This is a genomic window from Pseudomonas sp. B14(2017), from assembly GCF_002113255.1.
Classification (GTDB): Bacteria; Pseudomonadota; Gammaproteobacteria; order Pseudomonadales; family Pseudomonadaceae; genus Aquipseudomonas; species Aquipseudomonas putida_Z.
In genome coordinates this window covers 1-115343 of record NZ_NEJY01000004.1, presented here as the reverse complement: position 1 = coordinate 115343, position 115343 = coordinate 1, and the positions used below count along the sequence as shown (strand labels likewise).

The window sequence follows — 115343 nt, the reverse complement described above, 5'->3', positions numbered from 1 at the left end:
GGCGGCCACTGAAACCACCCGGCAAGCCGATGTCGGTGATTACCAGGTCGAACGGGCCGTCATGGCGGAAGCGCTCCAGCGCACTATTGGCGTCGCCCACATCAATGACCTCGAAACCACGCTCGGTCAGGTACTCGCGCATCACCGCACGCAAACCGAGCTCGTCATCGACCAGCAACAGGCGCTGCCCCCCGGCCAGGCGCTGCGAGCGCTGCACCAGCGCGGGCGCCTCGGGTACCGGGTCATGGCACCTTGGGAAAAGCATGCAGACCTTGGTGCCCTGGTTCGGCTCCGACTCGATCCAGGCGTAGCCCCCCGACTGGCCGACAAACCCATACACCATCGACAAGCCAAGCCCTGAGCCACGCCCGATCGGCTTGGTGGTGAAGAACGGTTCAAAGGCCCTGGCAATGTCCACCGCCGGCATGCCGCGGCCATCATCCTCCACATGCAAGGCAACGTAGTCGCCTGACGGCAGGCCGCCCTCATCCGGGAAACACGCCGTCAGCCGCTGGTTGACACTGCGCAGCGTGACATTGCCGCGATCCAGGCACGCTTCGCGGGCGTTGGTGCATAGATTGATCAAGGCATTTTCAAGCTGGGAAACATCAAGGTTCACCGCCCACGGCGTGACATCCAGCTGCCAGTGCAAACGCATCTCGGCGCCCAGCGTGCTGCGCAGCAGTGGTTCGCTCAAGCGCAATTGCCGGTTGAAATCCAGCGGCCTGGGCGCCAAAGGTTGATGACGGGAAAACGCCAGCAAGCGATGGGTCAGCTCCATGGCACGCTGCACCGAATCACGCGCCACCTCGACATAGGTCTCCACGCGCTCCAGCCGTCCTTCCTGCAGGCGCCGTTGCAGCAACTCCAGGCTGCCGCCGATGCCGGACAACAAGTTGTTCAGTTCATGGCCCATGCCCCCGGCCAACTGGCCAACCACTTCCAGGCGTTCGTTGTTGCGCATCAGGGCTTCGGATTGACGCGCGGCCTCTTCATGCTCCTCGGTGATGTCCCGCCCAACGGCAGTCAGCAGGCTGCCATCGAACCGCGCACTCCAGCGAAAACAGTGGTAATGGCCATCGCAGTGACGCAGGCGCGTCTCTATCTGCTCGGCATTGCGGTATTGCAGGCACCCGGAAACGGCCACCTCAACCTCGGCGCGATCGGCCGGATGTACCAGGTCCAATACCGGAACACCCTGTACCTGCTCCTCGGCCCAGCCCAGAATGCGGTACCAGGCGGGGTTGGCGGCATGCACCTTCAGCTCGGGCGTAACCGTCATCATTGCATCACGCGACAACTGCCAGAACTGCTCGCGCTCCACCAGGTGTCGCTCGACCTGCTGCTCGAAGCTTTGCGCCTGCTCGCGCCAGTGGCGGTGCGCCTCGACGCTGGCCGTGGTCTCGATCACCGCGTGCAGAAAACCTGCCACGTTGCCCAGTTCATCGCGCAACGGTGTGTAGCCGAACGCATACCACAACGGCTCCCCGCCTTCGCCGCAGCCAATACGCAGTGGTGGGTCCTCGACAAAACTCGAGTGCCCCTCAAGCGCCTTGAATACCCACGGCCCCATCGCCGGCCATACATCGCTCCAAAGCGCATCGAAGGCCATGCCCAATGCATCCGGGGCAACCGGCCGCAACGCCCGGTAGCCAGCATTGTGGACAACGTTGAGGTCCGGCCCCCAGACCACGGCACACGGGAACGGTGACAAGTGCATCATGTCGACGGCAATGCGCAACGAGGCCGGCCAGCGCGGCAGCGGCCCGAGCGATGTGCGCCCCCAGTCGAACAGTGCAATCCGTTCGCCCATGGGGTCGATCGGTGGCAGCACAGGCGCCTGCAGAATGACCGGCGACGCAGGCTCGCGCGGCGTACCGTTTTCGACCACTATCGTGACTCCAGCATGGTTCAGGAAAAGTACGGGCGCCCCGTGAATGTGGTTCACGGTAGCACAACACACGCCACGCAATATGGCGTACTTGCACCTGGGAGCTATGCTCATTAGGTTTTCCCTCGGGCCAGGGAGCAACGGCCCATTCAGGTTGCCGACGGGAGCGTGGTCATGAGCAAGAAAATGCTGGTGGTGCTGACCAATACAGCCAAGTATCCGACCCTCAAACGGGCGACCGGGTTGTGGCTGGGGGAAGCCGTGCACTTTGTCGAAAAAGTCGAGAAAGCCGGTTATACGGTCGATTATGTCAGCCCGCTGGGCGGCTACGTACCCGTCGACCCGCATAGCCTGCAAATGGCCCCCGACCTGGACTGGCAGTGGTATGACGACAAGCGCTTCATGGCCCGCCTGGGCAACACTTTGAGCCCTGGCCAGGTGAAGGGCGATGAGTACCGCGTCATCTATTACACCGGCGGGCACGGGGTGATGTATGACTTTCCCGACAACCAGCCGCTGCAAGACCTGGCACGCCGGGTCTACGAGAACAAGGGCATAGTCGCAGCGGTCTGCCATGGTGTTGTCGGGCTGCTGAACATCAAGCTCAGCGATAACAGCCTGTTGCTCAAGGACCGTCAGGTGACCGGCTTCTCCAATACCGAGGAGAAACTGGTCGAACTGGACAAGGTGGTCCCCTTCCTGACGGAAAACGAACTGGGCGCGCGCGGCGGCAACTACAGCAAGCATGATGACCCGTGGCAACCGTTCGTCGTGTCCGATGATCGTCTGATCACCGGGCAGAACCCGGCCTCCACGGCACTACTGGCCGAAAAAGTGCTCGCCAGGCTGAAGTAAAGCCGACAACGAGGTTCTGCTTTTCTGTAAAACTGCAACACTTTTGGCCTACAGCCGGAGGCGTCATCAAGCACATAGGATCAGCGCTGACCTGTTCAACCCGAACAGCAAGGTTCTACGGAGCGGCGGTCCTATGGCAGCAATACCGAGTCTCGGCATCAACTGGCGGAAACTACTGCTGATATTGTCCATCGGCGCAATACCGGTGCTATCCGGGTTACTGATGATGGACTATCAGTTGCAAAGAAAACTTGAAGAGAATGCCAAGGTTTCTGTTCAGGAGGCGATTTTCAGCATCGACCAGGCACTGGGCCGCATGGAAGGCGATCTGGACCTGATCCTGCCATTGGCAGGCAAGCCCTGTGACGAAGCGCTCGGTACGCTGGAGCAGAGAGTCGCCAACAGCCCGCACCTTCGCTCATTGATACTCACCCGCGACCAACAAGCCTATTGTGCGACGGACATGGACCCTTTGGCGTATAACTCGGCATTTGCCCTGTCCGGACGGCAGACGGAGCTGGCATTCGACGCGCCATCGTCGCCTAACGCGGCGATCATCAAGATCCAGAGACCGCACAGCGACCCCGGGATAATCGCAACCGCATACGGTCGACAGTTGCGTGACGAACTGCGTGCTTTCCAGGACGGCCTGACATTGCTTCTGGAATTCAACGACCTGTATATCTGGAGCGAGGGAGACAGCCGCGACGCACGACGCCCCTCCCAGGCCGAATTCACCGAGCGAACGGTATCCCAGAAATATGGCTACATGGTGATCGGCGGCTACCCAAAAGGGTACGCCGCCCAGGAGTTTCGCCTATCCCTTCACCAGGTGCTGCCCTCGCTGGTACTGGTCGGGGTCGCCAGCATGTTCATCATGTACCTGGGCCTGACCATTTCGGGCAAGAAGAAGGGTTGATACCGCCGCCATCGAATCGTGACGGCGGTACTCTCGGGATCAGTCGGTGCTCAACACACCACGGCGTACCTGGTCGCGCTCGATCGATTCGAACAGGGCCTTGAAGTTGCCCTCGCCAAAGCCGTCGTCACCCTTGCGCTGGATGAACTCGAAGAACACCGGGCCGAGCAAGGTCTCGGAGAAGATCTGCAGCAGCAGGCGCTTGTCGTCAGGTTGGGAGGCGCCATCGAGGAGGATGCCGCGTGCTTTCAACTGGTCTACCGGCTCGCCGTGACCTGGCAGGCGCTCTTCGAGCATCTCGTAGTAGGTTTGCGGCGGTGCAGTCATGAAACGCATGCCGAAGCCCTTGAGGGCGTCCCAGGTCTTGAGCAGGTCATCGGTCAGGAAGGCGACGTGCTGGATGCCTTCGCCGTTGAACTGCATCAGGAACTCTTCGATCTGCCCGGAGCCCTTGGACGATTCTTCGTTCAGCGGGATACGGATCATGCCATCCGGTGCGGTCATGGCACGCGAAGTCAGGCCGGTGTACTCACCCTTGATGTCGAAGTAGCGGATTTCGCGGAAGTTGAACAGCTTCTCGTAGAAGCCGGCCCAGTACGACATGCGCCCGCGATAAACGTTGTGGGTGAGGTGGTCGATGATCTTCAGGCCGGCACCCACCGGGTTGCGGTCCACACCCTCGATGAACTTGAAGTCGATATCGTAGATCGAGCTGCCTTCCTCGAAACGGTCGATCAGGTACAGCGGCGCACCGCCGATACCCTTGATCGCCGGCAGGCGCAGCTCCATCGGCCCGGTTTCGATTTCCACCGGCTGGGCGCCCAGTTCCAGGGCGCGGGCATAGGCCTCGTGGGCGTTGCGCACGCGGAACGCCATGCCGCATACCGACGGGCCGTGTTCGGCGGCGAAGTACGAGGCGATGCTCTTGGGTTCGTTGTTCAGGATCAGGTTGATGTCACCCTGACGATACAGGTGCACATCCTTGGAACGGTGGGTAGCCACCTTGGTGAAGCCCAGCATCTGGAATACCGGCTCGAGTACGCCAGGGGTCGGCGAAGCCAGTTCAATGAATTCAAAGCCCATCAGGCCCATTGGATTGTCGAAGATATCAGCCATGTTCGTGTCCTCATCTGCAGCGAAAAATTATTGATTGCGTGGGATGTGGCACGGAAACGGCGGTGAGCACGGGATACCCCGCACGCTGCGGGCGAGGAAGTCACCTATTATCAGCTTGAACCCATGGTATGTCATATGGACCCATTCTCGGCGGGCTTGATCCTTCGGTATCGAAGGACCTTATTGTTGTATTCGTAAATCGATTCTACATTGCGTAAAATGGTTTGTCGCGCTTTAGTTGCTCACGGCTTCCGACAAGCGGCTATCCTCTCGTAATCCTTCCTACAGATCAGGTCAGCATGCCCCTTACCGTCAAACGCCGCGCCGGCTTCGGCTGGCGCACCCTGTTGCCCTGGGTCGTCGGCGTGCTGCCGGTGGCGTGCGGCCTGGCCGTGATGAACTGGCAGATCGAGCGCGAAATGCAGGCCAGCAGCCAGGCCACCGCCCGCCAGGTGGTGGAACACGTCGAGCGCATTCTCGACAACCTGTCCAGCGCTGCCAATGCCCTGCTGCCACTTGTCGACAGCCCGTGCGACGAGGCCCAGCTCATGCTGCGCGCCCAGGTCACGCGCAAAGCCTTCGTGCGCTCGACCAACCTGTTCCGGCACAACGCCCTTTATTGCACCTCGCTGTTCGGCGCATTCGACGAGCCGGTCAACCCCGGCGACTACATCGACGGCAAACTGTGGCTGATGGATGGCAACTCGGTCACCCCGGGCCACCCGCTGCTGGTGTATCGGGCCAGCGACGGCGACCGCGGCGCGATCAGTACGGTGGATGGCGAACACCTGCTGACGGCGCTGCGCCTGATCGGCCCCGATGAAGAGCTGCAGATCCGCGTGGGCGATGCCTGGCTGGGCAAGGATGGCATCGTGCACAAGGGCGTGCCCCCTGCCGCGGCCAGCGCGAATGTGCAACTGGGCTCGACCCGTTACCCGTTCAGCGTGCATGGCGGCTACGGCGCCGACAAGCAGGGCCAGCTGTGGCGCAGCCACTACCCCGCCCTGTTCGGCTTGCTGCTGGTACTGGGCGCGGTGGCCGCCCTGGTGTGCCGCTGGCAGGTTCGCCGCGCCACCTCGCCCCGTGCCGAACTGCGTCGGGCCCTGGAGGCCGACGAGTTCCTGCCGTACTTCCAGCCGGTGGTGCGCAAGGGCGATTACCGCTGGGCCGGCGCCGAAGTGCTGATGCGCTGGAACCACCCGCGCGAAGGCCTGGTACGGCCCGACCTGTTCATCCCCTACGCCGAACACAGCGGGCAGATCGTCGCCATGACCCGTGCGCTGATGATGCACACCGCGCAGAACCTGGCACCCTATGCCGGGCTGCTGGAGGACGGTTTCCATATCGGCATCAACATCACTGCCGACCACTGCCGCGACTTCAGCCTGCTGGACGACTGCCGCACCTTCCTCCAGCACTTCCCGCCAGGCCGGGTGGTGCTGACCCTGGAGCTGACCGAGCGCAAGCTGATCGAGGCCACGCCGGTGGCTCTGGAACTGTTCGAAAAGCTCGACGCCATGGGTGTGAAGATTGCCCTGGACGACTTCGGCACCGGCCAGTCAAGCCTCAACTACCTGCGCCAGTTCAAGGTCGACTACCTGAAGATCGACCAGAGCTTCGTCGCCATGATCGGTGCCGACGCGCTGTCGGTGCACATCCTCGAGACCATCATCGAGCTGTCGGCCAAGCTGGGCCTGGGCATCGTTGCCGAGGGCGTGGAAACCGAAGCCCAGCGCGACTACCTGGCCCGTCACGAGGTGGACTTCCAGCAGGGCTACCTATTCGCCAGGCCCATGCCGGCTGCCCAATTCCTCGAGGCGCTGGCGGCACGCCCGGCTGCGTCGCGGTTGCCGCAAGCCGCGCCCCCTGAGATCATGCGCGGCTGATCCACCCGCTAATTCCCTATTCGAGGCATTCGTGTCAAAAGGCATTCTTTCGTCGGTCATGGCGTCCTGTCTGTTCGCCGTGATGTACTTCTATACCTCTCTGCTCACGCCGCTCGATGGCGAAGAGATCTTTGGCTGGCGCACCCTGTTGACGCTGCCCTGCCTGACCCTGTTCATGCTTGTCTCGAAAGACTGGAAACGGGTGGGTGAACTGCTTGCCCGGGTAAAACGCACGCCGCTGCTGTTACTGGGCATGGTCGCCACATCGTGGCTGATGGGCGTGCAGCTGTGGCTGTTCCTCTGGGCACCCCTGCACGGGCGCAGCCTGGAAGTGTCGATGGGCTACTTCCTGCTGCCGCTGGCCATGGTCCTGACCGGGCGGCTGGTGTATGGCGAGCGCCTGTCACGCCTGCAGAAGGTGGCCGTGGCCTGCGCCGCGCTGGGCGTGGGCCACGAGCTGTACCAGCATGGCAGTTTCGCCTGGGAAACCCTGGTGGTGACGATCGGTTACCCGATCTACTTCGTGTTGCGCAAGCGCTGCCGCACCGAACACCTGGGCGGCCTGTGGTGCGACATGTGCCTGCTGTTGCCCTGGGCGTTGTACTTCGTGATCCAGGGCCCGCTTTCCCCTGCCGATCTGCAGGCACACCCTGGGCTGTATGCGTTGATCCCGATCCTCGGGGCGATCAGCGCCTCGGCCCTGATCGCCTACGTGCTGGCCAGCCGCCTGCTGCCGTTCAGCCTGTTCGGCCTGCTCAGCTACGTCGAACCGGTGCTGCTGGTGGGTGTGGCGCTGCTGCTGGGCGAAACCATCGGCCCGGATCAGTGGCTGACCTACCTGCCGATCTGGGCCGCGGTGCTGGTGCTGGTGATCGAGGGCTTCAAGCACCTGCTGCGTCAACGTCGCCGCTCGGTGTAAGCCGAACCTGGCGCACCCGCCGCTCCTCGACCGCCTCCACGGTCAGCGTCCAGCCATTCCAGGCCAGGCGGTCACCCACCATGGGCAGGCGGTCGAGCAGGCTCATCACCAGGCCCGCGAGGGTCTGGTAGTCCTCGGTGGCGCGGGCGCTGAAGCCGGTACGCGCCTGCACCTGGCTCAGGTTCAACGCACCGCTGACCACAAAGCCTTCACCTTCCTGGACGATGCCCGGGCCTTCGACCTCGCTGGCATCCGGCAGCTCGCCGGCAATCGACTCGAGGATATCGGTCATGGTCAGCAGGCCGGTGAAGTCACCGAACTCGTTGACGACGAAGGCGATGTGCGTCGACTGGCCTCGCATCTGCTCCAGGGCGTTGAGGATGCTGAAGCTTTCCAGCAGGTTCAGCGGTACCCGGGCCATGCCTTCCAGATCGGGCTGGCTGCCCGACAGCAACTCCTTGAGCAGCTCCTTCTTGTGCACGAAGCCCAGCGGCTCGTCCACGCGGCCATCGCGGATCAATGGCAGGCGCGAGTACGGCGAATTGGCCAGGGCCTGGGCAATCGCGTCGGCCGGCTGCGCCAGGTCGATCACATCGACCTCGGCGCGGGCGGTCATCACCGTGCGGATCGGCCGCTCGGCCAGGTTCAGCACGCCACTGATCATCACCCGTTCACGGCGGTCGAACAGCACCTGCTCCTCACCGCCTTCGACCAGGTCGGCGATTTCCTCGCCCACCTCGTCAGCCTCGACCCGACGGCCACCCAGCAGGCGCAGCACGGCATGCGCGGTGCGCTCACGCAGTGGCCGGTGCTGCTGCAGGCTGCGCTTGCGGCGGGCACGGGCCAGCTGGTTGAACAGCTCGATCAGGATCGAGAAGCCGATGGCCGCGTACAAGTAGCCTTTCGGGATATGGAAGCCCAGGCCTTCGGCGGTAAGGCTGAAGCCGATCATCATCAGGAAGCCCAGGCACAGCATGATCACCGTAGGGTGGGCGTTGACGAAGCGGGTCAGCGGCTTGCTGGCAACGATCATGATGCCGATCGAGAAGATCACCGCGATCATCATCACCGACAAATGCTCGACCATGCCCACCGCGGTAATCACCGCGTCCAGCGAGAACACCGCATCGAGCACCACGATCTGCGCAACGATCGGCCAGAACGCAGCATGGCGCATTGCGCCACTGGCCTGGGTCACATGGCCTTCCAGGCGCTCGTGCAGTTCCATGGTGGCCTTGAACAGCAGGAACACGCCACCGAACAGCATGATCAGGTCACGGCCGGAGAAGCTCTTGTCGAACACCTCGAACAACGGCGCGGTCAGCGTGACCATCCACGAGATACTGGCCAACAGGCCCAGACGCATGATCAACGCCAGGCTCAGGCCAATGACCCGCGCGCGGTCGCGCTGATGCGGCGGCAGCTTGTCGGCGAGGATGGCGATGAACACCAGGTTGTCGATACCCAGCACCAGCTCGAGGACGATAAGCGTCAACAGGCCCAGCCAGGCCGTGGGGTCGGCTAGCCATTCCATTAGCGGGTACTCACGAGGGCAGCGTCACGAGGACGGGAGAAGAAAGGCCTTGAAGGCCGGGGACTGGGGGGCTCCGCGAAGGTGCTCATATGGACCTTGATAGCAAATTGGGAAAACGATCCTACTAGCACAGCAGCTTTCCAGAATAGCGCAAAACTATTACAAAACCTGTAACAACCTTGTAGGAGCGGCCTTGTGTCGCGATCGGGCCGCACAGCGGCCCCAGCTGTTGAGGCAGTGCTGCTGAAACCCGGGGGCCGCTGTGCGGCCCGATCGCGACACAAGGCCGCTCCTACACAAAAATGCGCTGGCCGGGCGTGGGGTACTTTTCTTCAATACCGCAGGCTGTCGATGCCCGAGCATGGAAGCCACCCTCAACCAAACGGATCCCCCTCATGAGCCTGTCCCTGTCCATGGCCGCTTTCGCACTGGCGGCCTCGATCTCCCCCGGCCCGGTCAACATCGTTGCGCTGGGCAGCGGTGCCCGTCATGGCCTGCGTGCCAGCCTGGCGCATGTGGCTGGCGCCACGCTGGGCTTCTGCCTGTTGCTGGTGCTGGTCGGGCTGGGCCTGCATCAGTTGTTGCTGCGCTGGCCTTTGCTGGGCCTGCTGTTGCACTGGGGGGGCGTGGCGTTCCTGCTGTACATGGCATGGAAGCTGGCCAGCGACCATGGGCAGCTGGGCAATGCCCATCCCGCCCAAGCCCCCTCGGCCTGGCACGGCGCGGCGATGCAATGGCTCAACCCCAAGGCATGGCTGGCAGCGGTGGCCGGGGTTGGCGCCTACACCGGCGGCGAGCAGCAGTTGCTGTGGCTGTTTGCCTGGATCTACGGGCCGATCTGTTTCATTTCGGTGGCCAGCTGGGCGTGGGCCGGGAGCGTGGTTCGCCAGTACCTGGGCAACCCACGGCACATGCGCCTGCTGAATCGGGGCTTGGCGGCGCTGCTAGTGGGCAGCGCGGTTTATCTGGTCATTCAAGGCTAGCTGCACCAGCCCTATCGCTGCCCTCAAGACCTGCGCAGTACCTGTGGGAACAACTGTCTTGCTTAAATTCTAAAAGTTGGCGCAATCCCCTGTGGGAGCGGCCTTGTGTCGCGAAAGGGCTGCAAAGCAGCCCCAGCAATTTCAACTACTGCGCATCAATCCTGGGGCCGCGTTGCGGCCCTTTCGCGACACAAGGCCGCTCCCACAGGTACAGCGACAACCTCGAGAGCAACGCAGTACCTGTAGGAGCTGGCTTGCCGGCGATAGGGCCATCACAGCCAAAATGGCAATTCAGCCGAATGCATTGCGGTAATGCCCCGGCGTCGCTGCCAAGTGCTGCTTGAAGGCCCGCTGCAGGTGCGCCTGGTCGGCAAACCCGGCCTCCTGCGCAACTTCGGCGATTGCCCGGCCCTGGCGCAGTTGCGCCCTGGCCAGCTGCACGCGCTGGTCGAGCAGGTAGCCATGCGGCGTCAGGCCGAAGCGTTGGCGGAACGCGCGAATCAGGTAGGAACGCGACAGGCCGCAGGCCGCGCAAATGTCGTCCAGGCTCAGCGGGTCGCCCCGATGGGCGCGTATGAACGCTGCCGCCGCGTCCAGTCGCGGGTTGCCCTCGTCGTTCACGCTGGCATTACCGCCAAGCATGCCCGGCAGTGCGCCAAACAGTGCCGCCAGGCGGCCTTCGCGGTCCGGCACGCTGGCATCGAACAGGTCGGCAAAGGCCTGCAGCAGGCACCGGTACAATACCGGCGAGCTACTCCAGGCCTGGGACGGCAAGGCAAACCCCAGCGCCTGCAACCAGGGCATGTCGACGAACAACATCAGGTAGGACCATGGCTCCCCGGCGATGGGGTTGCAGGCGTGCACCACGCCTGGGTTCATCAATACCGTGGCACCAGCCGCCACCTCGATGCACTGGTCACCGTACAGGTAGGTGCTGCGCCCACCCGTGATCACCCCGATGGAAAAGCTTTCGTGGGAATGCGCGGCGTAGCACACCTGGCGCCCGTCCCCTACCCGCCGGGCTTCGACGAAGGGCAACGCCGGGTCGCGCCAGAACCGTGATACTTCGATCATCCCTCACCCCGCTCGCCGCTGCCATGCGCCTGGATACTACACGCTTGTCACGGAATCAGCAGGCAACCGCAGGCCATATATCCAACCCGCGTTATCCCATTACCACTTGGCCATCGATAAATACCGTTTGATGCCCCCTCTTTGCATGAAAGGAGCATCGACATGCCAGCCATCAACCCTCATCAACCCTTGCTCGAGGCGCAGCTGCCGCACTGGGCACGCCAGGTAACGCCCAATCAATGGGCCGCGTTGAAGCGAACCCAGATCGCCCCGTGGAAGGCGCAGGACTGGTTCGCCAATGCTGCCCCCGACCTGCGTGACACAGTGCATGCCAGCCAGGCGCGCCTGATGCAGGCGCAAGCAGCCTTGGCCAGCTCGCTCAAAGGCCTGAAACAGATCACTGAATTCGCCGAGCCATTGCTGCAACGGCGTCTTGCCGAACAAGGCTTTCACGCGCCGCTGCGCAATAGCCAACTGCTGCGGGTCGAGCGCAACTGGCACTGGGCCGCCCTGCGCTATCTTTACCGCCATCGCCGCGACAACCTGCTACAGGCCGCCCTGCAGAACTTCGCCAGCGACGAGGTGTTCACCGCCGAAAGTGCCATTGCCCTGGGCGACAACATTCAGGTCACGCCGATTCTGGTACAAGGCTCCGTCCCCTTCGGCATGCAATCACCCGTCGCGCACTTTCCATTGCAGTCGGAGCACTATCAGGTGGAACGGCTGCCATTTGAGCCGGCCGCTTTCGCCACACAGTGCCGTGACCTGGACCTGGGTGAGGCTTACCAGGCCCACCTGGAACAACACCTTGCCCAGCCCGCTACCCGAGCCTTGGCCATCAGGGTTCAGAAAGACCGCCTGCGCCTGGCGGCCGACCTTGCCTATCTGCGGCACCTGCTTGACGGCAGCACGCGCGATCAGGTCGAACAGCTGTTGCAGGGTGGTGCCGTGAGGTGCTGGCAACTGGCGCTGTTCGGCACGCCCCTGCACGAGGTCATGCTGATCGATGCCGGCAGTGCGGGGCTGGCGCTGTACCTGCCCGGCCATGACCCGGCCCTGCGTCAATGCAGCAACCTGGACGCGGTACACGACACGCTGGCGACCTTGCTGCTGGAGCCCGACGCCCGCCAAGCCTTCACGGCGTACATCAGGCAGGACCAACGCACGCACTTTCTCGACCTGTTGCAGCAGAACCTCGACGCCACGGGCAACACGGCCTTTGACCGCCCTTGGCAGCGCGCAGTGCAAGCGGACCTGCGCCCCACACGCGTGGCCATCACGGCCGAGCCTTTCGGCCACTACCAGGACCTGCACCTGGCCCGCCTCAAGCACGAAGCCAGCCTGCTGGCGGTCCCGACAGCAATGGCCGATGCCAACGCGCGAACCAGGCGCCTGGAGGAATGGGAAAGCCTTGGCCTGGATGCACTCGGTATTGCCGCGTTCTTCGTTCCGGGTGCAGGCACCCTGATGCTGGCCGTGACTGCCTGCCAACTGCTCGGCGAGGCATTCGAGGGCTACCAGGCCTGGCATGAAGGCGACCGCCACCTGGCGCTGCGCCACCTGGAGGCGGTCGGCCTGAACCTGGCCCTGATCGGAGGGTTCGTGGCAGCGGGCAAGGTCGTGCCCAAGCTGTTCAACAGCCCGTTGATGGAAAGCCTGCAGCAAGTACGCGGCGACGACGGGCGCTACCGGCTCTGGAATGAAGACCTCACCCCCTACCGCAGTGCCGTGACACTGCCCGAAACCCTGCAGCCCAATGCACTTGGCCAGTACCTGTATCAGGGCCGGTATTTCATCCGCATGGACGGCCAGCTCTTCGAACAACGCTTCGATCACGACCTGCAGCAATGGCGGGTCATTCACCCCGACACGCCCGACGCCTGGCAGCCACCGCTGACGCACAATGCCCAAGGTGCCTGGCGCGGCCAGCATGAACAGCCCGGCCAGTGGCCATTCGCGAAGCTGGCGCGCCGCCTCGGCCCTGCATATGCCGTTTTCACGCCAGAGCAGCTGACGCAAGCCGGCCGCCTCTGCGGCATCGACGCCGCGCAGTTGCGCCGGGTGCACCTGGAGGGCCGAGCAACGCCCCCGCTGTTGCTCGATGCCCTGCAACGCATGGCGGCACAGGCCGAGGTAGAGGCGTTGGCCGACAGGGCCCCACCGGGCCTGTTCGAGCGCCTCTACAACGGCAGCGCGCCCACCACCCCGTCAACGCAGAAACTGCTCGCTGCCTATCCGCGGCTTTCCCCTGCCCTGGCCACGCGTTTGCTGACACCGCTGGGCGAGGCTGAATCGCTCGCCTGGCAACAGCAGGGTCAGCTACACATTCAGGTTCGCCAGGCACTGGAACAGGTGCACAGCGAGCTGCCCCTGGTTCGCGCCCTGGAGGGCGTGCTTCAGCCAGCCCGGGCCAGCAGCGACAGCGAACGCCTGCTGTTCAGCGCCCTGGATGCCATGCCCGACTGGCCTGCGGACCTGCGCATGGAGCTGCATGGCGCAAGCCCCCAAGGCCCTTTGCTGGAGCATGTCGGCAGCGACCAGGCCAGCACCCTGCGCCGTGTGATCAAAACGACCGAAGGCTATGAGGTCGACCGGGGCGAGCGCCCTGTACCTGGACCGTGTGATCCGGACCTCTGCCGTGCCATAGAGCAGGCACTGCCACGCTCGCATCGCGATACGCTGGGTATCCCGACGGCCGATGGCAGCTCGCTACGCCAGCGCGTACTGGGTTGGGTCGACCTGCACAGACAGACACTGGCCCAACGCCTCTGGGGTCACCGCGCGCTGCTGCGCAAGCCCATGGGCGGCTTGCGCGGCGGTCGGCCGCTTGACCCCGAACCGCCTCAGCCGCGCCTGGCAGGCTCGCTGGCCGGGGCCTATCGGCGCTTGTTCCCCGACGCCACCGACTGGGAATTCGAAAACTGGCTCGGCAACGACGAGGACAACCCGTACGTCGATGACATTCGCTCACCCACACAGCGGCTGCACGACCTGCAGCAGCGTCTGGATACTTTGCGCCGCGACCTGCATGAATGGGCCCGGCCCGATCCGCAGCGCCCTCACCAGCGGCACCTGGCCATCCGCCCCATCCTCAACGCCTGGCGGCGGCTGTCGACCGTAGCGCTTGAAGGGGGTGGCAGCCTGCACAGCCTGGACCTGTCCGGCCTGGAGCTGGACAGCCAGGACTTGGCCAGCCTGGCCTTGCCAGACGACTTCACCCATGTGCAGCACCTGTCACTCAGCTACAACCGTTCGCTCAGCCAGTTGCCGGCCGAGTTCTACGAGCGCTTCCCCAACCTTAATCGCCTGCTGCTGGCCGACTGCCGGTTCGACACCGTGCCCCGCCTGGGTAACCCTGAGCACCTCGCCTGGCTGGATATGGAAGGCAACCGCATTACCTGGAGTAGCCAGGCTCAGCAGGCACTGAACCGCTGCTCCGGGCTTGTAGTACTGGACCTTTCGGGCAACCCACTGCTGCAGGCCCCGGACCTGCGCGGCCTGGCCTTTTTGAGGACCCTGTTCCTGAACGACTGTGCGCTCAGCGAATTGCCGCAAGGCCTGGACCAGATGATCGAGCCCATCATCGTGGATATTGCCGACAACCAGCTGCTGCGGCTGCCAGACGGTTTCACCGTGCCAAGGCCAGTCGCAGAGGCGCTGCGCCTGGAAAGCGAATGGCTGGGCGCCCCCGTGGTTGCACAGATCGAGGCTTACAACGCTGCGCATCAGGTGGACCTGATGGTATGCGCAAGCGACTATCACGAATTCTTCGAACAGACCGGCCCGGCAGAACTGGCCCTGTGGCAGCGCTTGCCGCTGCAGTATCGGCGCGACCTCAGGCCCTTGCTTGAGCTTGAACCGTTTTTGTCCCACCCAAGGCAAGCCCGTGCAGAGTTCTGGCGGCGTCTGGCCCTGATCGAGGCAGACCCCGCCCTGCGTCAGCAATGGTTGACGCACCCACCGTACGACCTGTTCAACCTCCCGCTTTGACCTCCACCGGGTGCCTGCCTGCACAACAGGCAGGCATTTGCGGCCAGGTTAAGCCAGACTGGTGTTTTTCCTGTGGCCGGTGCATGCTCCTAGCTGAAGCGATTCACCCCGGCTTGAAACCCGCCCAGCAATGTGAGGTGCAGTACCCATGGACCGTCTGCTCGATTCACTCTTCCCCAGCGCCGAGAACATCCCGGAAACCTGGCGCCTGGAAGCCCCCCTGGAACAACGCGACTATCTGGTGAACGGCGAGCTCAGGCGCTGGGACGGCCCCCTGGCCACGGTGCGCAGCCCGGTCTGGCTCAAGGAAGGCAACGATGAGCATCAGGTGGTGCTGGGCAGCGCCCCACTGCTCGATGCCGACACCGCGCTCACCGCCCTCGATGCCGCCGTGCAGGCCTACGACAAAGGCCGTGGCGCCTGGCCGAACATGCGCGTGGCCGAGCGCATCCAGCACGTCGAGACCTTCCTGGCACGCATGCGTGAACAGCGCCAGGCCGTGGTCAAGCTGCTGATGTGGGAGATCGGCAAGAACCTCAAGGATTCGGAAAAGGAATTCGACCGCACCTGCGACTACATCGTCGACACCATCAACGCCCTCAAGGACCTCGACCGCCGTTCCAGCCGCTTCGAGCTGGAACAGGGCACGCTAGGCCAGATCCGCCGTGCACCACTGGGCGTGGCCCTGTGCATGGGGCCATACAACTACCCGCTGAACGAAACCTTCACCACGCTGATCCCGGCGCTGATCATGGGCAACACCGTGGTGTTCAAGCCGGCCAAGTTCGGCGTGCTGCTGATTCGGCCGTTGCTAGAAGCCTTCCGTGACAGCTTCCCGCCAGGGGTGATCAACGTCATCTACGGCCGTGGCCGGGAAACGGTGAGCGCGCTGATGGCCAGCGGCAAGGTCGATGTGTTCGCCTTCATCGGCACGCACAAGGCCGCCAGCGACCTGAAGAAGCTGCACCCGCGCCCGCACCGGCTGCGCGCCGCGCTGGGGCTGGATGCCAAGAACCCGGGCATCGTGCTGCCCCAGGTGGACCTCGACAACGCCGTCGAAGAAGCAGTCACCGGTGCGCTGTCGTTCAATGGCCAACGCTGCACAGCACTGAAGATCCTGTTCGTCCACGAGGACGTGGTCGATGCCTTCCTCGACAAGTTCCAGCGCAAGCTGGCCGCGCTCAAGCCCGGCATGCCTTGGGAGCCAGGCGTTGCGCTGACGCCGCTGCCCGAGCCCGGCAAGGTCGACTACCTCGACGGCCTGGTCGCCGATGCCACCGCCAAGGGCGCACGCGTGCTCAACGAAGGTGGTGGGCACAGCCGTGGCTCGTTCTTCTACCCGGCCGTGCTGTACCCGGTGAAGAGCGACATGCGCGTGTACCACGAGGAGCAGTTCGGCCCGCTGGTGCCGGTAGTGCCCTACCGCGACCTGCAGACGGTGATCGACTATGTGCTGGACTCCGACTACGGCCAGCAACTGAGCCTGTTCGGCAATGACCCGGCGACCATCGGCAGCCTGGTCGACATCTTCGCCAACCAGGTCGGGCGCATCAACATCAACGCGCAATGCCAGCGCGGCCCCGACACCTACCCGTTCAACGGCCGCAAGAACAGCGCCGAAGGCACCCTGTCGGTACATGACGCCCTGCGTGTGTTCTCGATCCGCACCTTGGTCGCAACGCGCTTCCAGGAGGCCAACAAGGAACTGATCAGCGAGATCATTCGCAACCGGCAGTCGAGTTTCCTGACCACCGACTACATCTTCTGACCGCCGCGCTTATAGAGAATCGGTCTATCACCCCTGTCGATTTTCCATCCGCGCAAACGACTCTAAGCAACAGGGGCGCCAACCGGCGCCCACTTCCAAGGAGAGTCGAACATGGCAGCCAAACCCATTCCCGAAGGCCAGCACAGCATCACGCCCTACCTGGCCATCAATGAGGCCGCCAAGGCCATCGAGTTCTACAAGAAGGCCTTTGGCGCAGTGGAAATGTTCCGCCTCGATGCCCCTGGCGGCCGCGTTGGCCATGCCGAGCTGAAAATCGGTGATTCGTCGCTGATGCTGGGCGACCCCTGCGACATGGAAGGCGGCCTCACCGCCAGCCAGAAGCTCAGCGGCACAGGCGTGGGCCTGCACCTGTATGTCGAAGACTGCGACAAGGTCTATGCCCAGGCCCTGGCCGCCGGCGGCACCCAGTTGCATCCCTTGACCGACCAGTTCTACGGTGACCGCAGCGGCACCCTGAAAGACCCGTTCGGCAACATCTGGTTCGTTTCCACCCACAAGGAGGACCTGACCCCCGACGAAATTCGCGCCCGCGCGGCGAAGATGTTCGGTGGCAACTGAGCGGTAAGTTGAAAGCGGCGCGACTTTGCTTGAAGCTTGGGGCTCGTAGCTGGGAGCTGCTTCATGCGAATCATCGACAAAACCGCCGCACAGGTCCGTAGCCTGACCCCTGCAGAAGAGGAGCTGCTGGTCGGCTTTGCCACCGGCAGCCTCGCCGGCCCGCGCCTGCTGCAGGCCAACCAGTTGCTGATGAAGGTGCGCAACGCCAACCAGTGGCTGGCCTGCGACTGCCGCAACGATGCCTTGCCGGTACTCAATGTCACCCTCAACGGCAGCACCGGTACGCTGTTTCTCAAGAACAACCCGGGTACCGCCGAACACGCGCCCGGCTGCCCGTTCACCAAGGACGAGCGGGAAGCGGCCGAACGCGAGAACGACCCCGCGCCACCCGCTGCCTGGCTGCCGCCCGACACACCGTTGCGCCTGATCGGCGATTTTCGCAGCGGCACCGCCGGTGCCGGCGGCGACGGCAGCGAGCGGCGCGACCAACAGCGCCTGCTGTCACTGCTGCTGACCTGGATCGAGACCAGCGGCCTGAACCTGTATGCCACGCACCTGAAAAAGGACCTTACCGGGCAGTTTGCCGAGTTGCGCAGCGTTGCCAGCCGCTATCCGCTGCTGGAACGGGTGCCCGCCAGCAACTACCTGGAAACCCGCCTGGACATGAAACACATGATGATGCTCAAGTCCCGCCTGCGCGAAGCCACGGTGTTCGGCAACCACCGCCGCCACGGCCTGCTGCTGGACTGCGTGGACCAGATCAAAGGGCGCAAGCTGTTCAACAACCGCAGTGAAGACGGCTTCGACTTCCAGGGCCACCACCTGTACTGGGGCGGCAACCGCACCGCCGGGCCGTTGCTGGCCTTGGCGCTGTACTCGCCGACCAGTGCCGGCAGCCATTTCTACGAGCTGATCCATGTTGCCAGCGTACCGGTGCTGTCCCGCGCCCACCTGTTCCCGGTGTATCGCGACGAAGAACGCGAGCCGCTCAAGGCCCTGGTATCGCTGGTCGACTGGATGGCCGGCAAAGGTGTGAAAGTACAGATGCGCCGCCCGGTGATCGGCGGCCAGGTGATGGATGAACTGGTAATGACTTCGGACCAGGACCGGGTGTTGTCGGTATCGTTGCTGGAGCAGCCAATCGGCCCCGAACCGGATACCGAGAACTTCAAGCGCTACGCCGACTTCAAGAGCCTGGAAACCTTCCGCAAATTCGTTGCCGGCTTCTTCATGCGTGAGCGCTGAGCCCATCTCCCGGCACACACAAAACCTTGTAGGTGCGGCCTTGTGTCGCGATGGGCTGCAAAGCAGCCCCGGCAATTCATGCACTAGTGCAGAAACCCAGGGGCCGCTTCGCGGCCCTATCGCGACACAAGGCCGCTCCTACAGGTCCAGGGCATGCCTTGAGGGCGATGCTGGCCATGTGGAAGCAACTGTCTTGCTCAAATTCTAAAAGTTGGCGCGATCCCCTGTGGGAGCGGCCTTGTGTCGCGAAAGGGCTGCAAAGCAGCCCCAGCAATTTCAACTATCGCGCATCAATCCTGGGGCCGCGTTGCGGCCCTATCGCGACACAAGGCCGCTCCCACAGGTACAGCGACAACCTCGAGATCAACGCTGCCCCCGTGGGAGCAGGCTTGCCGGCGATGAGGCCCGTACAGGCTGCATGAGGTCTGTGTATCAACCCAGGAACAGCTTGTATGCCGGGTTGTCGGTCTCATCCCAGTACCTGTACCCCATCTCATCCAGCGCCAACGGCAACCCCGCCAACTCATCCCCCGGTACTTCCAGCGCCGCAAATACCCGTGCCTCCGCCGCACCATGGTTGCGGTAATGGAACAGACTGATGTTCCAGCGCTTGCCAAGCCGCTCCAGAAAGCCCAGCAAGGCCCCCGGGCGCTCGGGGAATTCGAAGCGCAGCACCCGCTCGTCAGCGCCGGGCGCGGCATGGCCGCCAACGGTATGGCGCACATGCAGCTTGGCCAGTTCGTTGTCGGTCAGGTCCAGTACGCTGTAGCCCTGCTCGCGCAGGCTGGCCAGCAACTGGTCGCGCGGGTCGTGCAGCGGGTGTGTCTGCACACCCACGAACAGCCGCGCCTCCTTGCCGGGGTAATAGCGGTAGTTGAACTCGGTGATCTGCCGCTTGCCCAGTGCCTGGCAAAAGGCGCGGAAGCTGCCCGGCTGTTCCGGAATGGTGACAGCGATGATCGCCTCGCGCTGCTCGCCCAGTTCGGCACGCTCGGCCACATGGCGCAGGCGGTCGAAATTGACGTTGGCCCCGGAATCGATCGCCACCAGGGTCTGCCCCTGCACGCCCTCGCGCGCCACGTACTTCTTGATCCCGGCCACGGCCAGGGCCCCGGACGGTTCGGTGATCGAGCGGGTATCGTCATAGATGTCCTTGATCGCCGCGCACAGCTCGTCGCTGCTCACCGTCACCACTTCGTCAACGAAGTGCCGGCACAGCTCGAAGCAATGGGCGCCGATCTGCGCCACCGCCACACCATCGGCGAAGGTGCCGACCTGCGGCAGGATCACCCGCTCACCAGCGGCCATGGCAGCCTGCAGGCAGTTGGAGTCCTCCGGCTCGACGCCGATCACCTTCACATCAGGGCGCAGGTACTTCACATAGGCGGCGATGCCAGCAATCAGCCCACCGCCACCCACCGGCACGAAGATGGCGTCCAGCGCCCCCGGGCGCTGGCGCAGGATCTCCATGGCCACAGTGCCCTGCCCGGCGATCACATCCAGGTCGTCGAACGGTGGCACGAAGGTGGCACCTTCGCTGTCGGCCAGTTTCAGCGCATGGGCCAAGGCATGGGGGAAGCTCTCGCCGTGCAGCACTACATGGCCACCGCGCGAACGTACCCCTTCCACCTTCAGCGACGGCGTGGTGGTAGGCATGACGATGGTGGCCTTCATGCCCAGGTGCGATGCCGCCATGGCCACACCTTGGGCATGGTTGCCCGCGGAGGCGGTGATCACGCCGCGCTCGCGCTGCACGGTACTCAGGCGTGACAGGCGGGTGTACGCACCGCGGATCTTGAACGAGAAAGTAGGCTGCAGGTCTTCCCGCTTGAGCAACACCTGGTTGCCCAGGCTGGCAGACAACGCAGGCGCAGCTTGCAAGGGCGTTTCGATGGCCAGGTCGTACACCGGGGCGGCAAGAATGCGCCGCACCTGCTCCGACAGCAGTTGCTGGGGGGTGAAGGTAGAACGAGGGCTGACGAAGCTGGTCATCGATGACTCCTTGGCTGTGTTCACGTTGCCCAGGAGTCAGAGAGAAGAAACCCGCCTCCAGGGCGGGTTCGGTGCACGTACGCGCTAGCCCGCCAAGCTGATAATGGCGGTAATAATAATGGCGTTGACGTGCTGGAAAGTATTCATGGGGTAGGAACTTAGCCGGTAGTGCGGCACAAAGTCAACACTTCGCCTGCTGCGCCGAAAGCGGCACATCGAACACCTTGTCGAAGCCCCACTGGAAGACAAACGCGTAAGCGAAGAAGAACACGAACAACGCCAGGTTGGTCAGCAATGCCGCCCACAGGCTGACATCCAGCCAGTACGCCACCAGCGGCAGCAGGATCAGCACCAGCCCGCCCTCGAAGCCCAGCGCATGCAGCAGGCGCCGCAGGAAAGTGCGCTCACGCCGGTGCTGGCGCGCTTCCCAGCGTTCGAACACCCAGTTGTAGGCCATGTTCCAGCTCATCGCGATGCCCGACATCAGCACCGACAGCACGGTCGACTGCGCCATGCCGGCACCGAACGCCAGCTCCAACGCGGGCGCCACGCAGGCGACGGCGATGGCCTCGTAAAGGATGGCCTGGACGATCTTGCGTGCCTTGCCTTGCATGTTCAGCTCCCTGGGTAAACGACCTGTAAAGCTACAAGAAGTGGCCCACAAGAAAAAGCCTAAAATTTGGACAACCCCGCGTTCGGCTGCTTGTATCTATCCAGTACAAACGGCGACAAGTCGTACAACTTCGTCCAGGGAATCGAACGAGGATATAGACGATGGCCCACCCCTTCCTGCCGGTGACCGGCACATGAGCCTGGCATTCATCGATTTTCTCACCTATGTGCTGTTCGGCCTGAAGATACTCGCGATCGTCCTGGCCACGCTGATGTTCCTGCTGGGCCTGGATGACCTGTTCATCGACCTTTGCTACTGGGGCCGCAAGCTGATCCGGCGCTTTCGCATCTACGACAAGTACGAAAAAGCCGACGAAAAACGCCTGTTCGAGGTACCGGAAAAGCCCCTGGCGATCATGGTCCCGGCCTGGAACGAAGTGGGCGTGGTCGGCGAGATGGCGCGCCTGGCAGCCTCGACCATCGACTACGAGAACTACCAGATCTTCGTCGGCACCTACCCCAACGACCCGCAAACCCAGGCCGACGTCGACGCGGTGTGCCTGCACTATCCCAACGTGCACAAGGTGGTCTGCGCTCGCCCCGGCCCCACCAGCAAGGCCGACTGCCTGAACAACATCATCGACGCGCTGCTGCGCTTCCAGCAGGACGCCGGCATCCAGTTCGCCGGCTTTATCCTGCACGACGCCGAAGACGTGATCTCGCCCATGGAGCTGCGCCTGTTCAACTACCTGCTACCGAACAAGGACATGATCCAGATCCCGGTGTACCCCTACGCACCGGAATGGAAAGGCTTCACCGCCGGCCACTATGTCGACGAGTTCGCCGAAAACCACGGCAAGGACGTGATCGTGCGCGAGGCCCTGACCGGCCAGGTGCCCAGCGCCGGGGTCGGCACCTGCTTCAGCCGCCGCGCCATCAGTGCGCTGCTCGAGGACGGCGACGGCATCGCCTTCGACGTACAGAGCCTCACCGAAGACTACGACATCGGCTTCCGCCTTAAGCAGAAGGGCATGAAGTGCATTTTCGCCCGCTACTCCATCACCGACCCGGCGCTGACCCTGAAGCAGGAATGGCGCCCGGGCATGAGCCGCGAATTCTCCCAGGTGATCTGCGTGCGCGAGCACTTCCCGCGCGACTGGCAGCATGCTATCCGGCAGAAGTCGCGGTGGATCGTCGGCATCGTGTTCCAGGGCACCAGCAACCTCGGCTGGAGCCGCAAGGGCGCGCTCAACTACTTCCTCTGGCGTGACCGCCGCGGCTTGTTCGCCTACCTGCTTAGTTTCCTGGTCAACCTGTTGCTGCTGGTGTTGCTGGCCATGTGGCTGGTCACGGTGATTGCGCCGGAGTCGTGGCGCTTCATGTCGATCCTCAGCGACAGCTGGCTGCTGACCACCTTGCTGTGGCTGAACGGGCTGATGCTGTTCAACCGCCTGTTCCAGCGCGGCTGGTTCGTCACCCGCTTCTACGGCATCGGCGAAGGGCTGCTGTCGGCACCGCGGATGATGTGGAGCAACTTCGTCAACTTCTTCGCCAACCTGCGTGCCCTGCGCCAGGTAATGGAAATGGGTGACTCGCGGCGCGTGGCCTGGGACAAGACCACTCACGAATTCCCCGCCATCGCCGCCCCCGCCCGCACGCCGCTGGGCCAGCGCCTGGTGGCCAAGGGCCTGATCAGCGACGAACAGCTGCAACAGGCGATCACCAGCCCGGTACGCCGGCGCCTGGGCCGAGAGCTGCTGCTGCGCGGCTGGCTGAACAGCGAACAGCTGGTCGCCACCCTGGCCGAGCAGATGGACCTGTCCTGGGCACCGCTGAACCCGTTCAAGCTCGACCCGCAGCTGATCGCCAAACTGCCGCGCAAGCTGGCGACGCACTATGGCGTGCTGCCGGTGGCCGAAGACGGCGACACGCTGGTACTGGCCAGCGAAAGCCCGGTGAGCCAGGTGTCGCTGGGGGTAATCAGCCGCCACCTGAAGCGCCCGGTCAGCGCCCGCCTGGCGCCCCAGGGCCGGGTGACCCTGGGCCTGCGCTACCACTACCCAAGCCCCTGGCAGAAGCCGGAAACCCGCGACATGCTGGCCATCCTCGAGCGCCACCAGGACGACGAAGTGCTGCTGGAACAGGTCAGCCACCATCAGGTGATGCTCGGCGCCTTGCTGCAGGTGCGCGGCATGGTCCCGGTCACTTTGTTCAACCAGGCGCTGATCGACTTCGACCCGGAACACCAGAGCCTCGGCGAGCACCTGATTGCCCGCGGCATCATCACCGAGCAGGTGCTGCAGCAGGCCCTGATCGAACAGGCCAGCGAACAGCAGGCCGCTTTTGACCTGACCCGGGAGGTGGCATGAAGCCGCGCTTTTCCCTCACTTTCACTGGCTTGTTGCTGTGCTCCGCCGCCCTGCCCTGCGCCGCTTCGGCGCCGATGACCGACTTTCAGCGGTTCACCAGCTACCCGTTCATGGAGCGCAGCTACCGCGAAGCGAAGAAGGACAACTGGCCCGAGGTCGAACGCCTGACCCGCCACGTGCTGGGCCGGGTGCCGAACAACGACGAAGCCCGTGCGCTGCTGGTCGAGGCACTGGCTCACCAGCGCCGCTACAAGGAGGCCGAGGCCCTTGCCGAACAGTTGGGCGACAGCCCCGAATACGCCAACGCCCTGCTTGAACTGCGCCTGGCCTGGATCGAACAAGACCCGCCGCCGGCCAGCCAGGTGGAACAATGGCTGGCCAGCAGCGACGGCACCCACCGGGTGCGCCTGTGGCAGGCCTATAGCCTGAGCCTGGCCAAATACGGTGGTGCCGCCAAGGCGCTGGACTGGCTCAACCATCTGCCGCCTCAGGGGGACGGCCAAGTGCTGCGCCTGGCCCGGGCCAACTTCGCCGAGCAACTGCGCAACTGGAAGGAAACCATCGAACAGCTGCAGCCGTTGGCCGACCAAGGCCAGTTGCCTGCGCAAGACTGGCAGCGCCTGGCCAATGCCTATATCCAGCAGGTGGATGAAAAAGGGCTGAACGCGCTGCTGCCCAGCGCCCCTTCCCCCGAAGCAGCCAACCAGGCCCGCCTGGCGATGGCCAACCGCGCCATCGCCGTCGGCCAGAACCAGCAGGCCCGGCATTGGCTGCAGGCACTGCCCGCCGCGCAGCTGAACCAGCCCGAGCAGCGCCAGCAACTGTGGGAGCTGGCCCGCGAAGGCGACGACGCGCCGCTGGTACAGCGCCTGAGCAACGAACTGCAACGCCCCTGCCTGGAAACCGTCGACTGGCTGTCGCACCGCGACCCGGAGCTGGCGCGCGAGCAGTTCAAGGGCTGCACCGCCGGCACCGACCCCAGGGCCTATGCCGTGCTCAAGCAGCGCCTGTACGGCGACCCGCCCCAGCCCCCGCAACCACGCACCGCCGCCGAATGGGAGCAACGCTATCGGCAGAGCGGCGATATGGCCGCACTGGAGCAAGCCACCTTCCTGCTGATGCAACAGGGCCATGGCGAACACGCCCGGCAACTGCTGGAGCAGGCCTACGACCGCCACCAGGGCCGCCTTGCACCGTCGCTGCTGCAGCGCCTGGGCAACCTGTATGCGCGCAACGACGGGCCGCTGGACAGCCGCCGCATGCTCGGCCTGATCCCTCGGGTCGACGCCAGTACCCGGGCCCAGCTGCTCGGCCGCCTGGCCGAGGCTGGCCAGTGCGATGCCGTGCGCCAGGCCGTACCGGCCACCCCGAGCGAGCCCGGCCAGTACCGCGCCCTGGGCCGCTGCGCCATGCCCGACCAGCCCGGCGAAGCGGTGGTCTACTACCAGGCCGCCGAGCGCCTGGGCGACAGCGGGAGCCGCTTGCCCCTGGCCTATGCCCTGGAAGCCGCTGGCGACTCCGAAGCGGCCCTGCCCATCTGGCGCACCCAGCCGGACAGCGCCTGGTCCGACAACGCCCGCCTCACCGCCGCCCGTGGCGCGCTGAACGCCGGCGACGCACAAGCGGCCCGGCGCTATTGGGACGCCGCCGCGCACGATAGCGCCGACGACTGGGCCCTGGGTGCCGCCATCGCCCAGCGCCAAGGCGATTACCAGGCCGCGCTGGGCTTCCAGCGCCAGGCCCTGGCGCACAACCCGCGGGCCGACCACTACTACGCTGCCTCCAGCACTGCGCAACTGGCTGGCGACAGTGCCCAGAGCAGCGCCTGGCTGGCCGAAGCCGTGCGCCTGGCCCCCGACCAGCCACGCTACCGCGCCGACTACGGCATGCGCCTGGCCAGCTCGACGGACAAGGCCCAGCGCCGCCAGTCGATCCCCTACCTGGAGCGCGCCACCCACGATTTCCCCGAGGACTACCGCCTTGGCGAGACGCTGGCCTTGCGCTACGACGAAGCCGAAGACAGCGCTTCGGCGCGCCGCGAACTGCGCCGCATCCTCGATGTGGAGCAGGACCTGGTCGACGGCGACGACGAATACGGCAGCCTGGAAGCCCGCAAGTACCGCCAGCGCCGCGCCCACGAAAGCCTGTCGCGGCGCGACACCATCACCCTGGCCAGCACCTGGTCGCCGGCCGGCACCTCGACCAACGACAAGTTCCTCGACAATGGCCAGCGCAGCGGCACTTCGCGCCGCGCGCAATCGCAGAACGTGCAGCTGGCCATGTGGGACCACGCCCTGGGCGAAGAGCCCAGCCGCAACGGCAGCACCCTGTCGGTGTATGGCCGCGTGCTGTTCGGTGGGCAAAGCCGCACCGACTACGCGCAAAGCATGGGCACCGGTGTCGGCCTGCGCTACAAGCCATTCGGCCAGGCCAACCTCAACCTGTATGCCGAGCTGTACCACCAGCGTCAGATCGACGAAGAGCACTACCGCGGCCTGAGCCTGGGCCAATTGCTGAGCCCGGCCAAGGTCGGCGGCAACTGGGGCGACCTGCGTCACCACGCCGAATCGAGCAACGACCTGCTGTTGCGTGCCACCGCCTCGTTCCTCGACCAGGGCGACTGGCGCAACGACTGGCGGGTCGATGAAGACGACTGGAACGAGCGCTTCCTCTACCTCGACGCCGCCTGGTGGACCCGTGCCGGCGACCACGCCTGGCTGTCGCGCTACCAGCAGGGCCACGCCTGGAAGCTGCCGGGCAGCTCGCCGCAAACCATCATGCCCTATGGCTTTGTCGAGTTTTCCAGCCAGGACCCGAGCAACGACTGGCGCCAGGACGCCCGGGCCGGGGTTGGTGTGCGCTGGCAATGGTGGTTCGATGACGACCGCTACAACGCCTACCGCGGTTCGCTGAAAGTGCGTGCCGAATACCAGCAATCGCTGGGCGGCAATCTATACGAGCGCGCCAACGGCGTGCTGGTCGGTGCGGAGATGACCTTCTGATGCGTACGTTCCTGGCCCTCTGCCTGCTTGCCCTGTGCCTGCCAGCCAGCGCCGACCAGCGCCTGTTCTACCAACCCCTCAACCGCGACGCCAATGTCACCCCCGCCCAGTGGCAGCAACTGTGGCACGCCACCGTGGCCCAGGGCGGCAAGACCCTGATCGTGCAGTGGAGCGCCTATGGCGACAGCGATTTCGGCGGTGCCCAAGGCTGGCTGGCCGACAGCCTGCGCAGCGCGCGTGCCCAGGGCCTGCAACTGGTGCTGGGGCTGTACATGGACCCGGCCTATTACCAACGCATCGAAGAGCTGGACGGTGAAGGCCTGAACAGCTACTGGAAGGCGCAGCTGGGGCGCTCGCTCAGCCAGTACCAGCAACTGCGCCAGGCGTGGCAGTTGCCGGTGGACGGCTGGTACCTGCCCATGGAGCTGGACGACCATCATTTTCGCGAGGCCGAGCGCCGTGATGCCCTCTACAAACAGTTGCAGGCCTTCAACCGGCAGTTGGACAAGCCTTTGCATATCAGCGCTTTCACCGCCGGCAAACTCTCACCGCGGGTCAATGCCGCATGGCTGGATCAACTGGCCGGGTTGGGCTTGACTGTGTGGTGGCAGGATGGCGCCGGGACCGGGCGCTTGCCCGCGTTGGTGCGCCAGGGCTACGAGCAGGCCTTGCCATGCCGGGTGGGCGTGGTGCGCGAGGCGTTCCGCCAGGTGAGCGCGCCAGGCCAGGCGTTTCGAGCTGAGCCTGCCCAGCCGAAGCTGGGCGCCGGGTGCCATGCCGAGGCGGTGTTCGACCTGCGTTACCGGCCATGGGCCCGGGGTGTTCTGCCCACCAATTGAGTCTCCAGGCCCGGCCTCTTCGCGGGTAAACCCGCTCCCACAGGGACCGCACAGATTTCCACTGCTGTGGGAGGCCTGTGGGAGCGGGTTTACCCGCGAACGGGCCAGGCCTGGTAAAGCAGTACTCTCAGGAGCCCAGCGATGTTCAAAACCATCGAAGCCCACGTTCGCAAACAGGTCGCCCCCGCCGCCCTGCGCGCCGAATTCCGCCAGCACGAATTCGAGGCCATGCGCCCATTCTGCCTGTTGGTATTCTGCGTCAGCATCCTGATCTGGCTGGTCTTCGACCTGATCGTCAGCTTCCTCGGCGGCCAGGGTTTCACCTGGCTGTCCTATCTGTTCATCACCCTGCTCGGCGCCCTCACCGTGGTGCTGCGGTTCACCCGTCGCAGCCATCATTTCGATGTGCTCAACCTGCTGTTCATCGCCTCCATCACCCTGGGCATGCGCCTGGTGATCGAAGGCATCCCGGTGGCCCTGCGCCCGGTGTGGCTGGTGCTCGGGGTCTCCACCGTGCTGTATGCCGTGTCGGTGCTACCGGTGCGGCGCTGGTCGTTCTTCTGCGCCATGGCCATCACCTGGGTGGTGCTCAACCCGTTCTACCACACCCGTATCGGGCCGGACGAACTCGAAGGCGCCATGCTGATCAGCTACGCGGTGTTCCTCAGCGGCCTGGTCATCTACAGCTACCTGCAGATGCGCAAGGCCAAGCTGCACAACTTCTACCTGTCCAAGGTGCTGCTGGACCAGGCCTATGTCGATGCCCTGACCGAAATCCCCAACCGCCGTTCGTTCATGGCCCAGGCCGACCGCCAGCTGCGCCTGGCCACGGCCGAGCAGTACCTGGCGATGATCGACATCGACAACTTCAAACGGGTGAATGACCGTTTCGGCCATGACGTGGGCGATGAAGTGCTCAAGCGCGTGGCCCTGCATATCAAGGCGAGCATGGCCGGTTACGAGTTTGCCCGACTGGGCGGCGAGGAATTCGCGATCTTTTTCCAGGGGCTGGACCAGCAAGGCGCCGAGCAACGGGTGGCGGCGCTGTGCCAACGAGTACGTGAAGATGTTGGCGAACACCCGGTAACCATCAGCATTGGCCTGGCCCGGGTGGACCAGGGCGACAGCCTGACCACGGCGCTGGTGCGCGCCGACCAGGCGCTGTACGAGGCCAAGCACAGTGGCAAGGACCGCTTTGTGCTGTGGTCTGCCCGGCTGGCAGAAAGTGATTAGCAGGCCCGGCCTCTTCGCGGGCTCGCCCGCTCCCACAGGGACCGCACCGGCTTCGAACCCTGTGAATGCCCTGTGGGAGCGGGCAAGCCCGCGAAAGGGCCGGTACAGGCAACCCATCACCCGGCAGGCAAGCGAATCCGGAACTGCGCGCCACCCAGCGCCGACTGCGCCACGGTCAAGGTGCCACCCTGCCCCTCGATGGCCCGCCGGCTGATCGCCAAGCCCAGGCCAAACCCGCCGGTATTGCGGTCACGGCTACGGTCCAGGCGGTAGAACGGCTGGAAAATCCGCTCGCGCTCCTCCACCGGAATCCCAATCCCGTCATCCTCCACCGTCACCAGGCAGGCGCCATCGTCTTCCAGGCGCAAGCGCAGCAACAGGCTCTCGTCGCAGTAACGCATGGCATTGCGCACCAGGTTCTGCACCGCCCGTGCCGTCAGCCGTGGGTCCAGCACAAAACGCGGCAGATCCCCCTCGGCCCGCACCTCCCACTGGATACCCCGGCCATCGAGCTCCTCGGCAAAGCCGCCGAGCACGCTGTCGACCAGCTCCAGCAACGACACCTCGACCCGCTCGCGGGCCTGGTCCGCGTTGTACAAGCGGCTGTAGGACAACAGCTCCAGCACCAGCTCATCCAGCTCACGCACATGCCCCACCAACTCCAGCAGGCGCTTGCGGCTGGCCGGCGGCACTTCGTCGAACAGCAGCACCAGGCCGAAATCCAGCCGGGTCAACGGCGTGCGCAACTCGTGCGATACCGCATTGAGCAGCTCGCGCTGCTGGTTGACGTGGCGCTCCAGGTCACTGGCCATGGTGTCGAACACCCCGGCCAGTTCACCGATGTTGGAGTGCGGCGAGATGTGCGTACGCTCGGCCATCTGCCCCTGGCCCAGGCGCCGGGCGGTTTCCTTGAGGCGCTCCAGGTCACGCCAGTGCGGCCATACCCACAGCAGCAGGCAACCGAGCATGGCTGCACCGATCAGTACGGTCACGCCCCACGACAGCACGTTGATATCCAGCGGGTCTGGCGGTGAGTGCAGGCGCACCAGCCATTCCTTGTCCAGCGGCGCCAGCACCGTCTCGTAGTAGCCCCATTCGGCGATGCGCACGGCGTACAGGCCGTGCTCCAGGCGCGCCTGCTCGTCCTCGCTCAGGTCGGCCTGGTCCATGCGCAGCAGTTGCAGTTCCAGCGGCGCGAAATCACTGGCCAGCTCTTGCTCCACCGCCGGCCACTGCTCGCGCGGGGCCTGGCGGAACTGGCGCACGATCAGCGACTGCACGCCCTTGGCCTGGTCCAGGTTGTAGGCCATGAAGCGGTCCTGGAACAGGCCGACGATGGTGTCGGGGATGAACAACAGCGCACCGGCATAGGCAACGATGATCACCAGGTACAGCCGCACCAGAATCTTCAGCATGGGCGGTCAGCACTCCCACTCGACACGGCTGAACAGGTAGCCCTTGCCCCACACGGTCTTGATCTTGCGTGCTTCGCCGGCGTTATCGTCGAACTTGCGCCGCAGCTTGGAGATGGCCACGTCCACCGAGCGGTCGGTGCCGTTGAACTCGATACCCCGCAGTTGCTGCAGGATGCGGTCGCGGTTCAGCACTTCGCCGGCATTGCGCGCCAATACCACCAGCAGGTTGTACTCGCCACTGGACAGCTCCACCTCTTCGCCGCGCCAGCTCACGGTGCGCTCGGCCAGGTCGATGCGCAGGCCACCGATCAGGATCAGGTCGTTGTCCAGGCGCGGCTCGTTGACGCTGCTGCGGCGCAGCAGGGTACGCACGCGGGCCAGCAGCACACGCGGCTCGCAGGGTTTGGTCACGTAGTCGTCGGCGCCCATTTCCAGGCCCAGGACCTGGTCGTGGCTGTCGTCGCGGGCGGTCAGCATCAGGATCGGCAGGCCCTGCGACTCCTGGCGCAGCAGGCGGCACAGCTGCAGGCCATCGATGCCCGGCAGCATCAGGTCGAGGATGACCAGGTCGGGCTTTTGCCGGCGGTACTCGTCCAGCACATGATCGCCACGGGCGATCACCTGGACATGGAAGTCGTTGCGTTGCAGGTAGCTGGCGATCAGCTCGGACAGGGCGCTGTCGTCTTCGACCAGGAAAATATTCGGCATAGGCGCTTGGGAATCTGGGTTGGGGTAAGACCTCACCGGCCTCTTCGCGGGCTTGCCCGCTCCCACAGGGACCCAACAGCACTTGAAAGCTGTGCAGTCCCTGTGGGAGCGGGCAAGCCCGCGAAGAGGCCGGCACAGGAATACTCAGGATATAGAACACTACAGGCAGACAGGATTCTTCTTCACACTTTTTCACACTCGTCCTACAGGTATTAACAGCCACCCAAGGAACGCCTGCCGTAGCATACCGGTGGTCATCATCGGAAGATCCGCATGTCTACTACCCTCCCCCCACGCTTGCGCCCGTTGGCGCTTCTGGCGTTCCTGAGCCTGTCCCTGGCCGGCTGCGACGACAGCGCCGAACAGGAAGAACAGGCCCCCACCCCGCAAGTGCGGGTGGAAACCCTGCAACTGCAGCCATTGGCCATCAGCAGTGAGCTCAGCGGCCGTATCCTCGCACCGCGCACCGCAGAAGTGCGTGCGCGCGTCGCGGGCGTGGTGCTCAAGCGGGTGTACCGCGAAGGCAGCGACGTCAAGCAGGGCGATGTGCTGTTCCTGATCGACCCGGCACCGTTCAAGGCCGACCACGACAGCGCCCGCGCCACCCTGGCCAAGGCCGAGGCCACCCTGTACCAGGCACGCCTGCAGGAGCAGCGCTACCGCGAACTGGTCGACGACAAGGCCGTCAGCCGCCAGGAATACGACAACGCCAAGGCCAGCTACCTGCAGGCCGATGCCGCAGTGGCCGAGGCCAGGGCCGCCCTGGAGCGCGCCCGCCTCAACCTCGGCTACGCCACCGTGACCGCGCCGATTTCCGGCCGTATCGGCCGCGCCCAGGTCACCGAAGGTGCGCTGGTCGGGCAGAACGAGACCACGCCACTGGCGACCATCCAGCAGCTGGACCCGATCCACGCCGATGTCACCCAGTCAACCCGCGAGCTCAACGCCCTGCGCCGCGCCCTGCGTGCCGGCGAGCTGCAGCAGGTCGGTGACGGCCAGGCCCGGGCCACGCTGATCCAGGACGATGGCAGCACCTACCCGCTGCCGGGCAAACTGCTGTTCTCCGACATCAGCGTCGACCCCAGCACCAACCAGATCACCCTGCGCAGCGAGTTCCCCAACCCGGACCTCGACCTGCTGCCCGGCAGCTACGTGCGCGTGCGCCTGGAGCAGGCCGTGCAGCCCAAGGGCCTGAGCGTGCCGCAGCGCGCCATCCTGCGTGACAGCGCTGGCGTGCCCAAGGTGCTGGTGGTCGACCCGCAGGCCCGGGTCAGCGACCGCCAGGTAGTACTGGGCAGCGCCCAGGGCGACCGCTGGATCGTCAGCGAAGGCCTGGCCCCCGGCGAGCGGGTGGTGGTCGAGGGCCTGCAACACGTCAAGGCCGGTGACCAGGTGCAGGTCGACAATGCATCAGGGGCATCGCCCATCGCACAGCACACTGGCCAGTGAGGGCCTGATTCATGCCGCAATTCTTCATCGACCGCCCGGTATTCGCCTGGGTGGTCGCCCTGTTCATCCTGCTGGCCGGTGCCCTGGCCATCCCGCAGCTGCCGGTGGCCCAGTACCCCAACGTGGCCCCGCCGCAGGTGGAAATCTACGCCGTGTACCCGGGCGCCTCGGCGGCGACCATGGACGAGAGCGTGGTCAGCCTGATCGAGCAGGAGCTCAACGGCGCCGACAACCTGCTGTACTTCGAGTCGCAGAGCAGCCTGGGCAGCGCCACCATCACCGCCACCTTCGCCCCGGGCACCAACCCGGACCTGGCCCAGGTCGACGTGCAGAACCGCCTGAAGGTGGTCGAGTCGCGCCTGCCGCGCCCGGTGACCCAGCAAGGCCTGCAGGTGGAAAAGGTCTCCACCGGCTTCCTGCTGCTGGCCACCCTCACCTCCGAAGACGGCAAGCTCGACGAAACCGCCCTGTCGGATATCCTCGCGCGCAACGTGATGGACGAAATCCGCCGCCTCAAGGGCGTCGGCAAGGCCCAGCTGTATGGTTCGGAACGCGCCATGCGCATCTGGATCGACCCGCGCAAGCTGATCGGCTTCAACCTCACGCCCAACGACGTGGCCGAGGCCATCGCCGCGCAGAACGCCCAGGTGGCCCCCGGCAGCATTGGTGACCTGCCCACCCGTGGCACCCAGGAAATCACCGCCAACGTGGTGGTCAAGGGCCAGCTGAGCACCCCGGAGGAATTCGCCGGGATAGTCCTGCGTGCCAACCCGGACGGTTCCACGGTGACCATCGGCGATGTCGCCCGGGTCGAGATCGGTGCCCAGGAATACCAGTACGGCACACGCCTGAACGGCAAGCCGGCCACCGCCTTCAGCGTGCAGCTGTCGCCGGGCGCCAACGCCATGGAAACCGCCACCCTGGTGCGGGCGAAGATGCAGGACCTGGCGCGCTACTTCCCCGAAGGCGTCAAGTACGACATCCCCTACGACACCTCGCCATTCGTCAAGGTGTCGATCGAGCAGGTCATCAACACCCTGTTCGAGGCCATGCTGCTGGTGTTCGCGGTGATGTTCCTGTTCCTGCAGAACCTGCGCTACACCCTGATCCCGACCCTGGTAGTACCGGTGGCCCTGATGGGCACCTTCGCCGTGATGCTGGCCATGGGCTTCTCGGTCAACGTGCTGACCCTGTTCGGCATGGTGCTGGCCATCGGCATCCTGGTCGACGATGCCATCGTGGTGGTGGAAAACGTCGAGCGGATCATGGCCGAGGAAGGCCTGCCGCCCAAGGAGGCCACGCGCAAGGCCATGGGCCAGATCAGCGGCGCGATCGTCGGCATTACCCTGGTGCTGGTGGCGGTGTTCCTGCCCATGGCCTTCATGCAAGGCTCGGTGGGGGTGATCTACCAGCAGTTCTCGCTATCGATGGCAGTGTCGATCCTGTTCTCGGCGTTCCTGGCCCTCAGCCTGACCCCGGCGCTGTGTGCCACCCTGCTCAAGCCGGTGGCCAAGGGCGAGCACCACGAACGCAAGGGCTTCTTCGGCTGGTTCAACCGCCGCTTCGAGGGCATGAGCAACGGCTACCAGCGCTGGGTGATGCAGGCGCTCAAGCGCAGCGGCCGCTACCTGCTGGTATACGCGCTGCTGCTGGCGGTGCTGGGCTATGGCTTCAGCCAGCTGCCCACGGCGTTCCTGCCCACCGAAGACCAGGGCTACACCATCACCGATATCCAGCTGCCACCTGGCGCCAGCCGCATGCGCACCGAACAGGTGGCGGCACAGATCGAGGCGCACAACGCCGAAGAGCCCGGCGTGGGTAACACCACCTTGATCCTGGGTTTCAGCTTCTCGGGCAGCGGGCAGAACGCGGCACTGGCCTTCACCACGCTCAAGGACTGGTCCAAACGCGGCGCAGACGACAGCGCCCAGTCGATTGCCGACCGCGCGACCATGGCCTTCACCCAGCTCAAGGACGCCGTGGCCTACGCCGTGTTGCCGCCGCCGATCGACGGCCTTGGCGAGTCGACCGGCTTCGAGTTCCGCCTGCAGGACCGCGGCGGCATGGGCCACGCCGAGCTGATGGCCGCCCGCGACGAGCTGCTGGCCAATGCCGGCAAGAGCAAGGTGCTGACCAACGTGCGCGAAGCCTCGCTGGCGGAAAGCCCGCAGGTACAACTGGAAATCGACCGCCGCCAGGCCAACGCCCTGGGCGTATCGTTTGCCGATATCGGCTCGGTGCTGGACGTGGCCGTGGGTTCCAGCTACGTCAACGATTTCCCCAACCAGGGCCGCATGCAGCGGGTGGTGGTGCAGGCCGAAGGCGACCAGCGCAGCCAGGTCGAAGACCTGCTGAAGATCCACGTGCGCAACGACAGCGGCAAGATGGTGCCACTGGGCGCCTTCGTCCAGGCCAGGTGGGTCAGCGGCCCGGTGCAGCTGACCCGCTACAACGGCTACCCGGCGGTGTCGATTTCCGGCGAACCGGCGGCCGGCTACAGTTCGGGCGAAGCCATGGCCGAGATCGAGCGCCTGGTAGCCCAGCTGCCGGCCGGTGCCGGCCTGGAATGGACTGGCCTGTCGCTGCAGGAGCGGCTGTCCGGCAGCCAGGCACCGATGCTGATGGCGCTGTCGTTGCTGGTGGTGTTCCTGTGCCTGGCAGCGCTGTACGAAAGCTGGTCGATCCCCACCGCAGTACTGCTGGTAGTACCGCTGGGCGTGCTCGGTGCGGTGCTGGCGGTGACCCTGCGCGGCATGCCCAACGACGTGTTCTTCAAGGTCGGCCTGATCACCCTGATCGGCCTGTCGGCGAAGAACGCCATCCTGATCATCGAGTTCGCCAAGAGCCTGGTCGACCAGGGCGTCGATGCCGCCGACGCCGCCGTGCAGGCCGCGCGCCTGCGCCTGCGGCCGATCGTGATGACCTCGCTGGCGTTCATCCTGGGCGTGGTGCCACTGGCCATCGCCAGCGGCGCCAGTTCGGCCAGCCAGCAGGCGATCGGCACCGGGGTGATCGGCGGCATGCTCAGCGCCACCCTGGCAGTGGTGTTCGTGCCGGTGTTCTTCGTGGTGGTGATGCGCCTTGCCGGGCGACGCCAGGCGGGTAATGCCGACACGCAGGCCGTGACCAGCGAGAGCTGACTGGACAAGCCCCGCGTGAAATGGGAGGGTTCCCGGCAATGACTGCCCGGAACCCTTTTTCATGCCTGATGCCCTTCCCCCCTGCTCCATCCTCATTCTCGCCGGTGGCCGCGGCCAGCGCATGGGCGGCCGCGACAAGGGCCTGGTCGACTGGCAGGGCGAACCGCTGGTGGCGCATGTGCAGCGCGTGGTACGGCCGCTCAGCGATGACCTGGTGATTTCGTGCAACCGTAACCAGCAGGCTTACCGGGCGTATGCCGACCAGTTGGTGGGCGATGCCGAGGCGGACTACCCCGGGCCGTTGGCGGGGGTGATTGCCGGGCTCAAGGTGGCGCGGCATGAATGGGTGGTGCTGCTGGCCTGTGATGCACCGCTGGTTGACCGGGGGTTGATCGAGGACCTGCTGCGGCTGGCGGTGGCGGGTGACAGTGCGGCCATGGTACGCCAGGGTGGGTACTGGCAGCCGATGTTCAGCGTACTGCCACGCCGGGTGTTGCCGGTGCTGGAGCAGGCCTGGGCGGCGGGCGAGCGGAGTTTGCAGAAGGCCTTGCTGCGTGAAGCGGTGCAGGGGCTGGAATGTAGTGACGATGATCGCAGGTTGAGCAACTTCAACAGCCCGGAGCTGTTGCAAGGCTGAGATCATCTACTGCCTGTGCCGGCCTCTTCGCGGGTAAACCCGCTCCCACAGGTACTGCACAGGCCTCAAGGGCGTTGGAGACCTGTGGGGAGCATCTACTGCCTGCACTGGCCTCTTCGCGGGCACGCCCGCTCCCACAGGTACTGCACAGGCCTCAAGGGCAGTGGAGAACCTGTGGGAGCGGGCGTGCCCGCGAAGAGGCCAGTACAGGCGACACATCACCCGGCAGACAATTCCTCGACACTGATCTCGCGCATGCGGAACTTCTGCACCTTGCCGGTCACCGTCATCGGGAATTCATCGACAAAGCGGAAGTACCGCGGCACCTTGAAGTGCGCTATCCGCGCCTTCGCCCAATCGCGCAGTTCCTCCGCGCTGGCCGTATGCCCCGGGTGCAGCCGCACCCAGGCCACGATCTCTTCACCGTACTTGCTGCACGGCACGCCAATCACCTGCACGTCGGCCACCGCCGGGTGGGTGAAGAAGAACTCCTCCAGCTCGCGCGGGTAGATGTTCTCGCCGCCGCGAATGATCATGTCCTTGCTGCGCCCGACAATTCGCACATAGCCCTGCTCGTCCATCACCGCCAAGTCGCCGGTGTGCATCCAGCCTTCCTCATCGATGCTTTCGGCCGTGGCCTTGGGGTTGTTCCAGTAGCCCAGCATCACGCTGTAACCCCGCGTGCACAGCTCGCCAATCTCACCACGCGGCAGGGTGTTGCCATCGACATCGATAACCTTGTTCTCCAGCCGCGGCTGGGTGCGCCCGACGCTGGTCACGCGGCGCTCCAGGTCGTCGCTGGCGCCGGTCTGCAGCGACACCGGGCTGGTTTCGGTCATGCCATAGGCAATCTGCACCTCGGCCATGTGCATCTCGCCAATGACCCGGCGCATCACTTCGATCGGGCAGGTGGCACCGGCCATGATCCCGGTGCGCAGGCTCGACAGGTCGAACTCGCCGCGCTGGGGGTGGTCCAGTTCGGCGATGAACATGGTCGGCACACCATACAACGCCGTGGCCTTTTCTTCCGCCACCGCACGCAGGGTGGCCAGCGGGTCGAAGGCGTCGTTGGGGTAGATCAGGGTGCTGCCGTGGGTCATGCAGCCGAGGTTGGCCATGACCATGCCAAAGCAGTGGTACAGCGGCACCGGCACCACCAGCCGGTCATGCTCGGTCAGGCCCAGGCTTTCACCGACCATGTAGCCGTTGTTGAGGATGTTGCTGTGGCTGAGGGTGGCGCCCTTCGGGAAACCGGTGGTGCCCGAGGTGTACTGGATGTTGATCGGGTCGTCGCAGCGCAGCTGTGCCTGGCGCTCGGCCAGGGCTTCGCGGCTGACGGCCTTGGCACGGGCCTGCAGCTCGTGCCAGGCCAGGAAGCCCGGCGGTGGCGCGACGGCCAGGCTGACCACACCGCGCAGTTCGGGGAAGCGTTCGCAGATCAGGGCGCCCGGCTGCCCGCCGGCCAGGCCCGGGACCAGCCCCAGCAGCATGGCGTGGTAGTCGGAGCTCTTGAACGCGTCGGCGCAGATCACCCAGCGGCAGCCGGACTGGCCGAGGGCGTAGTCCAGTTCGCTGGAGCGGTAGGCCGGGTTGATGTTGACCAGGATCGCGCCCACCTTGGCGCTGGCGAACTGGGTGATGCACCACTCTGCGCAGTTGGGTGCCCAGATACCGAGGCGGTCACCGGGCTGCACGCCCAGGGCCATCAGCGCACGGGCATGCTGGTCGACGGCTTCGGCCAGTTGCTGCCAGGTGTAGCGCAGGGCCTGGTGGCGGACGACCAAAGCGTCACGGTCGGGGAAGCGGGCGACGGTGGTGTCGAAGGCGTCGCCGATGCACTGGGTAAGCAGGGGTTTGTCCTGGTTGCCCTGGGAGTAGCTTGGCTGGGGCATGGCGGTCTCTTGTTGTTCTTGTGTTGTCTGTACCGGCCTCTTCGCGGGCTTGCCCGCTCCCACAGGTACCACACAGGTTTCCAGGCCTGTGCAGCCCCTGTGGGAGCGGGCAAGCCCGCGAAGAAGCCAACACCGGTTTAACGGATGAACACCTGCGGCGTGGTGGTGGACATGTCCCCACCCGGCAACTTGATGTTCTTCACTTTCTCCAGCGTATCCGGGTTGAACACCGCCAGGTCGTTGAAGGTGCCGCCCAGGTACAACTTGTCGCCCTTCTTGTCGAAGGCCACGCAGTAGTAAGTGTGGTCCAGATTCGCCGCCTTGATCAGCTTGCGCTGTTTGAGGTCGTACTTGGCCAGGCGGTTGAGCACGCCGTAGATCTGGTTCGGGTCTTTCGGCGAACGCAGCCCGGTGAAGTACAGCTCGGTCAGGTCGGCAAATTCCTGGGTGTGGGTCTTGCCGGTCTTCAGGTCGACGCTCAGGTAGCCATACAGCAGATCGGCGGTGGCCGGGTCCTGCTTGTCATCCTTGAACCTGGCAATGGTGTACAGCATCGAGAACTCGTGGCGCGGGCTCTGGTGCGGCCAGAAGTACAGCACGTCCGGGGCGCTGTAGCCTTTGCGGTTCCAGTTGCGCAGCGGCAAGGCCACCGTGTACTCGCCGGTCTTCACGTCCATCTTGTAGATGTCCGGCCCGGCGACGTACAGGCTGCCATCGTCCGCCGCACGCATCAGGTACACCTGGCGCGGCATCGGGAAGGTGCGCACCGGCTTGGCCTCCAGGCCATCGGCTGTGCTGAACACTTCCAGCCGCGGTGGCTTGACCACGTAGTGATCGTTCAGGCGCTGGGTCGGGTTGACCGTGGCGTACACTTCCTTGCCGTCCGGGCTGATGGCGAACGAGTACATCGACCGGCCCACCTCACCCGGCACACTGGACAGGTTGGCGTGGAAGGTGTTCTTGCAGGTGTCCAGGTCGATGCCGTAGATGTCGCCGTAGTGGTTGTTGAGCACGTAGGCGGTGCGGTTGTCCGGCGCCATCATCGCGGTGCCGGGGCCGAACTTGTCGGGCATCACGCAGCTCTTGTACACCGTGTCACTGGCCACATCGACCACGTGCAGGTTGTTCGGGTAGTTGGTCACGATCATGTATTCGTGGCCAGCCTTCAGCGCCGGCCCGGTGTCGGCGGCCTGTACCAGCCCGGCACAGGCCGTGGCGGCGATGGTGAGCGCGAGTGACGCGCAGCGTCCAGCTTTCATGCGGTTTCCCCTTGTCATTCTTGTTGGGCCGGTCACTTGTCTTTCGGGAACACGGTGCCGAGGTTGCGCCAGTCTTCCGCCGAGTTGCTCGCCTGGGCGTTCCAGTCCTGGTAGGTGCTCATCATGTCCGGCACCTGGGCCGGCCACCAGCAAGGGTCGGAGCAGCCATACAGGTCGGCCTCCATCGGCTGGCACAGCGAGCTCACGCCACCAAAGGCGTCCACTTCCCAGCCCGGGTCGGTGGTGGCGGTGCAACCCGCCACTGCGCTCATGGCCATGACTTCTTCGACGCGGTCTTCGGCGGCGGCCTGCTCGAGGATGCGCGCCTTGTTGTTCAGGGGCTTCAAGTGCTTCATGTCAGTGCGCCTTCCGCGGGGTGATGTAGCGATCGATGAAGGCCGGGTTGGCGGCCATGATGCGGCTGTAGACTTCGATGCCGAAGTCGACCCAGTCGCGCATCAGCTCGCAATAGTGATAGGTCGGGTGCTGCGGGTCGCCATAGCGGGCATAGCTTTCGTGGTAGCAGCCGCCGGAGCACAGGTTGCGGATGCGGCAGCTGTCGCAGCCGGTGTTGCTGCGGTCCAGGCGCTGCGACAGGAAGTCGTTGAGCTGCGCCTGCTTCACGCCCTGGTGCACATTGCCGAAGGTCGGCAGGCTGGAGCCGGTGAAGCGGTGGCACAGGTTCAGCTCGCCCTCATGGTCCACGGCCAGCATCTTCAGCCCGGCGCCGCACGGCAGGGCCTTCTTGTGGCCTTCGTGGATGTCGGTGATCAGCTGGTGCAGGTTGGAGAAGCCGATGTTGCGGTGCTCCAGCGCAGCCTCCAGATAACGCCGGCCCAGCGCCTTCATGTTGGCGAACACCTGCACCAGTTCTTCGCCGGTGAGGTTGAAGTTGGCCATGTCGCCAGAGGTGACCGGGGCAAAGCCGACTTCAGCGAAGCCCAGTTCGTTGAACAGGTGGTTCCAGATGGTCTCGACGTCAGTGATGCCACGGGTCAGCGTGACCCGCGCACCCACCGGGCGGCTGTGGTAGCGCGACAGCAGCATGTCGACCTTGCGCCGCACCACGTCATAGGTGCCCTGCCCGCCCACGGTGATGCGGTTGCGGTCGTGCACGGTCTTGGGGCCGTCGATGCTGATCGACAGGCCGAAGCGATGGGCATTGAGCCAGTCGATGATCTCTTCGGTGAGCAAGGTGGCATTGGTGGTCATGATGAATTCCACCTGCTTGCCGGCCTCGGCGAAGCGCCGCTCGCAGTAGGCGACCATGTGCTCGATCAATGGCCGGTTGGACAGCGGCTCGCCACCGAAGAACACAACGCTGTAGCGCTGCTCGTCGGGCGACTCCTTGAGCAGCATCTCCACCGAAGCCTCGGCGGTGGCGGTACTCATCTTCTTGCCCGCGGACGGTTTGTCCAGGTCTTCCTTGTAGCAGTAGGTGCAGCTGAGGTTGCAGCCGGTGTTGACGTTGAGCACCACGGTGTTCAGCGCCGTGCGCTCGACCTGCTTGAGGGCGATTTCCGGGGTCAGCGGCGAGCCGTCGCTGACCAGCTCCAGCGCGATAAGCTCGCGCAGGGTGTCCTGGATATCGCTGCCGGCAAACTGCTGGCCAAGGCGCTGCATCAGCTCCTCGGCCGAGCAGCCTTGCTGGCGCAGGGTGTCGATGATGCCGCCGGTCACCGCGTCGGCGGTGAACAGTGAACTGCTGGGGATATGGAACAGCATGCGGTCAGCGTCGACCTGCACTTCATGCAGGTTGCGTTCGACCAGGTTCAGTAGCGCGCCCATGGCGACCTCCCGATAATCGATCCGTTGGAAAACCGTAAGCCCCCTGCCGTTACGGCAGCGGCGGGTTGTTCCAGCGCTGTACGGTGACGATCATGTGCCCTTCGCCAGTCTGGCCACCGTCGGCCAGGGTGGCGATGACCTTCAGGTTGCCGGCGTTGTTGGTCATCATCTTGCGCTCCGGGTTGGGGCCGGCACCGCCTGGCACGAACACGCCATCGGCCTGCATCTTCCCGGCGAACTTGACGTCTTCGTCCTCGACCGCACGCTCGTTGAACGGCTCGACCTTCCAGCTGGCCGGCAGGTAGCCGATGCGCAGCGGCTGGCCATTGGCGTCCTTGCCCCAGGCTTCGGCCTCGAAGCGGCCCTGCACCTTGGGCACCGAGGCGCCGTTTTCGCCGATGCGGGCGATGGAGAACGCCGGCACCACTTTCACTTCCTCGACCTTGTCGTACACCGCCAGGTTGACGCCCTTGAGCGCCCCTACGGCGACTTCGCGCTGGCCGGGTTTGGCATCGGCCGCGGCGCGGGCCTTCACCCGTACCAGGGTTGGGGTCTGCTCCAGCACCTCGGTCACTTCCACGCCAGTGCCCAGGTCCGGTTTGCCGGCCAGGCCGCTGCCGACCAGGGTAATCTCGCTTTCGCCACCAGCCTTGATGAACGCCGGCTGTACCGCCAGCAGGCGCGCCTTGCCCTCCTTCACCGCGGTAAAGTCCAGGCCACGCTCATCGTGCTCGGCCTCGAACATGCGGCCTTTCATTTCGCCATCCAGCGCGGCGAACACCTGACGCAGGTTGGCGTCGCCGACCTTGACGTTGCCACGCCATTCATAGCCGTTGTAGAGGATCGCCGAACCGCTGCCATTGAACGGCGTGCCGTCGGCATAAGCGCCCTTGACCTCGACCTTGAAGGTGTCGCCCTGGTCAGGCGTGACGCTCATCACCCCGCGCACATCGCCCTTGGCCAGCATGTGGCCGCTGAATGCCCACTGGCCCGGCAGCGCATCGGCCTTTGGCCTGGCCTTCTGCCATTCGGCCCACGCCGCGCTTTCCAGCGGGTAGCGCTTGGCCAGGTCCGGCACCACTTGTTGCAGGGCGATCGGCAGCCAGTCGCGGTCACGCGCCTGGGCCTGGTATTCGAGGGACGGCCACTGGCCGAGATGGAAGTTGACCAGGTGCTCCCATTCCTTGGCTGGGCGCCGCTGCAAGGCGACACGGGCACCGGAGTGGCAACGGCCACAGGTTTCGCTGAGCTGGGTGTCGAACTGCTCGACGGTGTTCAGCCGGCGCTCCATGGCATAACGCACGCCGTCGGTTTCGCTGGGCGCCAGGCCCTGCTTGTCGGCCAGGTACTTGACCAGGGTGCGGCGGTCGTCGTCGCTGATCTGCAAGCCGTGCATCACCTGCATGCGGGCGATGCTCATCAGCCAGCCTTCCGGCGTCTTGCGCTGGTGGCTGATACGGCTGTAGGTGTCGTTGCCTTCGGGGATATGGCACCCCATGCACTTGTTCTGCAACAGGCTCGGGCCCTGCTCGGCCGCCATGGCCTGGGTGCTCAGCAGCGCGGCGGCGACCAGCGCCAGTTTGCCCGCATGCCGCCGGAGTCGAGTCGTCTTCAAGGTCAGACCTCCACGGTTGTTGTTCTTATCGTTTTCGCACGCTTTGGTACAGCAGGTGTGCATGTGACGGTTGTGATACAGGAACTGTGCCAGGTGATGTAAAAGTGTTTTCTTTCAACCTTTTAGCCGGTTTTCCGGCCTTGGCCAGCAGCAGGCATGGCCAATTGCAGCGTGCCATTTCGCGACAGGGTGTTTCATCCTGAGACAAGGGCCTGCTGCGCAGGCCTTCGCGGGCATGCCCGCTCCTACAGGTATCACACCGGCTCCAGGCATTGTGCATTCCCTGTGGGAGCGGGCGTGCCCGCGAAGAGGCCGGAACAGCCACTGTTTCACCACCGTCTCACACCGTCTCAATGTGCAACAGCGCAACCCTGCAATCCCAACCTTGCACCAGGACAAAACCCAACCCGTTCAACGGTTTGCGGCCATCTACCGACCTTGGCACGCCCATTGCGCCTATGCCTGTCACATCCAATGACAAGAGGCACCGTCCCATGCTTTCCGAACTGCCCATCCTGCCCGCCACCCGCGCCTTTCTCGAACGCAAGCTGAAGATGCGCATCGGCGCCGACTGGCAGGACGCCGCCAGCGGTCGCACCCTGTCGTTCCGCAACCCGGCCACTGGCGAGGTACTGGGTGAAGTGCCCGCCGCCGAGGCCGAAGATGTCGACCGCGCCGTGCGCGCCGCGCGCCTGGCCTTCGATGATTCGCCGTGGAGCCGCCTGCGCCCACGCGAACGGCAGAACCTGCTGTGGCGCCTGGCCGACCTGATGGAGCGCGACGCCCGCCAGCTGGCCGAACTGGAATGCCTGAACAACGGCAAGAGCGCCGCCGTTGCCCAGGTGATGGACGTGCAACTGGCCATCGACTTCCTGCGCTACATGGCCGGCTGGGCCACCAAGATCGAGGGTAGCACCGTCGAAGCCTCGATGCCGTTGATGCCCAACGACCAGTTCCATGGTTTCGTGCGGCGCGAGGCAGTGGGCGTGGTCGGCGCCATCGTCGCCTGGAACTTCCCGCTGCTGCTGGCCTGCTGGAAGCTCGGCCCGGCCCTGGCTACCGGTTGCACGGTAGTGCTCAAGCCCGCCGACGAAACACCGCTGAGCGTGCTCAAGCTGGCTGAGCTGGTGGACGAAGCCGGCTACCCGGCTGGCGTGTTCAACGTGGTCACCGGCACCGGCCTGAACGCTGGTGCCGCACTCAGCCGCCACCCCGGCGTGGACAAGCTGACCTTCACCGGCTCCACCGAGGTCGGCAAGCTGATCGGCAAGGCGGCCATGGACAACATGACCCGCGTCACCCTGGAACTCGGCGGCAAGTCGCCGACCATCGTCATGCCCGACGCCAACCTGCAGGAAGCCGCCGCCGGCGCGGCTACGGCGATCTTCTTCAACCAGGGCCAGGTGTGCTGTGCCGGGTCCCGCCTGTACGTGCACCGCAAGCACTTCGACAACGTGGTGGCCGACATCGCCGGCATCGCCAACGGCATGAAGCTGGGCAGCGGCCTGGACCCGGCGGTGCAAATGGGCCCGCTGATCTCGGCCAAGCAGCAGGACCGCGTCACCGGCTACATCGAGCTTGGCCGCGAGCTGGGCGCGACCATCGCCTGCGGTGGCGAAGGCTTCGGGCCGGGCTACTTCGTCAAGCCGACGGTGATCGTCGATGTCGACCAGCGCCACCGCCTGGTGCAGGAGGAAATCTTCGGCCCGGTGCTGGTGGCGATGCCGTTCGATGACATCGACGAAGTGATCGGCATGGCCAACGACAACCCCTATGGCCTGGGTGCGAGCATCTGGTCCAACGACCTGGCCGCCGTGCACCGGATGATCCCGCGCATCAAGTCGGGGTCGGTGTGGGTCAACTGCCACAGCGCCCTCGACCCTGCCTTGCCCTTTGGCGGCTACAAGATGTCCGGCGTCGGCCGTGAGATGGGGGCGGCTGCCATCGAGCACTACACCGAGCTGAAGTCGGTGTTGATCAAGCTCTGATCATTTTCCTGTACCGGCCTCTTCGCGGGCTCGCCCGCTCCCACAGGTATTGCACTCCTTTCACGACCTGAGGAAATCCTGTGGGAGCGGGCAAGCCCGCGAAGAGGCCGGTACAGGCAACCCCAAAAACAACAAAAACATGGAGCACACCATGAGGCACAAACTCGCCTGCACATTGGCCCTGCTGTTCGCCGCCCCGGTCACCCAGGCCTACGAGCTGTACAACCACGACGGCACCACCCTCAACGCCGACCTCGAAGCCCTGTTCGGCGCCTTCCACAGCGACGAAAGCTTCAACCTGGCCGGCAATCGCAAGCCCGGCAGTACCGCCTGGCAGGAAGGCTACGTCAAATATGGCCTCAGCGGCAGCCAGGCCCTGGCCGACAGCGGCGCGCTCTACGGCGCCTTCAACCTGCTCAGCTCCGCCACCTGGGGCGACGGCGACGCCGCCGGCCTGACCCTGGGCGACGAGCGCCGCACCGCCATCGAAGACCTGTACCTGGGCTGGCGCTCGGCCAACCTGTTCCCGGCCCTGGGCGAAGACGGCGTGGACATTTCCGGCGGCCGCCAGGTGGTGACCCTGGGCGACGGCTTCCTGATCCAGGGCGACCCGGTGAACCTGGGCAAGGTCGACCTGGGCGCCAACTTCGACCGCGGCGGCGCCTACTACCTGGCCGCACGCAAGGCCTTCGACCGCACCGCCGTGCTGCGCCTGGGCGGCAAGCAAGGCTGGCGCAGCGACCTGATGTGGCTGAAGTCCGACAACCACTACCAGGCCGACACCTCGCTGGCTGTGGCCAACCTGGAGCACGTCGCCGACGTCGGCACCGTCGGCCTGAGCTGGATCCGCGGCCTTGACGTGGACCAGCGCTACGCGCAGATCATGGGCCTGGAACACCGCGACGGCATGGACACCGCCAGCCTGCGCGGGCGTGGCAACCTGGGGGTGAAAGACCTGGAGCTGGCCGCCGAGTACGTGACCCAGGACAAAACCGGCGGGCGGGAGAACGCCTGGTACCTGGAAGGCAACTGGACCTTTTCCGAACTGCCCTGGTCCCCCACCGCCACCTACCGCTACAGCCGCTTTTCCGAAGACTTCGACCCGCTGTTCTATGGCCTGAGCCGTGGCTATGGCACCTGGTTCCAGGGTGAGGTGGCAGCCAACTATGCCGGGCCGTTCAACAGCAACAGCCAGGTGCATCACGTGGCGCTGAAGGGCAAACCACGGGACAACCTGACCGTCGGCGCCCTGTACTTCGACTTCGATACGCTGGACACCGACCAGGGCAACCTGGGCGGGCGGGAGCTGGACCTGTATGTGGAATGGATGGTCAACGACCACCTGCTGATCAGCCCGCTGGTAGGGTTCTACAAGCCGGAACGCAGCGCGGCCAATGGCGGGACGCAGCTGGGCGGGCGGGATACCGGGACCTATATGCAGTTGATCGTCGGGACTTTCTTCTGATTCAAGGGCCCTATCGCCGGCAAGCCAGCTCCCACAGGTACAGCACATGCCTCTGGCTCTGTGGCAACCTGTGGGAGCTGGCTTGCCGGCGATAGGGCCGCAAAGCGGCCCCCGGCAATCTCAAGCCAAACCCTGCTCCAACAACCACCGCCGCACCATCATCTGCTGCTCTCCTGGCAGGCCTGACAATACTGCCTCGAGATCAACGACCACCTGCTGATCAGCCCGCTGGTAGGGTTCTACAAGCCGGAACGCAGCGCGGCCAATGGCGGCACGCAGCTGGGTGGGCGGGATACCGGGACCTATATGCAGCTGATCGTCGGGACTTTCTTCTGATTCAAGGGCCCTATCGCCGGCAAGCCCACATGTACAGCACATGTCTCTGGCTCTGTGGCAACCTGTGGGAGCTGGCTTGCCGGCGATAGGGCCGCAAAGCGGCCCCGGCAATCTCAAGCCAAGCCCTGCTCCAACAACCACCGCCGCACCATCCTCTGCTGCTCCCCCGACAGGCCTGACACCACTGCCTCGAGAGGTCGGCCGCTACGCAGCCCCCGCACCACCGGCGCCAGCTCCACCCCCTGCAAATGCCACACCCCCAACGGCTGATCCGCCGTCACCACCACCTCGGCCTCATCTACCAGCCCGTCACGCAACACCGGCCGCCGCTCGACCCTCACCGCGCTCCAGTCCGCCGCCACATGCAATGCCTGCATGTCCGGCCACCCCTGCCGCCGCGCCCAGAATGGCTGCCCCACCCGCACCTGCTCTTGCCCATAGAAATCCCGCCCGATCCGGGCAAAACGCAAAAACAGCTGTTCGATCCGCTGCTGGTGAAACTGCCGCGCCAACCCGGCCCGCTCGGGCCTGCGCAGCAAGGTATTGATCACCACCGGCGCCTGCAGCGCCGAAGACAGCGACTGGAAGATCCCGTTGCCCGACAGTGGGTCAACGGCCATCGCAGCATCGCCCACGCGTATCCAGTCCTGCCCGACGCACTCACCTGCCAGAATCGCGGTGCTGCTGCGCGCATGCACCTCTGCCGGCGCCAATGCCCTGGCATCGAACAGCTCGGCCACCAGCGCGCTGTCGGCTCGCCGGGCCGCGCAATAATCCGCCAACCCGGCCTTGCCCGGCAGCCCGGCGGCGTCCAGGGTGACTTGCCAGTAGCAGCGGCCGTCTTCCAGGCGCGCCATCCACGCCCAGCCATCCGCCAGGCTTTCCACTGCCGACGCGGGCGCCCCGGGGGCGGCCTGCCAGACATTCAGCAAGCTGACCGTCTCCGGTCCGCGCAGGCGGTCGGCAGCCAGCGGGGCCTGGCGGCCTCGGGCTTCGACCAGGAAATCGGCCTGCAGTACCTGCCCGTCGTCCAGGCGAATACCATGACCGACTTCGCGAACCACCTCACGCACCCGCCCCTCGACCACGCTCACACCCGCACGCTGAAGGTCGTCGCGCAGCGCCCGGTCAAACCTTTGCCGATCCAGCAGAAACTCCTGGTTCAGGTGCAGCTGCTGGCCGTTCCAGTGCACTTGCCGAGTCGCCGGCATCGCCGCCTGGCTCAACGCCCCGCCAAGGCCGGCGTGGCGCAGACCGTCCAGCACCCGCTGCGAAACCCCTTCGACCGCCGCGAACCGGCGCCACTCGGACACCACCGTCACCGCATAGCCCAGCCGCCGCAAGCCAATGGCCGTGGCCGCACCCGCAGGGCCTGCCCCCAGCACCACAATGCGCGGTTCAACCATGGCCGGCACCTCGTCGCTCGGGGCCGGTAAACGCCGCGTGGTGGCGCAACCAGTCATGAACCTGCTGGTGGCCCATGCCCGGCTCATCACGCAGCAACGCAGCGATCGTGCCACTCAGGGCCGCACAGCCCAGGCTCGCGCCCGCCCTGCCGCCCGCCCCCACATAACCGCCAAAGTCCGCCTGCCGGGTACCCAGCCAGGACCACTGGCCCGGTGCACAGCGGGCGTCGCCGGTAACCCGGATCACCCCGGGGTAGCTGGCCGGATACACGGGCCCGCCCTGCGCCGGGCTGGAGGCGCACAACAGCACACCCGCAGCCAAAGCCTCGGCGCAAGCCTGGTGCAGCACTGGCCGGTCCTGCTGCAGGCCAAGGCTGAGGTTGACCAGCGTAGCCCCCGCCTCCACCAGCCACAGCAGCGCGGCCGCCACCTGCAAGGCACTGGTACTGGCCTGGGCGCCGAAAACCTGGGCCAGCAGCACGGGCACCGGCCCGGCCTCCCGCTGCAAGCCGGCGAGCACCGCGCTACCGTGCCCAAGCTGGTCGGGCAGCATGTCACCTTCGCGCAACTGGCCGTCCTCCAGCCAGAAGCGGCGCGCGCCCAGCAAGGCGCTGGCCTGCTCCGGCGTGCAACCACTGTCGATCACGCCAACACGCACGTCAGTGCCCATGCTTGATCACCTCCTCGGGCAGCACCTGCAACTGGCCAGCGTGCAGCTGCAGGTGCAGGTCGGCATCGGCCAGGGTCGAAGCACGGTGGCTGATCAGGATGCGCGTACGGCCGGCGAACAGCTGGTCGATGGCCGCGATCACTTCGCGCTCGGTGGCTTCGTCCACCGCCGAGGTGGCCTCGTCCAGCACCAGGATCGCCGGCGCCTGCAGCACCGCGCGGGCGATGGCAATGCGTTGTTTCTGCCCGCCCGACAACTGCTGGCCACGCTCACCCAGCAGGCCGTCCAGGCCCAGCGGCAGGCTGTCGACCAGGCCGTCCAGCCGCGCCAGGCGCACCACCCGTTCCAGTTCCTCACGGCTTGCCTCGGGCACGCCGTAGGCCAGGTTCTGTGCCAGGGTGCCGCGGAACAGCACGATATCCTGGCTGACCACCGCAATGCGCCGGCGCAGCGCGGCCAGGTCCAGTTCGCGCAGGTCGGTGCCGTCCAGCAGGATGCGCCCGGCGTCCGGGTCGTAGAAGCGCTGCAGCAGGTCGATCAGGGTCGACTTGCCCACCCCCGATGCACCGCTGATGGCTACCTTCAGGCCACCCGGCACGCACATCTGCACGTCGCTCAGCACCGCGCCCTGGCGCCCTTCATGGGCAAAACTCACCCCCTCGAGGCGCAATTCGCCCGGGCCGTCGGGCATCGGCTGCGGGTTGGCTGCCGGGCGCACGGCCACGGCTTCCTGCTTCAGTTCCATCACCCGCCCCAGGCTCACCGCCATGCGCTGCACCGCCACGTACAGGCCCAGCAGGCTCTGCACCGGCCCTACCGCCATGCCCATGTAGGTGGAAAAGGCGATCAGCGCACCTAGTTGCCAAGTGCCCTGGATTACCCACCAACCGCCGACCAGGAACGCGCAGGCGCGGCACCAGGAGGTCAGCGTGCCGGGGATGGCCTGGGTGAAGAATTCGGTCACCTGCACCTTGAGCAGCTGGCGCATGTAGCCCTGGCCCAGCTGGTCCAGGCGCCCCGCCTCGCGGCCTTGCTGGCCGGCGGCCTGGATGAACTTCATCGCCGGCAGGGTTTCGACCAGGAACGACGACACATCTGCCGAGCGTTCGCGCAGGTTGCGTACTTCGCGCTCCACCTTGCGCCGCATCCAGCGCAGCCACAGCACTTCGATCGGCACCAGCAGCGCCAGCAGCAGCGACAGTTGCCACGACAGCATCAGCATCAACACCACCGCGCCCACCAGGCCGATCACCGCCGACACCGCCGAAAACAGCGAATCCACGGCAAAGCGCTGGATTTCCGCCACATCGCCATCCAGCCGCGAAAGGATGTCGCCGATGCGCCGCCGCCCGTAGAACGTCGGCGACAGCTGCTGCAGGTGGCGGTAAAGGTCGTCACGCAGGGCAAACAGGATGCGCCCCGACAAGCGCGTGTGCAGGTAACGGTTGACCCCGGCCAGCACGGTACCCAGCAGGCCCGCGCCGATCATGATCGCGGCCATGTGCCAGAGGGTCTGGTAGTCCTTGGCCAGCAGCCCCTCGTCGATCAGCGTCTTGACCAGCCAGGGTTGTGCCAGCGCCAGCAACGAGGCGCCCAGCGACAAGCCGAGCAACAGGCCGATGGCGCGTCGATGGGGGCGCACGAAACCATACAGCCAGGCCAACGCCTGGCGCATGAGCACAGGGTCGCTGGACTCCACCAGCCGGGCGAACAGGCCGCCCACGTCAGCCGCGCAACTGTTTGAGCTTGCGGTACAGCGTCGCCCGGCTGATACCCAGCGCCTCGGCCGCCGCGGACACGTTGCCCTGATGGCGCGCCAAGGCGCCACGGATCAGCTCCAGCTCGTTGTCCTTGAGGCTGCCGGAAGGCGCGGTGCCGCTGGCCAGTTCGTCCAGCAGGCAGTCGGTGAGGTGGTCGAGGGTCAGCACCTGCTCGCCGTCCTCGCGCATGGCCAGCGCGGTGCGCACGACCATTTCCAGCTGGCGGATGTTGCCCGGCCAGTCGAAGCCTTCGAGCAACGCGGTCAGGGCCGGGTCCAAGGTCACGCCCCGGGCATCGGACTTGTCCAGCAGCCCCTGGATGATCGCCGCCAGGTCATCGCGCTCGCGCAGTGCCGGCAGGCGCAGCGACACGCCGTTGACCCGGTAGTAAAGGTCTTCGCGGAAGTGCTGCTCCTGCACCAGGCGCTTGAGGTCGCGGTGCGTGGCACAGATCAATGCCACGTCGATGTCTTGCTCGTCGCCCGCCCCCAGTGGTGCCACTCGCCGTTCCTGCAGTACCCGCAACAAGCGCGCCTGCAGCGCTAGCGGCATGTCGCCGATTTCGTCGAGGAACAGCGTGCCGCCATGGGCCTGCATCAGCCGGCCGACCATGCCGCCCCGGCGCGAACCGGTGAACGCGCCTTCACGGTAGCCGAACAGTTCCGACTCGATCAGCCCTTCGGGGATGGCCGCGCAGTTGACGGCCACGAACGGTTTGTCGGCGCGCGGGCTGGCCTGGTGCAGGGCCCGGGCGACGACCTCCTTGCCGGTACCGGTCTCGCCCAGCAGCAGCACCGGCAGGCCATTGCCCAGCCCCTGGCGGGCCATGCGCAGGTTGCGCGCCAGGCGCGGGTCGCCACCGGCCAGGGCGTCGAGCGCCGGCGACTGCTTGCCCGGCGCCGGCTTGCTCACCGGCGTGCTGCCGTTGACCCGGCCATGGCGCGGCAACTGCAGGGCGCGGAAGTAGAACTCGCCCTTGGCCGTTTGCACACTGCTCACCCCACCCTGCCACAGGCGGGCGATGAAGGCCGGTGACCGTTCACCCAGCAGGTCGCTGCTGCGCCGGCCCAACAGCTCATGGCGCGGCACCTGCAACAGCTGGCAGGCACTGTCGTTGGCAGCCAGCACTTCACCGTCCAGGCTCAGCGCCAGCAGGCCATGCCAGGCGCTGTTGAGGTATTGCGGGCGGCTGTGGAAAGCCAGCACCAATTGCTCCGGGTGGCACAGGCCGAACATGCGGCTTTCGATGTTGCCGGCCGCCAGCATCAGCGTCGACAGGCTGTCCTGTGGTTGCGCCATCACCCCTTCACGGGTGATGTCGAGCACGCCGATCACCTCGCCGCGCGGGTCGCGCAGGGGTACCGAAGTGCAGGAGAACGGGCTGAGGCGGTCGAGGTAATGTTCACCGCAGTTGATCAAGGTCGGCCGGCCTTCCACCACTGCCGTGCCGATGGCGTTGGTGCCACGCAGCGACTCGCTCCAGCAACTACCCGGGTGCAGGTCGCGCAGGCCCTCGCGTTGCAGCACGTGCTTCTGCCCTTCGATGGCCAGCACGTTGGCCTGGGCGTCGCCGAGGATGACGATGCCGGCCTTGCCCTGGCGCGCGACAAGGTAGTCCAGTTCCGGGGTAACGGCGTCGACCAGCAGGCGATTGCGCTCCAGCAGCATGCGCAGGTCATGCCCGTGCTCCAGGCCCAGGCCGACCTGCTCGCCCTGCAGGCAGTCCAGGCCATGGCCCAGGCTGCGGCGCCAGGAGGCATCGATCTCGTCGCGCAGCATGCCCAGTGGCAGCTCGCCTTCGCTGGCCAGCCTCAGGCGGGCCTGGCGGGATTCGTGCAGCGGGTCGTGGGCGTTTGTTATTAGTTGTCGCGCCATTTTCTACTCCGGCTGTGCCCCGCAAGGTGGCGGGGAACGGGCTTGGGAATTTTCCGCAGTGTGCGGGAGAAATGGCTGGGCGTCATCTGGTTGATGGGTTAGCCGGGCAAGTCGCGGGAGGCACGCTGGTGCCCGGCCCAGATTTGCGTGAGTGCGCACATCGAGCGCCGTGCGGTAAAGGTTCTAACTTACATATTAAAAATACTGAACGTCATTACCGCGCTGACTGCAAAGCAGCATGAATTAGGAAAGCTGTACAAATTTAGAGCTCTTCGCGTTTGATGGCCCGCGAAAAGCGTAGAACCTTACCTACCATTTGCATTACACCATAGGCAGCAGCAAGAAATTAACGTTGGCAAACCTCATAGGGCGAGGCAGGCGACAAGCCGCTACCCCCAGCTAACGCCTGACCTCTGAAGCGCTTTCAGCCAGCGGATTCAATATAAAGTCTCTAACCATTACATATTTAAATCCTCCTTCACGAATAACAGCGACTTTACCGCCAGCATATTTTTCAACGTACTCATTCACCCCTGGGCTTTTTCCGTACACTCCATAAACATACCCCCGTTCATATATCCACGCAAATCTCTCAGCAACATCAAGATTTGGCGAAATATAAAATCCAGGACCATACATTCTTACAGTATTTTTATTAATATCAAGCCCGTTCATCAACGACTGCTTGTGAATTTTGCTACTTCCATGGTATCCCAAGAAATCATAGCCTTCCACGTCAACGCTTTCAGATACCAAAAGCATTTCCATCTCCTTTTTCAGATGGAGTTTCCCGGGACCACTTTTTCGGCCAAACGGCTTGATTGAAGCTTTGAGTAGCGGAGTGACACTGGCGTGAATTGCCGGGAAAATTTCTCTACGAATGTCAGGGCGCTGCTTTCTTCCAACGACGCGACCATACAAACCAGATACAAACCGCCCTACTCGAGAATTCCCACTTGGATCTTGATAATTCAGTGGATCATGCAGGCAGTAACTATAAGAGTTGACCTCACCGAGGCCAAACGGGCTCATACTGTCCGGAGAATTGAAACGCATTAAAATGGGATTGAATGCTCGGCGGCCATTACCAAGAAGATAGTAACCCGTTATCGGATCGGCCCGCTCCCCGTTGAAGCCAAGCAAAGCAGATGATTCAAATAAATATCCGTAAGGCGTATAAGCAAAAGCACGTGACTGTGGCGCGCCTTCCAAGGTATAAAATGGATACTCAGAGGTGGGCTGCATGCTGATTTACCAGTTTTAATCTTATGCACAAGATCTTGATGGCCAAGATTAAAAGTATCAACTGGCAAAAATGCTAGGTTCTGTACGAAAAGAGATGTCGCAAACACCGCATGGAACAAGCCAGTGAGACCATGGCGGCGTAGCTTTTCGCGAGCCTGTCGAAGCGTGTTACGATTCGGCGGTTCTCTTTCAGCCAGCCAAATATCCGCTCGATGATATTCCGGTGTCGGTACTTCGGCCGATCAAATAGGGGTATTTCGTTGGTGTTCGAGCCTGCAGAGCTTGCTTGTGGGTGCAAGGTTTCATCTACCTGTTCGGGATCTTATGCCAAAGGGGACTGAACGACCTGAAGATCGTGGTTCATGCATCGACCTCTTCGCGGGCTTGCACGATTTGAACAGCGCACGCGTTGTCTGTTTCGCGGGCGCGCCCGCTCCCACAGGTACTGCGCTGGCTTCGAGTTGGCGCTGTACATGTGGGAAATTGCCCAGCCCTTTTGGGCTGCGCTGTCGCGCAGAGAACAAATATCGCTCGTCTGACGCGTCGTTTGTAGGAGCAGCCTTGTGCTGCGAAGAGGCCGGTACAAGCAACAGACAGGCTTTGTCAGTACTGGCCTCTTCGCAGCACAAGGCTGCTCCTACAGAACCTCGCCGAACCAATGAGTCACGTGTTGTATGAGAGCGGGTTCACCCGCGAAGGGGCCCTCAAGCTCAATCACGGCTGCCGCTTGAGTCCGACAAAGCCCAAGCGCCAGTCAGACACCTGGCACCGTCTTCCGCCCAACCAGTTGCTGTCTCTCCACCCCATCCAGCAACGCCTCCACCACCGCCTTGGCCGAATCCAGCCCATGGTCATTGCTCAACAACAGATCACGACAGGTCCCCTTGGCCAGTTCCAGTGCCTTGAGATTGGTCGCAAATGCCCCTTTGAGCAGCGTGGACAGATGCACCAGCGCATCTTCGTAGTCCACCCCTGAACGCACGGCAAACAACGGCGGATGGCTGCATTCGCACGTGGAGAAACTGGAGGACGCCGTGGTGGCGCGTACGGGAGGATCGGGTAAGCCTTTTGTCATTGTGTCGCTCCTTGATTCACTGGAGCCGCCACAAATCGCTACCAAACGAGATGGTGACGGCTGTACGCAGGTTGGTAGACCGGGAATCAAGGAAACCGGCGCGCACAGAGGCGCCCTACGCACAGCCGCCATAAAACGAAACAGCCGGGCACAAAAAAGCGCCAACTGTATCGCATAGCGGGCGCTTGTGCGCCTTGATTGATCGCGGGCTACCAAACCCGGCTGCTGGACTTACAGCAGCGGGCAAAGACTACCGGTGTCGGGGAAGCGTTTCAAGCGAAGGGAATGTGCAGTAACACTTCCGGACGGCGTCGCACTTGAGATCACGCGATACCTGTGGGAGCGGGCATGCCCGCGAACACCGGCAAAGCCGGTGCCATCCACCGCATCGCCTGCTTCGCGGGCGCGCCCGCTCCCACAGGTACTGCGCGGGCTTCGAGTTGACGCTGAACCTGTGGGAGCGGGTTCACCCGCGAAGAGGCCCTCGAAGCCAATCACGGCTGCTGATTCTGGCTCAGGTACTTGTCCACCGTAGCCTGCCCCTCCCCCGCATCCCCCGCCACCTGCCACAGCCGCCGTTCAATCCCCTGCGCCAGCAAGTGCCCCACCGCCGCCTCGATTGCCGACAGCACGCACAGCTGCGCCGGTTCGTTGGTGGTGTACCCCACCTCAGCCTCGAGCAGCTTCTTGAACTCGATGAACTTGAACACCCCGGCACTGCGGCCGACCGAATAGATGGTCTTGCTGGTCATCACATTGGCCAGCACCTGCCCGGTGCGCACGTCCACCGCGCGCAGGTTCACGGTCACCTGGTCGACGCGGTACTCGCGGGAGATGTCTATGCCCAGGTAACGGGCACCTTCGCCGCCGCTGCGCACGTTGGTGTCGTAGGCGATGATGCCGCCCTCCAGCATCAGGTTGGCGGCCTGCAGCGGTGGCAGCTCGCCCATGATGTTTTCCGGTACATCGGGCTTTTTCTGCGAAGCACGGATGATCTTGCGCTCGGTCAGCAGGTTCTGCAGGCCTTCACGCTCCAGCACCACGAACCAGCCGCTGGCGTTCAGGGCGTCCATCAGCATGCTTGCCGCGCCCTGGGTGACGCTGGTGGAGAACGAGCTGGCCGGGGTCGGCTTGTACTGCCCGGTCTGGTCGCGGAAACCATACACCACCGCCATCAACCGGCCCTTGGGCCGTGGCATGTTGATCAGGTCGTAGTAGGTCGACGCACGGGGGGTCAGGGTCGGGGTTTCCGAATCCTGTTCGGCGGGCATCGGTTCGCGCAGGCCACAACCGTGCAGACCCAGGGCGGTGAGGATCAGCAGCGTGCTCAGCAGACGTTTCATGGTGTTCTCTCCCCAACAAATAGCCTTGCCCCCTCAAGGGTTCAGGCCGCTGACCTCAATGATCGAAATTTCTCCTGTGGCGCGATCGGTGACCTTGATACTCAAGGCCCCGGAATCGTCGATGACGTCGATGAGAAACGCATCGGTCGCCATGCTGCCGGTGTTGCCGTTACTGATGTTGTCCAGCAACTGCGACAACATCCGCGACTCCAGCTGGTTGCTGAAGCGCTCCAGGGCCGTGGTGCCGGTAAAGGCCGAGGAACGGTCCTTGAGGTCGGGGTCGTCGTAGTCGTTCTGCGCCTGGGCGTTGTTCAGCAACCAGGTGCCATTGAGCGGGTTGCCGCCAAAGGCCGGGTTGACCGGGGTGTACACCAGCTCGGTGGCCTGGGCGGCACATGTGCTGGCAAACAGGCAGGCGGCGATGCAACGGGGTATGTGGTACTTCATAGCTCGTCCCTCTCCAGATCGGTGGTGTCCTGCAGCAGGCGTTGCAACTTGCGTTGGATGATTTGCTGCTTGACCAGGTCGGCTGCTGCAACGGCCTCGTCCTTGAGCTCGGTGGTGTTCGGCGGCAGGAAGCGGCGGTACACCACCTCACGCTCGAATTCCACGGTGACCAGGCTGCCCCAACGGGCATCCGGGCGTTCGCGCACCACCAGGTTGAAATCAAGCCGGCTGGTGGCGCGCAGGCGGTCGGCGAAGTAGTAGTAAAAGTCGTGGCCGATGTGCGAGATGGTGTTGTCGACGATGAAGCCTTGCATCTCGTCCTCGTCCCCGGCCCTGGCCGAGGTGGCCAGCACTGCCACCAGCAGCAGGCCCAGGCACAGCGCGGCCAGGCGGCTCATGGCGTGTCTCCCGGGCCGGCATGGGTCTGCACGCCACCGGCACTTTCGGTAAAGGCCTGCTCGGCGACGAACTGCCAGTCGCTGTAATGTTCCAACCCGTCGAAACCGCTCCATTCGGCACTGAAGCCACTGCGCTTGAACGGGGTGGCGTCCGAGCGGCTGTGCACGCCGGTGATGCGGCCATCGATCGAGCGCAGCAGGCCCCAATCGTCACTGTTGGTGATGGGGTCGAGGTACAGCCGGCGAATGTGCCGCCTGGCCTGCGGGAAGCGGTTGTCCTGCAGCAGGTCGGCCAGTTCCTGCGGATACTGGGCCAGCCCCGGCGAGGCGCGGTAGTAGCTGCGCAGGGCCTGGGCATACTGGCTGCCCACCCACAACAACTGGCGTTCGCGGTCACGCTGGGCGGCACTGGCCCAGAGCGTGCCGGTGGCGGCCAGGGCAACGCTGCTGACCGCAATCAGCAGCAACACGCCCAGGTAGGTGAAGCCGGCGTCGGCCTTACCATTCCGCGAACAGGCTGCCATCGCGCGCCCTCCCTGTGGCACCGCTCTTGATATCGGCCACGCCGCCGGCCACGCCTTCGGGCGGTGGCACCAGCTGCCAGGCATCGCTGCGCTCGGTGATCGGGTCTATCGGGGTGTTGCGCAGGTAACGCTGTTCCACCAACTGCTCCAGCGAGTCCGGGTAGTGGCCGGTGTCGCCGTAGTAGTGGTCCAGCGCCTCGCGCAGCACCGCCAGGCTCTGGCGCAGGGTGGCTTCGCGGGAGCTTTCCAGGCTGTTGAAGTAGCGCGGCATGGCGATGGTCATCAGCGTGGCGATGATCGCCAGCACCACCAGCAGTTCGATCAGGGTGAAGCCTTTGCTGCGTTTCATGGCTGTCACCATTGCCCGTAGGGGATGTTGTTGAGGCCTTTGCCGCGGGCCTTGGAATACACGTCGAACACGTCTTCGCCTTCGCGCGGGTTGTCTGGGCTGCTGTCGTAGGCGCGCAGCCCCCACCCGCCTTCGTCCTCAGCCTTGGCCGCCACCAGCGGGTCGTGCGGGATGCGCCGCAGGAAGTAGAACTTGGCGCCCTTGGCGCTGCGCACATCGCGCACGCCGTCGACCAGCACCTGCAGGTTCGGCGGGTAGCCACTGGTATCCAGACGCTTCTCGATGTAGCCGGCATCGAACGCGCGCTTGTAGGCGTCGATGGCGTCGCGAATCTGGTACAGCGCCTCGCGCAGCTGCTGTTCCTTGCCGCGGCGCACCACGGTTTCGGTCAGCGGCGCGGCCATGCTGGCAAGCAGCCCGAGCAGTGCCAGGGTCAGCACCACCTCGATCAGGCTGAAGCCCTGCATGCGGCGCTGCGCGATCATGGCCGCGGGCTCCCTTTGGCCGGGGCGATCGCCATTTGGCTTTCCACCACCGGGGCATCGGTGGCCGGGGCATTGCCAGGCACATCCGCCGGCGGCAACGGCGCCATCTGCCGCACCTGCATGGCCGACTCGGTGCCGGTGGCGAACTCCATGTCCGACGGGCTCTGGTACGGCAGGTTGCGCACGATGCGCGGGGTGATCGCCAGCACCAGCTCCGACTTGCTCATGTCATCCTTGTTGCTGCCGAACAGCCGGCCCAGGCCGGGGATGTCGCCAAGGCCCGGGATCTTGTTGCCGCTGGCGTTGTGGTCGTTGCGCACCAGCCCGGCCAGCACCTGGGTTTCGCCATCGTGCAGGCGCAGGGTGGTCTGGGCGTTGCGGGTGTCGACCTGGACCGGGATGGTGCCTTGGCGCGTGGCTTCCAGCGGGGTGGCGTTGCTGACCTCCAGGGCTACCTTGATCGCCACTTCGTTGTTCAGGTGCACGGTGGGCTGCACCTCGAGCTTCAGGCCCACATCCAGGTAGGTGACGCTTTCGGTGATCACCGGGCCCTGGGTGGACGGCACCGAGGTGGCGCTGATGATCGGTACCCGCTGGCCGATGTGGATGCGCGCCTGCTCACGGTTGCTGACGCGGATCACCGGGCTGGCCAGGGTGTTGATGTCCTTGTCCTGGGCGTTGATCTTGGCCTGCGGTGCCGGCGCGATGCTGATGCGGCTGGAGTCGATGCCCTTGAGCTGGTCGAGCACGCTCACCGGCTGGCCGTCGGAGCTCAGCACGCCGAAGGTGTTGGGCCATTGCAGGCCGAGGTCGAGGATGCGCGAGGTGGCCACTTCCATCACCTCCACTTCCAGCACCACCTCGGGGTTGGACTGGTCCTGCGACTGCAGCAGCTTCTCGGCCATGCGCACGGCATCGGGGGTGTCGCGCATGGTCAGGGTGTTGAGGCGTTCGTCGACGAACACGTCGCGGGTCTTGAGCATGGTCTTGACCATGTTCAGCGCGGTGTTGGAGTCGATGCTGGTCAGGTAGAAGGTGCGCATGACCAGTTCCTGGTAGTCCTTGGTCTTCTGCGGCGAGTCGGGGTAGATCATCAGGGTGTTTTCGTTGACGATCTTCTGCCGCAGCTGGTTCTGTTCCAGCAGCAGCGCCACGGCGTCCTCGATGCGCAACTCGCGCACGAAGATGGTGGCCTTCATGTCCGGGCGCATGTCCTTGTCGAAGATGAAGTTGATGCCGGCGACCTGGGACAGCACCTCGAAGATGGTCTTCAGGTTGGCATCGCGAAACTCCAGGGTCACCGGCCGCTCCAGCTTGCTGCGCAGCTGCGGGAACGGTTGCGCGGTGCGCGCCTGCACGTTCTCGATGTCGCTGCGCAGGGCAATGCCCTTCTGGTTCTGCGGATCCAGGCGCAGCACTTCGCGCATGTAGCGCTCGGCACCGAACAGGTCGCCCTGGCGCAGCGCCGCCTGGCCCAGCGCCACGCGCTCGTCGAGGGTGCGGATCAGCTCCAGCTGGCGGATGCCTTCCTGGGCGCGGCGGTTGTTCGGCTCCAGGGTCAGCACCCGGCCATAGCCCATGCGGGCGCTGGCGAAGTCGTGGCGGATGCGGTCGGCGTCGGCCTGGGTCAGCAGCGCTTCGACTGCGGCCTGGCGGCTGTGGGCCAGGGCGATGTTCAGCTCGGTGTCACGCGGGTCCTCGCGCAGGGCTTCTTCCAGGCGGGCGATGCCGGCTTCGTACTGGCCCTCCTTCATCAGCTGGTCACTGTCCTTGCGTACCGCGCTGGAGCCGCAGCCGGCAATGGCCACGCACAGCGCCACTAGCAGGAACGGAGCCGGTTTGCACAGCTTTGACGACTTCATGGTGCGCTCCCTACAGACAAAGTCTGCGACTGATGCAAAGGCAGGTAGACCAGGTGCAGCTCGCTGGCCGATACCCGTTCGAGGCGGTAGGTGTCTTCGATCACGTCGCCCTGGCGCACGACGTAGAGTTTTTCGCCGCTCTGCAGGAAGATCTGCAGGTCGTCGCGGTCGCCGATGCGGCCAATGAACTGGAATGGCAGGGCCGGTGCAGTCGGGGCTGCGGCTACGGCGGGTGCGGTGACCACGGGTTGTTCGGTGACGGTGGCCAAGGCCTGGGGTTTGGTCCATTGCTGGGTCGGGAAGAGATCTCTTGAGGCTTGTTCCGGCCCTTTCGCGGGTAAACCCGCTCCCACAGGGACCGTGGATACCGCCGATTTTGTGGTAGTGGGTTTGTCCGCGAAGGGGGCAACACTGTCTTCCTGGCCGAACCAATGGCCCGGGGCCCAGGCCAGCGCCGCGCTCACGCCGAGGAAGCCAACCCAGATGACAGCACGTTGTGTGTTCATCACGACCTCGACAGGTAAAGGGTCATGCGCAGGCGGGCGTTGAGTTCGCTGTCGCCAATGCGTTTACGTTGCAGCTCCAGGTCTTCCAGCACCAGGGTCGGCAACTGCTTGAGCAGGCCCTTGAGGAAACCGCGAATCTGCGGGTAGCTGCCGCGCACCGGCAGCACGATCTGGTAGCGCGCCAGTTGCGTCCTGGGGTCGATGCCCAGGGCATATTCGCCACGCGCCAGGCTGATATGCTCGGCACTGGCCAGGTGGTACAGGCGCTCGATCAGCTCGCTGGCCCGGGGCTGCCCCGGCAGTTGCTGGCGCAGGCTGTCGAGGGCCTGCTGCTCGGGTTTGATGGCGATCTTCAGCTCGCCACGCCTGACCCGCTCGACCTGCACGCTGGCGTCCGCTTCAGCGGCGCGCAGCTCGCGCAGGTTCTGCCATTGCGGCAACACCCCGGCGCACAGCACGCCCACGGCCAGCAGGCCCACCGCAATTGCAGCCAGGCCGACCGGGCCGACGCGACGCAGGCGTTCCTGGAGGATCAGGCTGTTCAGCGATTCACGGGCGCGCATGGCCGGTCTCCCAGGTAGCGGTGAGGGTGAAGCGCACCGGGTGCTCGGGCTGCGCGGCCAGCACCTCGTGGTTGAGCAGCGACACATCGCTGAGCTCGGCACTGGCTTCCAGGCGCTGGTGGTACTGCAGCATCGCTTCCAGGTTGCGCGCCTCGGCGGTGATGCGCAGCTGGCCTTTGCGCGCGTCGGGGGCCAGGCTGAGCAGCGCCACGTCGTCCTGCGGCTGCGCTTCGAGCATGGCGAACAGCTGCTGCCAGGGCCGTTGCAGCTGCTGCGACACGCTTTGCATCTGCGCCAGGCGCTCGGCCTGTTCGCGGCTGGCGGCGCTGCCCAGCGGTGCGACAGTGGTCGGGCGACGGCCCAGTTGCTGCTCCAGGCTGTGCACGCTGGCCTCCACTTCGACCTGCTCGGCCTGCAAGCTTTGTTGCAGCAGCACCAGGCCGGCTACCATGGCACTCGCCACGGCCAGCAGCGACCAGGCCAACGGGCTGTTGCGCCGGGGCTGGAATTCCAGGTCGAGGCGGCGCATGTCAGGCCACCGCCCGCCACATGGCGCACAGCGGGTCGGCGTCGCTGGCCGGCTGGCACAGCTGCACCGCCGCCAGTTGCGGCACCTCGCCGCGGCCCGGGGCATGCAGGTAGACCCGTGGCAGGTGCTCGCCGTACAGCTCGCAGGTGCGCTCGATCAATGCTTGCAGGGCCTGGTCGCTGTCGGCGCAGCCTTGCGCCAGCACTTGCTGCCAGGCCCCACCGGCGGCCAGCAGCAGCACGCTGCGGCGCGGTTCGGCCAGGACGAACAGGAAGTCGCCCTGCTCCAGCTGTGCCGAGCAGCGGTTGTAGGCGGCCATCAGGTACGGCTGCACCGAGCGCAGGCTCAGGTGGCTTTCCCGGCCCAGCGCCTGCAGCCGCTGCAGCAGGGCTTCGGGCAGCGCCGTGGCGATGCGCGCGGCCCCGGCCGGCTCGGGCGACAGCACGATGCGCCAGTCGTTCAGCGGCTGCCCGTAGAGGTTTTCGAAACAGGCCCGGGCGTAGGCGTCCAGTTCGCGCGGGTGGCTGATGGCATCACTCCAGGGCACCAGGCAGAAGCGGCTGTAGCGGGCCGACAGCAGCACCCGCAACTGGGCACCGCGCACGGCATGCTCGGCCAGCAGCGTGGCCAGGGCATCGACGGCGGCCTCCCAGGCCGGTTGGGCGGCATCGCAGGTAAAGTCGCGGCTGCCCAGCCATTGGTGGTGATTGGCATGCCAGCTACCCAGGCCTACACCTTCGGCGCCGAGTACGGCACTGTATCTGTAACCGCCACGATCAGATGAATGTGACACGGTTGATCTCCTCGAGAGTGGTACGGCCATCCCGGACCAGGTCCAGGGCCGAGGCCCGCAGCAGGCGCAGGCCGCGCTGGCAGGCGAGGTTCTTGATTTGCGACAGGGGGCGGCGCTCGACGATCATCTGCCGCAGGTCGTCGTCCAGGTGCAGCAGTTCGGCGATGGCGCTGCGGCCGCGGTAGCCACTGCCGCGGCACTGGCCGCAGCCCTGCGCGCGGACGAACTTCCAGCCGGCCACGCCCTCGCGGGTCAGGCCCGCGCCGTACAGGGTGTCGTCGTCGACTTCACACGGCGTGGCGCAATGCGGGCAGGCCAGGCGGATCAGGCGCTGGGCCAGCACCGCATTGAGCGCAGAGACGAAGCTGTAGGGGTCGACCTGCATCTGGCTGAAGCGGCCGATCACATCGAACACGTTGTTGGCGTGGATGGTGGTGAACACCAGGTGGCCGGTGAGCGCCGACTGCACGGCGATTTGCGCGGTGTCCGGATCGCGGATTTCACCGACCAGGATCTTGTCCGGGTCGTGGCGCAGGATCGAGCGCAGGCCGCGGGCGAACGTCAGGCCCTTCTTCTCGTTGACCGGGATCTGCAGCACGCCGGGCAGCTGGTATTCGACCGGGTCCTCGATGGTGATGATCTTGTCCACGCCGTGGTTGATCTCGCTGATCATGGCGTACAGGGTGGTGGTCTTGCCGCTGCCGGTGGGGCCGGTGACCAGGATCATGCCGTAGGGCTCGGCGGCCAGCCGGCGCAGGGCGCGCAGGGTTTCCTCGGCAAAGCCCAGGGCCTGCAGCTGAACGCCGCTGACCCGGTCGGACAGGTCCTGCTTGTCGAGCACCCGCAGCACCGCGTCTTCGCCGAAGATGCTGGGCATGATCGATACCCGGAAGTCGATTTGCCGGTCGCCCACGGCAACCTTGAAACGGCCGTCCTGGGGCACGCGTTTTTCGCCGATGTCCAATTCGGCCATCACCTTGATGCGCGAGATCACCTGGTCGGCGAAGGCGCTGCCGCTGGCCTTGCCGGCGCCGTTTAGCACACCGTCGATGCGGTACTTGATGGTCAGGCCCTGGCCGGTCATGCCCAGGTGGATGTCGCTGGCGTGCAGCTTGAGGGCGTCGTACAGCGTGGAGTTGACCAGCTTGACCACGCGGCTCTGGTCTTCGCTGATGCTGGCCAGCGACAGGCGCTGCAGCGGGTCGCTTTCGCTGCTGGTTTCGGCGTCGTGGTCAAGGGCGTCCACGGCGTGGAAGCTTTCTTCGTGGCGGGCCAGGAAGGTGGCCAGGTCGGCGGCGTGGGCCAGGTACAGCGGTGCGCCTTGCAGCACGTCGTCGATCCACGCCAGGCGGGCGTGGTCGAAGGGGTCGGCGAACACGCCCAGCAGTTGGCCGCCCTGCTCGATCAGCACGAATTCACGCTTCAGGCACATTGCCAGGCTGACCTTGTCGAAGCGTGGGGTGCTGGCCAGCAGGGTGTGGCTGCCCAGCACCGGGTAATGCAGGGTCAGGCCCAGGCGCTGGGTGAAGGTATCGGGGGTGTCGCCGGCCAGCTGTTCCAGGCGGGTGAGCAGGCGTTCGTCGCTGGTTTGCAGGCGGGCCTGGGCCAGCAGGTCGCGGGGGTAGGCAGAATATGCTTTTACCTGTGCCGGCCCTTTCGCGGGTAAACCCGCTCCCACAGGATTTTCGATATCTTCAGGATTGCAGTGCCCCTGTGGGAGCGGGTTTACCCGCGAAGAGGCCGGTGCAGGCGGTGGAGCGTCCTGGGTTGCATCGAATGCTTCTGGCATGGCCTGCGACTCCGCTCAGGGGCGCGTCGCAGGCTGGCTCGGCCAGGGGTGCGGGCGCCGCTATTCCCCTGTGAGCAGTTGATCGTCGTCGGGCCCTGGGGGCTTGGCGCCGTTACGGCGGCGGTCGGCCAATACCCAGCTTCCATCGTACAACTGCAGGGGGAACGATTCGTTCCTGTTCTGGCGTCGTTCGACGAACCCTTCAGCCGGGTTGTCCGTGGCCCTGCGCCGGCGCTCGATGCCCATCAGGTCGAAGACTGCACGGGCCAGTTCCACCAACGGGAACGGCTTGAACAGGACATGGCTCACACCCAGTTCGGCGGCCCGCTCACGCACTTCGACGGTGGGGTGGGCGGTAATCAGCACGAAGTGGCACTGCCTGTTCCTGCGTACGGTCTCCAGAACCTGAAAACCCTCCATGTCGGGCAAGCGGTAATCCAGCACGATCACTTGCGGTGCCAGGCTTGCAGCCTGCTCGATACCACTGGCACCATCGTGGGCAACATGAACTTCCAGGCCTTGCGCCTGCAGATACGCTTGCAGGTTCTGCGCAAGAGTCTGTTCGTCATCGACTACCAATACTCTGTTCACCAAGGTCGACTCCCAAGAACTGCCCGGTAACCCGGTCTGCGAAGTGCGCCCCTGTACAGGCTTGAGCAGGCTTCGTGCCAGGCGTGAATAGTCATGCTGAATAACCGTAACTCATTGATTTTGCTAGAGCGCCGATCACTATCCGCAACGCGGCAAACAGGCGCACCGGCCCCGTTCCCCACATGCGGGGAAACTGATGGCACACTGCCATTTCTTTATTCCCCAGCATTGGGGAAACGCCATCAGGGGCCTCAGTCGGCGATCTCCACGGTAGCGGACGCACGCAAACGTTGGCGCACGGACTGGCGCGCCTGCGCCTCCCGCTGCCCGATGAGCGTGGCCCTGGCCAGGACCAGGCCCTGTTCGCGTATGACCGAAGGCTCGTCACTTTGTTGCTGCACTCCTTGCAGGTTTTGCGAATTGGCATCATAGAATGCCTCCACTTCGGCCTCGCTGGGCGCGGCGACCGCGCTGAGCTGGGCGTACACCTGCTGCGCGGCCAGCTCGCGCCGGGTGTACTCATTGTACTGTGCCCTATCGAAACCCGCTTCCGCCAGCCGCCGCTCAAAAATTGCCGGGCTGCCAAGCGCGGCCTCGATCTCGCCCACATGCGCCGACACCTGCTCGTCGCTGATGGCTATGCCGAGGCGTTGGGCCTCCTGCCACAACAGCTCCTTGTCGATCAGTTCATCCAGGGCCTGATCGCGCAGGCGCTGGTACAGGTTCGGGTTGCGGATGCTGGCCACCGCGCGGCCCTGGGCGTCCAGGTATTCGCTGAAATAGCGCTCCAGGCGCATCGTCTCGATCTCCACACCGTTGACCCGCGCCGCCGGCATATCGGCCCAGCTTGCCTTGGCCAGCACCTGCAACAGGCACAACAACAGAACACGCATGGCAACCTCCGCTCAAGGGCTGTCCGGCAGTGGCCGGTACGGGGTGACCGCGGTAAAGCGCGGCCCGGGAAGGGCCACCGCCACCACATGGGCACCGGCCATGCCCTGTCGGCGACCGGGGCCGAAGCCCAGGGCCGGGGTCAGGCCGGTGGACACATCATGCAGGCCTTCCAGCGCGGCAATCAGCTGCTCGCGGCTGGTGTCACGGCCAGTCTGCTTCAACGCTTCGCTCAACAGGCGCAGGGCGCACAGGGTGTTGACCTGCAACGACGCCTGGCGGGGGTCGAGGCCCTGGCGCTGCTGCAGGCCGGCCAGGGCCGCCAGGCCCTGTTCAGTCCAGTCCTCGGGCACGTAGGGATAAGCCAGGAACACCCGTTGCGACCAGAACTCGGGCAAGCGCGCCACGGCGCCGGTCACCTGGCTGGAGGCGCCAAACAGGTATGGCTGGCGGCCGGCTGACTGCAGCGCCGAAGCCAGTTCGGCAAAGGCCTGGGCACGGCCGAGGAAGACAATGCCCTGCCCGTCCACGGCTTTGCCTGCAAAGGCCTGGGCCGCGGGTGGTGCCCAGCCCTGCTGCAGCAGGCGTTCGCGCACCTGCTCGGCCAACGCCGCATGTTCATTGCCGGCATACACCACACGCAGGTCGCCCGCTGCCAGGCCCAGCGCCGCGCGGGCGTGGCCGGCCAGGCTAAGCAATTGCGCGGGCAAGGCGGGCAACGGGTCGAAAATCTGTGGGCTGCCGCCGCTACGTGGAGTGCTGCCGATCAGCGGTACATTGTGTGGCGCCAGCAAGCTTGCCAGGCGCTGGTCGAGCATGGGTACCAATGGCGCGATCAGGGCGAACACCCGCTCCTGCTCCAGCAACTGCTGCAGTGCCCGTTCGGCGCTGGCCGGGTCGGCGCCCGGGTCGAGCACCACCAGTTCCAGGCGTCGCCCGTGGATGCCACCCTGCTGGTTGAGTTGCGTCAGGCCGTCTTCCAGCACCGCACGCACCACCTGCCCGGCCTCGGCCAGCGGGCCGGATGCCGGCAGCAAGGTGCCCAGGCGCAGCACGCCCTCCTCCACGCCGGGGTCGCGCTCCTGGGCCAGGCGCTTGAGGTAGGCCGTGAGGTTGCGCTGGTCGGCCAGGGTCAGCTCGAAGCGTGGCATGGCCGGGTCCAGGCGATTACCGGCCGGGTCGACGCCGTGCTGAATGGCCCGGGCCAGGCTGCTGTCGGTGTAGGCCGGATAGCGGCGGCCGTTGACCTCGCGTTCGCCCTGGCCTTGCGCCAGGCGCTGCCAGTCGAGGCTGGGCGGGCGTACTCCCCCTTCGGCGCGGCCGCGGCCATCGTTGCCGTGGCAGCTGGCACAGGGCAGCACGCTGGCGGGGACCGTCATGTCGCTGGCACCGACCCGGGCCTGCAGCTGTGCGTCGCTGCTGGAGACGCCTTCGCGGTAGAGGTGTTTGCCGGCTTGTTCGTTGGCGCTGAGGTCCAGGGCAAAGGCCGGAGCACAAAACATCAGGCTCAAAAGCACAACCAGGATCGTGCTCATGGCTTTTTCAGCCTGCTCAGGCCTCATCGCCGGCAAGCCAGCTCCCACAAAGATCGCAGCGTGCCTGAAGGCAGTGTCATACCTGTGGGAGCCGGCTTGCCGGCGATGAGGCCGGCAGCAACAGCATAAGGCCACCAAGGCATTCATGATGCTCACCGCCCTGCCAAAGGCAGTGCCAGCAACTGCATGCGCTGGGCAATCGCCGCAGGCGGTGCATCCGGGCGGATCTTGCTCCAGCGCTTGCCGGCCACGTCGCCGGCAATCAGCTGTGTCGAATGCTGCTCGGGGCTGGGCAGGAACTGGCCGATGCGGCCGAGCACCAGGTCGACATTGGCCTTGTCACCGGTCAGGAACAACCAGTTGGGCCCATCCACGCCCTGCTTCTCGGCAAACGCCTTGAGCACTTCGGGGGTGTCGTTGAGCGGGTCGCTGCTGATCGACACGAAGGTCACCTGGCTGGCCAGCTGCGGCCCCATGGTCTCGCGCACTTCGCGCAACTTGCGGGTAATCAGCGGGCAGGCGTCGGTGCAGTGGGTGAAGATCACGTTGAGCATCACCACCTTGTCCTTGAGCACATCGCTGTAGAAGCGCAGCTCGCGGCCGTTCTGGTCCTTGAGCACAGTGTCGGTGAACCAGGTCCGGGCATCGCGGGTGCCGCCGCCACTGGTCATCGCCTGCGGGGCCGGCTGCGGTTCTGGTGCCTGCGGGGCATGGCCTTCATGGGCGAACGCCACCGAAGCGAGGATCCACAGGCAGCCACCCAGCACCAGCCAGTCAAAACCGCGCATGCCAACGCGGCGGTTGCTTACCTGGCTCATGGTTGCACCTCGTGATGGTCGGCAATGGCCGTGCTCTTGGCATGCACCCGGCGGGCGCCGAGGCGGTTGATTTCGTCGATCAGCACTGCCGGGTCGGTGAACCCGTAGTAGCGCGTCCAGTGCCCGGTGCGCCCGTCACCCACCAGGATCAGCGGCGGGTGCTGGCTGAGGTCGGCGCTGAAGCTGCCCAGGCCCTTGAGGGTTTCGCTGATGGCGTACGGCGTGCCGGTCAGCCAGCTCCAGCCCGGCCCCTTCTGGAAGGCCTTGGCGTAGTCCTGCAGGCGCTTGGCGTCGTCACGTTGCGGGTCGACGCTGATCGACACCAGATGAATGTCTTGCCCTACCCGGCCACCCAGTTGCTGCTGGACCTTGCCCATGATCGACGACACCACCGGGCACACCGTGGTGCAGCTGGTGTAGATGAAGCCCATGACCACCAGGTGGTCGCCCACCAGGTCTTTTTCCAGGCGTACCGGCATGCCGTCCTGGTTCAGCAGCGAGACATCGGCAAAGCGCACGCTGGCCTTTTCCTGGCGCGCCGCCGGCGGCTGTTCGGCGTGGCCGTTGTGATCGTGGCCACCATGGGCCAGAGCCAGGGTGCCGGCCAAAGCCAGGCTCAGGGCCAACAGTTTGCAAGCATGCTTGGCGTTCATCGCAGACTCCTCACGTCATTCTCGGAAACGGTGGACGTTGCGGCCGGCAGGACGCGCAGGCTGGTGTAGTTTTCCTCGGCGAACCTGCGCCCCAGCGACGGCGACTGCACGTGCAGGTACCAGGCGCCGGCTTCGGGCAGGGTCAGGGCTGCCTGATAGATGCCCTCGCCCACCTCCTCCAGTTGCAGGTTTTGCGGCATGGACGAAGGCGCCAGGAAGTAGCGCAGGCTCAGGTCGCTCAGGCCCAGGCGCGGCTGGCCGTCGTCGCCGACGATGCGCACCCGCGCGGTAACGGCGCTGTGCTGCGACAACGGCCGGTCCAGGCCGATGAACTCGGCGTGGGCGCCCTTGCGCTTGCCGGCATTCGGCGCTGCGGCCACGTCGGTGCTGAAGCAGTGGATGATCTGCGGCTGGTTGAGCAGGAAGGCCACGTCGAACTTGCCGGCGGCGGGCATCTTCACCGTCGAGCCGTACACGCCCGGTGCCAGTTCGCGCAGGCTGCGGTCGACGACGATGGCGGCGCGGGCCTGGTGGCCACGGTTGTTGTAGCCGGACATCGGTGCGTTCATGCCTTCGGCGTAGAAGTAGGTGGTGTTGTCCACCGGATTGACCACGAACACCGAATTGTCGTCACGCGACACCGACAGCCCCTGGGCCAGCGGCAGGTCACCGGCCTGGCGTGGCGCCGCCGGGCCAGCCTCGAAGCCCTGGATGATCGGCGAACGCCCTTCGCCCAGGCTGGCCAGGTTGATCATGCTCACCTTCGGCGAAGCCAGGCCGCGCACGTAGGCATAGCCCTTGGTGAAGGTCAGCTGGTACGGTTCGGCCGCCACCGGGATCTGGTGGATCAGCTTGTCGGTACTGGCGTCGATCACCAGGGCCTGGTTCTCCAGGGTGTTGAGCACGATGCCGTAGCGGCCATCGCTGCTGAAGCGCATCGGCCCCAGGCCCTGGGCGGCCTGGACCGTGTGGCGCAGCTGGTGGTTGCGGGCATCGAACACGCGCACGCTGCCCTCCTCGCCATCGACCACGTACACCGCCTGGGACAACGCCGAATAACTGACCGACAGCGGGTGCGGGCCAACCTTGATGGTCTTGGCCAGGCGCATTTCCGGGATGTCGATGACGCTCAGGGTGCCGCTGTCGCGGTTGCTGACATAGGCGTAGCGCGAGTCGGCACTGAAGGCGATTTCGTGGTGCCCGCCGCCGGTGTTGAAGGTTTTCAGGGTGTTGCGCCCCGGTACATCGATCACCGTTACCCCGCCCTTGGCCGGGTCGCTGCTGTTGTTGCCTACCCACAGCCGGTGCTGGTCCGGCTGCAGGGCCACGCGCAGGGGCTGGTCGCCAGCGTTCAGGTCGGCCACGCGGGTGAAGGTCTCGGTATCGATCACCGAGACCTTGCCGCGCTCCGGGATGGACACGAACACCAGCTTGTCGTCACCAGTAGCCACCCAGTCCATGGGCCGCCCAGGCAGGTCGATGCGGGCCATGGTGCTGGTCACGCCGCCCACCGAAACGGTCGGGTCGATCACCGTCAGGCTGGCGTCCTTGTTCATCATCAACAGGAAGTAGCTGTTCAGGTCGAGCAAAGGCCGGGCGCCGATACTGCTTTTGAGGAACAGCGCGACACGGGCCTTGCAGCTCTGGTCGCGGTCGCCCTCCGGGGCCGACTGCGTCGGGTCGATCCACGCCCCCGGGGCCATGCCCGACAGCGGCTGGCCACTGGCCTGGTCGCTGACCTTGAAACGGATGTTGGCGAAGCTGCCCTCCTGCAGCTCGCCCCCCGCCAGCGGCCGGGCCTCGAACTCCACGGTCACGCCGTCGCGGCTGAGCCGGTGCGGGGCCTGCGGGTCGTCAGAGCCCTGCAAATACTCGCGCGGATCGCACCAGAGGCTTTCATAGGCCACGCCCAGGCCGATCAGCACAGCCCCCAGCGCTACCCCCATGTATGCAAGGCGGGTTTTCTTGTTCATGTTCGCGCCCCCATTTACCGTCACTGCGCCGGTGCCGTTGCCGGCGGCGCTTCATTGGTCACCCGCAAGATCCCCCACAGCCCCGAAAGGTTGCCGTAGGCGGCGTAGTCGCGGAACAGGTAGTCACCCGCCACCGCGTTGGCACCGCCGGCACTGGGCAGCATGAAGCTGAAGTGCGCGGCCGGCAGCACGCTTTCCTGGGCCCCGATGTACATGGCCATCGGGTTGTAGCCGAAGCGCACCGAGCCGATGCCAGGCAGGCTCAGCGGGTAGCCGTCCACGTCGTTCTTCTCGGCCTGGTAGTTGTGCAGCGGCCACAAGTGGCCATCCAGCTGGTAGACCATGCCGCGGCTGCCACCACTGGGCATCACGATATGGTTGCGCACTGGCTGGCCGGGCTTGGCGTACAGCACCGGGGTTTGCGGGTCGCCACCGACCAGGGCGTTGGCGTAGGCCATGTGGGCATTGGGCACATCGCCAAAGCCCAGGCCGGCGGCGCGGCCGAAGGGTGAGTCGGGGGCCATGCCGAAGCGCAGCCACAGGGGCTCGGTCTTGTAGTTGACCGCCATGTTGCCGTTGTCCTGCGGGTCGCCGGCGGCGCCGTTGCCTTCGGTATTGATGCCCTCCACCGGGCGGCCGTCGGCCCAGCGCATGTTCAGCGCACGCTGCCAGACCGTGACGAAGTCGCGGTAGTCCGGCTGGCCGGTGACCTTGACCGTGGCCTGGGCCCGTGTTGCGCCGTCTTCGGTCCAGGTGGCGGTCTGCGGCAGGATGCTCATGGCACCCACCAGGCCTTTCTGCGGCTGCTTGATGAAGTCCGACGGGGTCAGGTTGAGGCCGCCGAACTCGATGGCCGTGGTGTTGATGTTGTCCACCGTGCGGCCCAGTTGCGACACCGGCTTGCCTTCACGCTCCAGGTGGCCGGCATAGTACTGGTAGGTACGGGTCGGCCAGGCGCCACTGGTGCCGGCACGCGGGGCCACGGTCTGCACCGGGTTGAGGCCGACGTTGGCGCCGTCGGACTTGGTGATGTCGTAGGCCAGCAGCTGGGCATGCAGGCCCACGTGGCTGGACGGCCGCATCAGGTTGTTGGCAAAGGCGGTGGCACCCTCGCTGTCGAAGCGGTCACGCTTGACCACGTTGTGCATCACCGCAGTGCTGGGCAGGTCCGGCATCACCAGTGGCAGGCGGTTTTCCAGGGTGATGCTGATGCACTCGCCGGCGTTGGCGCGCAGCACCAGCGGCTCCACGGGCACGCCCGCCTTGAGCTTGCCGGTGGTAGCGTCCAGGTCGGCCTTGCGCACATACAGGATCGCGGTCGGGTCGTGCAGCGGCGCGCTGTGACCACCGATGGTGAAGGGTTCCCCATCTTCGGGGTCTACCCCACTGACCAGCGGGATGGCGGTCTTGCGGCTGTTGAACACCAGGGTGCCGCCGTTGGCCTTGAGCGGGCCGCCGACATGCTGGCCGACACCGGCCGGGTCGTTGATGCTGACGCCGTTGCGGTTCTCGAGGATGTCGTTGGCCAGTGCCGCGACGATTTCGTAGCTGCGCTTGACCGTGGGGCGGCTGCCGATGCCGTTGGGGTTGGCCGTGGTTTTCGGGCAGATGCCATCGAAGTTCACGGTGTTGCGCATGGCCACCGGCTGCGGGTTGTTGGGCAGCGGGAACAGGTCGGCACGCTGCGCGGTGTAGTTGCGCATGATGCCCCAGATGCCGTTCCAGTAGCCCTCCAGGGCCGCATCCAGCGAATACAGGTAGTCACCGTTGGTGGCTGCCGAACTGGAGATCATCGACACCGGTGCCATGAAGCCCAGTTGTTCGGAAATACCGATCATCTGCGATGACTTCCAGCCCGAGTTGGAGCTGTTGCCGTAGCCGGTGCCGTTCTGCAGCCACTTCACGCCATGCAAGGTGATGTTGTGCTCCTCTTCATGGCCACCGGCATGCATGCGCAGGCGTACGTTGTCACCGGAGTAGGTGCGCAGCATCGGGGTAAACGGGTCGCCCGGTTCGCTGCCGGCCGCGTTGATGTGCGGCGGGAACAGCGTGGTGCCGCCGGTAGGGCCGACCGCCGAGGTGATCGCCGAGGGCGCCAGGTTCAGTGCCGGGATGGCGCGGTCGGTACGGGTTTGCAAGGCGTAGCTCAGGTCGCCGGCCAGGCCGTCGGCCTGCATGCCACGCTTGCCGTCCGGGCCGACCTTGTTCGGGTCGTACACACGCAGGGCCAGGGGCTCGTTGCGGTAGTTGACGACGAACATGCCCGGGTCATCCACCGAGATTGCCTGCGGGCAGGGCCGGCTTGGGCAACCGGGGTTGATGCCGCCGCGTTCCTCGACGATGGCCTCCAGCAGGTTCGACGCCTTGCCGCGCACCGGCGGGTTGATGGCGTAGCGGAAGCTGTCGGCGGTGGCCGGGTACGACTGGGCATTGGGGATGCCGTCCGGCCCGGCGCCGACATACACACCGGCCTCATAGGCGTGCTGGAAGTCGCTGTATTCCAGGAAGAACTCGCGGTAGCTGTCGTTCTTGCCGTCGCCATCGTGGTCACCGGTCTGGATCACCGCCTGCCACGAGGTCGGGCCACCGTCCTGGCGCGTGGCCGGGTTGTACAGCTTCTCGCCGGTTTCGGCGTGGTACCAGGTGGAGTTGGCCGGCTCGGCCAATACGGTGGCATACAGCCCAAGCTGCTGGTGGGTCGATGGGCCGAGGTGGTCGTGGGTGAAGATGGTGCCCAGGCCACGGTCGACGTTGTACACGTTCACCAGCGGGTCGGCGAACCAGCGCTGCATGGCCGTGCGTGCGCCCAGCCAGTCGGCCCGGCCGAAGCGGCCGAAGTACGGGTGCTGCCGGGCTTGCGGGCAGGCGGCGGTGCCGTCGCGGCTATCGCCCTGGGTGCAGCCGTTGTAGGCACGAATGGCCTGCACCCGCTCGACCACGCTGCCGGGCGAAAGGATGCCGTCTTCGTAGTTCCAGCCGTTGGCCGAGCCGTCGGCGGCGGTCAGGTCCCACTTGGGCAGGTGGATGTGCTGGCCGATCACGTCGGTCGGGGTGCGCACCTGGTAGTCGTCCATCTCATAGATGTTCGGGATCAGGTTGGTGTGCTGGTACATGGTGCAGTCGAAGGTGTTCATGCGCATCACCAGCGGCTCTGGCGGGCGCTGCTTGGTGATTACCGGCCAGGCGTCTTCCCACAGGGCGATGATGCGGGCCTGCGGGAAGTGGTAGCCGACCTTGTTGTACACCGCGTCGAACTGGATGTTGGCGCCCTTGTAGATGCGTGGGCGGTCGGCGGTGAAGACCGAGGCGCCACGGAAGTTCAGGCCCGCCAGGCTCTCGCCGCTGAAGTACTCGCCTACCCCGGAAGACTGGGTCAGGCGTTTGCCCCGGTCATCCATGCACGGCTCGTAGAACGGCGCGCCGGCAGTCGGCAAGGCGCCGTTGGTGCGGAACGCCTTGGCCACCGGTTGGCTGCCGGGGATCAAGGCGAAGCTTGGGTGTTCGGCCAGGGCGTGGAACTGCATGGCCGCCTGCTCGACATCGGTGCCCTCTTCGGGCAGGTAGATCGGCTTGGCCTTGTGTACCACCTTGGTGAAATCGAGCTTGGTGGTGGTGGTTTCGGCCTCGCCGCCGGCGGATACGCCGTCCAGCGCGTGGCGCCCCAGGCCGCCGTCCCAGCCATCGACCTGGTTCGGGTCGAGGTTGGCCCACAGTGCGTTGCCGCTTTCCTTGAGCTGGCGTGCCATGGCCGGGTCGAGCATGTCCAGTGGCGGGGTTGGTGGGCGGTTGCCCACGCTGCTTTCCATGCCGCCGATCCAGAACGGATAGCCGGGGTTTTTCAAGGTGCCGTCGGCGTTGCGGTTGGCGTCGCTGCGGTCGACCAGCGCCAGCGAGCCGATGGCCTTGCGAACCGGCGCCTGGTTGGCTGGCTCCTCATCCTCTTCTTCCTCGGGCTCGTCGTCGTCATTGGCGGCAACCAGCTCTTCGGACAGCTTCGGTACCACCACCACCTTGCCTGGCATCGGCGCCATGGCCTTGCCGGGCAGCGGCACGATGGCCGGGATCGGCGTGCCGGCAACGATCTCGCCATCGGGCAGGGCCCGGGCGCCAACCGCCGGCTTGCCGCTGCGCAGGGCGAACGGGGTGTTGTGGAAGCCGTTCTCGCCCTGCCCGCTCACCTCGAGGCGGGTGCCTTCCTCGAACACGTCGTGCACCCGCCACATGGCCCACATGCCCTGGGCGAAGTGCGGGTAGAAGTGGCAATGGTAGATGGCATCGCCCGCCACCCGGTTGCGGTTGCCCGAACCGCCGTTGGCGATTTCGTAGGTGTAGCCGACCCCCGCGCCGATGCCCTGGGCATCGACGTAGTCGGAATTGTCGTCATTGGGGTTGAACAGCCACTGGTGGCCGTGCAGGTGGAAGATGTGCTGCTCATGGCCGTTGTGGGTGTTGCGGAACTTGGTGAAGTCACCGATGTAGCTGTGATGCACGTTGGCCGGTTCCGCCGGGAACAGGGCCATGCTGGCCTTGACCCCGACGGCGCTGGCCGGTGGTACCTCGCCAGGGCGGATGTGCTCCAGGCCGACGTTGGCCGGCACGTCCACCAAAGTACCGACGTCACCGACAGTGTGCGCACTGAGGAAGAACTCCTCGTAGGCGCACGACAGGCAGTCGTGCATCGGCCCCACGCCCAGGCGGTTGGCCACCACTTCGGCGCCCATGCCACCGGAACCGTAGTTGATCATGAACGAGTCGCGGGTGGGTTCCAGTACGTGGCCCATCACCGGGTCGGCCCAGTAGCCAGGGAACGCCTGGGTGCCGGCGACCTCGTCGGCGAACTGCGAGGCGAAGTCACGGAACGCCTCCAGGCGGTTGGGCAGCGCCGGGTTGCGCTTGCCCAGGCTTTCCAGCGGGTAGGTGGATTTGGGGAAGCTGCCATCGGGGTTGGGGCCCATGACGATGGCATCGGTTTCGCTGTTGATGATCTGGTTGCCGTCGACCATGGCAATGATCGGCTTGCCGGCCTTGCCTTCGGCGATCCAGGGTTGCATTTGCGGGTAGCGGGCTTCGTAGTCGATCACCGGCTGGCCGGTGGCGGTACGGCCGGTGGTGGCCAGGCGCATTTCTTCTTCGGTGAGGGTATTACGGTAGGTGCGGCCGAGCTTGGGCACCACCACTACCTGGCCGAACAGGCCGTTGGCAACGTTGCCCGCAGTACCCTCGCCGCCGAAGGTGGCGGCCTTGCTGGTAGCGGCGAAAGCGCCTTCGCGTTCGGCGTACAAGGTATAACTGCGGGTGCTGCCGGGGCTGAGGAAGAAGTTGCCGTTACGCCCGGTGTAGGCAGAAATGTCGGCAATGCTGTTGACCGCCTGCATGCCGTTGACCTGGAAGCCGACCATGCGCTCGGCCACCTGCTCGTCGGCGACGAAGCCTTCGGCGGCTTCGTTGTCGAGCTCCGGCCCCTCCTCTTCGCCCTCAGCCTCTTCGGCCTCGATGCCGTGCTTGTTGGGGTTGGCCTTGTAGTCGAGCAGGTTGGTCAGGTTGACGGTAAGGCATTCACCGGCGGCCACCCGCAGCACGATGGGCCGCGGGCGCTTGTCCGGGCGCAGGGTGACCTTGCCCGGTACTGCCGCCCCGCCGCTGCTGAGGGGGACCATCTTGTCGTCCACCACATCCTCGCGCAGGGCGAACATCATGCCGTTGGCGTTTTGCGCGCCAAGGCGGTTGAACATCAGTGGCTGGTCCAGCGCCACCACGTTGGCGACCAGGGTGCGCTGGCACTGCACGGCGGCTTCGCTGGTCGACTCCCAGCCGAGCAAGGCCAGAACGAGTGATGACAGGATGGGGCCTTTGAGTGGCATAGACATGCTGCACCTCCGGGACACAGGATCTCTGCGTGGAGCTGGAGCAAGGTGTATGCCAGGAGCGGATTGCTTTTATTTTCAGTTGGTTGCAGCGGCAAACGAAACAGATTGGGGAGGATTCCCCAGCGGTTTTCCCCGAAACGGGGGGTGGGTTGCAGGTGTTCGTCACAAGATTTTCAGCGCCTGTAAGACATTTCTGAACATAAAACCAAATACTTCAGAAACGACCCGCTTGGGAATTATCCTACGCGCGCTGCCGAACTATCGCTGTTGTCGGGGAAACACCTCACGGATAACGTTTTCGGGTCGCTTCGGTGACCGGGCATGAGAACCCGACAGATAAGCTAGCAGCACCTCTATGGTGGCCGTACGTGGGCGGGCTTTCGCCTGGCCGGGTCTTTGCTAGCTTCTTCTCGGCTTTCTCACACCCGCGTACGGCTGCCACCTTCAATCCATGAGAAAGATTCAGGCGGTAGTTCCATTCCTCTAGAAGCTGGAATTACATAATGAAAAAAGCTTGTCCCCGACCCACCCGTCAAACTGACGTCCCGCCCCTTCTACACCATCAACCAGGACATGCCCTCGGTTGACGCTCTGATCCACTCCCTTCAGCTGATGTCTGGCATCGAAGACACGCTGGACGAATTCATCTGCGCCAACGCCGGCGAGCCCGGCATCAATATGTTGGTCAATGCGGTGCATCATGTTCAGATGACCAAGGCCCTGACAGAGTTGCTGTTCCACCGGCAGGCCGGGGATATCACCTGGCATTGAAGTAGAGTCGACTGGCCTCATCGCCGGCAAGCCAGCTCCCACAGGTACAGCATTGCTCTCGAGGTTGTCGCTGTACCTGTGGGAGCGGCCTTGTGTCGCGAAAGGGCCGCAACGCGGCCCCAGGGTTGATGCGCAACAGTTGAAATTGCTGGGGCCGCGTTGCGGCCCGATCGCGACACAAGGCCGCTCCTGCAAGGGGTCTGCGCAGTCCAGCAGATTGATGTCAACCGACCAGGGCGCGTACGCAGAAGTACAGGATCGATGGGCCCATCAGGCAGCCCAACCCGGTATGGAAGGTGGCTGTCAGTGCCCCGTACGGCACCAGGCGCCGGTCGGTCGCCGCCAGCCCGGCCGTCACCCCCGACACCGTCCCCGCCAACCCGCCGAACACCATCGCCGAACGTGGGTTGTCCAGCGCCAGCAGGCGCGCCGATACCGGGGTAAACACCATCACCAGGATCGCCTTGATCAGCCCGGTGGCAATCGACAGCGCCATCACGTCCGAGCTGGCCCCCAGCGCCGCACCGGTCACCGGCCCGACGATATAGGTCACCGCACCCGCACCGATGGTGGTCATGCTTACCGCATCACGGTAACCGAATGCGTAGGCCACCGCAGCGCCGACAATGAACGGCAGCACCGTGCCGAGCAGCAGCGCCACCGCGCCGATCATCCCGGCCCTGCGCGCCTCGGTGGCCTGCACCTCGAAGGCCGTGGCGACAATGGCGAAGTCGCGCAGCATTGCCCCGCCCATCAGGCCGATGCCGGAGAACAGCGCCATGTCGGCCAGGCCTTTCTGGCCACCGGTTATGGTGCCGCCGACCCAGGCCAGCACCAGGCCGATGACGATGGCGATGGCCGAGCCGTGCACGCGGCCGAAGGTCAGGTACTTCGACAGCACCACCGACAACCACATGATCGCGCCCACCACCGCAAAGGCAGTGATCAAACCGTTATGTTCCAGGGCATTGTCAATGATCGGCCACATGATCAACGCCCTCCTGCAGGGGCAGCCTGCACATTGCTTTCGGGGCCGGCCTCCACTGCCGGCAGGGGTTCGCCGCGGTGGCTGCGGCTGATCAGGGCAATGGTCGCACCGCACACCAGTACCGCACCCACTGCCGCCAGCAACGCCACCGGCCCGCCGTGCAGGGCGGTGACCACGTTCTGCTGGGCAGCCATGGCCACCACCACCGGGATGTACATGGCGCCCCAGAAGCCCACGCCGAATTCGCATTCCTTGCTCATGCCGCCGTTGCGGTGCATGTACAGGCGTGCGCAGATCAGCAGGATCATGGCGATGCCGACCCCGCCCACATTGGATTTGACGCCCAGCAGCACGCCCAGGAAGTCGCCGACGATGACGCCGGCAAGCGTGCAGACCGCCAGCAGTGCCACACCATAGATGATCATTGTTGTTGTCCTCAGGTAGTGTCGAAGTTGCTTGTTGTTGTTCTTCGTAAACACACTTTTGTGCGGCTTTCGCAGTCATTGTGGGAGCGGGCGTGCCCGCGAACACGGGCGAAGCCCGTGCCATTCACCGAGGTGCCTGCTTCGCGGGCACGCCCGCTCCCACAGGGATCGCCATCCGCCGCGGTGCCGCTGTCATCGTTCGTTGGCCACCTCCTGGCGCAGCAGCGCATCCAGGGTGTCCCGGCGGGTGCCTTCAACAGCAACCACCCTGCCCTGTTCGAACACCGGCCGGGCCAGCCCGCCGAGCACGTTGCCGGGCGGCAGCTCCAGGTGCAGGCGCACGCCACGCTCATAGGCGTTGCGCAACGTAGCACGCCAGTCGACCACCCGCGCCATGTTGCCGGCCAGGTCGTCGCGCAGACGCTGTGGGTCGAATATCGGCCGTGCACTGCTGCCGCTGAGGTAGGTGATACGCGGTCGCTGCAGCTCGACCGTGGCGAACGCACTGGCCAGTTCGGCCGCCGGGCCATCCAGCAACGGGCAATGCGACGGCACGCTGACCGCCAGGCGCCGGGCCACGCCCTGGCCCAGGCGGCGTGCCTTGGCGGCAACCGCAGCCATCGCGCCATCGCTACCGGCGATGACGATCTGGTTGTCGCTGTTGAGGTTGGCGACATACACCTCGCCGCCCGTATCGCTCAACAAGCGTTCGACACAGGCCAGGTCCAGGCCGCTGAGTGCGGTCATGCCGTAGCCTTGCGGATAGGCGCGCTGCATCAGTTCGCCACGCAGGGCAACCAGGCGCACGGCATCGGCAAAGCCCAGGGCGCCCGCCGTGACCGCCGCCGGGTAGGCGCCAATCGACAAGCCCGCCACGTAATCCGGCGCGGGGCTGCGCTGCATCAGCCAGCGCGCCCAGGCCACGCCAGCCAGCAGCAGGCACAGCTGCACGGCACGGGTCGTCTGCAGGGCCTGCTGGCTGTCCAGCGCCAGGGCCTGCTGGCCGAGGGTGTCACTGGCCTCTTCCAGCAATTGCCCGGCACCCTCAGGCAGGCGCTGCAGCATGCCCACCTGCTGGGCGCCCTGGCCGGGGAAGGCGAACAGGCTGCTCATGCTGCACGCTCCATCGCTGCCCATGGGTCGCTGACCAGGCGTGGGCCATGGGCCGACTTGAGCAGCACGCGGCGGGCGAAGCCGGCCCACTCACGCAGGGCGACAGCACCCGCCGGGGTTTCCAGCTGCAGGTCGATACGACAAGGCGCGCAATCGAGGATATCCAGCAGCTCACGCGCCTGCGCCCGGGCCAGCGGTTGTGGCGTGCGCAGCAGCAAGTCCAGGTCGCTGTCGGCGTGTATTACCTCCATACCGGTGGCGATCTGGTACCCCACCCCACCTGTCGGCCCCCAGGCCAAGCCGCTGGCATCCAGTACCGGGGCGACCGAGGCCAGGGCCTGCAATGCAGGCCAAGGGCTTTCAGCTTGCCAGCGCAGCGCTTCGGGGCCTTGCTGACACTGGATATCGGCCAGCCGCATCAGTACACCCGACCGCTGCGCCCTGCCCTGGCCACGCAACCCCACCGCCACCCAGCCGTCCGCACAGGTGGCACGGCGCACCACCACCGGCTGGCCGCTCAGCAGCACCTCCTGCGCCCAACGCGGCGCATCAGCAGGCAGGCCCGATACGGGCATGCCCCAGAGCAGGTCGTGCGGCCTTGGCGCGTTCATCTCAAGCGCCCTGCCACTGGCGGCGCAGCTGTTCGCGCACCTGGCGCGAGGCGCTGCGGTTTTCGCCCGCCAGCCGCGACGACAGGTCGCTCGAGCTGCCGATGTCGCGCACTGCATCTGCCAGGCAGGCACGTACCTGGGCGATGTCGGCACTGCTCGGAATCTCGGCGCTGCCCACCGTCAGCCGGCGCCACAGCAGGCCCAGCGAGGCGTAGCTGGCCAGGTCGTAGGCCATTGGCGGCACCTCGGCGGCCAGGGCTTCCAGTTGCTCGACGCTGCGCAGGGTGATGCGCGCCGCCGCCGCCTTGCCCATGGCGTGCACCATGACCCCGGCATCGTCCAGGGCGATCAGGCGCTGGGCCTGGTAACCGTGGGCCAGGAAGGCACCAGACATGGCCTTGCCGACCAGCAGGCCGATCACCGGGTGCCCGGCCAGCCGCGCCTGGGCATAGGCCTGCACCGCAGCGGCCAAAGCCTGGTGAATACCCAACGCCTCCTCACGGCGGCCATAGGCCTGGCTGGGCACGTCGATCACCGCGACGATGGCGCGCTTCTGGCCATGGCGGTCAGCCTCGACCGCTTCGCTCACGGCCTTGGCCAGGCCCCAGCCTTCCAGCAGGCCGACTTCGCCCGAGCGCGCCCGGGGGAACGGGTTGTCAGCGTCCGGCACCACGGCGATGAAACGCGCCAGGCGGTTGTCCAGTTCGCCGTCGATTACCCGCAACGACGCGGGGTAGCCGGGCAAGGCTTGCCCGCCGGCCAGGCCCGGCAGCCAGTTCAAGGAACGGTTCATTTGGCTTCTCCTTGGTAAAGGTCACGCACGCCAGCGGCATCCAGTTGCGGGCAGCCATCGCCCAGTAGTGCCAGGCGTTCGAGGAACCAGGCGTGTTGACCGGCGCGATCCCTTGAAGGCTCGTCGAGCAATTGCAGCAAGCGTTCGCGCAGCGCCTCGATGTCATCGGCCACATAGGCATCGACCAGGCCGCTGGCGTGGCGCTGCTCGCCGCCGGTCAAGCTCCAGATGAAGGGGCGGTCCTTGGCGTCGTATTCACCGATGCCCGCTTCCTGCTCGATCACCTGCGGGCCGTTGAGGCCCAGGCGGGCTTCGCGGGTGACCAGCAAGTGGCTGCACAGGCCGGCGGCGATGGACATGCCGCCGAAACAGCCGACCGAACCTGCGACCAGGCCGACCACCGGCTGCCAGGCGCGCAGCTCGACAATCGCCGCCTGTATTTCGGCAATCGCCGCCAGGCCCAGGTTGGCTTCCTGAAGGCGTACACCGCCGGTTTCCAGCAGCAGCACGGCGCAGGTGGGGATGCCCTTGCGGTTGTCTTCGATGGCCAGCTCCAGCGCACCGGCGATCTTGGCCCCCCCCACCTCGCCCATGCTGCCGCCCTGGAAGCCGCCTTCGATGGCGGCAACCACAGCGTTGCGCCCGTTCAGCAGGCCCTTGGCGATGACCACGCCATCATCGGCCTGGGGCACGATGCCCTGGCGCGGCAGCCAGGGTGACATAAGCCGGTCGAACGGGCCCAGCAGCTCACGGAAGCTGCCCGGGTCGAGCACGGCGCGGGCGCGTTGACGGGCGCCCAGTTCGACAAAGCTGCGGCTGTGCAGCAGGCGTGCGATATCAGTCATGGGCGATCTCCTCGAAGCCTTGCTCCAGGCGCAGGCGCACCACGCCTGGGGTGGCGCCGAAATCATGGATGTCGATGTTCACGGCCGGCCAGGTGCGGCCCTCGAACAGGCGCTGGAACAGCTGCGCCCAGCGGGCAGCGCTGCCGTTGACCGAAGTCACCACCTGGATTTGCAGGCTGCCGGCGGTGCCGGGTTCGATCAGCACTTCAAGGTCGCCGGAGCTGACGCAGCCCACCAGCGTGCGGCCACGCCCAGGGGCGGCGGCGGGGAATTGAAAGGTCAGGGTTTCCATGTCACAGGCTCCCGGCTTTGTCGAGGAACAGGCAGGCGGCCAGCAGATCGGCGGCGCCGCCCGGTGAGGCATTCAGGTGCAGCAGGTGCTGGTCCAGCCGGCGCAGCTGTCGGCGCCCGGCCAGCGTGGCGCTGCCGCCTTCGCTCAGCACGGTACGGGCGCCGTGCTGGACGGCAGCCAGCCCGGTCGGGCCGCTGCGCCAGAGCACGCAGGTATCGTTGAGCACGGCCATGATCGCCAGCAGCGCGTCCAGCCGGGCGTGCGGCTCGCTGGCACCGGCGGCGCGGCTGCGCTGCAGTTGCGGCAGGCCGTGACCGATAACCGCCGGGAAACCTTGTTGCGCCTGTTCGCGGGCGCCGCCAGTGCCATAGCGGCAACGTACCTGCAGGCCATGGCTGTCTTGGGTGGTCATGGCGGGGTCGTCGAACAGTGCGATGCGACCGGCACGGGCAGCCAGGGTGTTGGCATCGGCCTGGGTGTCGAGGGCCTTGGATGCTACCAGCAGGCCGAGGGCCCAGATTGCGCCGCGGTGGGTGTTGACCCCACCGGTCGCGGCCAGCATCGCCGCCTCGCCTTCGCGGCCGAGCTGGCCCAGGGTGGCGCGCAGGGGCTGGCCGAGGGTGCCGATGGCCTGGGCGGCTTCGGCCATGTTGCGCAGGCATGGCCACAGGGCCAGGGCCGAGGCATGCATCAGGGCCAGGGTCATGTCGTGGTGGGCGCCGTTGCCACGGCGGTCGACCAGGCCGGGTTTGGGGGACAGGTCGGCTTCGTCGATCAGGGCTTCCACGGCCAGGTCGGCCAGGTGGTCGGCCAGGGGTAATTTGGTTGCCTGTGCCGGCCTCTTCGCGGGCATGCCCGCTCCCACAGGGACCGCGCTATCTTCAAGTGCATCACTTTCCCTGTGGGAGCGAGCATGCTCGCGAAGAAGCCCACGCGGTTGCAAGTCGAGTGCTTTCATCACCAGCTCCTGAACCGTGCAGGCGGGTTGTAGAGGCCGCCGGACCATTCGACCAGATCGGCGATGCTGCGCGCGGCCAGCAGCTCGCGGCTGGCGTCGGTGCGGCGGATACCGAGGTCTTCGGGCAAGGCGACCAGGCCTTGCTGGCGCAGGCGCTGAGTGTCCTTGGGGTCGTGTCGCAGGCCGATGGCGGTAACCCCGGCCACGGCGGCGATCATCTGCTGGCGCTCTTCCAGGCTGCGGGCCTTGTACAGGTAGGCAATGCCCTCCTCGGTCAGCAGGTGGGTGACGTCGTCGCCATAGATCATCACTGGCGCCAGCGGCATGCCGGCTTTCCTGGCCACTTCCACGGCATCGAGGGTTTCCACGAAGGTGGGCTTGCCGCCTTCCTGGTAGGTCTCGACCATCTGCACCACCAGCTTGCGACCGCGTTCGAGCATGGTTTCCGGCACGGTCATGTCGAGCCAGGCCGGGGTCGCATGGCGCCGGCCACGGGGGTCGTGGCCCATGTTCGGGGCACCGCCGAAGCCGGCCAGGCGGCCGCGGGTCACGGTCGAGGAATGGCCATCGCCATCCACCTGCAGGGTGGCGCCAATGAACAGGTCGACAGCGTATTGCCCGGCCAGCTGGCACATCATGCGGTTGGAACGCAGCGAACCATCACGGCCGGTGAAGAACACGTCCGGGCGCTGGGCGATGTAGTCCTCCATGCCCAGCTCGGTGCCGAAGCAGTGCACGCTTTCCACCCAGCCGGTCTCGATGGCCGGGATCAGCGTCGGGTGCGGGTTGAGTGTCCAGTTGCGGCAGATCTTGCCCTTCAGGCCCAGGGACTCGCCATAGGTGGGCAGGATCAGTTCGATGGCGGCGGTGTTGAAGCCAATGCCATGGTTCAGCGACTGCACCTGGTGTTTCTCGTAGATGCCGCGAATGGCCATCATCGCCATCAGCACGTGCACCGGCTTGATATGGCGCGGGTCGCGGGTGAACAGCGGCTCTATATAGAAAGGCTGGTCGGCAACCACCACGAAATCGACCCAGGATGCCGGGATATCGACCCGTGGCAGGTCATCCACGCGGTCCACCAGCTGGTTGACCTGGGCAATGACGATGCCGTCGCTGAACGCGGCCGGCTCCACCAGTGCCGGGGTGTCTTCGGTACTGGGGCCGGTGAACAGGTTGCCATCGCGGTCGGCCATGAAACCAGCCACCAGGGTGACGTTGGGGATCAGGTCGACCAGCAGCCGCGAGTACAGCTCGATATAGGTGTGGATTGCACCGACTTCGAGCAGGCCGTCTTCCAGCAGCTGGCCAATGCGCAGGCTCTGCGGGCCGGCGAAGGAGAAGTCGAGCTTGCGGGCGATGCCCCGTTCGAACAGGTCCAGGTGCTCGGCGCGGCTGACGCTGGGCATGATCATGTGCAGGTCGTGCAGGCACCCAGGGTCGACCTTGGCCAACGCGCGGGAGAGGAAGTCGGCCTGCTTCTGGTTGTTGCCTTCGAGCACTACCCGGTCGCCGGGAGCCAGCAGCAGTTCCAGGGCTTCGACGATACGCTCGGTGGGCAGCACCACGCCGTCGGCGAGGTGGCGGACCCGGTCAAGGCGGCGCTGCTTTTCGGCGCGCCGCCGCGACCATTGCGGCGGTGGATTCTTGGTTGTTGTCATGGTGACTCCACGGGTTCGCTGTCGTGGGGGTCACCTTAGGGCTGGGGTGGTTGCGCATCAATCAAGCTCAGGCACTGATCGTTACGGCCAGGGTAACGATTTAGCATATGCGCTGTCGCTCATGGCCCTATCGCCGGCAAGCCAGCTCCCACAGGTACAGCGCAGGCCTTGAAAGTTGTGCGGTACCTGTGGGAGCTGGCTTGCCGGCGATAGGGCCAGCCCGGCCAACCTGAAACCTTGCTAGAGTGGCGTTATCGCCACACAAGACAAAAATGCAGAATCCCCCTGCAGATTTGTCGATTGTGCAAGGCAAATTCGCATGACAGGATCCTGCGATCCTCCAGCGAACTCCAGACTTCACTTGGAAAATCAATAACAAAGCAGGGAGAACGCAATGACTGCGCACGCTCATACCTCGGCAACCGACCATGTGCTGGCCGAGGTCCGCAACCAGATCGGCCATCTGACCCTGAACCGCCCCGCCGGCCTCAATGCCCTGACCCTGGACATGGTCCGCAGCCTGCGCCAGCACCTCGACTTGTGGGCCGAAGACCCGCACGTGCACGCCGTGGTACTGCGTGGCGAGGGCCCCAAGGGTTTCTGCGCCGGTGGCGATATCCGCTCGCTGCACGACAGCTTCAAGGCCGGCGAAACGCTGCATGAGAGCTTCTTTGTCGAGGAATACGCCCTTGACCTGGCCATCCACCGTTACCGCAAGCCGGTGCTTGTGCTGATGGACGGCTTCACCCTCGGTGGCGGCATGGGCCTGGCCCAGGGCTGCGACCTGCGCGTGGTCACCGAGCGCAGCCGCCTGGGCATGCCCGAAGTGGCAATCGGCTACTTCCCGGATGTAGGTGGCAGCTACTTCCTGTCGCGTATCCCTGGCGAGCTGGGCACCTACCTGGGCGTCAGTGGCAGCCAGATCCAGGCAGCCGATGCGCTGTACTGCGGCCTGGCCGACTGGTACTTGGCCAGCGACCAGCTGGCAGCCCTCGACGAGGGCCTGGACCAGCTGCACTTCGGCGACAACCCACTCAAGGACCTGCAGAACCTGCTGGCCAGGCTCGGCACCCAGGTGCTCGACGATGCGCCGCTGGAAAAACTGCGCCCGGTCATCGACCACTTCTTCGCCCTGCCCGACGTGCCTGCCATCGTCGAGCAACTGCGTGCGGTGAGCATTGGCGACAGCCACGCCTGGGCCGTGGCCACCGCCGACCAGCTGGAAAGCCGCTCGCCGCTGGCCATGGCGGTTACTCTGGAGATGCTGCGCCGGGGTCGCCACCTGAGCCTTGACGACTGCTTTGCCATGGAGCTGCACCTGGACCGCCAGTGGTTCCAGCACGGCGACATCATCGAAGGCGTGCGCGCGCTGATCATCGACAAGGACAAGCAGCCACGCTGGAACCCGCCGACCCTGGCCGCACTGCAACGCCAGCGGGTCGACCAATTCTTCGAAGGCCTGTGAGCCCGGGAGTACACAGATGCAAGACCTGGAACTGAGCGAAGAACAGATCATGATCCGCGACATGGCCCGGGACTTTGCCCGTGGCGAGATCGCCCCGCATGCCCAGGCCTGGGAAAAGGCCGGCTGGATCGACGATGGCGTGGTGCGCAAGATGGGCGAACTGGGCCTGCTGGGCATGGTGGTGCCGGAAGACTTTGGCGGCAGCTACACCGACTATGTCGCCTACGCCCTGGCGGTGGAAGAGATCGCCGCCGGCTGCGGTGCCACCGGAGCGATGATGAGCATCCACAACTCGGTGGGCTGCGGCCCGCTGCTGGCCTACGGCACGGCCGAACAGCAACAGCAGTGGCTGCCACGCCTGGCCACCGGCGAGGTGATCGGCTGCTTCTGCCTGACCGAGCCACAGGCCGGTTCCGAGGCGCACAACCTGCGTACCCGCGCCGAGCTGGTGGATGGCCAGTGGGTGATCAACGGCGCCAAGCAGTTCGTCAGCAACGCCCGCCGCGCCGGGTTGGCCATCGTCTTCGCGGTGACCGACCCGGAGTTGGGCAAAAAGGGCCTGTCGGCGTTCCTGGTGCCAACCGACAACCCGGGCTTCAAGGTCGATCGCAGCGAGCACAAGATGGGCATCCGCGCTTCCGACACCTGCGCGGTCACCTTCGACAACTGCCGCATCCCTGCCGCCAACATCCTCGGTGAGCGTGGCAAGGGCCTGGCCATCGCCCTGTCCAACCTCGAGGGCGGCCGTATCGGCATTGCTGCCCAGGCACTGGGCATTGCCCGCGCCGCGTTCGAGGCGGCGTTGGTCTACTCGCGTGATCGGGTGCAGTTCGGCAAGCCGATCAACGAACACCAGAGCATCGCCAACCTGCTGGCCGACATGCAGGTGCAGGTGAATGCCGCGCGCTTGCTGATCCTGCATGCCGCGCGCCTGCGCAGCGCCGGCAAGCCGTGCCTGTCGGAGGCCTCGCAGGCCAAGCTGTTCGCTTCGGAAATGGCCGAGCGGGTGTGCTCGATGGCGGTCCAGGTGCATGGCGGGTATGGCTACCTGGAGGATTATCCGGTGGAGCGCTACTACCGCGATGCGCGGATCACGCAGATCTATGAAGGGTCTAGCGAGATTCAGCGGATGCTGATTGCGCGGGAGTTGAAGCACTATCCCCTGTAATCAGACGGGATACTGGGGCCGCTGTGCGGCCCATCGCAGGCAAGCCAGCTCCCACAGGCACTGCACCGCCTTCGCAACCTGTGGAGTACCTTGTGGGAGCTGGCTTGCCACACAGGCATTGCACTGCCTTCGCAGCCTGTGAAGTACCTTGTGGGAGCTGGCTTGCCGGCGATAGGGCCAGTACAGGCAGTGCAAGAAGTTGCCTCAAAAAAGCAGATCAGTGCTTCAACGCCAATAGCGCGAATCATCCACCACCCTGGCATGCCCCTCGAACAGCGCCGGCAACTGCTCCTTGAGGTAGTCGATCCAGGTGCGCACCTTGGCATCCAGATAATGCCGTGACGGGTAGATCGCATACAGCGCACTTTCGCGCAGGCGATACGGCGCCAGCAACCGGCACAACCGCCCCTGCTCGATCGCCTGGCTGGCCGTGTAGAACGGCAGCAGGCCAATGCCCATGCCCAGCTCGCTGGCCACCAGCATGGCGTCGGCGACGTTGGTGGAAAAACTGTCGCTCGGTGCGATCACGCACTGGTCCACCCCTTGCGGGAACACCCAGTCACCTTCGTACATCGGATAAGCCATGCGCAGGCAACGGTGCTGGTGCAGGTCTTCCGGGCGCTCTGGCACGCCGTGGGCCACCAGGTAGCTCGGCGCCGCGCAGGGGATGCTGAAAATGTTGCCCAGCGGCACGGCGATCAGCTGCGAATCCGGCAGCGCCCCGTCCACGGTAATCACCACGTCGTGCCCTTCGGCCAGCGGGTCAGGGTTGCGCTGGGACAGGGTCAGCTCGATCACCACCTCCGGGCACAATGCGTTGTAGCCGGCCACCAGCGGCATCAGCAACAGGCCCAGGCCGTGCGGGCAATGCAAACGCAGGTGGCCGCGGGGCGTGAGGTGCGCGCCACGGGCTTCGCCCACCGCCTCTTCGGTCAGCAACATGATCTGCCGCGAGCGCTCGAGAAACCGCTCGCCCGCCTCGCTCATGCGCAAACGCCGCGTGGTGCGGTGCAGCAGGCGGGTCTGAAGCTGGTTTTCCAGCTCGGCAACGATGCGCGAAACCTGCGCCGCAGAAATGTCCAGGGCATTGGCGGCCGCAGCGAAGCTGCCACATTCCACCACACGGGCGAAGGTACGCATGGCATGCAGCATGTCCATGAAGGTGTGCTCCTTGTTCGGTCTTATTCTTGCGTTACAGGCAGGAATCTATCACGGGTTAGCCCATTTATTGTGGATGACCAATGAATGGATCATTAGCCATACATTGAAAAAAGGAGCCTGCCATGAAACGTTCGATCGCTGTCCTTGCCGTTGCCGCTACTCTCGCCTCGTTCGGTGCCTTTGCCGACACCGGCAGCAACCAGCCGGTCAGCAGCAGCAACTACGAATACGGCATGCCGCTGGACGTGGCCAAGGTCATCTCCATCACCCCGGCCAGCAACGCCGCCGACTGCCAGGTTGGCACCGCGCACATGGTGTATGTCGACCACCAGGGCCAGAAGCGCGAAATCGACTACCGGGAAATGGGCAACTGCTCGCAGCAGTGAGTCAGGCCAGCACCTCGGTGATCCAGCCGACCTGTTGCCTGAAGTCGTCGATTTTCGCCTGAGGCACCGCACCGCGGGCCCGCTCGAAGTTGGCCAGGGTCTGCTGCTTCTGCCGCAGCATGCGCCGCCACTTGACCAGGAACGCCTCGCTTTTCTCCTGCATCAGCACCGGGCCGAAGTACAGCTGTTCAGCGGTGTACGCCGCCTTGCCCGGCTCGGCGACGATGATCTCGTAGTCGAAGCGGTTTTCCCGCAGCAGCTCTTCGCTGACGATCCGGTAACCATTGCCCACCAGCCACTGGCGCAGTTCGCGCTCGGCGCCATTGGGCTGCAGCACCAGGCGGGTGACGCCAGCCAGGCGTTGTTTGCCGGCCTCGAGGATTTCGCACATGGTGTCGCCCCCCATGCCGCAGATACTGATCACCGAGATGCGGTCTTCCGCCTCGACCGCTGCCAGGCCATCGGCCAGGCGCACGCTGACCCGCCCTTCCAGGCCGTTCCTGCGCACGTTGCGCTGGGCCGAAGCGAACGGCGTCTGCGCCACCTCGCCCGCTACCGCCGCGTCCAGCACGCCGCGCAGCATCAAGGCCACCGGCAGGTAGCCATGGTCCGAGCCGATGTCGGCCAGGCGCGCGCCTTGCGGTACTTGTGCAGCCACGCGCTCCAGGCGCCTGGACAATGTCTGTTCGTTCAACGTAAACCCCTGCTTTGCAATCGGCCGCGATTCTGACGGCGAACGCCGCGCATTTCAAACACCGGGGTGCCCTCGACCGTGCCGGCGCGCTCGCGTAGGCTTGCCGCTTTCCTTCCGTAGCAAGGCAAGACACCCCATGGCACAAGCAGACATCATCTACACCCCGGACCCGGACGCCGAGTCGATTTCCTCCGACGTTGCCGAATACAACGGCGTGCTGGTCACCACGCAGATCCCGACCCACGCCGATGGCAGCCTGGAACTGGGCGGCATCGTCGAGCAGAGCGAGTGCACCCTGCAGGCGCTGAAAGTGGCGCTGGAGAAGGCCGGCAGCGGCATGGACCGCGTGCTGCACCTGACCATCTACCTCACCGACATGGCCGACCGCGCGGCATTCAACGAGGTGTACCAGCGCTTCTTCAGCAAGCCCTGGCCGGTACGCGCCGCCGTGGGCGTGGCTGCACTGGCGTTCGAAGGCATGCGCGTGGAAGTGACCGCAATGGCCGCCAAGCGCTGATTCACCTTCAAGGGCCCTATCGCCGGCAAGCCAGCTCCCACCTCGACCGCGCTGCCCTCAAGCCTGTGCAGTACCTGTGGGAGCTGGCTTGCCGGCGATAGGGCCGGTGCAGGCAGTACACCTCTCGGCACCCCGATGATGCCGCCAGCCCGTTTCGCCGCTACAATGCCCGCCTAAACCGTGACAGCCCGAACCTATAACGACATGTCCCTTCCAAAGAATCACCTGGAACTGCTCAGCCCTGCCCGTGACGTGGCCATCGCCCGCGAAGCGATCCTGCACGGTGCCGACGCCATCTACATCGGTGGCCCGAGCTTCGGCGCGCGCCATAACGCCTGCAACGAAGTCAGCGATATCGCCGAACTGGTCGAGTTCGCCCATCGCTACCATGCACGCGTGTTCACCACCATCAACACCATCCTCCACGACAACGAGCTGGAGCCCGCGCGCAAGCTGATCCACCAGCTGTACGACGCCGGTGTCGACGCGCTGATCGTGCAGGACCTGGGGGTGATGGAGCTGGATATCCCGCCGATCGAGCTGCACGCCAGCACCCAGACCGACATCCGCACCCTGGAACGGGCCAGGTTCCTCGACCAGGCCGGCTTCTCCCAGCTGGTGCTGGCGCGTGAGCTGAACCTGCAGCAGATCCGCGCCATCGCCGCCGAAACCGACGCCGCCATCGAATTCTTCATCCACGGTGCGCTGTGCGTGGCCTTCTCCGGCCAGTGCAACATCTCCCATGCGCAGACCGGCCGCAGCGCCAACCGTGGCGACTGCTCGCAAGCCTGCCGCCTGCCCTACACCCTGAAGGATGACCAGGGCCGCGTGGTCGCGTTCGAGAAGCACCTGCTGTCGATGAAGGACAACAACCAGACCGCCAACCTGGCTGACCTGGTCGATGCCGGCGTGCGCTCGTTCAAGATCGAAGGCCGCTACAAGGATGTGGCCTATGTGAAGAACATCACCGCCCACTACCGCAAGGAGCTCGACGCCATCCTCGAAGGCCGCCCGGAGCTGGCCCGCGCCTCCAGCGGCCGCACCGAGCACTTCTTCGTGCCCGACCCGGACAAGACCTTCCATCGCGGCAGCACCGACTACTTCGTCACCGACCGCAAGGTCGACATCGGCGCCTTCGACTCGCCAACCTTCACCGGCCTGCCGGTGGGTGTGGTGGAAAAGGTCGGCAAGCGTGACCTGCAGGTGGTCACCGAGGTGCCGCTGACCAACGGCGACGGCCTCAATGTGCTGGTCAAACGCGAAGTGGTGGGCTTCCGCGCCAACATCGCCGAACCGCGTGGCGAGTTCGAGGAAGACGGCGAGAAGCGCTACCGCTACCGCGTCGAGCCCAACGAAATGCCCGAAGGCCTGCACAAGCTGCGGCCCAACCACCCGCTGTCGCGCAACCTCGACCACAACTGGCAGCAAGCCCTGCAACGCACCTCGGCCGAGCGCCGCGTCGGCGTGCAATGGCACGCGGTACTGCGCGAACAACGCCTGGCGTTGACCGTCACCAGCGAGGAAGGCGTGAGCGCGCAAGTGGCACTGGACGGCCCGTTCGGCCCGGCCAACAAGCCGCAGCAGGCGCTGGACCAGCTGCACGACCTGCTCGGCCAGCTGGGTACCACCATGTACCACGCCGACAGCATCGAGCTGGACGCCCCGCAGGCGTACTTCGTCCCCAACTCGCAGCTCAAGGCCCTGCGCCGCGAAGCCATCGAGGCGCTAACTGCAGCACGGGTGCAGGCGCACCCGCGTGGCGGGCGCAAGGCCGAGACCACGCCACCGCCGGTTTACCCCGAGTCGCACCTGTCGTTCCTGGCCAACGTGTACAACCAGAAGGCCCGCGACTTCTACCACCGCCACGGCGTGCAACTGATCGACGCGGCCTACGAGGCTCATGAAGAGCACGGCGAAGTGCCGGTGATGATCACCAAGCACTGCCTGCGCTTCTCCTTTAACCTGTGCCCCAAGCAGGCCAAGGGCGTGACCGGCGTGCGCACCAAGGTAGCGCCGATGCAGCTGATCCAGGGTGATGAAGTGCTGACCCTGAAGTTCGACTGCAAGCCGTGCGAAATGCACGTGATCGGCAAGATGAAAAGCCACATCATCGACCTGCCGACCCCGGGCAGCGCGGTTGCGCAGGTGGTTGGGCATATCAGCCCGGAAGACCTGCTGAAGACCATTCCGCGCGGGGCGCATTGATTTAGCCTGCAAGGGCCCTTTCGCGGGCACGCCCGCTCCCACAGGGATCTCCACAGTCCTCCATACCTGTGCAGTATCTGTGGGAGCGGGCATGCCCGCGAAGAGGCCCGCGACGACACAAAAAAGTCTCAAATGAGACCATCCCGCTTGATCCCCCTACCATTTCCTGCACAATGATTGGCATGCGAACCACGCGAGGCATGCCGATGCAACCCACCCCGCACGATGAACGCCTGCTCAAGGCCCTGGCCCACGCTATCGTGGTCCACCCCCGCGCCACCCTCAAGGAGCTGGCCGAAACCGCTGGCGTCAGCAAAGCGACCCTGCACCGCTTCTGCGGCACCCGCGACAACCTGGTGGCGATGCTTGAGAACCATGGTGAACAGGTGCTCAACCAGGTGATCGACAATGCCGCCTTGCACACGGCCGAACCCCTGGCCGCCGTGCGTCACCTGATTTCCGAGCACCTCAAGCACCGCGAGATGCTGGTGTTCCTGATGTTCCAGTACCGTCCCGACACCCTGCTGAACGACAACGAAGACCGCCGCTGGCTGGCCTACACCCAGGCGATGGATGCGTTTTTCCTGCGTGCGCAGCAGATGGGCGTGTTGCGCATCGACATCAGCGCGGCGGTGTTCACCGAGATGTTCATCACCCAGATCTACGGCATGGCCGATGCCGAGCGGCGTGGGCGTGCGGCCAGTGCCAATTCGGCGCAGGCGCTGGAGCAACTGTTCCTGCAGGGGGCACTGGCCAAGGTCTGAGGGTGGGGCTACTGGCCTTATCGCCGGCAAGCCAGCTCCCACCTCGACCGCGCTGCCCTCAAGGCCTGTGCAGTACCTGTGGGAGCTGGCTTGCCGGCGATCAGGCCGGTAGCCCTTACACAAAAAAAGGCCCCTGGGCACAAGTCCCAGGGGCCAAAGCGGTTGGATCACCCAACCAAAGGAGCCTTTCTCAGCCGCGCGCCGGCCATCCGCCGCCCAGGGCGCGGAACAGGTCCACCAGCGCCAGCTGCCGCTGCGTACTTGCCTCGATGTACGCCGCTTCATTCACAAAATCACTACGCTGCGCATCCAGGTAGCGAAGGTGGCTGTCTATCCCGCCTTCATAACGCGCCTTGGCCAGGGCCACCGTTGCGCGGCTGGTATCGGCCAGGGCCCGACGGGCGATTTCCTCACGCCGCAAGGTATCGGTAGCCGCCAGGGCATCGGCCACCTCACGAAACGCCTGCTGGACTGCCCCCTCATAAGCCGCCACCGCCGAGTCCTTGCGCGCCTCGGCCAGGCTCAGCCCGGCCCGGTTGCGCCCGGCATCGAAGATTGGCAATGACAACTGCGGCATGAAGCTCCAGCTGCGCGAACCGCCATCGAACAGGCCGGATACCTGGGTACTCGACGTGCCAAAACTGCCGGTCAGGCTGATACGCGGGAAGAATGCCGCCCGCGCCGCGCCAATATCGGCATTGCGCGCCCGCAAGCGGTGCTCGGCGGCGAGGATGTCCGGGCGCCGTTCAAGCAGCACCGACGGCGCGCCAGGGGCAATGTCCTGCAGCACGCTGGGCGCCGCCTGGCGTTCGGCCGGCAGGGCCTTGGTCGCCTCGCTGTTGCCCACCAGCAGCACCAGCGCGTTGTAGGCCTGGCGCTGTTGGCGCAGATTGCTCTCCAGCTCGGCACGGGACTGCTCGACCAGGCCGAGCGCCTCCTGATGGTCCAGCGCCGTGGCCGTACCGGCGGCGCGACGCTGGCCGATCAGGGCCAGCGAGTCCTCGCGGCTGGCCAGGGTCTGCCGGGTCAGGGCCAGGCGCCGCTCGCTGCCGTCCAGGCTCAGGTAGGCCTGGCTCACTTCGGCGATCAGGGCAATGCGCGCGGCGCGGCCAGCCTCTTCGGTGGCCAGGTACTGCTCCAGGGCCGCATCGCTCAGGCTCTTCACCCGGCCGAACAGGTCCACCTCGTACTCAGGCAACGACAGGCCGACCTGGTAGCTGCTGGCAACGCCTTCACGGCCATCGCCGGCCAGCCCGGCGGGCTGGTGCTGGCGGTTGGCGGAAGCCGCGGCGTTCACCCCCGGCACGCGGTCGGCACGCTGGATGCGGTACTGCGCACGCGCCTGGTCGATGTCCAGCAGGGTCTGGCGCAGCGAGCGGTTGTTGTCCAGCGCCGTGCTCACCAACTGACGCAACACCGGGTCGACGATGAACGCCTGCCAGCCCAGCTGGTCCACCTGTTGCCCGTGGCTGGCGGCATCGTTCCACTGGCTGGCGACTGGCGCCTCGGGGCGCTGGTAGGTCGGCGCCAGGGAGCAGCCGCTGGCCAGCAACGCCAGGGCGAAGGGCACAAACAGATTACGCATGACCATCACTCCGGCACCTCGACGGCTTGGGCTTGTGGCGCTGGCTTGCGCTTGAGCAGCGACAGCACCCAGACAAAACAGATCGGTACGAACACCACACCCAGCAAGGTGGCGCTGAGCATGCCGCCGATCACCCCGGTGCCGATTGCCCGCTGGCTGGCCGCACCGGCACCGCTGGCGATGGCCAGGGGCACCACGCCGAGGATGAACGCCATCGAGGTCATCACGATCGGCCGGAAGCGCAGGCGTGCGGCCTCGATGGCGGCTTCACGCAGGCTGTAACCCTTCTCCCACAGTTCCTTGGCGAACTCGACGATCAGGATGGCGTTCTTCGCCGCCAGGCCGATGATGGTGATCAGGCCAACCTTGAAGTACACGTCGTTGGGCATGCCGGTGACCATCACCGCCAGCACCGCGCCCAGTGCGCCGATCGGCACGATGAGCATCACCGTCAGCGGGATCGCCCAGCTTTCGTACAACGCCACCAGCAGCAGGAACACCACCAGGATGGCCAGGGCGAACAGGCTGCCGGCCTGGCCGCTGGAGACCTTTTCCTGGTACGACAGGCCGGTCCAGGCGTAGCCGATCCCCGGCGGCAGTTCGCTGACCAGGCGCTCCATCTCGGCCATCGCCTGGCCAGTGCTGTAGCCTGGTGCGGCATCACCGGAAATACGGATCGACGGGTAGCCGTTGTAGCGCACGATCTGTACCGGCCCTTCCTCCCAGCGGGTGGTGACGAAGGCACTGAACGGCACCTGCTGGCCATCGGCATTCGGCGCGTACAGGCGCAGCACGCTTTCCGGGGTCATGCGCTCGCCCTGCTCGGCCTGCACCACCACCCGCTGTTGCCGGCCGGCGTTGGTGAAGTCGTTGATCACCGCCGAACCAAAGGCGGTGGCCAGGGTGTTGTTGATGGTCTCGAAGGTCACGCCCAGGGCGCGGGCCTTTTCCCGGTCGATGTCGACCCGCAGCTGCGGTGCCTCGGCCAGCCCTTCCATCATCGCGTAGAGGATGATCGGGTTGCCGTTGGCCTGGCCCAGGATCTGGTCGCGCGCTGCCAGCAAGGCCTCACGGCCCAGGCCGCCACGGTCGAGCAGGCGCAGGGCGAAACCACCGGCATTGCCCAGGCCATCGATCGGTGGCGGGTTTACCGCCATGATCGCGCCATCGCCGTAGCCGGCGAACTGCGCGTTGATCGCCTGGGTTTCGGCATCCACCGATTGCTCGGCGCCGCGCACCGACCAGTCCTTGTAGGTAGGGAACGCCAGCGCGGCGTTCTCGCCCATACCGGAGAAGCTGAAGCCACTGACCATGAACGCCGAGGCCAGGGCTTCACGCGACATCAGGAACTGCTCCAGGGCCTGCCCGGTAGCATCGGTACGCACACGGCTGGCGCCCGGCGGCAGCTGCACGTCGACAATGGCATAGCCCTGGTCTTCCACCGGCACGAATGATTCCGGCAAACGCAGGTAGAAGTAGCCCAGCATCGCCAGGATGCCGGCGTACACCAGCATGTAGCGGCCGGCACGGCGCACCAGGGCATTGTTCATTACCGAATAGCGCTCGGTCAGCCGCGCAAAGCCGCGGTTGAAGGCGCCGAAGAAGCCGCGCTTTTCATGGTGCCCAGGGGCCACCGGCTTGAGCAGCGTGGCGCACAGGGCCGGGGTGAAGGTAAGCGCGAGGAAGCCCGAAAACAGGATCGACACCGCCAGCGACAGGGAAAACTGCTGGTAGATCACCCCCACCGAACCCGACATGAACGCCAGTGGCATGAACACCGCCGACAGCACCAGGGTGATGCCGATGATCGCGCCAGACACCTGGCCCATGGCCTTGACCGTGGCATCGGCCGGCGACAGGCCCTCCTCGGCCATGATCCGCTCGACGTTCTCTACCACCACGATGGCGTCGTCGACCAGGATGCCGATGGCCAGCACCATGCCGAACATGGTCATCATGTTCACCGAGAAGCCCATCAGCTTCATCACCATCAGCGTGCCCAGCAGGCACACCGGCACCACGATCGACGGAATCAGCGTGTAGCGGATGTTCTGCAGGAACAGGAACATCACCAGGAACACCAGCACCATGGCTTCGAGCAGGGTGTGGATGACCTTTTCGATGGCCACGTCGACGAAGCGCGAGGTGTCGTAGGGCACCGAATACTCGACGCCTTCGGGGAAGAACTCGCTCAGCTCGGCCAGGCGCTGCTTGACCAGCTCGGCGGTTTTCAGCGCATTGGCGCCCGGTGCCAGCTGCACCGCACCGGCCACCGCAGGCTTGCCGTCCAGGCGCGAGGAGAAGTTGTAGCTTTCCATGCCCACTTCCAGGCGTGCGACATCGGCCAGGCGCACCAACGAACCGTCCGGGTTGGCGCGCAGCACCACGCGGCCGAACGCCTGCGGGTCGTCCAGGGTGCCTTGCACCGCCAGGGTGGCGGTCAGCTCTTGCTGGCTGCTGCCAGGCGCACTGCCGAAGCTGCCAGCCGGCACCTGCACGTTCTGGCCACGGATGGCGTTGCTCACGTCATCGATCGACAGCCCGTAGCCGACCAGCTTCTGTGGGTCGACCCACACACGCATGGCAGCTTCCGACGAGAAGAACTGCAACTTGCCCACGCCCGGGACCCGGCGCAGCTCGTTGTTGATATTGCGAGCGGCATAGTCGCCCAGCGCCGTGGTATCGGCCTGGCCGGCGCCGTCCTTGTAGCTGAGGGCGTAGATGAGCAGGAAGCCGGCACTGGTCTGCTCGACCTGGATACCCTGGGTAATCACCGCCTGCGGCATGCGCGCCTCGGCCTTTTTCAGGCGGTTCTGCACATCGACCTGGGCCAGCTCCGGGTCGGTGCCTGGTTCGAAGGTGACCACCACCTCGGCCATGCCGTTGGAGTTGTTGGTGGACTCGAAGTACAGCAGGTTCTTGGCGCCGTTGAGCGACTCTTCGATGATGCTGGTCACCGATTCCACCAGCACCTTGGCCGAAGCGCCCGGGTAGGTGGCGGTGATGGTGATCTGTGGCGGAGCCACGTTGGGGTACTGGGCCACCGGCAGCGTGGGAATTACCAGCAAACCGGCCAGGGAAATGAACAACGCCACGACCCAGGCGAAGTTCGGCCGCTTGATGAAGAACTTGGACATCTCGTAACCCTCGCCTCAACGCGCCGCGGCTTGTTGCGCCGGGGCCGGTGCCACCGGCATGCCCGGGGCCAGGCCGGCAGGGCTGCCAACGATCACCTGGTCACCCGGGCGCAGGCCCTCGGTCACCTGCCAGCGGGCACCGTGCATGGCACCGGTGCGCACGCTGCGCGCCTCGGCAACCCCGCCAATGCCCACCAGCATCACCCGCGCTTCACCGTCGCTGCCGCGCTGGATGGCGCGCTGCGGGACGAGGATGGCTTGGTTGTCGGTGCCTTGCGGGGTGCGCACGCGCACGTACATGCCCGGCAGCAGGATGCCGTCGGCGTTGTCGAAGCGGCCACGCAGGGTGACCTGGCCGGTACCGCGGTCGACCGCGACGTCGGTGAACATCAGCGCGCCCGGGCGCTCATAGTCAGTGCCTTCCACCTGGGCGGTCAGGGCCTGCTGGTCACCGGCCGCCAGCGCGCCGTCCTTCAGTGCCTGGCGCAGGCGCAAGGCATCGGCGGCGGACTGGGTGAAATCGACGTAGATCGGGTCGAGCTGCTGGATACGCGCCATGAGCGTGGCGTCACCCTGCCCTACCAGTGCACCTTCGGTGACCAGTGCGCGGCCGATGCGGCCAGAGATCGGCGCCTTGACCGTGGCATAGCCCAGGTTCAGGCGCGCGGTCTCGACATCGGCCTGGGCCGAACGCACCGCGGCCTGGCCGCTGCGCAGCTCGGCGCTGGCGGTGTCGAAATCCTGCTGGCTGACCGCCTCGATTTTCACCAAGGGTTCGTAGCGGCGCACCCGCGCCTGGACTTCGAGCATTACCGACCGGGCTTTGGCCAGGTCGGCTTCGGCGCGTGCCAGCGCGGCCTTGAATGGCGCAGGGTCGATCTGGAACAGCACATCGCCGGCCTTGACGTCGGCGCCCTCTTCAAAACGCTTGTGCAGGACGATGCCGGCCACCCGTGCGCGCACCTCGGCGACACGCATGGGTTCGACCCGGCCCGGCAGGGTTGCCGCCAGGGTCAGGGGTTCGCTGGCGACCGTCACGGTCTGCACCGGAAAGGCGCTTTGGGCCGCAGACGGCGGCGCTTCCGCTTCGCCGCAGCCGGCCAGCGCGACTGCTGCCGCCAGGCAGCTGGCCATTCCTATTGCACGCAAGTTGCTCATGATTCACCCGAGCTTTAGATGGAAAAACGGCCCGAATGATATTGGCGAAGGCAAAATGAGTCAATTTTGTCTCATTTGATACTTTGTTAATAATTGTGAAGCCTGTCCGGTGTAGGAGCGGCCTTGTGTCGCGATCGGGCGCGCAGCGGCCGCAATTCAGGCGCTGCCGTGTGTACTGGAGATACGGGATGCAGGTTTGGCGGCCGCTTCGCGCCCGATCGCGACACAAGGCCGCTCCTACAGGGATCGCGCAGGGCCTAGGCTTGGCGCCATGCCTGTAGAAGACCTTGAAGCCTGCACGGTCAGTGTGGGAGACGGGCATGCCCGCGAACACCGGCGTAGCCGGTGCCATCCACCGCGGCGCCTGCTTCGCGGGTGAACCCGCTCCCACAGGGATCGCGCAAGGCCCAGGGGCTGGCGCCATGCGTGTACAGGCAATGACCTGAATCAAAGACCTTGAAGCCTGCACGGTCAGTGTGGGAGCGGGTTTACCCGCGAACACCGGCGTAGCCGGTGCCATCCACCGCGGCGCCTGCTTCGCGGGTGAACCCGCTCCCACAGGGATCGCGCAAGGCCCAGGCTTGGCGCCATGCGTGTACAGGCAATGGCCTGAATCAAAGACCTTGAAGCCTGCACGGTCAATGTGGGAGCGGGTTTACCCGCGAACACCGGCGTAGCCGGTGCCATCCACCGCAGCGCCTGCTTCGCGGGCATGCCCGCTCCCACAGGGATCGCGCAAGGCCCCGGGGCTAGCGCCATGTCTGTAAAGGCAATGGCCTGAATCAAAGACCTTGAAGCCTGCACGGTCACTGTGGGAGCGGGTTTACCCGCGAACACCGGCGTAGCCGGTGCCATCCACCGCGGCGCCTGCTTCGCGGGCATGCCCGCTCCCACAGGGATCGCGCAAGGTCCTGGGGCTGGCGCCATGCCTGTAGTGGCAATGGCCTGAATCAAAGACCTTGAAGCCTACACGGTCAGTGTGGGAGCGGGCATGCCCGCGAACACCGGCGTAGCCGGTGCCATCCACCGCGGCGCCTGCTTCGCGGGTGAACCCGCTCCCACAGGGATCGCGCAAGGCCCAGGCTTGGCGCCATGCCTGTAGTGGCAATGGCCTGAATCAAAGACCTTGAAGCCTACACGGTCAGTGTGGGAGCGGGTTTACCCGCGAACACCGGCGTAGCCGGTGCCATTCACCGCAGCGCCTGCTTCGCGGGCATGCCCGCTCCCACAGGGATCGCGCAAGGTCCCGGGGCTGGCGCCAGGCCTGTAGGGGCAATGGCCTGAATCAAAGACCTTGAAGCCTGCACGGTCAGTGTGGGAGCGGGCATGCCCGCGAACACCGGCGTAGCCGGTGCCATCCACCGCGGCGCCTGCTTCGCGGGCATGCCCGCTCCCACAGGGATCGCGCAAGGTCCCGGGGCTGGCGCCAGGCCTGTAGAGGCAATGGCCTAAATCAAAGACCTTAAAGCCTACACAGTCAGTGTAGGAGCGGGCATGCCCGCGAACACCGGCGTAGCCGGTGCCATCCACCGCGGCGCCTACTTCGCGGGCATGCCCGCTCCCACAGGGATCGCGCAAGGTCCCGGGGCTGGCGCCAGGCCTGTAGTGGCAATGGCCTGAATCAAAGACCTTGAAGCCTGCACGGTCAGTGTAGGAGCGGGCATGCCCGCGAACACCGGCGTAGCCGGTGCCATCCACCGCGGCGCCTACTTCGCGGGCATGCCCGCTCCCACAGGGATCGCGCAAGGTCCCGGGGCTGGCGCCAGGCCTGTAGAGGCAATGGCCTGAATCAAAGACCTTGAAGCCTACACGGTCAGTGTGGGAGCGGGCATGCCCGCGAACACCGGCGTAGCCGGTGCCATCCACCGCGGCGCCTGCTTCGCGGGCATGCCCGCTCCCACAGGGACCGCATGACCTTTTGCGCTGCTGCTCAGCGAATCTGATGCTTGTGCAGCAACCGATAGAAAGTCGGCCGGGATATACCTAGCACCTTGGCCGCCACGCTCAGGTTGCTACTATGCCGGCTGAGTACATCGCACAGCGCCTGGCGCTCGGCCCGGTGCTTGTACTCCTCCAGCGTACCCAGCGGTTGCTGCATCTGGTCGAGGGTCTGCAATCCCAGGTCCTGCGCCTCTATTTGCCGACCTTCGGCCAGCACCAACCCGCGCCGCACCCGGTTGGCCAACTCGCGGACATTGCCCGGCCAGTCATGCCGGCCCATGGCCGCCAGGGCATGGTCGCTGAACGAACGCGGTCGACGCCCGGTTTCCAGGCTGTAGAAATGGGCAAAATGGCTGGCCAGCATCGACAGGTCGCCATGCCGGTCGCGCAAAGGCGCGGTCACTACCTGCAACACGTTCAGGCGGTAATACAGGTCTTCGCGAAAGCGCCCTTGCTCAATGGCCCTTTCCAGGTCCACGTGGGTTGCCGCCAGCACCCGCACATCCACCGGGATCGGCTGGCTGCCCCCCACGCGCTCGATGTGCTTTTCCTGCAGAAAACGCAGCAAGTTGGCCTGCAACTCCAGCGGCAGGTCGCCAATTTCGTCGAGGAACAACGTTCCACCATGGGCCGCTTCGATGCGCCCGGCCTTGCGCTGATGAGCACCGGTGAAGGCGCCCTTCTCATGGCCGAACAGTTCCGACTGGATCAGGTGCTCGGGGATCGCCCCGCAGTTGATGGCAATGAATGGCTGCTCGCTGCGTTGCGACTGACGGTGCAGGGTGCGGGCCACCAGTTCCTTGCCGGTACCGCTTTCACCGCGGATCAGCACCGGCGATTCAGTAGGCGCCAACTTGCCCAGCAGCTTGCGCAACTCGCGGATCGGGCGGCTGTCACCGAGCAGCTCGTGGCTGGTTTCATCCACCCTCGCCACCCCTTTGCCACGCAGGCGCGCCATGCCGAAGGCCCGGCCCAAGGTAACCTGCACGCGGGAAACGTCGAACGGCAAGGTGTGGAAGTCGAAGAACCATTCACAAACGAAATCGCCGACGGCCGGCATGCGCAGCTGTTCGGCGCTGAGCACGGCAATCCATTCGGTGTTGCTGCGCTTGATCAAGTCCTTGACCCCGTCCGGGCGCCTGAGGTGCGACGCCTGCAAGCGCAACAGGCCCACATCGCAAGGATGATCCAGCGCGGCACCGAGCATGCAGCTGTCCACATCCCAGCCTGCGCTGCGCAATCCAGGCAACAAACGGTGGCAGTCATCGCAGGGGTCGACGATGAGCAAACGGCGTAGAGCGGCAGGCTGCTGCATGACCGATCCTTGGCGCCAGTTTTCGGTTTTGTGAAATAAAACAGTAAGTTGTGGCGCCCGATTAACAGTAGCAACGAAGTTGACGGTTCCCAGTACCGTCTGTCTGCCGAATCATTTTTTTACAATCAGTGACGGGAATTTTCGCACTTTATCGACATCACATGGCGGCATGGGCAAGAACGGATTCGAACCTGGCAAATTTTTTTACAACCAATGTGTGACTCGCCCCCGGACAACGAGCATCAGTACACATAACCCCGCGCTGCACTTCGCGATAACCGAGGCGACTTTGAAGCAACGCGGACTTACCTGGATGTTTGGGACCATAGAGAGACCGAACCATGAATGCCCCGCTCCGTGTCAACGAAGCACTGCTGATTGCCGACCACGCCTTCGAACCTTTCCAGTGCGTAGCCTGGGATGCACCCAACGGTACTGGTGAACTGAGCCTGGCAGTGATCGACCGGACCAGCACCCGCATCGGCAGCAAGCAAGTGTCCTCGCGTATCTACTCCGACCCGGCCCAATGGGCCAGCCTGATCGAGGAAGTGCGCGCCGAACTGTGCGAAAAAGGTTACGACCTGCAACCGTGGTCGATGCCGAAATAATATCGGCCGGCAAACCAAGTGCGTGCACCGCCACGCACTTGTACAACTTCCGAGTTGCTGTTCTGGCAACTTTTCTTATTGCGACATAGTGTCGCATCGATACTTTTTCAATCCACCAACCTGAACTGTTGCAGGTGCTGGTAATCAGCCTGAAGTTGTTGCGCCAGACGCTGCGCACGGCCCAGGCGCACTGGCGCCAGTTCCATATCCACCAGCAAAGTGGCACACGGCATTGGTTGCACGGCATTCCAGTGCTGCAGGCGACCGTCGGTAAACACCAGGCAGCGCAATGCTTCTTCAGGGTGGGCCCGTTGCCGCGCCTGCAACCAGTGCCGAGCCTGTTCCAGTGCTGCGATCAACGGCGTGCCGCCACCGGCACCCAAGGCTTGCAGCCAGGGTTGCAAAGCGGCCGAGGCCTTCAGGCCGTGGCGCTGCCACTGCGGCGTGCGCCCGCTGGCGGTAAGCAGGGCCAGCCGGGCACGCTGGCGGTAGGCCTGGTCGAACAGCGCCGCCAGCAGCCCTTTGGTTTGTGCCAACGCCTGGTGGCGGCGGGTCGAGGCCGACGCATCGACGATTATCAGCCACAGTTCTGCGGGCCTGCTCTGGCGTTGTTGCCAGCACAGGTCCTGGCGCTGGCGTGGCCGGCCCTTGAGCAGGGTCGGCAGCCAGGCCACCCGACCGGCCGTGGCACTGCGCGACCGCCCTCGGCTGGCACCGTACTGCTTGCCTGCGCCTGCTTTGGCATCCGCCCCTTTGGCAGGTGGCTGGGGGATGCTCAGGGCTTTTTTGCCCAGTTCGGCACCTCGCGGCGGGCGCCGCTGGCCACCGGCTGCGCCGCCATCGCGCCCCAGTCGCCCTGCCCGCCCTGTTCGCCAGGGTTGCCTGCGCCTTGCCGATCGGGTTGTTGCTCAGGCTGCTGCGGTGCTGCAGGGGGGTTGGCCTGGGGCGCAACGCGCCGGCGATGGCGCAAGGCGAACTCGGCCACTGCATCGACATCGGCCTCTTCGATGGCCTCGCCACCGCGCCAGGCACAGTGGGCGCGTGCAGCGCGCAGCCAGACCAGGTCGGCGCGCAGGCCGTCGACCCCGGCGGCGTAGCAGCGTTCGGTGATCCAGGCCAGCGCCTGGTCGTCCAGGGCAATGCCGGCCAGGGCCTGGCGCGCCGCCTGGCAGCGCTCGCGCAATTGCGCCTGGGCCTCGGCCCATTGCGCGCAGAAGGCCTGCGGGTCGCTGTCGAAGGCCAGGCGGCGGCGAATGATCTGCTGACGCGCCTCAGGCTCGGGCAAGCCTTCCAGGGCCACGTTGAGGCCAAAGCGGTCGAGCAACTGCGGGCGCAGATCGCCCTCCTCCGGGTTCATGGTGCCGATCAGTACGAAGCGGGCGCTGTGCCGGTGCGAGATGCCGTCGCGCTCGATGCGGTTGGTGCCACTGGCCGCCACGTCGAGCAGCAGGTCGACCAGGGTATCGGGCAGCAGGTTGACCTCATCGACATACAGCACGCCGCCATCGGCCTGGGCCAGCACCCCCGGGGAAAACTGCGCCTTGCCCTGCCCCAGCGCGGCATCCAGGTCGAGGGTGCCGACCAACCGTTCTTCGCTGGCGCCCAGTGGCAGGGTGACGAACGGGCCCTCGCCGAGCAGGTCGGCCAGGCCACGGGCCAGGGTGCTCTTGGCCATGCCACGCGGCCCCTCGATCAGCACGCCGCCGATCTTCGGGTCGATGGCGGTCAGGCACAGCGCCAGTTTCAGGTCGTCGGCACCGACCACGGCTGCCAGTGGAAATTGCACGGGTTCACTCATTTCAAGCCTGTTCCTCGCCGTCGAGCAGTTGTTCCTCGAGGGCTTCGCGGTAGTCGCCAGGCGCCTGCCACAGGCCGCGCTGCTGGGCCTCCAGCAAACGCTCGGTAAGGTCGCGCAGGGCCTCGGGGTTGTGCTCGCGCATGAAGTCGCGGGTCGCCGGGTCGAGCACGTAGGCATCGGCCAGCGCCTGGTAATGATGGTCGTCGATCAGCTGCGTGGTGGCGTCGAAGGCGAACAGGTTGTCGACCGTCGCCGCCATCTCGAAGGCGCCTTTGTAGCCATGGCGCTTGACCCCGTCGATCCACTTCGGGTTCAGCGCCCGGGCGCGGATGACCCGGTTCAGCTCTTCCTTGAGGGTGCGGATGCGCGGCCGGTCGGCCTGGCTGTGGTCGCCGTGGTAACTGGCCACTGCCGCACCGGACAAGGTTTCCGACGCCGCCAGCATGCCACCCTGGAACTGGTAGTAGTCGTTGGAATCGAGCAGGTCGTGTTCGTGGTTGTCCTGGTTCTGCAGCACCGCCTGCACCTTGGCCAGGCGCTGGGCGAACTGGGCGCGGGCCGGAGTACCGTCGTCGCTGGTGCCGTAGGCATAGCCGCCGTGGTTGAGGTAGACCTCGGCCAGGTCGTCGCGGCTGTGCCACAGGCGCCCGTCGATGGCGTTCTGCACCCCGGCGCCGTAGGCCCCGGGCTTGGCACCGAACACCCGCCAGCCAGCCTGGCGCGCGGCCTGCTCGGCGTCCACGCCCTGCGCCTGCAGCGCGGCACGCTCGCTACGCACGCGGGCGGCCAGGGGGTTGAGATCGTCGGGTTCGTCCAGCGCGGCCACCGCCTGCACTGCGGCATCGAACAGGCGGATGAGGTTGCCGAAGGCATCACGGAAAAAGCCGGAAACGCGCAAGGTCACGTCCACCCGCGGGCGGTCGAGCAGGCTGAGCGGCAGGATCTCGAAATCGTCGACCCGCTGGCTGCCGGTGGCCCACACCGGTCGCACGCCCATCAGCGCCATGGCCTGGGCGATGTCGTCGCCACCGGTACGCATGGTTGCCGTGCCCCACACCGAAAGGCCGAGTTGGCGCAGGTGATCGCCGTGGTCCTGCAGGTGGCGTTCGAGGATCAGGTTGGCCGAGGCGAAGCCCAGGCGCCAGGCGGTGGTGGTGGGCAGGTTGCGCACGTCCACGGTATAGAAGTTGCGACCGGTGGGCAGCACGTCCAGGCGCCCACGGCTGGGCGCGCCACTGGGGCCGGCGGGCACGAAACGCCCGGCCAGCGCCGCCAGCAGGCCATTCATTTCGGCGCTGCCGCAGGCGTCCAGGCTGGGTGCCACCGCTTCGCGCAGCGCCTGCACCACATCGTGCACCGGCTGCCATTCGCTCTGGGCTGGTAACTGTGCTGTTCCGCCCAGCGCCTGGTCGATTACCTGCAGCGCCAACACTTCGAGGCGTTCGCGGGTATCGCCACAGGTGCGCCAGGGCTCGCTGCTCATGGCCTGCAACTGCTCGGGGCGTGCGCCCTGCCATGGCTGCCCGAGTTCGCAATCGAGCGGGTCGAAACCCGGCACCAGCGCCTTGGCCAAAGCCCGCAGCAGGCTGGCATTGCCACCGCGACCGTCGCCACGCTCGACCCGCAACAGCGCCAGCAGGGTATCCAGGCGCAGCCGCCCTTCCGGGGACTGGCCGAACACATGCAGGCCATCGCGAATCTGCGATTCCTTCAGGTCGCACAGGTAGGTGTCCAGGCGCGGCAGCCACACGGCGGCATCGTCTAGTTGGCCTTCCAGTTGCAGTTCGCGGTCGATGTGGTTGGCCTTGACCAGTTCGAGAATGTCGCGCTGCAACTCCCGGGCGCGCCGCGGGTCGAGCAGCTGCGCTTCGTAGAACTCGTCGGCCAATTGCTCCAGGTGGCGCAACGGGCCATAGGTTTCGGCACGGGTCAGCGGCGGCATCAGGTGGTCGATGATCACCGCCTGGGTGCGGCGCTTGGCCTGGGCACCCTCGCCCGGGTCGTTGACGATGAACGGGTAGATATTTGGCAGCGGGCCGAGCAAGGCGTCCGGCCAGCACTGCGCCGACAACCCGACGCCCTTGCCGGGCAGCCATTCGAGGTTGCCGTGCTTGCCGACGTGGATCACCGCGTCGGCGGCAAAGGCATGGCGCAGCCAGAAGTGAAACGCCAGGTAGCCGTGCGGCGGCACCAGGTCCGGGTCGTGGTACACCGCGCTGGGGTCAACCTGGTAGCCCCGCGCCGGCTGGATGCCGACGAAGGTCAAGCCAAAGCGCAGGCCGGCCACCATTAGCCGGCCACTGCGGTACATAAGGTCCTGCTGCGGTGGCCCCCAGCGCTCCAGCACGGCCTGGCGGTTGGCCTCGGGCAGGCGCTCGAAGGCGGCCTGGTAGTCGGCCAGGCTCAGGCTCTGCGCGCAGGGGCGCAGGTCCAGATGGTCGAGGTCGTTGGTCACGCCGCCGAGCAACTGGTGGATCAGTTGCGTACCGCTGCCCGGCAAGTCGGCCAGCGGATAGCCTTCGGCCTGCAGGGCCTTGAGGATGTTCAGCGCCGCCGCTGGCGTGTCCAGGCCAACGCCGTTGCCAATGCGGCCATCGCAGGTCGGGTAGTTGGCCAGCACCAGGGCCACGCGCTTTTGCGCATTCGGCAGGCGCGCCAGTTCGACCCAGCGGCGGGCCAGTTCGGCGACAAAGTCCATGCGCTCGGGGTGGGCGCGGTAGCAGACCACGTCGGACTGGCTGCGCTCGCTGCGCCAGGCCATGTCCTTGAAACTGACCGGGCGGGTGATGATGCGCCCGTCCAGTTCGGGCAGGGCAATGTGCATGGCCAGGTCACGCGCCCCCAGGCCCTGCTCGCTGGCTTCCCAGCCGGGCTGGTTGTCTTGCGCGCAGATGGCCTGCAGCACCGGGATGTCGCGACGGAACGGGCGCAGGTTGGGCCGTTCGGGGCTGGACAGGGCAAAGCCGGTGGTGTTGACCAGCACTTCGGCACCCACCTCGTCCAGCCAGGCTTCGACCTGCTCCAGGCAGGCGCTTTCCTTGAGGCTGGCCACGGCGATCGGCAACGGGTTGAGCCCGGCGGCCTGCAGGCGCTGGCAGAACACATCGATGAACGCGGTGTTGGCCGCCTGCAGGTGCGAGCGGTAGAACAGCAGTGGTGCTACCGGCTGTTCGGGATGCCACTGCGGGTACCAGTCCTCCAGCGTGGCGCTGCCCTTGGCCGGGTGATACACGGCGGTGCGCGGCAAAGGCTGCGGCTCGTCCCAGGCATAGTCGCGGCCCAGCCACTGGCTGGCCAGGCAGTTGAACAGGTTGATGGCGTTGGCCTTGCCGCCCTGGCGCAGGTAGTGCCAGAGGCGCTCGGCCTGCTCGCCGCTGACACTGCCCAGGCTGGTCAGCTCCGGGTCCGGGCGGTCGTCGCCCGGCACCAGGATCAGTTGCACGCCACGGCCAGCCAGCTCGACCAGTTGCTCGACGCCATAGCGCCAGTAGCCGACGCCGCCGTGCAGCGACACCAGGATGACTTTGGCATGGCGCAGCACCTGGTCGACGTACAGGTCGACCGAGGCATGGTTCTGTACCTGCATCGGGTTGGCCAGGCGCAGGCTGGGGTAATCCTCGGGCAATTGCTCGGCGGTATCGGCGAGCAATGCCAGGTGCGAATCGCCGCTGCAGAGAATCACCAGCTCGGCGGGCGTCTGGCCGAGGTCGGCAATGCTGTCATCCGGCACGAAGCCGCCGGGCTGGGTCCGCAGCAGGTGCATGGGTCAGGCGCCCAGTGCCTGGCGCAGGCGCGCTTCCAGCTGGGCGGCGTCGAGGTCCTGGCCGATCAGCACCAGGCGGGTGATGCGCGGCTCGTCGGCGCGCCAGGCGCGGTCGAAGTGCTTGTCGAAACGGGTGCCCACGCCTTGTACCAGCAGGCGCATCGGCTTGCCCGGGATGGCAGCGAAGCCTTTGGCGCGCAGGATGCCGAATTCCACCACCAGCTGGGTCAGGGCGTCGAGCAGCAGGCTTTCGTCGGCTTCGGGCAGGTCGATGGAGATGGAGTCGAAGGCGTCGTGGTCATGATCGTCATGGTCATCGCCGTCATGATGCGAATCGTGGTGGGTACGGCGGCCATCGATGTGCGCCTCGGACTCGGCGCCCACGCCCAGCAGCACCTCCAGCGGCAGCTTGCCGCTGCTGGCCTCGATCACCTTGACCGCCGGCGGCAGTTCTTCGGCCACCTCGGCGCGGACCTTGGCCAGGCCTTCGGCGTTGATCAGGTCGGCCTTGTTCAGCACCACCAGGTCGGCGCTGGCCAGCTGGTCGGCGAACAGTTCGTGCAGCGGCGACTCGTGGTCCAGGTTGGGGTCGAGCTTGCGCTGGGCATCGACCTGGTCCGGGTAGGCGGCGAAGGTACCGGCGGCCACCGCAGGGCTATCGACCACCGTGATCACCGCGTCGACGGTGCAGGCATTGCGGATTTCCGGCCACTGGAAGGCTTGCACCAGCGGTTTGGGCAGGGCCAGGCCGCTGGTTTCGATGAGGATATGGTCCAGGTCGCCACGGCGTGCCACCAGCTCGCGCATCACCGGGAAGAACTCTTCCTGCACCGTGCAGCACAGGCAGCCGTTGGCCAGCTCGTAGACGCGGCCGGTGGCTTCTTCTTCGGTGCAACCGATGCTGCACTGCTTGAGGATTTCGCCATCGATGCCCAGTTCGCCGAACTCGTTGACGATCACCGCAATGCGGCGGCCCTGGGCGTTGTCGAGCATGTGGCGCAGCAAGGTAGTCTTGCCCGAGCCGAGGAAGCCGGTGACGATGGTGACGGGGAGCTTGGCCAGTGTTTTCATGTCGCATTGCCCTTGGCAGATTGGCGCGGGCATGCAGGACGACAGCCACGGGCCAGACCGGCCGGGCTTGTTCGCCACCGGATCACCCCGCCCGGTTGAAAGTCGAAAACGTGACGAGGCAGGTCTCCTGGCTCGCACCGTTCCATGTGCCCGCTGGTGCAGCGGGCTGGCGGGATGACGCCTTCCCGCGCGCGGGCGCAGTGGCTGTGTCGATCCGTTGTCGGTGCTTACAGTTGCGGGGGCAGCCGCGGCTTGTACCGCGTTCCCGTCTTAGCTTCGGCCTGGCCGAAGAACCTCGAAGTGGCAAGGCTACGCAGTGGCTGGCGGGTGGTCAACCATTGCTGTCGGGCTGGCCGACAACAAGTGGCGCAACTGCGTTACAGTGGTGGCTTTGAGCAGCGAGGCACCCCGGTGAAACCCCTGAACAAGCGCGATATGGCACGCCTGGAGCGTGAACTGGTGGTTTGCCTGACCGAAGCCTGCGAAACCGCCAAGGCGGAGATCGTCGGTTTCAGCTGGCTTACCCATCGTCTTGCTCCCGAGGATTTTCCGGCCAGCCTGCGTATTACCTGGGTGTTCGAGCGAGAGGCCGACAAGTCCGCCGCCGTGGCGGGCGACGCGAAGGTACGCATGCTGGCGCTGACCGGCCTGGCTTTGGAACAAGCCGGCATTCAGCTGGATCATCCGGCCTGGCATGTGCGGTTTGACAGTGAAGAGGCCTGCCAGCAGAGCCACGGGGGCGACTGGAGCAAGCGCTTGATGGGGCGCTGAACCAGGGGCATGCGCGGTCCTGGCTCTTGTAGGAGCGGCCTTGTGTCGCGATAGGGCTGCGAAGCAGCCCCAGCAATTTGTGCCTCTATGCTGAAACCCTGGGGCTGCTTCGCAGCCCTATCGCGACACAAGGCCGCTCCTACAGGGGCCGCGGCGCACTCGCGGAATCTGTTTTCCGGCGACAACGATGCCTCTATCCGTTAGGCTACGCATTCCCCTGTCACGAGGTGTTCGTCCAATGCGCCATTGATGCCGCCGTCCCTTCGACGGCCAGTCTTCAGCCTCCGGTTCGCTCCGGAGATGTCGCGGCATTTGTGGAGTTGTGCATGACGAACACGTCGATCCTGACGCTGGACAGCGTCTCCTTGGCCTTGCCTGACGGCAGGCTGTTATTTACCGACCTCAGCGAAACCTTCGACCAACGCCGCACCGGCCTGGTCGGGCGCAACGGTGTGGGCAAGAGCCTGCTCGGGCAGATACTTGCCGGCCAGCGCGAACCAAGCAGCGGCCAGTGTCGGCGCCTTGGGCGCATCCATCTTCTGGACCAGCAGGTGATCGAGCACAGCGCCACGGTCGCCGACCTGGCCCAGGTGGGCGCGGTGCTCGCTGCGCTGGAGCGCATCGAGCAAGGCAGCGTCGCACCCAGTGACTTCGACACCGTTGGCGAACGCTGGGATATCCGCGAGCAATTGCAGGGGCACCTGCAACGCCACGGCCTGGGCCAGCTCGACTGGCACCAGCCCGCCCACAGCCTGAGCGGTGGCCAGGCCATGCGCGTGGCGCTGGTCGGCGCCTGGCTCAGCGAAGCGGACTACCTGATCCTCGACGAACCGAGCAATCACCTGGACAGCAACGCCCGCGCCCAACTGCTGAGCATGATCGAAGCCTGGGACCGGGGCTTGCTGGTGATCAGCCATGATCGCAGCCTGCTCGCGCACATGACGCGCATCGTCGAATTGTCCAGCCTGGGCTTGCAGGCCTATGGCGGCAACTACAGCTTCTATTCGGCCCAAAAAGCCAGCCAGACGGCACAGGCCCAACAGCAACTTGCCCGGCTGAAACAGGAGCAGCAACGCCAGGCGCGCGAACTGCAGCGCCAGCGCGAAGACCTGGAACGTCATCAGGCCCGCGCCGGGCGCAACGCCAGGCACGCCAACCAGGCCAAGATCCTGGTCGACCGCCAGCAGGAACGCAGCCAGGCCACTGCGGGCAAGCAGCGCCGCGACCATCGCGACGCCCGGCAGGCGCTGCAGGGCAAAGTGCGTGACGCCGCCCGCGAAGTCGAGCAGGACAGCGCCATTACCCTGCATGCACCCACGCCGCAGCGTCATCCGGGCCGCGAAGTGCTGGCCTTGCAGGCGCTGCACCTGCCCCGCGGCACGCGCAAACCACTGAACCTGCGCTTGTGCCTGGGCCAGCGGCTGGGCCTGGTCGGCGCCAATGGCAGTGGCAAATCCACCCTGCTCAGGCTGATGAACGGTGAGTTGCCAGCACCGCCCGAGCGCCTGCGCCTCAGGGGTGAAACCGCCCTGCTCGACCAGCACTGCAGCGCACTACCAGGCCACACCAGCGTGCTCGACCACCTGCGCCAGGCAAACCCGACCCTGGCCCAGGGCGACTTGCGCAGCCGCCTGGCGCAACTGGGCCTGGATGCGGCCCGCATCGAACTGCCCAGCGGCCTGCTCAGCGGCGGTGAGCGGATGAAGGCGGCACTGGCCGCCGTGCTGTACCGCGAACGGCCGCTCGACCTGTTGCTGCTGGACGAACCGGGCAACCACCTGGACCTGCCGTCTCTGGCCGCACTGGAACACATGCTCGGGCAGTTTCGCGGGGCGCTGGTGGTGGCGTCCCACGACCAGGTACTGCTCGACCAGCTGGCGCTGGACGAGTACCTGCACCTGTAGAAGCCGCAATGAATGCATTGCAGGCTATCAATTCGTGACTGGCCGTTCCCGATCTGCCACGGATGTATTATGGTGGCGTGGTGCGCATATAACAGCAGCCCGAGCAATCGGGCACTTGCAAGACAATGAGGGTGTCATGAGCAACGAAAGCATTAATTGGGACAAGCTGGGTTTCGACTACATCAAGACCGACAAACGCTACCTGTCCGTATGGCGCAATGGCGAGTGGGACAAAGGCACCCTGACCGAAGACAACGTACTGCACATCAGTGAAGGCTCCACGGCCCTGCACTACGGCCAGCAGTGCTTCGAAGGCCTCAAGGCCTACCGTTGCAAGGACGGTTCGATCAACCTGTTCCGCCCGGACCAGAACGCCGCCCGCATGCAGCGCAGCTGCGCCCGCCTGCTGATGCCGCAGGTGCCGACCGATGTGTTCATCGAGGCGTGCAAGCAAGTGGTCAAGGCCAACGAGAAGTTCGTGCCACCGCATGGTAAAGGCGCCCTCTACCTGCGTCCGTTCGTGATCGGCACCGGTGACAACATTGGCGTGCGCACCGCCCCCGAGTTCATCTTCTCGATCTTCGCCATCCCGGTTGGCTCGTACTTCAAGGGCGGCATGAAGCCGCACAACTTCCAGATCTCCAGCTTCGACCGCGCAGCCCCACAAGGCACTGGCGCGGCCAAGGTCGGTGGCAACTACGCCGCCAGCCTGCAGCCGGGTGCAGAAGCGAAGAAAGCCAACTTCGCCGACGCCATCTACCTCGACCCGCTGACCCACACCAAGATCGAGGAAGTCGGTTCGGCCAACTTCTTCGGCATCACCGCCAACAACGAGTTCGTCACCCCGAAATCGGCTTCGGTGCTGCCAGGCATCACCCGCCTGTCGCTGATGGAACTGGCGCAATCGCGCCTGGGCCTGACCGTGATCGAAGGCGATGTGGAAATCAACAAGCTGGACCGCTTCATCGAAGCCGGCGCCTGCGGTACCGCTGCGGTGATCACCCCGATCGGCGGCATCGAGTACAACGGCAAGCTGCACGTGTTCCACGACCTGGAAAAGGTCGGCCCGGTTACCCAGAAGCTCTACAATGAGCTGACCGGTATCCAGAGCGGTGACGTGGAAGCACCGGCTGGCTGGATCGTCAAGGTTGCCTGAGGCGCTTTAACGGTTTGAAAAACGGGGTAGGCCAGCGATGGCATGCCCCGTTTTTTATTGGCTGATGGCACCGGCTGCGCCGGTGTTCGCGGCGAAAGCCGCTCCTGAAACCTGCACCGTCCCTGTAGGAGCGGCCTTGTGTCGCGAAAGGGCTGCGAAGCGGCCCCAGGATATCCGCACAATGCACAAATCGAGGGGCCGCGCAGGGCAGTTAGTTCTCATGCAAGGCGACGCTGCATCAGCAGGTGCCGGGCTTTGTCGAAGGCCCAGTTGTACAGCACGGTGTAGGGCAGGATGATCACGAAGAAGCCCAACTCCACCATGAACGCCTGCAGCAACGAAATCTCCAGCATCCACGCCGCCACCGGCAGGCACCACACCACCAGCCCGGCTTCGAAGCCCAGGCCGTGCACAAAGCGTGCGCTGGCCTTCCAGTGGATGCGTTCGACCCGCACGTAGCGATCGACCAGCGCGTTGTAGACCATGTTCCACAGCATGGCGATCACCGACAGGGACACCGCCAGCGCCCCCGCCGTCGCCAGCGACTTGCCCATGATCCAGGACAACAGCGGCGCACACAGCAGCACGGCGAACACTTCATAACCGACGGCGTGAACCAGGCGTTCGGTGAAAGAGACGTTTTTCATTGCAAATTCCATCCATTGCGTGAGTCGTGCTTCCTATTTTCTTTGATAGAACTGATACTCGCGACATAGCTACCATCGGTTTTATCAATACCATGCGCTACTCACCCGAAGCTCTGGTCGCCTTTGTCGAAGCTGCATCGCTAGGTTCGTTTTCCGCTGCGGCGCGCAAGTTGCGCAAAAGCCAGTCCACCATCAGCATCGCCATCGCCAATTTCGAGGCCGATGTGGGTTGCCCGTTGTTCGAGCGTGGCGGCCGTCACCCCACGCTGAACGAGGCTGGGCGGCAGGTGCTGAGCCATGTCGAGGCGATTCTCGATGCCAGCGCCCAGCTCGATGCCCTGGCGGTGCGGCTGGCGGAAAATGTCGAGGCTCTGGTCTCGGTGGTGATGTCGGACAGCTACAGCGTGACCTTCCAGGGCGCGGTGATGGCCCGCTTCGCCCAGCACTACCCGCATACCGAGCTGCGCTGCGGCCCCTCGGAAGATGCCGATGTGATCGAGCTGATCCAGCAGGGCCTGGCACATGTCGGCATTCTTGCCACCCAGCCCAGCTACCCCGCTGACGTTGCCGTGGCACGCTTGCCCGAGCAGGCAGAGTTTGGGGTGTACGTGGCCAGCGGGCATCCGTTGGCGGCTTTGCCCCAGGTGCAGACGCAGCACCTGGAGAACGTCCGGCAGCTGTATATCAAGACCTATGCCCCCAGCTTGCACCACGGTCGTGGCCAGGCCTGGTCGGCACCGGACTACCTCACCCTGCTGGAGTTCGCCGTACGCGGGTTCGGCTGGGCCGAACTGCCCAGGGCACTGGTGGCGCGGTTTGGCAGTGGGCTGGTGGAGCTGCAGGTGGCCGGGTACCCGCGACGGGTTGACATGGACGTGGCCTGGTCGAGCCGGCGCGCGCTCGGGCCGGCGGGGCAGTGGCTGGTGCGGCAGATGTTGGGGCAATAGGCCTTTATCGCATTCAAGATCCTGGGGCTGCTGCGCAGCCCGTCGCGACGCAAGGCCGCTCCTACAGGGGCACTAAAGCGAAAAATCCTACAACGTTTTAGGAAGCCCATTGCTCCCCCGCGAAGGCGTTCCTCGCTAGTGTTTTGGCCGTTGCGTCAAATCACTGGAAAAGGAACTCCTGATGAGCATCAGCAAAGCCATCCACATCGCCATGCAGGAAGAGATCCCCAACACCTACGGCACCTGTAATGCCTGCGAACGCTCCGGCCTGCCAATTCTG

General features: G+C 65.4%; 88 protein-coding genes, 1 pseudogene and 1 riboswitch (1 of these 90 running past the window's edge). Of the genes and pseudogenes, 30 read left to right on the top strand and 59 right to left on the bottom strand.

Annotated elements, in window-relative coordinates; translation table 11 throughout:
- Positions 1-1891, bottom strand: partial view of an ATP-binding protein gene (locus CAG34_RS05190; protein ID WP_085588514.1) — the 5' portion only. It extends 176 nt beyond the left edge of the window; only the first 1891 of its 2067 coding nucleotides appear in the window; its start codon is at positions 1889-1891; its stop codon lies beyond the left edge, outside the window.
- 174 nt (positions 1892-2065) lie between these two features.
- Here CAG34_RS05190 and CAG34_RS05185 point away from each other — a divergent pair, with 174 nt between their 5' ends.
- Positions 2066-2746, top strand: coding sequence for a type 1 glutamine amidotransferase domain-containing protein (locus CAG34_RS05185; protein WP_085588512.1), 681 nt, complete (start codon positions 2066-2068; stop codon positions 2744-2746).
- 133 nt (positions 2747-2879) lie between these two features.
- A complete protein-coding gene (locus CAG34_RS05180; protein WP_256573533.1) occupies positions 2880-3665 on the top strand; it encodes a CSS-motif domain-containing protein in 786 nt (261 codons plus the stop codon).
- A gap of 39 nt (positions 3666-3704) precedes the next feature.
- Here the strand turns inward: CAG34_RS05180 and hppD are convergent, their stop codons facing one another.
- Complete coding sequence (gene hppD, locus CAG34_RS05175; RefSeq protein WP_025339331.1) at positions 3705-4781, bottom strand: 4-hydroxyphenylpyruvate dioxygenase; 1077 nt, start codon at positions 4779-4781, stop codon at positions 3705-3707.
- A gap of 299 nt (positions 4782-5080) precedes the next feature.
- Between hppD and CAG34_RS05170 the strand changes: the two genes are divergently transcribed.
- Both CAG34_RS05170 and rarD read left to right on the top strand, forming a co-directional pair.
- On the top strand, positions 5081-6667 hold the full coding sequence (locus tag CAG34_RS05170) for an EAL domain-containing protein (RefSeq protein WP_085588510.1): 1587 nt from the start codon (positions 5081-5083) through the stop codon (positions 6665-6667).
- Between the two features lie 31 nt (positions 6668-6698).
- Positions 6699-7586: an EamA family transporter RarD gene (rarD, locus tag CAG34_RS05165; protein WP_025339333.1), complete on the top strand. Its 888-nt coding sequence runs from the start codon at positions 6699-6701 to the stop codon at positions 7584-7586.
- Here the strand turns inward: rarD and CAG34_RS05160 are convergent.
- Positions 7549-9120, bottom strand: coding sequence for a TerC family protein (locus CAG34_RS05160; protein WP_085588508.1), 1572 nt, complete (start codon positions 9118-9120; stop codon positions 7549-7551). The genes rarD and CAG34_RS05160 overlap by 38 nt on opposite strands.
- Before the next feature lie 395 nt (positions 9121-9515).
- On the opposite strand from CAG34_RS05160, the gene CAG34_RS05150 reads away from it, so the two are divergent.
- Complete coding sequence (locus CAG34_RS05150; protein WP_085588504.1) at positions 9516-10103, top strand: LysE family translocator; 588 nt, start codon at positions 9516-9518, stop codon at positions 10101-10103.
- A gap of 291 nt (positions 10104-10394) precedes the next feature.
- Here the strand turns inward: CAG34_RS05150 and CAG34_RS05145 are convergent, their stop codons facing one another.
- Positions 10395-11177, bottom strand: a complete 783-nt coding sequence (locus CAG34_RS05145) for an AraC family transcriptional regulator (RefSeq protein ID WP_085588502.1) — start codon at positions 11175-11177, stop codon at positions 10395-10397.
- Positions 11178-11339: 162 nt separating this feature from the next.
- Here CAG34_RS05145 and CAG34_RS05140 point away from each other — a divergent pair, with 162 nt between their 5' ends.
- From CAG34_RS05140 to CAG34_RS05125, 4 genes are all read left to right on the top strand, one after another.
- Positions 11340-15167, top strand: a complete 3828-nt coding sequence (locus CAG34_RS05140; RefSeq protein ID WP_085588499.1) for a leucine-rich repeat domain-containing protein — start codon at positions 11340-11342, stop codon at positions 15165-15167.
- 148 nt (positions 15168-15315) lie between these two features.
- On the top strand, positions 15316-16935 hold the full coding sequence (locus CAG34_RS05135; RefSeq protein WP_025339338.1) for an NADP-dependent glyceraldehyde-3-phosphate dehydrogenase: 1620 nt from the start codon (positions 15316-15318) through the stop codon (positions 16933-16935).
- A gap of 111 nt (positions 16936-17046) precedes the next feature.
- Positions 17047-17514: a VOC family protein gene (locus tag CAG34_RS05130; protein WP_085588497.1), complete on the top strand. Its 468-nt coding sequence runs from the start codon at positions 17047-17049 to the stop codon at positions 17512-17514.
- Between the two features lie 63 nt (positions 17515-17577).
- On the top strand, positions 17578-18759 hold the full coding sequence (locus CAG34_RS05125; RefSeq protein WP_085588495.1) for a hypothetical protein: 1182 nt from the start codon (positions 17578-17580) through the stop codon (positions 18757-18759).
- Between the two features lie 432 nt (positions 18760-19191).
- Here CAG34_RS05125 and ilvA read toward each other — a convergent pair whose 3' ends face one another.
- Both ilvA and CAG34_RS05115 read right to left on the bottom strand, forming a co-directional pair.
- On the bottom strand, positions 19192-20751 hold the full coding sequence (gene ilvA, locus CAG34_RS05120) for a threonine ammonia-lyase, biosynthetic (protein WP_085588493.1): 1560 nt from the start codon (positions 20749-20751) through the stop codon (positions 19192-19194).
- A 181-nt stretch (positions 20752-20932) separates the two neighbouring features.
- Positions 20933-21364: a PACE efflux transporter gene (locus CAG34_RS05115; RefSeq protein WP_025339342.1), complete on the bottom strand. Its 432-nt coding sequence runs from the start codon at positions 21362-21364 to the stop codon at positions 20933-20935.
- Positions 21365-21557: 193 nt separating this feature from the next.
- Here CAG34_RS05115 and nrfB point away from each other — a divergent pair, with 193 nt between their 5' ends.
- The 4 genes from nrfB (at position 21558) to CAG34_RS05095 (ending at position 28806) form a co-directional block, all read left to right on the top strand.
- Entirely contained in the window at positions 21558-23732 is a 2175-nt protein-coding gene (gene nrfB / locus CAG34_RS05110; RefSeq protein ID WP_085588491.1) for a cyclic di-3',5'-guanylate-activated glycosyltransferase NrfB, read from the top strand.
- The gene (locus tag CAG34_RS05105; RefSeq protein ID WP_085588489.1) at positions 23729-26734 is read left to right on the top strand and encodes a phage receptor; all 3006 of its coding nucleotides are present in this window, start codon (positions 23729-23731) and stop codon (positions 26732-26734) included. The genes nrfB and CAG34_RS05105 overlap by 4 nt, the downstream gene beginning before the upstream one ends.
- Positions 26734-27573, top strand: coding sequence for a DUF4434 family protein (locus CAG34_RS05100; RefSeq protein ID WP_085588487.1), 840 nt, complete (start codon positions 26734-26736; stop codon positions 27571-27573). The genes CAG34_RS05105 and CAG34_RS05100 overlap by 1 nt, the downstream gene beginning before the upstream one ends.
- Before the next feature lie 141 nt (positions 27574-27714).
- Positions 27715-28806: a diguanylate cyclase gene (locus CAG34_RS05095; RefSeq protein WP_085588484.1), complete on the top strand. Its 1092-nt coding sequence runs from the start codon at positions 27715-27717 to the stop codon at positions 28804-28806.
- 116 nt (positions 28807-28922) lie between these two features.
- On the opposite strand, the gene CAG34_RS05085 is transcribed toward CAG34_RS05095, so the two are convergent.
- Together CAG34_RS05085 and CAG34_RS05080 are read right to left on the bottom strand one after the other, a co-directional pair.
- Entirely contained in the window at positions 28923-30221 is a 1299-nt protein-coding gene (locus tag CAG34_RS05085; protein WP_013972839.1) for an ATP-binding protein, read from the bottom strand.
- A 6-nt stretch (positions 30222-30227) separates the two neighbouring features.
- Positions 30228-30929 (bottom strand): response regulator transcription factor, encoded by a 702-nt coding sequence (locus CAG34_RS05080; protein ID WP_003259958.1) that lies wholly within the window; start codon positions 30927-30929, stop codon positions 30228-30230.
- Positions 30930-31202: 273 nt separating this feature from the next.
- Between CAG34_RS05080 and CAG34_RS05075 the strand changes: the two genes are divergently transcribed.
- The 3 genes from CAG34_RS05075 (at position 31203) to mobA (ending at position 36155) form a co-directional block, all read left to right on the top strand.
- Positions 31203-32378 (top strand): efflux RND transporter periplasmic adaptor subunit, encoded by a 1176-nt coding sequence (locus tag CAG34_RS05075; protein ID WP_024087211.1) that lies wholly within the window; start codon positions 31203-31205, stop codon positions 32376-32378.
- Positions 32379-32389: 11 nt separating this feature from the next.
- Complete coding sequence (locus tag CAG34_RS05070; RefSeq protein WP_085588482.1) at positions 32390-35518, top strand: efflux RND transporter permease subunit; 3129 nt, start codon at positions 32390-32392, stop codon at positions 35516-35518.
- Between the two features lie 61 nt (positions 35519-35579).
- On the top strand, positions 35580-36155 hold the full coding sequence (gene mobA / locus CAG34_RS05065) for a molybdenum cofactor guanylyltransferase MobA (RefSeq protein WP_085588480.1): 576 nt from the start codon (positions 35580-35582) through the stop codon (positions 36153-36155).
- Positions 36156-36373: 218 nt separating this feature from the next.
- Here mobA and CAG34_RS05060 read toward each other — a convergent pair whose 3' ends face one another.
- The 5 genes from CAG34_RS05060 to peaA form a co-directional block, all read right to left on the bottom strand.
- On the bottom strand, positions 36374-38047 hold the full coding sequence (locus tag CAG34_RS05060; RefSeq protein WP_085588478.1) for a fatty acid CoA ligase family protein: 1674 nt from the start codon (positions 38045-38047) through the stop codon (positions 36374-36376).
- Between the two features lie 137 nt (positions 38048-38184).
- Positions 38185-39306 (bottom strand): quinohemoprotein amine dehydrogenase subunit beta, encoded by a 1122-nt coding sequence (gene peaD / locus CAG34_RS05055; RefSeq protein ID WP_085588476.1) that lies wholly within the window; start codon positions 39304-39306, stop codon positions 38185-38187.
- 32 nt (positions 39307-39338) lie between these two features.
- Positions 39339-39662, bottom strand: a complete 324-nt coding sequence (gene qhpC / locus CAG34_RS05050) for a quinohemoprotein amine dehydrogenase subunit gamma (protein ID WP_004375838.1) — start codon at positions 39660-39662, stop codon at positions 39339-39341.
- A 1-nt stretch (position 39663) separates the two neighbouring features.
- Positions 39664-41094, bottom strand: coding sequence for a quinohemoprotein amine dehydrogenase maturation protein (gene peaB / locus CAG34_RS05045; protein WP_013972844.1), 1431 nt, complete (start codon positions 41092-41094; stop codon positions 39664-39666).
- Positions 41095-41143: 49 nt separating this feature from the next.
- On the bottom strand, positions 41144-42709 hold the full coding sequence (peaA, locus tag CAG34_RS05040; protein WP_085588474.1) for a quinohemoprotein amine dehydrogenase subunit alpha: 1566 nt from the start codon (positions 42707-42709) through the stop codon (positions 41144-41146).
- Between the two features lie 494 nt (positions 42710-43203).
- Between peaA and CAG34_RS05035 the strand changes: the two genes are divergently transcribed.
- A complete protein-coding gene (locus CAG34_RS05035; RefSeq protein ID WP_085588472.1) occupies positions 43204-44697 on the top strand; it encodes an aldehyde dehydrogenase in 1494 nt (497 codons plus the stop codon).
- Between the two features lie 151 nt (positions 44698-44848).
- Positions 44849-46162, top strand: coding sequence for a hypothetical protein (locus CAG34_RS05030; protein ID WP_085588470.1), 1314 nt, complete (start codon positions 44849-44851; stop codon positions 46160-46162).
- Between the two features lie 449 nt (positions 46163-46611).
- Here CAG34_RS05030 and CAG34_RS05020 read toward each other — a convergent pair whose 3' ends face one another.
- The 26 genes and pseudogenes from CAG34_RS05020 to mnxG form a co-directional block, all read right to left on the bottom strand.
- A complete protein-coding gene (locus CAG34_RS05020) occupies positions 46612-47904 on the bottom strand; it encodes an NAD(P)/FAD-dependent oxidoreductase (RefSeq protein WP_085588466.1) in 1293 nt (430 codons plus the stop codon).
- Positions 47897-48574, bottom strand: coding sequence for a peptidase S8 and S53 subtilisin kexin sedolisin (locus tag CAG34_RS05015; protein WP_085588463.1), 678 nt, complete (start codon positions 48572-48574; stop codon positions 47897-47899). The genes CAG34_RS05020 and CAG34_RS05015 overlap by 8 nt, the downstream gene beginning before the upstream one ends.
- The gene (locus CAG34_RS05010) at positions 48564-50297 is read right to left on the bottom strand and encodes an ABC transporter ATP-binding protein (protein WP_085588461.1); all 1734 of its coding nucleotides are present in this window, start codon (positions 50295-50297) and stop codon (positions 48564-48566) included. The genes CAG34_RS05015 and CAG34_RS05010 overlap by 11 nt, the downstream gene beginning before the upstream one ends.
- Before the next feature lies 1 nt (position 50298).
- Positions 50299-52209 (bottom strand): sigma-54-dependent Fis family transcriptional regulator, encoded by a 1911-nt coding sequence (locus tag CAG34_RS05005; RefSeq protein WP_085588459.1) that lies wholly within the window; start codon positions 52207-52209, stop codon positions 50299-50301.
- 399 nt (positions 52210-52608) lie between these two features.
- On the bottom strand, positions 52609-53454 hold the full coding sequence (locus CAG34_RS05000) for an RHS repeat-associated core domain-containing protein (protein ID WP_085588457.1): 846 nt from the start codon (positions 53452-53454) through the stop codon (positions 52609-52611).
- 73 nt (positions 53455-53527) lie between these two features.
- Positions 53528-53704 (bottom strand): annotated as a pseudogene (locus tag CAG34_RS04995) (IS5/IS1182 family transposase); the annotation flags it as partial.
- A gap of 504 nt (positions 53705-54208) precedes the next feature.
- The gene (locus CAG34_RS04990; protein WP_015270586.1) at positions 54209-54445 is read right to left on the bottom strand and encodes a hypothetical protein; all 237 of its coding nucleotides are present in this window, start codon (positions 54443-54445) and stop codon (positions 54209-54211) included.
- A 578-nt stretch (positions 54446-55023) separates the two neighbouring features.
- On the bottom strand, positions 55024-55872 hold the full coding sequence (locus CAG34_RS04985) for a CsgG/HfaB family protein (RefSeq protein WP_015270587.1): 849 nt from the start codon (positions 55870-55872) through the stop codon (positions 55024-55026).
- A 33-nt stretch (positions 55873-55905) separates the two neighbouring features.
- The gene (locus CAG34_RS04980) at positions 55906-56319 is read right to left on the bottom strand and encodes a curli assembly protein CsgF (protein ID WP_085588455.1); all 414 of its coding nucleotides are present in this window, start codon (positions 56317-56319) and stop codon (positions 55906-55908) included.
- A complete protein-coding gene (gene csgE, locus CAG34_RS04975) occupies positions 56316-56717 on the bottom strand; it encodes a curli production assembly/transport protein CsgE (RefSeq protein WP_013972855.1) in 402 nt (133 codons plus the stop codon). Before csgE ends, CAG34_RS04980 begins: the two co-directional genes overlap by 4 nt.
- On the bottom strand, positions 56714-57241 hold the full coding sequence (locus CAG34_RS04970) for a type II secretion system protein (RefSeq protein ID WP_039614675.1): 528 nt from the start codon (positions 57239-57241) through the stop codon (positions 56714-56716). Before CAG34_RS04970 ends, csgE begins: the two co-directional genes overlap by 4 nt.
- Positions 57216-57590 carry a type II secretion system protein gene (locus tag CAG34_RS04965; RefSeq protein ID WP_024087221.1) on the bottom strand — a complete coding sequence of 125 codons (375 nt, stop codon included), beginning with the start codon at positions 57588-57590 and terminating at the stop codon, positions 57216-57218. The genes CAG34_RS04970 and CAG34_RS04965 overlap by 26 nt, the downstream gene beginning before the upstream one ends.
- A gap of 5 nt (positions 57591-57595) precedes the next feature.
- Positions 57596-58075: a type II secretion system protein gene (locus CAG34_RS04960; protein ID WP_085588453.1), complete on the bottom strand. Its 480-nt coding sequence runs from the start codon at positions 58073-58075 to the stop codon at positions 57596-57598.
- Complete coding sequence (locus tag CAG34_RS04955; RefSeq protein WP_025339365.1) at positions 58072-59937, bottom strand: secretin N-terminal domain-containing protein; 1866 nt, start codon at positions 59935-59937, stop codon at positions 58072-58074. Before CAG34_RS04955 ends, CAG34_RS04960 begins: the two co-directional genes overlap by 4 nt.
- The gene (locus CAG34_RS04950) at positions 59934-60443 is read right to left on the bottom strand and encodes a hypothetical protein (protein ID WP_085588451.1); all 510 of its coding nucleotides are present in this window, start codon (positions 60441-60443) and stop codon (positions 59934-59936) included. Before CAG34_RS04950 ends, CAG34_RS04955 begins: the two co-directional genes overlap by 4 nt.
- Positions 60443-61006: a GspMb/PilO family protein gene (locus tag CAG34_RS04945; protein WP_085588449.1), complete on the bottom strand. Its 564-nt coding sequence runs from the start codon at positions 61004-61006 to the stop codon at positions 60443-60445. Before CAG34_RS04945 ends, CAG34_RS04950 begins: the two co-directional genes overlap by 1 nt.
- Positions 60993-61535, bottom strand: coding sequence for a PilN domain-containing protein (locus CAG34_RS04940; RefSeq protein ID WP_085588447.1), 543 nt, complete (start codon positions 61533-61535; stop codon positions 60993-60995). Before CAG34_RS04940 ends, CAG34_RS04945 begins: the two co-directional genes overlap by 14 nt.
- A gap of 1 nt (position 61536) precedes the next feature.
- A complete protein-coding gene (locus tag CAG34_RS04935; RefSeq protein WP_085588445.1) occupies positions 61537-62328 on the bottom strand; it encodes a hypothetical protein in 792 nt (263 codons plus the stop codon).
- A complete protein-coding gene (locus tag CAG34_RS04930) occupies positions 62312-64117 on the bottom strand; it encodes a GspE/PulE family protein (protein WP_256573529.1) in 1806 nt (601 codons plus the stop codon). Before CAG34_RS04930 ends, CAG34_RS04935 begins: the two co-directional genes overlap by 17 nt.
- A 60-nt stretch (positions 64118-64177) precedes the next feature.
- On the bottom strand, positions 64178-64711 hold the full coding sequence (locus CAG34_RS04925) for a response regulator (RefSeq protein ID WP_031325917.1): 534 nt from the start codon (positions 64709-64711) through the stop codon (positions 64178-64180).
- Between the two features lie 248 nt (positions 64712-64959).
- Positions 64960-65601: a SurA N-terminal domain-containing protein gene (locus CAG34_RS04920; RefSeq protein ID WP_085588441.1), complete on the bottom strand. Its 642-nt coding sequence runs from the start codon at positions 65599-65601 to the stop codon at positions 64960-64962.
- Positions 65602-65613: 12 nt separating this feature from the next.
- The gene (locus CAG34_RS04915; RefSeq protein WP_085588439.1) at positions 65614-67134 is read right to left on the bottom strand and encodes an ABC transporter substrate-binding protein; all 1521 of its coding nucleotides are present in this window, start codon (positions 67132-67134) and stop codon (positions 65614-65616) included.
- A 152-nt stretch (positions 67135-67286) separates the two neighbouring features.
- Positions 67287-67952: an SCO family protein gene (locus CAG34_RS04910; RefSeq protein WP_085588437.1), complete on the bottom strand. Its 666-nt coding sequence runs from the start codon at positions 67950-67952 to the stop codon at positions 67287-67289.
- Positions 67949-68605 (bottom strand): SCO family protein, encoded by a 657-nt coding sequence (locus CAG34_RS04905; RefSeq protein ID WP_085588435.1) that lies wholly within the window; start codon positions 68603-68605, stop codon positions 67949-67951. The genes CAG34_RS04910 and CAG34_RS04905 overlap by 4 nt, the downstream gene beginning before the upstream one ends.
- Positions 68602-70578: a cytochrome D1 domain-containing protein gene (locus CAG34_RS04900; protein WP_085588433.1), complete on the bottom strand. Its 1977-nt coding sequence runs from the start codon at positions 70576-70578 to the stop codon at positions 68602-68604. Before CAG34_RS04900 ends, CAG34_RS04905 begins: the two co-directional genes overlap by 4 nt.
- Before the next feature lie 20 nt (positions 70579-70598).
- A complete protein-coding gene (mnxG, locus tag CAG34_RS04895) occupies positions 70599-76445 on the bottom strand; it encodes a manganese-oxidizing multicopper oxidase MnxG (RefSeq protein ID WP_085588431.1) in 5847 nt (1948 codons plus the stop codon).
- Between the two features lie 573 nt (positions 76446-77018).
- On the opposite strand from mnxG, the gene CAG34_RS04890 reads away from it, so the two are divergent.
- The gene (locus tag CAG34_RS04890; RefSeq protein ID WP_085588428.1) at positions 77019-77216 is read left to right on the top strand and encodes a hypothetical protein; all 198 of its coding nucleotides are present in this window, start codon (positions 77019-77021) and stop codon (positions 77214-77216) included.
- A 223-nt stretch (positions 77217-77439) separates the two neighbouring features.
- On the opposite strand, the gene madM is transcribed toward CAG34_RS04890, so the two are convergent.
- The 9 genes from madM to mdcA form a co-directional block, all read right to left on the bottom strand.
- Positions 77440-78204: a malonate transporter subunit MadM gene (gene madM / locus CAG34_RS04885; RefSeq protein ID WP_024087229.1), complete on the bottom strand. Its 765-nt coding sequence runs from the start codon at positions 78202-78204 to the stop codon at positions 77440-77442.
- Between the two features lie 2 nt (positions 78205-78206).
- Entirely contained in the window at positions 78207-78629 is a 423-nt protein-coding gene (gene madL, locus CAG34_RS04880) for a malonate transporter subunit MadL (RefSeq protein ID WP_003258591.1), read from the bottom strand.
- A 192-nt stretch (positions 78630-78821) separates the two neighbouring features.
- The gene (gene mdcH, locus CAG34_RS04870; RefSeq protein ID WP_085588426.1) at positions 78822-79742 is read right to left on the bottom strand and encodes a malonate decarboxylase subunit epsilon; all 921 of its coding nucleotides are present in this window, start codon (positions 79740-79742) and stop codon (positions 78822-78824) included.
- Complete coding sequence (locus tag CAG34_RS04865; protein WP_085588424.1) at positions 79739-80353, bottom strand: malonate decarboxylase holo-ACP synthase; 615 nt, start codon at positions 80351-80353, stop codon at positions 79739-79741. The genes mdcH and CAG34_RS04865 overlap by 4 nt, the downstream gene beginning before the upstream one ends.
- A gap of 1 nt (position 80354) precedes the next feature.
- Complete coding sequence (gene mdcE / locus CAG34_RS04860) at positions 80355-81146, bottom strand: biotin-independent malonate decarboxylase subunit gamma (protein WP_085588422.1); 792 nt, start codon at positions 81144-81146, stop codon at positions 80355-80357.
- Positions 81143-81991 carry a biotin-independent malonate decarboxylase subunit beta gene (locus CAG34_RS04855; RefSeq protein ID WP_085588420.1) on the bottom strand — a complete coding sequence of 283 codons (849 nt, stop codon included), beginning with the start codon at positions 81989-81991 and terminating at the stop codon, positions 81143-81145. The genes mdcE and CAG34_RS04855 overlap by 4 nt, the downstream gene beginning before the upstream one ends.
- Positions 81984-82283, bottom strand: coding sequence for a malonate decarboxylase subunit delta (locus CAG34_RS04850; RefSeq protein ID WP_024087234.1), 300 nt, complete (start codon positions 82281-82283; stop codon positions 81984-81986). The genes CAG34_RS04855 and CAG34_RS04850 overlap by 8 nt, the downstream gene beginning before the upstream one ends.
- 1 nt (position 82284) lies before the next feature.
- Positions 82285-83136 (bottom strand): triphosphoribosyl-dephospho-CoA synthase, encoded by an 852-nt coding sequence (locus CAG34_RS04845; protein ID WP_256573528.1) that lies wholly within the window; start codon positions 83134-83136, stop codon positions 82285-82287.
- A gap of 104 nt (positions 83137-83240) precedes the next feature.
- On the bottom strand, positions 83241-84902 hold the full coding sequence (mdcA, locus tag CAG34_RS04840) for a malonate decarboxylase subunit alpha (RefSeq protein WP_085588416.1): 1662 nt from the start codon (positions 84900-84902) through the stop codon (positions 83241-83243).
- Between the two features lie 394 nt (positions 84903-85296).
- Between mdcA and CAG34_RS04835 the strand changes: the two genes are divergently transcribed.
- The gene (locus tag CAG34_RS04835; RefSeq protein ID WP_085588414.1) at positions 85297-86367 is read left to right on the top strand and encodes an enoyl-CoA hydratase/isomerase family protein; all 1071 of its coding nucleotides are present in this window, start codon (positions 85297-85299) and stop codon (positions 86365-86367) included.
- Positions 86368-86383: 16 nt separating this feature from the next.
- Complete coding sequence (locus tag CAG34_RS04830; protein ID WP_085588411.1) at positions 86384-87535, top strand: acyl-CoA dehydrogenase family protein; 1152 nt, start codon at positions 86384-86386, stop codon at positions 87533-87535.
- Positions 87536-87760: 225 nt separating this feature from the next.
- Here the strand turns inward: CAG34_RS04830 and CAG34_RS04825 are convergent, their stop codons facing one another.
- Positions 87761-88693, bottom strand: coding sequence for a LysR family transcriptional regulator (locus tag CAG34_RS04825; RefSeq protein WP_085588409.1), 933 nt, complete (start codon positions 88691-88693; stop codon positions 87761-87763).
- A gap of 125 nt (positions 88694-88818) precedes the next feature.
- Here CAG34_RS04825 and CAG34_RS04820 point away from each other — a divergent pair, with 125 nt between their 5' ends.
- A complete protein-coding gene (locus CAG34_RS04820) occupies positions 88819-89082 on the top strand; it encodes a DUF2790 domain-containing protein (RefSeq protein WP_085588407.1) in 264 nt (87 codons plus the stop codon).
- 1 nt (position 89083) lies between these two features.
- On the opposite strand, the gene CAG34_RS04815 is transcribed toward CAG34_RS04820, so the two are convergent.
- Positions 89084-89776: a tRNA (adenine(22)-N(1))-methyltransferase TrmK gene (locus CAG34_RS04815; RefSeq protein WP_085588405.1), complete on the bottom strand. Its 693-nt coding sequence runs from the start codon at positions 89774-89776 to the stop codon at positions 89084-89086.
- 136 nt (positions 89777-89912) lie between these two features.
- Between CAG34_RS04815 and CAG34_RS04810 the strand changes: the two genes are divergently transcribed.
- The 3 genes from CAG34_RS04810 (at position 89913) to CAG34_RS04800 (ending at position 93262) form a co-directional block, all read left to right on the top strand.
- On the top strand, positions 89913-90293 hold the full coding sequence (locus CAG34_RS04810) for a RidA family protein (RefSeq protein ID WP_015270613.1): 381 nt from the start codon (positions 89913-89915) through the stop codon (positions 90291-90293).
- Positions 90294-90497: 204 nt separating this feature from the next.
- Complete coding sequence (locus CAG34_RS04805) at positions 90498-92498, top strand: U32 family peptidase (RefSeq protein WP_085588402.1); 2001 nt, start codon at positions 90498-90500, stop codon at positions 92496-92498.
- 206 nt (positions 92499-92704) lie between these two features.
- Positions 92705-93262: a TetR/AcrR family transcriptional regulator gene (locus CAG34_RS04800; protein ID WP_085588743.1), complete on the top strand. Its 558-nt coding sequence runs from the start codon at positions 92705-92707 to the stop codon at positions 93260-93262.
- A 190-nt stretch (positions 93263-93452) separates the two neighbouring features.
- Here the strand turns inward: CAG34_RS04800 and CAG34_RS04795 are convergent, their stop codons facing one another.
- The 4 genes from CAG34_RS04795 to CAG34_RS04770 all read right to left on the bottom strand — a co-directional run bounded on the left by CAG34_RS04795 (position 93453) and on the right by CAG34_RS04770 (position 102398).
- Entirely contained in the window at positions 93453-94853 is a 1401-nt protein-coding gene (locus tag CAG34_RS04795) for an efflux transporter outer membrane subunit (protein ID WP_178080866.1), read from the bottom strand.
- Positions 94853-97984, bottom strand: coding sequence for an efflux RND transporter permease subunit (locus tag CAG34_RS04790; RefSeq protein ID WP_085588400.1), 3132 nt, complete (start codon positions 97982-97984; stop codon positions 94853-94855). Before CAG34_RS04790 ends, CAG34_RS04795 begins: the two co-directional genes overlap by 1 nt.
- A 15-nt stretch (positions 97985-97999) precedes the next feature.
- A complete protein-coding gene (locus tag CAG34_RS04785) occupies positions 98000-99142 on the bottom strand; it encodes a MexC family multidrug efflux RND transporter periplasmic adaptor subunit (RefSeq protein ID WP_085588398.1) in 1143 nt (380 codons plus the stop codon).
- 1930 nt (positions 99143-101072) lie between these two features.
- Positions 101073-102398, bottom strand: a complete 1326-nt coding sequence (locus CAG34_RS04770; RefSeq protein ID WP_085588394.1) for a sigma-54 dependent transcriptional regulator — start codon at positions 102396-102398, stop codon at positions 101073-101075.
- Positions 102399-102739: 341 nt separating this feature from the next.
- Here CAG34_RS04770 and CAG34_RS04765 point away from each other — a divergent pair, with 341 nt between their 5' ends.
- Positions 102740-103006, top strand: a complete 267-nt coding sequence (locus CAG34_RS04765; protein ID WP_013972506.1) for a hypothetical protein — start codon at positions 102740-102742, stop codon at positions 103004-103006.
- A gap of 107 nt (positions 103007-103113) precedes the next feature.
- Here CAG34_RS04765 and CAG34_RS04760 read toward each other — a convergent pair whose 3' ends face one another.
- From CAG34_RS04760 to cobW, 4 genes are all read right to left on the bottom strand, one after another.
- A complete protein-coding gene (locus CAG34_RS04760; protein ID WP_085588392.1) occupies positions 103114-103680 on the bottom strand; it encodes a VWA domain-containing protein in 567 nt (188 codons plus the stop codon).
- Positions 103681-103781: 101 nt separating this feature from the next.
- Positions 103782-104804, bottom strand: a complete 1023-nt coding sequence (locus CAG34_RS04755) for an ATP-binding protein (protein WP_085588390.1) — start codon at positions 104802-104804, stop codon at positions 103782-103784.
- A 1-nt stretch (position 104805) separates the two neighbouring features.
- Positions 104806-108567 (bottom strand): cobaltochelatase subunit CobN, encoded by a 3762-nt coding sequence (gene cobN, locus CAG34_RS04750; protein ID WP_085588388.1) that lies wholly within the window; start codon positions 108565-108567, stop codon positions 104806-104808.
- Between the two features lie 3 nt (positions 108568-108570).
- Positions 108571-109638, bottom strand: a complete 1068-nt coding sequence (cobW, locus tag CAG34_RS04745) for a cobalamin biosynthesis protein CobW (RefSeq protein WP_085588386.1) — start codon at positions 109636-109638, stop codon at positions 108571-108573.
- Between the two features lie 99 nt (positions 109639-109737).
- A riboswitch (cobalamin riboswitch) is annotated at positions 109738-109951 on the bottom strand.
- A gap of 98 nt (positions 109952-110049) precedes the next feature.
- Between cobW and CAG34_RS04740 the strand changes: the two genes are divergently transcribed.
- The 3 genes from CAG34_RS04740 (at position 110050) to CAG34_RS04730 (ending at position 113469) form a co-directional block, all read left to right on the top strand.
- On the top strand, positions 110050-110409 hold the full coding sequence (locus CAG34_RS04740) for a hypothetical protein (RefSeq protein WP_085588739.1): 360 nt from the start codon (positions 110050-110052) through the stop codon (positions 110407-110409).
- A gap of 326 nt (positions 110410-110735) precedes the next feature.
- On the top strand, positions 110736-112313 hold the full coding sequence (locus tag CAG34_RS04735; RefSeq protein ID WP_085588384.1) for an ATP-binding cassette domain-containing protein: 1578 nt from the start codon (positions 110736-110738) through the stop codon (positions 112311-112313).
- A gap of 136 nt (positions 112314-112449) precedes the next feature.
- Positions 112450-113469, top strand: coding sequence for a branched-chain amino acid aminotransferase (locus CAG34_RS04730; protein WP_013972500.1), 1020 nt, complete (start codon positions 112450-112452; stop codon positions 113467-113469).
- Positions 113470-113687: 218 nt separating this feature from the next.
- On the opposite strand, the gene CAG34_RS04725 is transcribed toward CAG34_RS04730, so the two are convergent.
- Positions 113688-114116, bottom strand: a complete 429-nt coding sequence (locus CAG34_RS04725) for a multidrug/biocide efflux PACE transporter (RefSeq protein ID WP_085588383.1) — start codon at positions 114114-114116, stop codon at positions 113688-113690.
- Between the two features lie 92 nt (positions 114117-114208).
- Between CAG34_RS04725 and CAG34_RS04720 the strand changes: the two genes are divergently transcribed.
- The gene (locus tag CAG34_RS04720; protein WP_085588381.1) at positions 114209-115063 is read left to right on the top strand and encodes a LysR family transcriptional regulator; all 855 of its coding nucleotides are present in this window, start codon (positions 114209-114211) and stop codon (positions 115061-115063) included.
- Positions 115064-115343 lie beyond the last annotated feature (280 nt).

Coding starts and splice junctions, on each gene's coding strand:
- CAG34_RS05185 (WP_085588512.1), top strand. CDS start 2,066: ATGAGCAAGAAAATGCTGGTGGTGCTGACCAATACAGCCAAGTATCCG.
- CAG34_RS05180 (WP_256573533.1), top strand. CDS start 2,880: ATGGCAGCAATACCGAGTCTCGGCATCAACTGGCGGAAACTACTGCTG.
- hppD (WP_025339331.1), bottom strand. CDS start 4,781: ATGGCTGATATCTTCGACAATCCAATGGGCCTGATGGGCTTTGAATTC.
- CAG34_RS05170 (WP_085588510.1), top strand. CDS start 5,081: ATGCCCCTTACCGTCAAACGCCGCGCCGGCTTCGGCTGGCGCACCCTG.
- CAG34_RS05160 (WP_085588508.1), bottom strand. CDS start 9,120: ATGGAATGGCTAGCCGACCCCACGGCCTGGCTGGGCCTGTTGACGCTT.
- CAG34_RS05150 (WP_085588504.1), top strand. CDS start 9,516: ATGAGCCTGTCCCTGTCCATGGCCGCTTTCGCACTGGCGGCCTCGATC.
- CAG34_RS05145 (WP_085588502.1), bottom strand. CDS start 11,177: ATGATCGAAGTATCACGGTTCTGGCGCGACCCGGCGTTGCCCTTCGTC.
- CAG34_RS05140 (WP_085588499.1), top strand. CDS start 11,340: ATGCCAGCCATCAACCCTCATCAACCCTTGCTCGAGGCGCAGCTGCCG.
- CAG34_RS05135 (WP_025339338.1), top strand. CDS start 15,316: ATGGACCGTCTGCTCGATTCACTCTTCCCCAGCGCCGAGAACATCCCG.
- CAG34_RS05130 (WP_085588497.1), top strand. CDS start 17,047: ATGGCAGCCAAACCCATTCCCGAAGGCCAGCACAGCATCACGCCCTAC.
- CAG34_RS05125 (WP_085588495.1), top strand. CDS start 17,578: ATGCGAATCATCGACAAAACCGCCGCACAGGTCCGTAGCCTGACCCCT.
- ilvA (WP_085588493.1), bottom strand. CDS start 20,751: ATGACCAGCTTCGTCAGCCCTCGTTCTACCTTCACCCCCCAGCAACTG.
- CAG34_RS05115 (WP_025339342.1), bottom strand. CDS start 21,364: ATGCAAGGCAAGGCACGCAAGATCGTCCAGGCCATCCTTTACGAGGCC.
- nrfB (WP_085588491.1), top strand. CDS start 21,558: ATGAGCCTGGCATTCATCGATTTTCTCACCTATGTGCTGTTCGGCCTG.
- CAG34_RS05105 (WP_085588489.1), top strand. CDS start 23,729: ATGAAGCCGCGCTTTTCCCTCACTTTCACTGGCTTGTTGCTGTGCTCC.
- CAG34_RS05100 (WP_085588487.1), top strand. CDS start 26,734: ATGCGTACGTTCCTGGCCCTCTGCCTGCTTGCCCTGTGCCTGCCAGCC.
- CAG34_RS05095 (WP_085588484.1), top strand. CDS start 27,715: ATGTTCAAAACCATCGAAGCCCACGTTCGCAAACAGGTCGCCCCCGCC.
- CAG34_RS05085 (WP_013972839.1), bottom strand. CDS start 30,221: ATGCTGAAGATTCTGGTGCGGCTGTACCTGGTGATCATCGTTGCCTAT.
- CAG34_RS05080 (WP_003259958.1), bottom strand. CDS start 30,929: ATGCCGAATATTTTCCTGGTCGAAGACGACAGCGCCCTGTCCGAGCTG.
- CAG34_RS05075 (WP_024087211.1), top strand. CDS start 31,203: ATGTCTACTACCCTCCCCCCACGCTTGCGCCCGTTGGCGCTTCTGGCG.
- CAG34_RS05070 (WP_085588482.1), top strand. CDS start 32,390: ATGCCGCAATTCTTCATCGACCGCCCGGTATTCGCCTGGGTGGTCGCC.
- mobA (WP_085588480.1), top strand. CDS start 35,580: ATGCCTGATGCCCTTCCCCCCTGCTCCATCCTCATTCTCGCCGGTGGC.
- CAG34_RS05060 (WP_085588478.1), bottom strand. CDS start 38,047: ATGCCCCAGCCAAGCTACTCCCAGGGCAACCAGGACAAACCCCTGCTT.
- peaD (WP_085588476.1), bottom strand. CDS start 39,306: ATGAAAGCTGGACGCTGCGCGTCACTCGCGCTCACCATCGCCGCCACG.
- qhpC (WP_004375838.1), bottom strand. CDS start 39,662: ATGAAGCACTTGAAGCCCCTGAACAACAAGGCGCGCATCCTCGAGCAG.
- peaB (WP_013972844.1), bottom strand. CDS start 41,094: ATGGGCGCGCTACTGAACCTGGTCGAACGCAACCTGCATGAAGTGCAG.
- CAG34_RS05035 (WP_085588472.1), top strand. CDS start 43,204: ATGCTTTCCGAACTGCCCATCCTGCCCGCCACCCGCGCCTTTCTCGAA.
- CAG34_RS05030 (WP_085588470.1), top strand. CDS start 44,849: ATGAGGCACAAACTCGCCTGCACATTGGCCCTGCTGTTCGCCGCCCCG.
- CAG34_RS05020 (WP_085588466.1), bottom strand. CDS start 47,904: ATGGTTGAACCGCGCATTGTGGTGCTGGGGGCAGGCCCTGCGGGTGCG.
- CAG34_RS05015 (WP_085588463.1), bottom strand. CDS start 48,574: ATGGGCACTGACGTGCGTGTTGGCGTGATCGACAGTGGTTGCACGCCG.
- CAG34_RS05005 (WP_085588459.1), bottom strand. CDS start 52,209: ATGGCGCGACAACTAATAACAAACGCCCACGACCCGCTGCACGAATCC.
- CAG34_RS05000 (WP_085588457.1), bottom strand. CDS start 53,454: ATGCAGCCCACCTCTGAGTATCCATTTTATACCTTGGAAGGCGCGCCA.
- CAG34_RS04985 (WP_015270587.1), bottom strand. CDS start 55,872: ATGAAACGTCTGCTGAGCACGCTGCTGATCCTCACCGCCCTGGGTCTG.
- CAG34_RS04980 (WP_085588455.1), bottom strand. CDS start 56,319: ATGAAGTACCACATACCCCGTTGCATCGCCGCCTGCCTGTTTGCCAGC.
- csgE (WP_013972855.1), bottom strand. CDS start 56,717: ATGAGCCGCCTGGCCGCGCTGTGCCTGGGCCTGCTGCTGGTGGCAGTG.
- CAG34_RS04970 (WP_039614675.1), bottom strand. CDS start 57,241: ATGGCAGCCTGTTCGCGGAATGGTAAGGCCGACGCCGGCTTCACCTAC.
- CAG34_RS04965 (WP_024087221.1), bottom strand. CDS start 57,590: ATGAAACGCAGCAAAGGCTTCACCCTGATCGAACTGCTGGTGGTGCTG.
- CAG34_RS04960 (WP_085588453.1), bottom strand. CDS start 58,075: ATGATCGCGCAGCGCCGCATGCAGGGCTTCAGCCTGATCGAGGTGGTG.
- CAG34_RS04955 (WP_025339365.1), bottom strand. CDS start 59,937: ATGAAGTCGTCAAAGCTGTGCAAACCGGCTCCGTTCCTGCTAGTGGCG.
- CAG34_RS04950 (WP_085588451.1), bottom strand. CDS start 60,443: ATGAACACACAACGTGCTGTCATCTGGGTTGGCTTCCTCGGCGTGAGC.
- CAG34_RS04945 (WP_085588449.1), bottom strand. CDS start 61,006: ATGCGCGCCCGTGAATCGCTGAACAGCCTGATCCTCCAGGAACGCCTG.
- CAG34_RS04940 (WP_085588447.1), bottom strand. CDS start 61,535: ATGCGCCGCCTCGACCTGGAATTCCAGCCCCGGCGCAACAGCCCGTTG.
- CAG34_RS04930 (WP_256573529.1), bottom strand. CDS start 64,117: ATGCCAGAAGCATTCGATGCAACCCAGGACGCTCCACCGCCTGCACCG.
- CAG34_RS04920 (WP_085588441.1), bottom strand. CDS start 65,601: ATGCGTGTTCTGTTGTTGTGCCTGTTGCAGGTGCTGGCCAAGGCAAGC.
- CAG34_RS04915 (WP_085588439.1), bottom strand. CDS start 67,134: ATGAGCACGATCCTGGTTGTGCTTTTGAGCCTGATGTTTTGTGCTCCG.
- CAG34_RS04910 (WP_085588437.1), bottom strand. CDS start 67,952: ATGAGCCAGGTAAGCAACCGCCGCGTTGGCATGCGCGGTTTTGACTGG.
- CAG34_RS04905 (WP_085588435.1), bottom strand. CDS start 68,605: ATGAACGCCAAGCATGCTTGCAAACTGTTGGCCCTGAGCCTGGCTTTG.
- CAG34_RS04900 (WP_085588433.1), bottom strand. CDS start 70,578: ATGAACAAGAAAACCCGCCTTGCATACATGGGGGTAGCGCTGGGGGCT.
- mnxG (WP_085588431.1), bottom strand. CDS start 76,445: ATGTCTATGCCACTCAAAGGCCCCATCCTGTCATCACTCGTTCTGGCC.
- CAG34_RS04890 (WP_085588428.1), top strand. CDS start 77,019: ATGCCCTCGGTTGACGCTCTGATCCACTCCCTTCAGCTGATGTCTGGC.
- madM (WP_024087229.1), bottom strand. CDS start 78,204: ATGTGGCCGATCATTGACAATGCCCTGGAACATAACGGTTTGATCACT.
- madL (WP_003258591.1), bottom strand. CDS start 78,629: ATGATCATCTATGGTGTGGCACTGCTGGCGGTCTGCACGCTTGCCGGC.
- mdcH (WP_085588426.1), bottom strand. CDS start 79,742: ATGAGCAGCCTGTTCGCCTTCCCCGGCCAGGGCGCCCAGCAGGTGGGC.
- CAG34_RS04865 (WP_085588424.1), bottom strand. CDS start 80,353: ATGAACGCGCCAAGGCCGCACGACCTGCTCTGGGGCATGCCCGTATCG.
- mdcE (WP_085588422.1), bottom strand. CDS start 81,146: ATGAACCGTTCCTTGAACTGGCTGCCGGGCCTGGCCGGCGGGCAAGCC.
- CAG34_RS04855 (WP_085588420.1), bottom strand. CDS start 81,991: ATGACTGATATCGCACGCCTGCTGCACAGCCGCAGCTTTGTCGAACTG.
- CAG34_RS04850 (WP_024087234.1), bottom strand. CDS start 82,283: ATGGAAACCCTGACCTTTCAATTCCCCGCCGCCGCCCCTGGGCGTGGC.
- CAG34_RS04845 (WP_256573528.1), bottom strand. CDS start 83,136: ATGCCCGCGAAGAGGCCGGCACAGGCAACCAAATTACCCCTGGCCGAC.
- mdcA (WP_085588416.1), bottom strand. CDS start 84,902: ATGACAACAACCAAGAATCCACCGCCGCAATGGTCGCGGCGGCGCGCC.
- CAG34_RS04835 (WP_085588414.1), top strand. CDS start 85,297: ATGACTGCGCACGCTCATACCTCGGCAACCGACCATGTGCTGGCCGAG.
- CAG34_RS04830 (WP_085588411.1), top strand. CDS start 86,384: ATGCAAGACCTGGAACTGAGCGAAGAACAGATCATGATCCGCGACATG.
- CAG34_RS04825 (WP_085588409.1), bottom strand. CDS start 88,693: ATGGACATGCTGCATGCCATGCGTACCTTCGCCCGTGTGGTGGAATGT.
- CAG34_RS04820 (WP_085588407.1), top strand. CDS start 88,819: ATGAAACGTTCGATCGCTGTCCTTGCCGTTGCCGCTACTCTCGCCTCG.
- CAG34_RS04810 (WP_015270613.1), top strand. CDS start 89,913: ATGGCACAAGCAGACATCATCTACACCCCGGACCCGGACGCCGAGTCG.
- CAG34_RS04805 (WP_085588402.1), top strand. CDS start 90,498: ATGTCCCTTCCAAAGAATCACCTGGAACTGCTCAGCCCTGCCCGTGAC.
- CAG34_RS04800 (WP_085588743.1), top strand. CDS start 92,705: ATGCAACCCACCCCGCACGATGAACGCCTGCTCAAGGCCCTGGCCCAC.
- CAG34_RS04795 (WP_178080866.1), bottom strand. CDS start 94,853: ATGGTCATGCGTAATCTGTTTGTGCCCTTCGCCCTGGCGTTGCTGGCC.
- CAG34_RS04790 (WP_085588400.1), bottom strand. CDS start 97,984: ATGTCCAAGTTCTTCATCAAGCGGCCGAACTTCGCCTGGGTCGTGGCG.
- CAG34_RS04785 (WP_085588398.1), bottom strand. CDS start 99,142: ATGAGCAACTTGCGTGCAATAGGAATGGCCAGCTGCCTGGCGGCAGCA.
- CAG34_RS04770 (WP_085588394.1), bottom strand. CDS start 102,398: ATGCAGCAGCCTGCCGCTCTACGCCGTTTGCTCATCGTCGACCCCTGC.
- CAG34_RS04765 (WP_013972506.1), top strand. CDS start 102,740: ATGAATGCCCCGCTCCGTGTCAACGAAGCACTGCTGATTGCCGACCAC.
- CAG34_RS04755 (WP_085588390.1), bottom strand. CDS start 104,804: ATGAGTGAACCCGTGCAATTTCCACTGGCAGCCGTGGTCGGTGCCGAC.
- cobN (WP_085588388.1), bottom strand. CDS start 108,567: ATGCACCTGCTGCGGACCCAGCCCGGCGGCTTCGTGCCGGATGACAGC.
- cobW (WP_085588386.1), bottom strand. CDS start 109,638: ATGAAAACACTGGCCAAGCTCCCCGTCACCATCGTCACCGGCTTCCTC.
- CAG34_RS04735 (WP_085588384.1), top strand. CDS start 110,736: ATGACGAACACGTCGATCCTGACGCTGGACAGCGTCTCCTTGGCCTTG.
- CAG34_RS04730 (WP_013972500.1), top strand. CDS start 112,450: ATGAGCAACGAAAGCATTAATTGGGACAAGCTGGGTTTCGACTACATC.
- CAG34_RS04725 (WP_085588383.1), bottom strand. CDS start 114,116: ATGAAAAACGTCTCTTTCACCGAACGCCTGGTTCACGCCGTCGGTTAT.
- CAG34_RS04720 (WP_085588381.1), top strand. CDS start 114,209: ATGCGCTACTCACCCGAAGCTCTGGTCGCCTTTGTCGAAGCTGCATCG.